This window comes from Pseudomonas sp. BLCC-B112, assembly GCF_028550695.1.
GTDB classification, from domain to species: Bacteria; Pseudomonadota; Gammaproteobacteria; order Pseudomonadales; family Pseudomonadaceae; genus Aquipseudomonas; species Aquipseudomonas danubii.
Genome location: NZ_JAQQGK010000006.1, coordinates 226584 through 335834, shown reverse-complemented (window position 1 = coordinate 335834; position 109251 = coordinate 226584). Strand labels below are relative to the sequence as shown.

Annotated in this window: 109 protein-coding genes (2 of these 109 running past the window's edge); 63 read left to right on the top strand and 46 right to left on the bottom strand. The window is 63.7% G+C overall.

Annotation, left to right across the window (positions count from 1 at the left end; translation table 11 throughout):
• Window positions 1-172, top strand: partial view of a DUF523 domain-containing protein gene (locus tag PQT43_RS18060; RefSeq protein WP_272754441.1) — the final stretch only. 311 nt of this gene lie to the left of the window's left edge; 172 of the gene's 483 nt are visible here — the last part of the coding sequence; its start codon lies beyond the left edge, outside the window; it ends in the stop codon at window positions 170-172.
• 30 nt (window positions 173-202) lie between these two features.
• Here the strand turns inward: PQT43_RS18060 and PQT43_RS18055 are convergent, their stop codons facing one another.
• Entirely contained in the window at window positions 203-988 is a 786-nt protein-coding gene (locus PQT43_RS18055; protein ID WP_253084056.1) for a transporter substrate-binding domain-containing protein, read from the bottom strand.
• Window positions 989-1120: 132 nt separating this feature from the next.
• On the opposite strand from PQT43_RS18055, the gene PQT43_RS18050 reads away from it, so the two are divergent.
• A complete protein-coding gene (locus PQT43_RS18050) occupies window positions 1121-1558 on the top strand; it encodes a DUF4399 domain-containing protein (RefSeq protein WP_102862135.1) in 438 nt (145 codons plus the stop codon).
• 123 nt (window positions 1559-1681) lie between these two features.
• On the opposite strand, the gene serA is transcribed toward PQT43_RS18050, so the two are convergent.
• Window positions 1682-2911 (bottom strand): phosphoglycerate dehydrogenase, encoded by a 1230-nt coding sequence (gene serA / locus PQT43_RS18045; RefSeq protein WP_011064084.1) that lies wholly within the window; start codon window positions 2909-2911, stop codon window positions 1682-1684.
• 204 nt (window positions 2912-3115) lie between these two features.
• On the opposite strand from serA, the gene PQT43_RS18040 reads away from it, so the two are divergent.
• From PQT43_RS18040 to PQT43_RS18025, 4 genes are all read left to right on the top strand, one after another.
• Entirely contained in the window at window positions 3116-4510 is a 1395-nt protein-coding gene (locus PQT43_RS18040) for an FAD-binding oxidoreductase (protein ID WP_272754382.1), read from the top strand.
• Between the two features lie 43 nt (window positions 4511-4553).
• Window positions 4554-5219 (top strand): fumarylacetoacetate hydrolase family protein, encoded by a 666-nt coding sequence (locus tag PQT43_RS18035; RefSeq protein WP_102862133.1) that lies wholly within the window; start codon window positions 4554-4556, stop codon window positions 5217-5219.
• A gap of 162 nt (window positions 5220-5381) precedes the next feature.
• Window positions 5382-6314: an SdiA-regulated domain-containing protein gene (locus PQT43_RS18030; RefSeq protein ID WP_375106774.1), complete on the top strand. Its 933-nt coding sequence runs from the start codon at window positions 5382-5384 to the stop codon at window positions 6312-6314.
• A gap of 97 nt (window positions 6315-6411) precedes the next feature.
• The gene (locus tag PQT43_RS18025; protein WP_272754381.1) at window positions 6412-7320 is read left to right on the top strand and encodes an SdiA-regulated domain-containing protein; all 909 of its coding nucleotides are present in this window, start codon (window positions 6412-6414) and stop codon (window positions 7318-7320) included.
• Between the two features lie 87 nt (window positions 7321-7407).
• Here the strand turns inward: PQT43_RS18025 and rpiA are convergent, their stop codons facing one another.
• A complete protein-coding gene (gene rpiA, locus PQT43_RS18020; RefSeq protein WP_110652449.1) occupies window positions 7408-8079 on the bottom strand; it encodes a ribose-5-phosphate isomerase RpiA in 672 nt (223 codons plus the stop codon).
• Between the two features lie 228 nt (window positions 8080-8307).
• On the opposite strand from rpiA, the gene ilvA reads away from it, so the two are divergent.
• Genes ilvA through PQT43_RS18000 form a run of 4 tightly spaced genes read left to right on the top strand, consistent with a single transcriptional unit; the run spans window position 8308 to window position 12027 of the window.
• On the top strand, window positions 8308-9822 hold the full coding sequence (gene ilvA / locus PQT43_RS18015; RefSeq protein ID WP_110594292.1) for a threonine ammonia-lyase, biosynthetic: 1515 nt from the start codon (window positions 8308-8310) through the stop codon (window positions 9820-9822).
• 40 nt (window positions 9823-9862) lie between these two features.
• Window positions 9863-10291 (top strand): DUF2269 family protein, encoded by a 429-nt coding sequence (locus PQT43_RS18010; RefSeq protein WP_102881203.1) that lies wholly within the window; start codon window positions 9863-9865, stop codon window positions 10289-10291.
• 15 nt (window positions 10292-10306) lie between these two features.
• Complete coding sequence (locus tag PQT43_RS18005) at window positions 10307-11563, top strand: SDR family oxidoreductase (RefSeq protein ID WP_110594296.1); 1257 nt, start codon at window positions 10307-10309, stop codon at window positions 11561-11563.
• On the top strand, window positions 11560-12027 hold the full coding sequence (locus PQT43_RS18000) for a DUF2269 family protein (RefSeq protein ID WP_102862127.1): 468 nt from the start codon (window positions 11560-11562) through the stop codon (window positions 12025-12027). Before PQT43_RS18005 ends, PQT43_RS18000 begins: the two co-directional genes overlap by 4 nt.
• 52 nt (window positions 12028-12079) lie before the next feature.
• Here PQT43_RS18000 and PQT43_RS17995 read toward each other — a convergent pair whose 3' ends face one another.
• A complete protein-coding gene (locus PQT43_RS17995) occupies window positions 12080-12736 on the bottom strand; it encodes an HAD family hydrolase (RefSeq protein WP_102862126.1) in 657 nt (218 codons plus the stop codon).
• Window positions 12737-12880: 144 nt separating this feature from the next.
• Here PQT43_RS17995 and PQT43_RS17990 point away from each other — a divergent pair, with 144 nt between their 5' ends.
• Both PQT43_RS17990 and ptsP read left to right on the top strand, forming a co-directional pair.
• On the top strand, window positions 12881-13360 hold the full coding sequence (locus PQT43_RS17990) for an RNA pyrophosphohydrolase (RefSeq protein ID WP_011064073.1): 480 nt from the start codon (window positions 12881-12883) through the stop codon (window positions 13358-13360).
• Window positions 13361-13382: 22 nt separating this feature from the next.
• Window positions 13383-15662 carry a phosphoenolpyruvate--protein phosphotransferase gene (gene ptsP, locus PQT43_RS17985; RefSeq protein ID WP_102862125.1) on the top strand — a complete coding sequence of 760 codons (2280 nt, stop codon included), beginning with the start codon at window positions 13383-13385 and terminating at the stop codon, window positions 15660-15662.
• Window positions 15663-15735: 73 nt separating this feature from the next.
• Here the strand turns inward: ptsP and PQT43_RS17980 are convergent, their stop codons facing one another.
• Complete coding sequence (locus PQT43_RS17980) at window positions 15736-16482, bottom strand: NRDE family protein (protein ID WP_272754380.1); 747 nt, start codon at window positions 16480-16482, stop codon at window positions 15736-15738.
• Between the two features lie 123 nt (window positions 16483-16605).
• Between PQT43_RS17980 and PQT43_RS17975 the strand changes: the two genes are divergently transcribed.
• The 4 genes from PQT43_RS17975 to PQT43_RS17960 all read left to right on the top strand — a co-directional run bounded on the left by PQT43_RS17975 (window position 16606) and on the right by PQT43_RS17960 (window position 20064).
• Window positions 16606-17388 carry a sulfite exporter TauE/SafE family protein gene (locus tag PQT43_RS17975; RefSeq protein WP_102862123.1) on the top strand — a complete coding sequence of 261 codons (783 nt, stop codon included), beginning with the start codon at window positions 16606-16608 and terminating at the stop codon, window positions 17386-17388.
• An 81-nt stretch (window positions 17389-17469) separates the two neighbouring features.
• Window positions 17470-18279, top strand: coding sequence for a prolipoprotein diacylglyceryl transferase (gene lgt / locus PQT43_RS17970; protein ID WP_102862122.1), 810 nt, complete (start codon window positions 17470-17472; stop codon window positions 18277-18279).
• Window positions 18280-18325: 46 nt separating this feature from the next.
• A complete protein-coding gene (locus tag PQT43_RS17965; RefSeq protein WP_015637397.1) occupies window positions 18326-19297 on the top strand; it encodes a thymidylate synthase in 972 nt (323 codons plus the stop codon).
• Window positions 19298-19476: 179 nt separating this feature from the next.
• The gene (locus PQT43_RS17960; RefSeq protein ID WP_110594299.1) at window positions 19477-20064 is read left to right on the top strand and encodes an undecaprenyl-diphosphatase; all 588 of its coding nucleotides are present in this window, start codon (window positions 19477-19479) and stop codon (window positions 20062-20064) included.
• A gap of 23 nt (window positions 20065-20087) precedes the next feature.
• On the opposite strand, the gene cadR is transcribed toward PQT43_RS17960, so the two are convergent.
• Entirely contained in the window at window positions 20088-20537 is a 450-nt protein-coding gene (cadR, locus tag PQT43_RS17955) for a Cd(II)/Pb(II)-responsive transcriptional regulator (RefSeq protein ID WP_092308673.1), read from the bottom strand.
• Between the two features lie 88 nt (window positions 20538-20625).
• Between cadR and PQT43_RS17950 the strand changes: the two genes are divergently transcribed.
• The 7 genes from PQT43_RS17950 (at window position 20626) to PQT43_RS17920 (ending at window position 29717) form a co-directional block, all read left to right on the top strand.
• Window positions 20626-22947, top strand: a complete 2322-nt coding sequence (locus PQT43_RS17950) for a heavy metal translocating P-type ATPase (protein ID WP_272754379.1) — start codon at window positions 20626-20628, stop codon at window positions 22945-22947.
• A 115-nt stretch (window positions 22948-23062) separates the two neighbouring features.
• A complete protein-coding gene (locus PQT43_RS17945) occupies window positions 23063-23926 on the top strand; it encodes a LysR family transcriptional regulator (RefSeq protein WP_102881471.1) in 864 nt (287 codons plus the stop codon).
• 142 nt (window positions 23927-24068) lie between these two features.
• Window positions 24069-25145 (top strand): putative 2-aminoethylphosphonate ABC transporter ATP-binding protein, encoded by a 1077-nt coding sequence (locus PQT43_RS17940; RefSeq protein WP_102881196.1) that lies wholly within the window; start codon window positions 24069-24071, stop codon window positions 25143-25145.
• 1 nt (window position 25146) lies between these two features.
• Window positions 25147-26871, top strand: coding sequence for a putative 2-aminoethylphosphonate ABC transporter permease subunit (locus PQT43_RS17935; RefSeq protein ID WP_102881195.1), 1725 nt, complete (start codon window positions 25147-25149; stop codon window positions 26869-26871).
• Window positions 26872-26919: 48 nt separating this feature from the next.
• On the top strand, window positions 26920-27945 hold the full coding sequence (locus PQT43_RS17930; RefSeq protein WP_102881194.1) for a putative 2-aminoethylphosphonate ABC transporter substrate-binding protein: 1026 nt from the start codon (window positions 26920-26922) through the stop codon (window positions 27943-27945).
• Between the two features lie 90 nt (window positions 27946-28035).
• Complete coding sequence (locus PQT43_RS17925; RefSeq protein WP_272754377.1) at window positions 28036-29169, top strand: TIGR03364 family FAD-dependent oxidoreductase; 1134 nt, start codon at window positions 28036-28038, stop codon at window positions 29167-29169.
• Window positions 29169-29717, top strand: coding sequence for a phosphonate degradation HD-domain oxygenase (locus PQT43_RS17920; protein ID WP_102881192.1), 549 nt, complete (start codon window positions 29169-29171; stop codon window positions 29715-29717). The genes PQT43_RS17925 and PQT43_RS17920 overlap by 1 nt, the downstream gene beginning before the upstream one ends.
• Before the next feature lie 125 nt (window positions 29718-29842).
• Here PQT43_RS17920 and PQT43_RS17915 read toward each other — a convergent pair whose 3' ends face one another.
• Window positions 29843-31222, bottom strand: coding sequence for a GTPase/DUF3482 domain-containing protein (locus tag PQT43_RS17915; RefSeq protein ID WP_272754376.1), 1380 nt, complete (start codon window positions 31220-31222; stop codon window positions 29843-29845).
• Window positions 31215-32594 (bottom strand): DUF2868 domain-containing protein, encoded by a 1380-nt coding sequence (locus PQT43_RS17910; protein ID WP_272754375.1) that lies wholly within the window; start codon window positions 32592-32594, stop codon window positions 31215-31217. Before PQT43_RS17910 ends, PQT43_RS17915 begins: the two co-directional genes overlap by 8 nt.
• Before the next feature lie 96 nt (window positions 32595-32690).
• Here PQT43_RS17910 and PQT43_RS17905 point away from each other — a divergent pair, with 96 nt between their 5' ends.
• A complete protein-coding gene (locus PQT43_RS17905) occupies window positions 32691-33203 on the top strand; it encodes a dihydrofolate reductase (RefSeq protein WP_110594308.1) in 513 nt (170 codons plus the stop codon).
• A gap of 56 nt (window positions 33204-33259) precedes the next feature.
• Here PQT43_RS17905 and PQT43_RS17900 read toward each other — a convergent pair whose 3' ends face one another.
• On the bottom strand, window positions 33260-34651 hold the full coding sequence (locus PQT43_RS17900; RefSeq protein WP_102881188.1) for an L-cystine transporter: 1392 nt from the start codon (window positions 34649-34651) through the stop codon (window positions 33260-33262).
• A gap of 240 nt (window positions 34652-34891) precedes the next feature.
• Here PQT43_RS17900 and PQT43_RS17895 point away from each other — a divergent pair, with 240 nt between their 5' ends.
• The 4 genes from PQT43_RS17895 to PQT43_RS17880 all read left to right on the top strand — a co-directional run bounded on the left by PQT43_RS17895 (window position 34892) and on the right by PQT43_RS17880 (window position 40094).
• Entirely contained in the window at window positions 34892-35947 is a 1056-nt protein-coding gene (locus PQT43_RS17895; protein ID WP_110594309.1) for a haloacid dehalogenase-like hydrolase, read from the top strand.
• 383 nt (window positions 35948-36330) lie between these two features.
• Complete coding sequence (locus tag PQT43_RS17890; protein WP_240322051.1) at window positions 36331-37731, top strand: MBOAT family O-acyltransferase; 1401 nt, start codon at window positions 36331-36333, stop codon at window positions 37729-37731.
• Complete coding sequence (locus PQT43_RS17885; protein ID WP_272754374.1) at window positions 37718-38869, top strand: SGNH/GDSL hydrolase family protein; 1152 nt, start codon at window positions 37718-37720, stop codon at window positions 38867-38869. The genes PQT43_RS17890 and PQT43_RS17885 overlap by 14 nt, the downstream gene beginning before the upstream one ends.
• A 1-nt stretch (window position 38870) precedes the next feature.
• Entirely contained in the window at window positions 38871-40094 is a 1224-nt protein-coding gene (locus PQT43_RS17880; RefSeq protein ID WP_272754373.1) for an SGNH/GDSL hydrolase family protein, read from the top strand.
• 148 nt (window positions 40095-40242) lie between these two features.
• Here PQT43_RS17880 and ilvD read toward each other — a convergent pair whose 3' ends face one another.
• Entirely contained in the window at window positions 40243-42084 is a 1842-nt protein-coding gene (gene ilvD, locus PQT43_RS17875) for a dihydroxy-acid dehydratase (protein ID WP_102881185.1), read from the bottom strand.
• A 313-nt stretch (window positions 42085-42397) separates the two neighbouring features.
• Between ilvD and PQT43_RS17870 the strand changes: the two genes are divergently transcribed.
• Window positions 42398-42964, top strand: coding sequence for a hypothetical protein (locus PQT43_RS17870; RefSeq protein ID WP_102881184.1), 567 nt, complete (start codon window positions 42398-42400; stop codon window positions 42962-42964).
• Between the two features lie 212 nt (window positions 42965-43176).
• On the opposite strand, the gene PQT43_RS17865 is transcribed toward PQT43_RS17870, so the two are convergent.
• Window positions 43177-44373, bottom strand: coding sequence for a class I SAM-dependent rRNA methyltransferase (locus PQT43_RS17865; RefSeq protein ID WP_102862104.1), 1197 nt, complete (start codon window positions 44371-44373; stop codon window positions 43177-43179).
• Between the two features lie 214 nt (window positions 44374-44587).
• Between PQT43_RS17865 and PQT43_RS17860 the strand changes: the two genes are divergently transcribed.
• A complete protein-coding gene (locus PQT43_RS17860; protein ID WP_162884160.1) occupies window positions 44588-45400 on the top strand; it encodes an HDOD domain-containing protein in 813 nt (270 codons plus the stop codon).
• 33 nt (window positions 45401-45433) lie between these two features.
• A complete protein-coding gene (gene mutM / locus PQT43_RS17855) occupies window positions 45434-46246 on the top strand; it encodes a bifunctional DNA-formamidopyrimidine glycosylase/DNA-(apurinic or apyrimidinic site) lyase (protein WP_102862102.1) in 813 nt (270 codons plus the stop codon).
• A gap of 84 nt (window positions 46247-46330) precedes the next feature.
• On the opposite strand, the gene PQT43_RS17850 is transcribed toward mutM, so the two are convergent.
• The 5 genes from PQT43_RS17850 to PQT43_RS17830 all read right to left on the bottom strand — a co-directional run bounded on the left by PQT43_RS17850 (window position 46331) and on the right by PQT43_RS17830 (window position 51086).
• Window positions 46331-46582, bottom strand: a complete 252-nt coding sequence (locus PQT43_RS17850; RefSeq protein ID WP_011064042.1) for a YfhL family 4Fe-4S dicluster ferredoxin — start codon at window positions 46580-46582, stop codon at window positions 46331-46333.
• A gap of 134 nt (window positions 46583-46716) precedes the next feature.
• Window positions 46717-47196, bottom strand: a complete 480-nt coding sequence (coaD, locus tag PQT43_RS17845) for a pantetheine-phosphate adenylyltransferase (RefSeq protein ID WP_003195136.1) — start codon at window positions 47194-47196, stop codon at window positions 46717-46719.
• Between the two features lie 115 nt (window positions 47197-47311).
• Window positions 47312-48907 (bottom strand): GMC family oxidoreductase, encoded by a 1596-nt coding sequence (locus PQT43_RS17840; protein WP_123389954.1) that lies wholly within the window; start codon window positions 48905-48907, stop codon window positions 47312-47314.
• A gap of 175 nt (window positions 48908-49082) precedes the next feature.
• A complete protein-coding gene (locus tag PQT43_RS17835) occupies window positions 49083-49628 on the bottom strand; it encodes a twin-arginine translocation pathway signal protein (RefSeq protein ID WP_272754371.1) in 546 nt (181 codons plus the stop codon).
• A 27-nt stretch (window positions 49629-49655) separates the two neighbouring features.
• Entirely contained in the window at window positions 49656-51086 is a 1431-nt protein-coding gene (locus PQT43_RS17830) for a coniferyl aldehyde dehydrogenase (RefSeq protein ID WP_102862099.1), read from the bottom strand.
• Window positions 51087-51231: 145 nt separating this feature from the next.
• Between PQT43_RS17830 and PQT43_RS17825 the strand changes: the two genes are divergently transcribed.
• A complete protein-coding gene (locus PQT43_RS17825; protein ID WP_102881181.1) occupies window positions 51232-51903 on the top strand; it encodes a TetR/AcrR family transcriptional regulator in 672 nt (223 codons plus the stop codon).
• Window positions 51904-51936: 33 nt separating this feature from the next.
• Window positions 51937-52791, top strand: a complete 855-nt coding sequence (locus tag PQT43_RS17820; RefSeq protein ID WP_102862097.1) for a sulfurtransferase — start codon at window positions 51937-51939, stop codon at window positions 52789-52791.
• Between the two features lie 152 nt (window positions 52792-52943).
• Here PQT43_RS17820 and PQT43_RS17815 read toward each other — a convergent pair whose 3' ends face one another.
• The 5 genes from PQT43_RS17815 to PQT43_RS17795 all read right to left on the bottom strand — a co-directional run bounded on the left by PQT43_RS17815 (window position 52944) and on the right by PQT43_RS17795 (window position 58301).
• Window positions 52944-53774 carry an AraC family transcriptional regulator gene (locus PQT43_RS17815; RefSeq protein WP_110652432.1) on the bottom strand — a complete coding sequence of 277 codons (831 nt, stop codon included), beginning with the start codon at window positions 53772-53774 and terminating at the stop codon, window positions 52944-52946.
• On the bottom strand, window positions 53767-54768 hold the full coding sequence (locus tag PQT43_RS17810; protein WP_272754370.1) for a hydrolase: 1002 nt from the start codon (window positions 54766-54768) through the stop codon (window positions 53767-53769). The genes PQT43_RS17815 and PQT43_RS17810 overlap by 8 nt, the downstream gene beginning before the upstream one ends.
• 74 nt (window positions 54769-54842) lie before the next feature.
• Window positions 54843-55463, bottom strand: a complete 621-nt coding sequence (gene rsmD, locus PQT43_RS17805) for a 16S rRNA (guanine(966)-N(2))-methyltransferase RsmD (protein ID WP_102862094.1) — start codon at window positions 55461-55463, stop codon at window positions 54843-54845.
• Window positions 55463-56953, bottom strand: a complete 1491-nt coding sequence (locus PQT43_RS17800; RefSeq protein WP_272754369.1) for a M16 family metallopeptidase — start codon at window positions 56951-56953, stop codon at window positions 55463-55465. Before PQT43_RS17800 ends, rsmD begins: the two co-directional genes overlap by 1 nt.
• A complete protein-coding gene (locus tag PQT43_RS17795) occupies window positions 56946-58301 on the bottom strand; it encodes a M16 family metallopeptidase (protein ID WP_102862092.1) in 1356 nt (451 codons plus the stop codon). Before PQT43_RS17795 ends, PQT43_RS17800 begins: the two co-directional genes overlap by 8 nt.
• Window positions 58302-58656: 355 nt before the next feature.
• Here PQT43_RS17795 and ftsY point away from each other — a divergent pair, with 355 nt between their 5' ends.
• From ftsY to rpoH, 4 genes are all read left to right on the top strand, one after another.
• Window positions 58657-60180: a signal recognition particle-docking protein FtsY gene (gene ftsY / locus PQT43_RS17790; RefSeq protein ID WP_272754368.1), complete on the top strand. Its 1524-nt coding sequence runs from the start codon at window positions 58657-58659 to the stop codon at window positions 60178-60180.
• On the top strand, window positions 60177-60848 hold the full coding sequence (gene ftsE / locus PQT43_RS17785; protein ID WP_016967614.1) for a cell division ATP-binding protein FtsE: 672 nt from the start codon (window positions 60177-60179) through the stop codon (window positions 60846-60848). The genes ftsY and ftsE overlap by 4 nt, the downstream gene beginning before the upstream one ends.
• Window positions 60845-61867, top strand: a complete 1023-nt coding sequence (gene ftsX / locus PQT43_RS17780; protein ID WP_102862090.1) for a permease-like cell division protein FtsX — start codon at window positions 60845-60847, stop codon at window positions 61865-61867. Before ftsE ends, ftsX begins: the two co-directional genes overlap by 4 nt.
• 113 nt (window positions 61868-61980) lie before the next feature.
• Window positions 61981-62835, top strand: a complete 855-nt coding sequence (rpoH, locus tag PQT43_RS17775) for an RNA polymerase sigma factor RpoH (RefSeq protein ID WP_016967616.1) — start codon at window positions 61981-61983, stop codon at window positions 62833-62835.
• Between the two features lie 98 nt (window positions 62836-62933).
• Here the strand turns inward: rpoH and mtgA are convergent, their stop codons facing one another.
• On the bottom strand, window positions 62934-63656 hold the full coding sequence (mtgA, locus tag PQT43_RS17770) for a monofunctional biosynthetic peptidoglycan transglycosylase (protein WP_102862089.1): 723 nt from the start codon (window positions 63654-63656) through the stop codon (window positions 62934-62936).
• Between the two features lie 74 nt (window positions 63657-63730).
• Between mtgA and PQT43_RS17765 the strand changes: the two genes are divergently transcribed.
• The 4 genes from PQT43_RS17765 (at window position 63731) to trmB (ending at window position 66075) form a co-directional block, all read left to right on the top strand.
• The gene (locus tag PQT43_RS17765) at window positions 63731-64111 is read left to right on the top strand and encodes a DUF423 domain-containing protein (protein ID WP_102862088.1); all 381 of its coding nucleotides are present in this window, start codon (window positions 63731-63733) and stop codon (window positions 64109-64111) included.
• A 71-nt stretch (window positions 64112-64182) separates the two neighbouring features.
• Window positions 64183-64383, top strand: a complete 201-nt coding sequence (gene thiS, locus PQT43_RS17760) for a sulfur carrier protein ThiS (RefSeq protein ID WP_162884096.1) — start codon at window positions 64183-64185, stop codon at window positions 64381-64383.
• A gap of 162 nt (window positions 64384-64545) precedes the next feature.
• Window positions 64546-65340 (top strand): thiazole synthase, encoded by a 795-nt coding sequence (locus tag PQT43_RS17755; RefSeq protein ID WP_007921204.1) that lies wholly within the window; start codon window positions 64546-64548, stop codon window positions 65338-65340.
• Between the two features lie 9 nt (window positions 65341-65349).
• Window positions 65350-66075: a tRNA (guanosine(46)-N7)-methyltransferase TrmB gene (gene trmB, locus PQT43_RS17750; protein WP_016967620.1), complete on the top strand. Its 726-nt coding sequence runs from the start codon at window positions 65350-65352 to the stop codon at window positions 66073-66075.
• Between the two features lie 89 nt (window positions 66076-66164).
• On the opposite strand, the gene PQT43_RS17745 is transcribed toward trmB, so the two are convergent.
• From PQT43_RS17745 to PQT43_RS17695, 11 genes are all read right to left on the bottom strand, one after another.
• Window positions 66165-66713, bottom strand: coding sequence for an RNA 2'-phosphotransferase (locus PQT43_RS17745; RefSeq protein ID WP_272754366.1), 549 nt, complete (start codon window positions 66711-66713; stop codon window positions 66165-66167).
• A 104-nt stretch (window positions 66714-66817) separates the two neighbouring features.
• Window positions 66818-67141, bottom strand: a complete 324-nt coding sequence (locus PQT43_RS17740; RefSeq protein WP_011064021.1) for a DUF3392 domain-containing protein — start codon at window positions 67139-67141, stop codon at window positions 66818-66820.
• Between the two features lie 9 nt (window positions 67142-67150).
• Entirely contained in the window at window positions 67151-68353 is a 1203-nt protein-coding gene (gene hemW / locus PQT43_RS17735; protein WP_272754365.1) for a radical SAM family heme chaperone HemW, read from the bottom strand.
• Window positions 68350-68946, bottom strand: a complete 597-nt coding sequence (rdgB, locus tag PQT43_RS17730) for an RdgB/HAM1 family non-canonical purine NTP pyrophosphatase (protein ID WP_170001860.1) — start codon at window positions 68944-68946, stop codon at window positions 68350-68352. Before rdgB ends, hemW begins: the two co-directional genes overlap by 4 nt.
• On the bottom strand, window positions 68943-69377 hold the full coding sequence (locus PQT43_RS17725) for a DUF4426 domain-containing protein (protein WP_102881169.1): 435 nt from the start codon (window positions 69375-69377) through the stop codon (window positions 68943-68945). Before PQT43_RS17725 ends, rdgB begins: the two co-directional genes overlap by 4 nt.
• 26 nt (window positions 69378-69403) lie before the next feature.
• Entirely contained in the window at window positions 69404-70024 is a 621-nt protein-coding gene (metW, locus tag PQT43_RS17720) for a methionine biosynthesis protein MetW (protein ID WP_011064017.1), read from the bottom strand.
• A 7-nt stretch (window positions 70025-70031) separates the two neighbouring features.
• Window positions 70032-71171, bottom strand: a complete 1140-nt coding sequence (gene metX, locus PQT43_RS17715) for a homoserine O-succinyltransferase MetX (protein ID WP_102862082.1) — start codon at window positions 71169-71171, stop codon at window positions 70032-70034.
• 163 nt (window positions 71172-71334) lie between these two features.
• Window positions 71335-71628, bottom strand: a complete 294-nt coding sequence (locus PQT43_RS17710) for a DUF167 domain-containing protein (RefSeq protein WP_110594334.1) — start codon at window positions 71626-71628, stop codon at window positions 71335-71337.
• The gene (locus tag PQT43_RS17705; RefSeq protein ID WP_102862080.1) at window positions 71628-72215 is read right to left on the bottom strand and encodes a YggT family protein; all 588 of its coding nucleotides are present in this window, start codon (window positions 72213-72215) and stop codon (window positions 71628-71630) included. The genes PQT43_RS17710 and PQT43_RS17705 overlap by 1 nt, the downstream gene beginning before the upstream one ends.
• Before the next feature lie 24 nt (window positions 72216-72239).
• Window positions 72240-73058 carry a pyrroline-5-carboxylate reductase gene (gene proC / locus PQT43_RS17700; protein ID WP_102862079.1) on the bottom strand — a complete coding sequence of 273 codons (819 nt, stop codon included), beginning with the start codon at window positions 73056-73058 and terminating at the stop codon, window positions 72240-72242.
• Window positions 73059-73092: 34 nt separating this feature from the next.
• Window positions 73093-73791: a YggS family pyridoxal phosphate-dependent enzyme gene (locus PQT43_RS17695; protein WP_102862078.1), complete on the bottom strand. Its 699-nt coding sequence runs from the start codon at window positions 73789-73791 to the stop codon at window positions 73093-73095.
• Window positions 73792-73974: 183 nt separating this feature from the next.
• Here PQT43_RS17695 and PQT43_RS17690 point away from each other — a divergent pair, with 183 nt between their 5' ends.
• Entirely contained in the window at window positions 73975-75009 is a 1035-nt protein-coding gene (locus tag PQT43_RS17690) for a type IV pilus twitching motility protein PilT (RefSeq protein ID WP_267269060.1), read from the top strand.
• A gap of 86 nt (window positions 75010-75095) precedes the next feature.
• Here the strand turns inward: PQT43_RS17690 and PQT43_RS17685 are convergent, their stop codons facing one another.
• Window positions 75096-75719, bottom strand: a complete 624-nt coding sequence (locus tag PQT43_RS17685; RefSeq protein ID WP_102862076.1) for a C40 family peptidase — start codon at window positions 75717-75719, stop codon at window positions 75096-75098.
• Window positions 75720-75970: 251 nt separating this feature from the next.
• Between PQT43_RS17685 and PQT43_RS17680 the strand changes: the two genes are divergently transcribed.
• Window positions 75971-76390, top strand: a complete 420-nt coding sequence (locus PQT43_RS17680) for an NINE protein (protein ID WP_102862075.1) — start codon at window positions 75971-75973, stop codon at window positions 76388-76390.
• A gap of 127 nt (window positions 76391-76517) precedes the next feature.
• Here PQT43_RS17680 and PQT43_RS17675 read toward each other — a convergent pair whose 3' ends face one another.
• From PQT43_RS17675 to gshB, 7 genes are all read right to left on the bottom strand, one after another.
• Entirely contained in the window at window positions 76518-77789 is a 1272-nt protein-coding gene (locus tag PQT43_RS17675) for a dihydroorotase (protein ID WP_102862074.1), read from the bottom strand.
• Window positions 77786-78790 (bottom strand): aspartate carbamoyltransferase catalytic subunit, encoded by a 1005-nt coding sequence (locus tag PQT43_RS17670; RefSeq protein ID WP_011064007.1) that lies wholly within the window; start codon window positions 78788-78790, stop codon window positions 77786-77788. The genes PQT43_RS17675 and PQT43_RS17670 overlap by 4 nt, the downstream gene beginning before the upstream one ends.
• A gap of 25 nt (window positions 78791-78815) precedes the next feature.
• Window positions 78816-79322: a bifunctional pyr operon transcriptional regulator/uracil phosphoribosyltransferase PyrR gene (gene pyrR / locus PQT43_RS17665; RefSeq protein WP_060841533.1), complete on the bottom strand. Its 507-nt coding sequence runs from the start codon at window positions 79320-79322 to the stop codon at window positions 78816-78818.
• A gap of 116 nt (window positions 79323-79438) precedes the next feature.
• Complete coding sequence (gene ruvX / locus PQT43_RS17660; protein WP_016964942.1) at window positions 79439-79876, bottom strand: Holliday junction resolvase RuvX; 438 nt, start codon at window positions 79874-79876, stop codon at window positions 79439-79441.
• Entirely contained in the window at window positions 79876-80445 is a 570-nt protein-coding gene (locus tag PQT43_RS17655) for a YqgE/AlgH family protein (RefSeq protein WP_102862072.1), read from the bottom strand. The genes ruvX and PQT43_RS17655 overlap by 1 nt, the downstream gene beginning before the upstream one ends.
• Window positions 80446-80574: 129 nt before the next feature.
• Window positions 80575-81474 carry an energy transducer TonB gene (locus tag PQT43_RS17650; RefSeq protein ID WP_102881163.1) on the bottom strand — a complete coding sequence of 300 codons (900 nt, stop codon included), beginning with the start codon at window positions 81472-81474 and terminating at the stop codon, window positions 80575-80577.
• A gap of 130 nt (window positions 81475-81604) precedes the next feature.
• Window positions 81605-82576 carry a glutathione synthase gene (gene gshB / locus PQT43_RS17645; protein ID WP_102881162.1) on the bottom strand — a complete coding sequence of 324 codons (972 nt, stop codon included), beginning with the start codon at window positions 82574-82576 and terminating at the stop codon, window positions 81605-81607.
• A 236-nt stretch (window positions 82577-82812) separates the two neighbouring features.
• Here gshB and pilG point away from each other — a divergent pair, with 236 nt between their 5' ends.
• The 6 genes from pilG to PQT43_RS17615 all read left to right on the top strand — a co-directional run bounded on the left by pilG (window position 82813) and on the right by PQT43_RS17615 (window position 92807).
• The gene (gene pilG, locus PQT43_RS17640; RefSeq protein WP_025131048.1) at window positions 82813-83217 is read left to right on the top strand and encodes a twitching motility response regulator PilG; all 405 of its coding nucleotides are present in this window, start codon (window positions 82813-82815) and stop codon (window positions 83215-83217) included.
• A gap of 57 nt (window positions 83218-83274) precedes the next feature.
• Entirely contained in the window at window positions 83275-83640 is a 366-nt protein-coding gene (pilH, locus tag PQT43_RS17635; RefSeq protein WP_011064000.1) for a twitching motility response regulator PilH, read from the top strand.
• Between the two features lie 10 nt (window positions 83641-83650).
• A complete protein-coding gene (locus tag PQT43_RS17630) occupies window positions 83651-84190 on the top strand; it encodes a chemotaxis protein CheW (RefSeq protein WP_253084033.1) in 540 nt (179 codons plus the stop codon).
• A gap of 140 nt (window positions 84191-84330) precedes the next feature.
• Window positions 84331-86394, top strand: coding sequence for a methyl-accepting chemotaxis protein (locus PQT43_RS17625; RefSeq protein WP_253084032.1), 2064 nt, complete (start codon window positions 84331-84333; stop codon window positions 86392-86394).
• Window positions 86395-86449: 55 nt separating this feature from the next.
• Entirely contained in the window at window positions 86450-92365 is a 5916-nt protein-coding gene (locus PQT43_RS17620) for an Hpt domain-containing protein (protein WP_272754364.1), read from the top strand.
• Window positions 92358-92807: a chemotaxis protein CheW gene (locus tag PQT43_RS17615; protein ID WP_102862066.1), complete on the top strand. Its 450-nt coding sequence runs from the start codon at window positions 92358-92360 to the stop codon at window positions 92805-92807. Before PQT43_RS17620 ends, PQT43_RS17615 begins: the two co-directional genes overlap by 8 nt.
• Before the next feature lie 73 nt (window positions 92808-92880).
• On the opposite strand, the gene PQT43_RS17610 is transcribed toward PQT43_RS17615, so the two are convergent.
• The gene (locus tag PQT43_RS17610; protein WP_110594344.1) at window positions 92881-93441 is read right to left on the bottom strand and encodes an NADAR family protein; all 561 of its coding nucleotides are present in this window, start codon (window positions 93439-93441) and stop codon (window positions 92881-92883) included.
• Window positions 93442-93634: 193 nt separating this feature from the next.
• Between PQT43_RS17610 and mdcA the strand changes: the two genes are divergently transcribed.
• The 9 genes from mdcA (at window position 93635) to madM (ending at window position 100917) form a co-directional block, all read left to right on the top strand.
• Window positions 93635-95311, top strand: a complete 1677-nt coding sequence (mdcA, locus tag PQT43_RS17605) for a malonate decarboxylase subunit alpha (RefSeq protein WP_102881157.1) — start codon at window positions 93635-93637, stop codon at window positions 95309-95311.
• Window positions 95311-96186, top strand: coding sequence for a triphosphoribosyl-dephospho-CoA synthase (locus PQT43_RS17600; RefSeq protein ID WP_272754363.1), 876 nt, complete (start codon window positions 95311-95313; stop codon window positions 96184-96186). The genes mdcA and PQT43_RS17600 overlap by 1 nt, the downstream gene beginning before the upstream one ends.
• Complete coding sequence (locus PQT43_RS17595) at window positions 96186-96485, top strand: malonate decarboxylase subunit delta (RefSeq protein WP_102862062.1); 300 nt, start codon at window positions 96186-96188, stop codon at window positions 96483-96485. Before PQT43_RS17600 ends, PQT43_RS17595 begins: the two co-directional genes overlap by 1 nt.
• Window positions 96478-97329, top strand: a complete 852-nt coding sequence (locus PQT43_RS17590; RefSeq protein ID WP_272754362.1) for a biotin-independent malonate decarboxylase subunit beta — start codon at window positions 96478-96480, stop codon at window positions 97327-97329. The genes PQT43_RS17595 and PQT43_RS17590 overlap by 8 nt, the downstream gene beginning before the upstream one ends.
• Window positions 97326-98129, top strand: coding sequence for a biotin-independent malonate decarboxylase subunit gamma (gene mdcE, locus PQT43_RS17585; RefSeq protein WP_110594349.1), 804 nt, complete (start codon window positions 97326-97328; stop codon window positions 98127-98129). Before PQT43_RS17590 ends, mdcE begins: the two co-directional genes overlap by 4 nt.
• Complete coding sequence (locus PQT43_RS17580) at window positions 98126-98752, top strand: malonate decarboxylase holo-ACP synthase (protein ID WP_272754361.1); 627 nt, start codon at window positions 98126-98128, stop codon at window positions 98750-98752. The genes mdcE and PQT43_RS17580 overlap by 4 nt, the downstream gene beginning before the upstream one ends.
• Complete coding sequence (mdcH, locus tag PQT43_RS17575) at window positions 98749-99684, top strand: malonate decarboxylase subunit epsilon (protein WP_170001825.1); 936 nt, start codon at window positions 98749-98751, stop codon at window positions 99682-99684. The genes PQT43_RS17580 and mdcH overlap by 4 nt, the downstream gene beginning before the upstream one ends.
• 67 nt (window positions 99685-99751) lie before the next feature.
• Complete coding sequence (gene madL / locus PQT43_RS17570) at window positions 99752-100144, top strand: malonate transporter subunit MadL (protein WP_102881152.1); 393 nt, start codon at window positions 99752-99754, stop codon at window positions 100142-100144.
• 5 nt (window positions 100145-100149) lie between these two features.
• Window positions 100150-100917, top strand: a complete 768-nt coding sequence (gene madM / locus PQT43_RS17565; RefSeq protein ID WP_102881151.1) for a malonate transporter subunit MadM — start codon at window positions 100150-100152, stop codon at window positions 100915-100917.
• 126 nt (window positions 100918-101043) lie between these two features.
• Here madM and PQT43_RS17560 read toward each other — a convergent pair whose 3' ends face one another.
• Window positions 101044-101961 carry a LysR family transcriptional regulator gene (locus PQT43_RS17560; protein WP_047306474.1) on the bottom strand — a complete coding sequence of 306 codons (918 nt, stop codon included), beginning with the start codon at window positions 101959-101961 and terminating at the stop codon, window positions 101044-101046.
• A 155-nt stretch (window positions 101962-102116) separates the two neighbouring features.
• Between PQT43_RS17560 and trhA the strand changes: the two genes are divergently transcribed.
• On the top strand, window positions 102117-102734 hold the full coding sequence (trhA, locus tag PQT43_RS17555) for a PAQR family membrane homeostasis protein TrhA (RefSeq protein ID WP_102862057.1): 618 nt from the start codon (window positions 102117-102119) through the stop codon (window positions 102732-102734).
• On the opposite strand, the gene PQT43_RS17550 is transcribed toward trhA, so the two are convergent.
• Window positions 102729-103634, bottom strand: a complete 906-nt coding sequence (locus tag PQT43_RS17550) for a LysR family transcriptional regulator (RefSeq protein ID WP_110594354.1) — start codon at window positions 103632-103634, stop codon at window positions 102729-102731. The two genes, trhA and PQT43_RS17550, sit on opposite strands and share 6 nt — an antisense overlap.
• Window positions 103635-103740: 106 nt before the next feature.
• On the opposite strand from PQT43_RS17550, the gene PQT43_RS17545 reads away from it, so the two are divergent.
• From PQT43_RS17545 to PQT43_RS17535, 3 genes are read left to right on the top strand one after another with little or no spacing between them, the layout of a single operon-like run.
• Window positions 103741-104982, top strand: coding sequence for a D-amino acid dehydrogenase (locus tag PQT43_RS17545; RefSeq protein WP_102881148.1), 1242 nt, complete (start codon window positions 103741-103743; stop codon window positions 104980-104982).
• A 21-nt stretch (window positions 104983-105003) separates the two neighbouring features.
• Complete coding sequence (locus PQT43_RS17540) at window positions 105004-105354, top strand: RidA family protein (RefSeq protein ID WP_110594358.1); 351 nt, start codon at window positions 105004-105006, stop codon at window positions 105352-105354.
• Between the two features lie 29 nt (window positions 105355-105383).
• Complete coding sequence (locus PQT43_RS17535; protein ID WP_267269047.1) at window positions 105384-106286, top strand: transporter substrate-binding domain-containing protein; 903 nt, start codon at window positions 105384-105386, stop codon at window positions 106284-106286.
• Window positions 106287-106334: 48 nt separating this feature from the next.
• Here the strand turns inward: PQT43_RS17535 and PQT43_RS17530 are convergent, their stop codons facing one another.
• Together PQT43_RS17530 and PQT43_RS17525 are read right to left on the bottom strand one after the other, a co-directional pair.
• A complete protein-coding gene (locus PQT43_RS17530) occupies window positions 106335-107054 on the bottom strand; it encodes a 16S rRNA (uracil(1498)-N(3))-methyltransferase (RefSeq protein WP_102881145.1) in 720 nt (239 codons plus the stop codon).
• Between the two features lie 121 nt (window positions 107055-107175).
• Window positions 107176-108582: an adenosylmethionine--8-amino-7-oxononanoate transaminase gene (locus PQT43_RS17525; protein ID WP_110652416.1), complete on the bottom strand. Its 1407-nt coding sequence runs from the start codon at window positions 108580-108582 to the stop codon at window positions 107176-107178.
• A 298-nt stretch (window positions 108583-108880) separates the two neighbouring features.
• Here PQT43_RS17525 and PQT43_RS17520 point away from each other — a divergent pair, with 298 nt between their 5' ends.
• A protein-coding gene (locus PQT43_RS17520; RefSeq protein ID WP_102881143.1) for a cytochrome b crosses the window boundary here: on the top strand, window positions 108881-109251 show its 5' portion. Its footprint extends 181 nt past the window's final position; the window shows 371 of its 552 coding nt (coding positions 1-371); the start codon lies at window positions 108881-108883; the stop codon falls past the right edge of the window.

The following is a 109251-nucleotide window of genomic DNA, read 5'->3' as shown; positions in this document are numbered from 1 at the left end:
ACTCAAGGCCAACAGTCCGTCCTGCGGCAATGTGCTCACCTATGACGGCACCTTCAGCGGCATCAAGGTTCAGGGCGAGGGCGTGACTGCGGCGCTATTGCAGCGCCATGGCGTGCAAGTCTTCAGTGAGTTGCAGCTGCCCGAGGCCGCTGCTGCCCTGGCCGCCCTGTAGCCGCAGCGTGCGGCGGCTATCGGGCAAGGATTACTGCCCGGCTTCAGCCTTGGGCGGTTTGCTCGCATCCATGCCGAACCACTTCTCCGACAGGGCCATCAGTCGCCCATCGGCCTTGATCCGCTGCAGGGCGCTGTCCAGGCTCGCCTGGAACGCCGGGTTTCCTTTCTGGAAGGGAATCGCCAGGCTCAGGGTCGGGCCCACCTTGGCGCCTTCCTTTACGGGCAGGCGACTGTCGCGAATGGCATAGGGAATCAGCAGGCGGTCGCTGATGGCCGCGTCGATCTGTTTGTCCGCCACATCCTTGATCGGTTGCTGGGCATCGGCATAGCTGCGCAGGTTGATGCCTTCCACGGTCCGTGCCTGATCAACGAACTGGCTGCCCTGAGCCACGCCCAGCGCCTGGCCACGCAGGGCCTGGAGGGAAAACAGCGGGCGTTGTTCTTCCTTGCGCACGATCAACTGGGCGCTGGAATAGCTATAGGGCTCGCTGAAATCGAAACGATCTTTGAGTTCCGGGGTCACTGCTATGTGGTTGATGGCCACGTCGAACTTGCCGCTCTCCACACCTGGCAGCAACTCGGCCGCCGCGGTCACCACGAAGTCCGCGCGCACGTCCAGCTCACTGGCCAGCAACTGCCCCAACTCCACCTCGAAGCCGGTGAGTTTGCCGTCGTCCTTGAAGTTGAAGGGTGGTGTATTGGCTTCCAGGGCGATGCGCAGTTCCCCGCGGTCATTGATGTCGTCCATCAGTTCGGCTTGAGCGCCAGTGCTCACAAGGGGTAGCAAAAGTATCAGGCCAGGCAGGAAACGCATGGTCACTCCTTGAATTTATATGAGCGATGCGCCGTTCAGGCTCGCTTTGCTAAGGTGTTGAGTGCCTTCGACAACGAATCGCCACGAAGTTGTCATAACCGTAAAAGATTTGCGGAAAAACTGGAGAAGATAATGAAAAATTTTATGTCCCGTGCGGCCTTGGCCAGTCTGTTGCTTGGAGCCTCGATGCTGGCGGGCGCGGCGGATATTCCTCGTACTCAGGCACCAGCGGGCGCCAAGGTGTTCATCGTTTCACCTGCTGATGGAGCCACCGTGGACAAGACCTTCAAGGTCAAGTTCGGCGTTGAAGGCATTGCCCTGGCACCGGCGGGCGATCAGACCGCCAATACCGGCCACCATCACCTGCTGATCGATGTCGATCAACTGCCGGCCGAGAACCTGCCGATCCCGATGGACGCCAACCACCTGCATTTCGGCAAGGCCCAGACCGAGACCGAAGTGACCTTGACCCCGGGCAAGCACACCCTGCAGCTGGAGCTGGGCGACAAGAACCACGTGCCGTTCAGCCCGGTCATTGTCTCCAAGAAAATCACAGTAATAGTGAAATAATCGTAAACGCTGCGCAAAAAAAGGGAGCCTTGATGGGCTCCCTTTTTTGCGCAGCTAGCTGCAAGGTTTCAGCTACAAGCTGCAAGCCAGTTATGGCTTGCAGCTTGAAACTTGCCGCTGCTCTTAGAACAGCACACGGCAACGGATGGTGCCGTTGATGTGCTGCAGCTTCTCTTGCGCCAGGTCCGAGTACTCGGCGTCGACGTCGATTACCACGTAGCCGACCTTTTCGTTGGTCTGCAGGAACTGACCGGAGATGTTGATGCCGTTTTCGGCGAAGACCTTGTTGATCTCGCTCATCACACCCGGGATGTTCTCGTGGATGTGCAGCAGGCGGTGCTTGCCAGGGTGGGCCGGCAGAGCCACTTCCGGGAAGTTGACCGAGGAGACCGAAGTACCGTTGTCGCTGTACTTGACCAGCTTCTCTGCCACTTCCAGGCCGATGTTGGCTTGGGCTTCAGCGGTGGAACCGCCGATGTGCGGAGTCAGGATCACGTTGTCCAGGCCGCGCAGCGGGCTTTCGAACTCTTCGTCGTTGGAGCGCGGTTCAACCGGGAACACGTCGATGGCCGCGCCGATCAGGTGCTTGTCCTTGATCGCGTCCGCCAGGGCGTCCAGCTCAACCACGGTGCCGCGAGCGGCGTTGATCAGGATGCCGCCTTTCTTGATGGCACGGATTTCCTTTTCGCCGATCATCCACTGAGTGGCCGCGGTTTCCGGCACGTGCAGGGTGACGATGTCGGACATGCCCAGCAGCTCGTGCAGGTTGCCCACCTGGGTGGCGTTGCCCAGTGGCAGCTTGGTCACGGTGTCATAGAAGAACACCTGCATCCCTAAGCCTTCGGCCAGGACCGACAGCTGAGTACCAATGGAGCCATAACCGACGATACCCAGCTTCTTGCCGCGGATTTCGAAGGAGTTGGCCGCGCTCTTGATCCAGCCGCCACGGTGGCAGGAAGCGTTTTTCTCAGGGATGCCGCGCAGCAGCAGGATGGCCTCGGCCAGTACCAGTTCGGCGACCGAACGGGTGTTGGAGTAAGGCGCGTTGAACACCGCGATGCCGCGCTCGCGAGCGGCGGACAGGTCAACCTGGTTGGTGCCGATGCAGAAGCAACCCACTGCGACCAGTTTCTTCGCGTGGTCGAAGATCTCTTCGGTCAGTTGAGTGCGGGAGCGAATACCGATGAAGTGTGCATCGGCGATCTTTTCCTTGAGCTGGGCTTCCGGCAGAGAACCGGTGAGGTACTCGATGCTGGTGTAGCCGGCGGCCTTGAGGACGTCGACAGCGGATTGGTGGACGCCTTCGAGGAGAAGGAACTTGATCTTGCTCTTATCGAGAGAAGTCTTGCTCATCTGCGTAAACCTGTGTCCCGGAGAAAAATGGCAGGGAAATGGACAGCTTGAGCTGACCTGGACGGCATGCAACCGCCACCGCAGAAAGGCCCTTGGGCACTCTCTAGCGGGGGCGGTATGCTAGCATACGCGCCCCGCTAAACACTCATTCCTGCGACGTGAAGCGTTCTCAGGATGACCATGAATTGTTCGAGAGTTCTGTCGATGACCAATCCTGCCCTGATTGATGAGCTGAAGACCCTGGTTGAGCCTGGCAAGGTGCTGACCGACGCTGACTCCCTGAATGCTTACGGCAAGGATTGGACCAAGCACTTCGCCCCGGCCCCCACGGCCATCGTGTTCCCCAAGACCACCGAGCAGGTCCAGGCCATCGTGCGCTGGGCCAATCAGCATAAGGTCGCGCTGGTGCCTTCCGGCGGGCGGACCGGGCTCTCGGCCGCTGCCGTGGCAGCCAACGGCGAAGTGGTGGTGTCCTTCGACTATATGAACCAGATACTCGACCTGAACCTGACTGACCGCACCGCGGTGTGCCAGCCGGGGGTGGTCACCGAACAACTGCAGAACCTGGCGGAAGAAAATGGCCTCTACTACCCGGTGGACTTCGCTTCTGCCGGCTCCAGTCAGATTGGCGGCAATATCGGCACCAATGCCGGTGGTATCAAGGTGATTCGCTACGGCATGACCCGCAACTGGGTGGCCGGCATGAAAGTGGTCACCGGCAAGGGCGACGTGCTGGAGTTGAACAAGGACCTGATCAAGAACGCCACCGGCTATGACCTGCGCCAGTTGTTCATCGGCGCCGAAGGCACCCTGGGCTTCGTGGTCGAGGCCACCATGCGTCTGGATCGGGCGCCAAAGAACCTCACCGCCATGGTGCTCGGCACCGCCGATTTCGACTCGATCATGCCGGTGCTGCACGCTTTCCAGAGCAAGCTCGACCTGACCGCCTTCGAATTCTTCTCCGACAAGGCCCTGGCCAAGGTCCTGGCCCGTGGTGACGTGCCGGCTCCCTTCGAGTCCGACTGCCCGTTCTACGCCTTGCTGGAGTTTGAAGCGACCACTGAAGAAGTGGCCAACCACGCCCTGGAAACCTTCGAGCATTGTGTCGAACAGGGTTGGGTGTTGGACGGGGTGATGAGCCAGAGTGAAATCCAGTTGCAGAACCTGTGGAAGTTGCGGGAATACATCTCCGAGACCATTTCCCACTGGACCCCTTACAAGAACGATATTTCGGTCACTGTTTCGAAAGTGCCGGCTTTCCTCAAGGAAATCGACGCCATCGTCGGCAAACACTATCCGGACTTCGAAATCGTCTGGTTCGGTCACATTGGCGACGGCAACCTGCACCTGAACATCCTCAAGCCGGACAACCTGAGCAAGGACGAGTTCTTCGCCAAGTGCGCCACGGTCAACAAGTGGGTATTCGAAACCGTCGAGAAGTACAACGGTTCGATTTCCGCCGAGCATGGCGTGGGCATGACCAAGCGTGATTACCTGACCTACAGCCGCTCGCCGGTTGAGATCGAGTACATGAAGGCAGTCAAGGCAGTGTTCGATCCGAACGGCATCATGAACCCGGGCAAGATCTTCGCTGTTTGAGTGCAAGCAGCGCCCTGATGAAGCACACGAGCAGGAGTCGGTAATGAGCTATCAGCACCAGTATGTCGACGGTACCCGGATTCATTTCCCTCTGGGCAAGGTGGTTTGCATCGGTCGTAACTACGCCGAGCACGCCAAGGAGCTGGACAACCCGGTTCCCACCGAGCCCCTGCTGTTTATCAAGCCCGGCAGTTGCGTGGTGCCGCTGGAAGGTGGTTTTGCCATTCCCACCGAGCGCGGCTCGGTGCACTACGAGGCGGAAATCGCCGTGCTGATCGGCAAGCCATTGTCCACCAAGCCCAGCCGCGAAGAAGTGCTGGACGCCATCTCCGGTTTCGCCCCGGCCCTGGACTTGACCCTGCGCGACAAGCAGGCCGAGCTCAAGGCCAAGGGCCTGCCTTGGGAAATCGCCAAGTCTTTCGATGGCGCGGCGGTTATCGCGCCATTCGTAGTGGGCAGCAGTTTTGCCGACCTGACGGATATCGGCATCCGCCTGACCATCAACGGTGAGGTGCGCCAGGACGGCAACAGCAGTGACATGCTCAATCCCATAGTGCCGATGATCCAGTACATGGCCGGCTGCTTTTCCCTGCAGGCCGGCGATGTGATTCTCACCGGCACCCCGGTTGGCGTCGGGCCGCTGAATGTCGGTGATGAACTGGTACTGGAGCTGCCGGGCGTCAGTCGCTTCACCAGCAGCGTCCGTTGATCGGGAACTTTCTACGAGGCCCCGGGAATCCGGCACACCTCGTAGAAAGATCACGGCCTTTTACTGTTTTTTCACATTCGTTCCGGATAATTCCTAGGTCTATGGTTCGCCGATCTGAACCCTGCGTGCTTTTAACCATGGCCGACCTCTGGAAATCTTGTGATGGACGCTCCTCCTCTGACTAAGCCTCTCGGCAGTCGTATGTCGCGTATTCGCCTGCGCATGCGCTGGTACTCCTGGCTGCTGCTGGCGGGTGTGATCTGCTATGGCGGTGCCAGTCTCCTGCATTGGGACGACCGTGGTGCGCTCTGGGTGCAGGAGCGGTTTGTCAGTCCTTCCGAGCGCAGCGCCAGCATCTGGCTACCCGGTTACCGTGTTGTCATCGATGCCAAGGCGCTGCCTGGCATGGAGAGCGATGAAGCGTCGGATCTCTCCTACAACCCGCAGACCAAAACTTTGTTTTCGGTGATGGGCAAGCATCCGTTCCTGGCGGAGCTGACCCTGCAAGGAGACGTCCTGCGCAAGATCCCTCTGGTGGGCTGGAGCAACCCGGAAGGGGTGGCAGTCTTGGAGAATGGCTTACTGGCGATAGTCGATGAGCGTCAGCATTCGCTGGTGATCGTCAAAGTTGATGCCAGTACCAAAGAGCTGAACATCGCCGATTTTCCGACCTACGACCTGGGCCCTTCGGAAGATCAGAACAAGGCTTTTGAAGCCATTGCCTGGAACCCGCGCAAGCAGCAACTGCTGTTGGGCGAGGAGCGTCCAGCGGCACTCTTCACCTGGAGCAGCGATGGCAGCCAGGCGCTCAAGGGCAGCAAGCAGAAACTCGCCAGCGAGGAGCTCGACTTGCGTAACCTCTCGGCCTTGGGCATTGACCCGCGCACCGGTCATACCCTGGTGCTGTCCGCCGACTCTCATCTGTTGCTGGAGCTGGACGAGCAGGGTGAGCAAGTCAGCTTCATGGCCTTGCTCGGCGGCTTCAACGGCCTGCAGAACACCATTCCCCGGGCCGAAGGCGTGGCCATGGATGAGGCCGGCAACCTGTACATGGTCAGCGAGCCCAATCTGTTCTATCGCTTCGAGAAGCAATGATCTCCTGGTCCGGCGCCTTTGCCGGATCGTCGATTAAGCTTGAATTCAGACGGCTGTGATATTTCATCAGCCTGTCCTGATTTCGAGTTCGCCCGCCATGTATCGTCTGACCCGCTTGCAACCTCTCTATCTGATCCTCTGCCTGATGGCGGTGCTGCTTGCCGCGTTTGCCCACAACCATCGGTTGTGGCAGCGCGCCTGGTTCGACTGGCAATCCTACTGGCAAGTGACGGCCCCGCAATCTCTGGGTCTGGGTGAATATCGAGTGGTACTGGAGGCGCAGCCTATTGAGGGGCTGGATGAGGTTTCGGCACTGACCTACGATCCGCTGCGCAACAGCCTGTTCACCGTGACCAACAAGAATTCCGAGCTGGTAGAGCTGTCCCTGGACGGGCAGGTCCTGCGGCGTATTGCTCTGCTGGGCTTTGGTGATCCGGAGGCAGTGGAGTTCATCAGCGCCAATACCTATGTGATCAGCGATGAACGGCAGCACCGGCTGATCAAGATTCAGCTGGACGACGAAACCACCGTGGTGGATGCGGCAGAGGCCGAGCAGATCACGCTCGGCGTGCACCTGTCGGGGAACAAGGGTTTTGAAGGTCTGGCTTACGATTCACAGGGCCAGCGTTTGTTCGTCGCCAAGGAACGCGACCCGATGCTGATCTATGAGGTGCAGGGCTTTCCCCATCACGATCCGGAAAAATCCTACGGGGTGCATGTGCTCAACAACCCCAAGCGGGATGCCGGGCTTTTTGTACGCGACCTCTCCAGCCTGCAATACGACGAGCGCAGCGGCCATCTGCTGGCCTTGTCGGACGAGTCGCGCCTGGTGGTTGAACTGGACGTCGACGGGCGCCCGCTGAGCACCCTGGCATTGGGCAAGGGCCGCCAGGGCCTGAGCAAGGCCGTGCCCCAGGCCGAAGGAATAGCCATGGATGACGACGGCACCCTGTATCTGGTGAGCGAGCCGAACCTGTTCTACGTCTTCAAGAAACCTGAACTGTAGAGGCGGTCGGGCGGCATTCTGCTTGCCAGCGAAGAGGCCCTTGGGACGGCCTTCGCCGGCAAGCCTGAGCCTACCCGCAGGGCAGGCTCAGGCCTTGAGGGTTTTCACCCCTTCGGCCGTACCCAGCAGCAGTACATCCGCAGGGCGCGCGGCGAACAGACCGTTGGTGACCACGCCAACGATGGCATTGATCTGGCGCTCCAGCTCCACCGGGTTGGTGATCTGCATGTTGTGCACGTCGAGGATGATATTGCCGTTGTCGGTGATCACCCCTTCGCGGTACACCGGGTCGCCGCCCAGTTTTACCAACTCGCGGGCTACGTGACTGCGGGCCATCGGGATCACTTCAACCGGCAGTGGGAAGTTGCCCAGCACCGGTACCAGCTTGCTGGCGTCGGCGATGCAGATAAAGGTCTTGGCCACGGCGGCCACGATCTTTTCCCGGGTCAGGGCTGCGCCGCCGCCCTTGATCAGGTTCAGGTGCTCGTCGCTCTCGTCGGCACCGTCGACGTAGAACTCCAGGTCGCTGACGGTGTTGAGCTCGTACACCGGAATGCCGTGGCCCTTGAGGCGTGCGGCGGTGGCTTCAGAGCTGGCTACGGCGCCATCGAAGGCGCCCTTGTGCAGGGCCAGGGCATCGATGAAGCAGTTGGCGGTGGAGCCGGTGCCGACCCCGACGATGCTCTTGTCATCGAGTTTCGGAAGGATAAGGTCGACGGCGGCCTGGGCGACTGCCTGTTTGAGTTGATCCTGGGTCATGCGGGCTCCGAAGCGGGCAATGGGGGGGCACAAAGGCCGGCATTATAGGCGCCGCGACAGATCCGGTCATTGCCCGTTTGGCTAATCGGCCAGGCCGGGCGGGAGAGTTGGCAATACGGGGTAGGGCGGCGAGGGCGCCGGCTAAAACCTCTGTATTCGTGTGGTCGCCCGGGCAAACGCTGGGTTAGACTCCTTGGCCCTGCCCAACCCGCTCAGTGATGCTTTCCGATGCTCGAACAGTACGTCAAGAAGATCCTCACCTCGCGCGTTTATGACGTTGCCGTAGAAACCCCATTGCAGACTGCCCGCCAGCTCTCCGAGCGGCTGGGCAATCAGGTCTGGCTCAAGCGCGAAGACTTGCAGCCGGTGTTCTCGTTCAAGATTCGCGGCGCCTACAACAAGCTGACCCAACTCAGCGACGCCGAACGCGCCCGTGGCGTGGTCACCGCATCGGCGGGCAACCATGCTCAAGGCCTGGCCCTGGCGGCCAAGGTGCTGGGGGTCAAGGCCACCATCGTGATGCCCAAGACCACGCCGGAGATCAAGGTTGAAGGCGTGCGCTCCCGCGGCGGCAAGGTGGTGCTGCATGGCGACTCTTTCCCCGAAGCGCTGGCCTATTCGCTGAAGCTGGTGGATGAAAAAGGCTACGTCTATATCCACCCTTACGACGATCCCCACACCATTGCCGGGCAGGGCACTGTGGCCATGGAGATTCTGCGTCAGCACCCGGGGCCACTGGACGCGATTTTCGTGCCGGTGGGCGGCGGCGGGCTGATTGCCGGTATTGCCGCTTATGTGAAGTACCTGCGTCCTGAGATCAAGGTGATCGGTGTCGAGCCGGATGACTCCAACTGCCTGCAAGCGGCCATGGCAGCGGGTGAGCGGGTCGTGCTGCCGACGGTGGGCATTTTCGCCGACGGCGTGGCGGTGGCGCAGATCGGTCAGCACACCTTCGATATCTGCAAGGACTATGTGGATGAAGTGATCACCGTCAGCACCGATGAAATCTGTGCGGCAATCAAGGACATCTACGACGATACCCGCTCGATCACCGAACCTGCCGGCGCTTTGGGCGTTGCGGGGATCAAGAAGTACGTCGAGCAGCGCGGTATCACCGGGCAGACCCTGGTGGCCATCGATTCCGGGGCCAACGTCAATTTCGACCGCCTGCGCCACGTCGCCGAGCGCGCCGAGCTGGGCGAGGGCCGCGAAGCCATCATCGCCGTAACCATTCCCGAGAAACCGGGCAGCTTCAAGGCGTTCTGCGAGGCGGTGGGCAAGCGTCAGATCACCGAATTCAACTACCGCTACAACACCGGCAGCGAAGCCCATATCTTTGTCGGCGTTCAGACCCACCCGGAAAATGATCCACGTAGCGCCCTGGTCGCCAGCCTGACCGAGCAGGGTTTTCCGGTGATCGACCTGACCGACAACGAACTGGCCAAGCTGCATATCCGTTACATGGTCGGTGGCCATGCCGAGAAGGTCAGCGACGAAGTGGTGCTGCGCTTCGAGTTCCCGGAGCGTCCGGGGGCATTGTTCAACTTCCTCAACAAACTGGGCGGGCGCTGGAACATCTCCATGTTCCATTACCGTAACCATGGTGCGGCCGATGGCCGAGTGGTCGCCGGCCTGCAAGTACCGGCCGATGAACGTCATCTGGTACCGGCGGCTCTGGAGCAGATCGGCTATCCGTACTGGGATGAAAGCGATAACCCGGCTTATCAGCTGTTCCTCGGCTGAGCGACTACGCTGAGGATCGGAGCCTTAAGGAAGCGAGAACATGGAAACACTGACCACGCTGAAGACGCTTCATGTGCTGGCTACCGTGCTGCTCTTGGGCAGTGCGCTGGGTTTGGCGATCTGGGTCTGGCGCTTGCGCCGCCAAGGTGATGCGACGGTCTACAGCCGCGTGCTGCACCGCCCGGGACTGTTCGGCTGGCTGCTGCTTGCGGTGGGTTTGCTGGCCCTGCCATTCAGCGGCTGGTGGCTGGTGCATCTGGTGGGTTGGCCGCTGGGGCAGACCTGGATTCTGGGCTCCAGTGTGCTCTACACCCTGGGCGCTCTGGCCTGGCTCTGGCTGATGGTGCGCCTCAACCGCCTGCGTCTGGCCAAGGCGGCCAGTGGCCTGACCTTCACCCTGGCGCTGGCAATCTTCAGTGCGGTGTGTTTCGTCACCATTGCTGGCCTCATGGGCGCCAAGCCGGTCTAAGTCTTAAGGATTGCCATGAAGGTTGTTCTGGTGGGGGCGACAGGGTTTGTCGGCCGTCATCTGCTGGCGGCGTTGCACGCCGCCGGCCATCAGCTCATCGCCACCAGTCGCCATCGGCAAACCCGGAGTCTGCCTGGCGTGGAATGGCGGCAACTGGACCTCGATCGCCTGGGCCTTGAGCCCCAGCCTTTTGACTTGCCCGCTGATACCGACCTGTTGATCAACGCTGCCGGGTTGTTGAGCAATGATGCCCAGGCGTTGACCCTGACTCAGGATCTGGGGACTCGTGCGCTGTTTGATCTGGCGGCGGCCCGGGGTGTGCGGGTGTTGCAGATTTCCGCCTTGGGCGCCGGCCAGCAGCCGCAAGTGCCGTTTCTGGCGAGCAAGGCGGCTGCGGATGATTACCTGCTGCGCCTGGGGATTCCGGCCGTGGTGTTGCGGCCATCCCTGGTGCTCGGTGCGGGTGGCGCCAGCAGTGGCTGGCTGGCCCGGCTGTCGCCCTGGCCGCTGATTCCGTTGTTGTCCGCCAAGGCTCGAATGCAGCCCCTGCATGTGGATGACCTGAGTGCTGCCGTGCTTGCGTTGATCGGACAATGGCCCGCGCAGTCCATGGTGCTGCCGCTGGTTGGCCCTGAACGGCTGACCATGGCGCAGTTGCTGGATCGTCTGCGTGCGGCTCAGGGCTGGGCCCCGGCGCGCTACTTCCAGTTGCCCTCAGTGGTCCTGGCGCTGGTCGCAAGGGTGGGGGAGCGCCTGGGCTGGCGGGCCCTGAACCGGCAGAGCCTGAGCATGGCCCGTTGCGACAACCTGGGGGACCCTGAAGTACTGGCGTCGGTCTGCGGTTATCACGCCGCGCCCTTGGCAGCCCGGCTGCAAGACTGGCCGCAGGCCGCGCAGAGCACCCAGTTGGCCCTGCGACCGTTGCTGCTGGCGGTCATGGTGCTGATCTGGCTGGGTACGGCGGTGGTGTGCATCGGTCCCGGCTATGACTGGGGCTTGCGGATCATGGCCGAGGCCGGGGTGCAGGGCGCCTGGGCGGTACTGGCGGTGATCGCGGGATCGCTCTGCGACGCGGTGCTGGGTGTCGGTCTGCTGCTGCGGCGTTGGCGCCGGCGGGCCCTGCAGGCGCAGCTCGCACTGATGCTCGGCTACACCCTGATCATCAGTCTGATCCTGCCGCATTTCTGGTTTGACCCTTATGCCGCCGTGGCCAAGAACCTGGTGCTGATGGTGGCGACCCTATGGCTGTTGTGGACTGAACCCCGTCGATGAGTGCTTATCTGCTGTTGAAAACCCTGCATATCCTGTCCTCGACCGTTCTTTTCGGCCTCGGCGCGGGCTCGGCCTATTACGCACTGCGGGCCTGGCGCAGCGGCAAGCTGGAAGTGATTGCCGTGACATTCAAGCATTTGGTGTTCGCCGATTGGGCCTTTACTGCAACGACGGCCGTCTTCCAGCCGTTGAGTGGGCTGGGATTGGTGCATCTGGCGGGCTGGCCGATCCAGCAAGCCTGGCTGATGTGGAGCTTGGGGCTCTATGTCCTGGCGGGGCTGTGCTGGTTGCCGGTGGTCTGGTTGCAGATCCGGGTGCACAAGATGGCTGAGCAGGCGCTGCGGGACGGCGTGCCGATGCCACTGCGGGCCAATCTTTACATGCGCTGGTGGTTCGCCTTGGGCTGGCCGGCGTTTCTGGCCTTCATGGCGATTTTCTATCTGATGGTGGCCAAGCCGGTTTAGCAGCCTTCGCCGGCAAGCCGGCTCCTACGGCTTGTAGGAGCCGGCGCAGCGCTCAATCCCGCAGGCTGATCACCTGCCAGCCGCGCTTCAGAGCCTCGGCCCGCAGGTTTGGATCAGGGTCGACGGCCACTGGGGTGGCCACTTGCTCCAGCAACGGCAGATCGTTCATCGAGTCGCTGTAGAAGTAGCTGCCTTCCAGGTCATGACCGGTTTCTTCCAGCCAGCGCTGCAGGCGGATGACCTTGCCTTCACGGAAGCACGGTACGTCGGTGCTGCGTCCGGTGTAGCGGCCGTCCTGCATTTCGCATTCGGTGGCGATCAGGTGTTCCACCCCCAGGCGCTCGGCGATCGGCGCGGTGATGAAACGATTGGTGGCGGTGATGATCACCAGCTTGTCGCCGGCCTCGCGGTGCTGGGCCAGCAGGGCCTGGGCCTTGGGCAGCAGGATGGGCTCGATGCAGTCGCGCATGTAGTCGCGATGCCATTGCTCAAGCACGGCCATCTCGGTGCGGCCGAGGATTTCCAGGCAGAAGTTCAGGTAGGCGGCGTTGTCGAGTTTGCCGGCCAGGTAGTCCTGGTAGAACTCGTCGTTGCGGGTCTTGTAGGCGACGGCGTCGAGGAAGCCCCGCTCGCACAGGTAGTCGCCCCAGGCGTGGTCGCTGTCGCCGCCCAGAAGCGTGTTGTCCAAGTCGAATAAAGCCAGGCGCATTGCAGTTACTCGCTGAAAAGTCGCGGAAAAAGGTGCCCAGAATACGGTCTTTTCACAAGAGTGCACATAAGGTAAGCAGCCTCGTTGCTGCATTCCCAAGCTTTGTGGAACAATGCGGCGACATGCGTTTGCGAGGTTGTAGCCGTGATCGACCCCGATGGTTTCCGCCCCAATGTCGGGATCATTCTGACCAATGATGCCGGACAGGTGCTATGGGCTCGCCGTATCAATCAAGATGCCTGGCAGTTTCCTCAAGGGGGCATCAACCCCGACGAGACGCCGGAAGACGCCTTGTATCGCGAGTTGAACGAAGAAGTAGGGCTGGAGCGCGAAGATGTGCAAATTCTCGCCTGCACCCGGGGCTGGTTGCGCTATCGTTTGCCGCAGCGTCTGGTCCGGACCCACAGCCAGCCGCTGTGCATCGGCCAGAAACAGAAATGGTTTCTCCTGCGCCTGATCTCCAACGAGCAGCGGGTGCGGATGGATTTGACCGGTAAACCGGAATTCGATGGCTGGCGCTGGGTCAGTTATTGGTATCCGTTGGGCCAGGTGGTGACATTCAAGCGCGAAGTGTATCGCCGCGCTCTCAAAGAGCTTGCCCCGCGCCTTTTAGTGCGCGACTGACGACGGAGTTCGACCCCGAGCCATGCTCAATACGCTGCGCAAGATCGTCCAGGAAGTTAACTCCGCCAAGGATCTCAAGGCGGCGTTAGGGATTATTGTATTGCGCGTCAAAGAGGCCATGGGCAGCCAGGTCTGCTCGGTCTATCTGCTGGACCCGGAAACCAACCGTTTTGTGCTGATGGCCACCGAAGGCTTGAACAAGCGTTCCATCGGCAAGGTCAGCATGGCCCCCAACGAAGGCCTGGTGGGCCTGGTGGGCACGCGGGAAGAGCCCCTCAACCTGGAAAACGCCGCCGATCACCCGCGTTATCGCTACTTCGCCGAAACCGGTGAGGAGCGTTACGCCTCGTTCCTCGGCGCCCCGATCATTCACCATCGCCGCGTAGTGGGTGTTCTGGTCATCCAGCAGAAAGAACGCCGCCAGTTCGATGAGGGCGAAGAAGCCTTCCTGGTGACCATGAGCGCGCAACTGGCCGGGGTGATCGCCCACGCCGAGGCCACCGGTTCGATCCGCGGCCTGGGGCGTCAGGGCAAGGGTATTCAGGAAGCCAAGTTTGTCGGCGTGCCAGGTTCCCCCGGCGCCGCGGTAGGTAGCGCGGTGGTGATGTTGCCACCGGCTGATCTGGATGTGGTCCCGGACAAATACATCACCGACATCGACGCTGAACTGGCGCTGTTCAAGACCGCCCTGGAAGGGGTGCGCGCCGATATGCGGGCGTTGTCGGAAAAACTCGCGACCCAACTGCGTCCGGAAGAGCGCGCGCTGTTCGACGTCTATCTGATGATGCTCGACGACGCCTCCCTGGGCAGCGAAGTGAAGACCGTGATCAAGACCGGGCAATGGGCCCAGGGTGCGTTGCGCCAAGTGGTCACCGATCACGTCAACCGTTTCGAACTGATGGACGACGCCTACCTGCGCGAGCGCGCCTCGGACGTCAAGGACCTGGGGCGGCGGCTCCTGGCCTATCTGCAGGAAGAGCGCCAGCAGACCCTGGTCTACCCCGACAACACCATCCTGGTCAGTGAAGAACTGACCCCGGCCATGCTCGGCGAAGTGCCGGAAGGCAAGCTGGTGGGGCTGGTCTCGGTGCTGGGTTCGGGCAACTCCCACGTGGCCATCCTGGCCCGGGCCATGGGCATTCCCACGGTGATGGGCCTTGTCGACCTGCCGTACTCCAAGGTCGATGGCATCCAGATGATCGTCGACGGCTATCACGGCGAGGTCTATACCAACCCCAGTGACGTGCTGCGCAAGCAGTTCGCCGATGTGGTGGAAGAAGAGCGGCAACTGGCCCAGGGCCTGGACGCATTGCGCGACCTGCCTTGCATCACCCCTGATGGCCACCGCATGCCGCTGTGGGTCAACACCGGCCTGCTGGCCGATGTGGCCCGGGCGCAGAAGCGCGGTGCCGAGGGCGTAGGCCTGTATCGCACCGAAGTGCCGTTCATGATCAACCAGCGCTTTCCCAGCGAGAAAGAACAGCTGGCGATCTATCGCGAGCAGTTGGCGGCCTTCCATCCGCAACCGGTGACCATGCGCAGCCTGGACATCGGTGGCGACAAGTCGCTGTCATACTTCCCGATCAAGGAAGACAACCCCTTCCTCGGCTGGCGCGGCATCCGCGTGACCCTCGACCACCCGGAAATTTTCCTGGTGCAGGCTCGGGCCATGCTCAAGGCCAGCGAGGGCCTGAACAACCTGCGCATCCTGCTGCCGATGATTTCCGGTATCCATGAGCTGGAAGAAGCCCTGCACCTGATCCACCGTGCCTGGGGTGAAGTCCGCGATGAAGGCACCGACGTGCCCATGCCGCCAGTGGGGGTGATGATCGAGATTCCGGCGGCGGTGTATCAGACCCGGGAATTGGCGCGCCAGGTGGACTTCCTCTCGGTGGGCTCCAACGACCTGACCCAGTACCTGCTGGCGGTAGACCGCAACAACCCGCGGGTCGCCGACCTCTACGACTACCTGCATCCGGCCGTGCTGCAAGCGCTGCAGAACGTGGTGCGTGACGCCCACGCCGAAGGCAAGCCGGTGAGCATCTGTGGCGAAATGGCCGGTGATCCGGCGGCGGCGGTGCTGCTGATGGCCATGGGTTTCGACAGCCTGTCGATGAACGCCACCAACTTGCCGAAAGTGAAGTGGATGCTGCGTCAGATCAACATGAGCAAAGCCAAGGAACTGCTGGACGAGATGATGACCATCGACAACCCGCAAGTTATCCACAGCTCGCTGCAATTGGCGCTGAAGAAACTCGGCCTGGCACGGATGATCAATCCGGCTTCGAGCAAGACCCTGTAATCGAAGTATTTGCTTCGCCGGCCAGCCGACTCCTACAACGGCCTGTGTAGGAGCCGGCTGGCTGGCGAACGTTTCACACTTTCAGCTCGACCTCTCCCAGATGCCCGCCATAAGGGCCAAAACTGCGCTCCAGCAGATGCCGCGAGCCGTCCGCGTTGACGATCAGCGCGGTGCTGGCGCGGGTGCCGTAGCTGGGGCTGGCGATGAATACGCTGGACAGCAGGCTTTCCGTAGCCAAACCCACTCCGGTGTCCGGCAGTTCGGCGAAGGGCGCGGTGTGCGGATCGCTGAGTAACGCCAGCAGGGCCTGGGGTTGTGGATTGGACAGCACTTCCTGCAGCGCGGCCTTGGCCTTGAGCAGCTTGGGCCACGGCGTATCGAGCCCGGCATTGGACAGGCCGTAGACGCCGGGCTTGAGCATTTGCGGTTGCACATCCTGAGCGTTGTAGTGCCACAGTTGCTCAGCTGTGCCCAGCAACAGGTTGAACCCGGCGTACTCCACCGAACGTCCCACCACATCGTGCAGATAATCTTCCAGGGCTACGTCGCCAGCGAGAAAGCGCGCCACCAGTTCGCCCCGGGAGCGTCGTGCCGGGGGCTGATGCGGGTTGCGGATGTTGGTCAGGGCGGCAAAGCGGCCATTGGCACCGACACCAAGCCAGGTGCCTCCGGCCTCCAGGTCGCGTCCGGCGTGGATCTGCGGCGACTCCGGCCATTGCCCCAGGGGCAGGCTGGGCCGGGCGTAAAACTCGTCACGGTTGGCCGCGACGATCAGTGGCTGAGCATGACCCGGCCGCCAGGCGAATACGATCAAGCACATTAAGGTGGCCCCCTGTGTGTTTTTGCCCACTTTACGCACAGATCCAATGGGTATCCATCGCCATCCAGTGGAGTCCGGGGCGGCGCATCCGTTACCATGCCGGTCTTATTTTCGGATGCTCCCATGGAATTTCTGCTCTATCTGCTGCTGGGCGCCTGTGCAGGTGTGCTGGCCGGGCTGTTCGGCGTGGGCGGCGGGATCATCATTGTCCCGGTGCTTGTGTTCAGTTTCACCCTGCAAGGCTTCGATGCCTCGGTGCTGACCCATCTGGCGGTCGGCACTTCTCTGGCCAGCATCATCTTTACCTCGGTCAACGCCGTTCGCGAACACCATCGCCGTGGCGCGGTGCGCTGGCCAATCTTTGCCTGGATGGCCCTGGGCATCCTGCTGGGAGCCGGTTTCGGCGCGCTGACCGCCGAAGCGATTTCCGGCCCGCACCTGCAAAAAATTATCGGCGTCTTCGCCCTGGTGGTGGCCTTGCAGATGACCCTGGAGCTCAAGCCCAAGGCCAGTCGCCAGGTGCCCGGCAAGCTGGGGCTGGCGGCGGCCGGCGGTGTGATCGGCTGGGCTTCGGCGATCTTCGGCATTGGCGGCGGTTCGCTGACGGTGCCGTTTCTCACCTGGCGCAGCGTACCGATGCAGCAGGCGGTGGCTACATCCTCGGCGTGCGGCTTGCCCATCGCCCTGGCCAGCGCCTTAAGTTTCATGATTCTGGGCTGGCATGATCCGCAGCTTCCGGCTCATAGTCTCGGCTTCGTTTATTTGCCGGCGCTGCTGGGCATTGCCCTGACCAGCATGGTGTTCGCCCGGATTGGCGCGCGCCTGGCCCACACACTGTCGCCACGCCTGTTGAAACGCTTGTTCGCCGCGCTACTGTTCTGCGTGGGGATCAGCTTCCTGTTCTGAGTGGTGACGCAATCCTGGCTTAATCCTGGGCTGGCAGTTTGCCCCGGGACATTTGAGTTCTAACCCTTACGAGGAGTCGCAATGCTGCCTTACCCGCAGATTGATCCGGTAGCGCTGGCCATCGGCCCGCTGAAAATCCACTGGTACGGCCTGATGTACCTGATCGGCATTGGCGGCGCCTGGTTGCTGGCGTCGCGCCGGCTGAACCGTTTCGATCCGACCTGGAGCAAGGAGAAGCTCTCGGACATGGTGTTCTGGATGTCCATGGGGGTGATCGTCGGTGGGCGACTGGGTTACGTGCTGTTCTACGACCTCAGCGCCTATCTGGCCAACCCGACCCTGATCTTCGAGGTATGGAAGGGCGGCATGTCGTTCCACGGCGGTTTCATCGGAGTAATGCTGGCGGCCTGGTGGTTCGGCAAGCGCAACAACAAGACTTTCTTCGAACTGATGGACTTCGTCGCGCCCATGGTGCCAATCGGCCTGGGTGCCGGGCGAATCGGCAATTTCATCAACGCCGAATTGTGGGGCAAACCCACCGACGTGCCATGGGCGATGATCTTCCCGCCGTTCAGCGATCCGGCGCAGTTGCCGCGTCATCCGTCGCAGTTGTATCAGTTCGCCCTGGAAGGCGTGGCGTTGTTCCTGATCCTGTGGCTGTTCTCGCGCAAACCTCGGCCGACCATGGCGGTTTCCGGTATGTTCGCCCTGTTCTACGGGATCTTCCGTTTCATCGTCGAGTTCGTCCGGGTGCCGGACGCACAGCTGGGCTACCTGGCGTGGAACTGGCTGACCATGGGTCAGGTTCTGTGCGTGCCGATGATCCTCGGCGGCCTGGGACTGATCTGGCTGGCTTATCATCGCGCTCCGGCCCAGAGCGCGGCGCAATAAATTCGAATCCCGGGGCGTGCCCCGGGTTCAAGGATGCAGGTAATTCATGAAGCAATATCTTGATCTGGTGGCCCACGTCATCAACAACGGCACCAAGCAGGCCAACCGCACCGGTGTGAACACCATCAGCTTTCCCGGGGCCATGCTGCGCTACGACCTCAAGGAAGGTTTCCCGGCCATCACCACCCGCAAGATGGCCTTCAAGTCGGCCATCGGCGAGATGGTCGGCTTCCTGCGCGGGGTGAACAACGCCGCCGAGTTCCGTGCCCTGGGCTGCAAGGTCTGGGACCAGAACGCCAACGAAAACGCTCAGTGGCTGGCCAACCCGTTCCGCCAGGGCGATGACGATCTGGGCGAGATCTACGGCGTGCAGTGGCGCAAGTGGCCGGCCTACAAGCAGATCAAGACCAGCAACCAGGCCGCCATTGACCTGGCATTGAGCCAGGGCTACCGGCAGATCGCCGCCGGCGAGGAAGACGGCCAGGGTTACGTGGTGCTGTACAAGGCCATCGATCAGGTGCGCCAGTGCGTTGACACCATCATCAACGACCCGGGCAGCCGGCGAATCCTGTTCCACGGCTGGAACTGCGCGCAGCTGGATGAAATGGCCCTGCCGCCGTGTCATCTGCTGTACCAGTTCCACCCCAATGTCGAGACCCGGGAAATCTCCCTGACCCTCTACATCCGCTCCAACGACCTGGGGCTGGGGACGCCGTTCAACCTCACCGAAGGCGCCGCGCTGCTGAGCCTGATCGGCCGCCTGACCGGCTACACGCCGCGCTGGTTCACCTATTTCATCGGTGATGCCCACGTCTACGAAAACCACCTGGACATGCTCAACGAACAGCTCAAGCGCGAGCCGTTCCCGATGCCCAAGCTGGTGATTTCCGAGCGCGTGCCGGAGTTCGCCAAGACTGGCGTCTACCAGCCTGAATGGCTGGAACTGATCGAGCCGAGCGATTTCTCCCTGGAAGGCTACGAACACCACGCGCCGATGACCGCGCCGATGGCGGTTTAAGTCTTTTAGCGGCTGCACCCAGGGGCCGCGCGGCCCCTGTCGATTTCCCCCGACATCTTTATCGACCTTTGCCCGGGAGCTATTCCGGGCATTGCCCTGCCTGCCGGGCGTCAAGGCTCTCAGGAGTGGTCCGGGAAAGCCTGGACGTCGTCCTTTTGACGTTGATCGCGAGCCCCTGAATGGAAGAACTCAATCGCAGCCTGTTCCTGGCCATCAATGCCAGCGCCGAGGCATCGCTGCCGATGCGTGAACTGGCGATTTTTCTCGCCCAGTGGGTGGTCCTTTGTGTCCCGCTGCTGCTCCTGGTGCTCTGGGTCTTTGGCGAGCGCCGGCAGAAAATGATCGTCCTGCTGGCGACCTCGAGCATCGTGGTCGCCCTGGCCTGCAACCTGGTGATCCGTGGCCTGTGGTTTCATCCGCGGCCCTTCATGCTGGAGTTGGGGCAGAATTTCCTCGCCCATGCGCCTGGAGCCTCTTTCCCCAGCGACCACGCCAGCGGCATGTTCGCCATGGCTTTTGCCCTGATCCTGGCGTCCTTGCGCAAGACCGGGCTGGTCATGCTGGCCCTGGCCGTGCTGGTGAGCTGGGCGCGGGTCTACCTGGGCGTGCATTTCCCCTTCGATATTCTTGGCGGTTGCCTGGTGGGTTTGTTCAGCGCATGGCTGGTGCGCCTGGGCCTGGCCTGGCGACAGCTGGATCAGCGTCTGCTGGATGTACTGGAGTTTGTGTATCAGCGACTGCTGGCGGCGGGACGCCGGGGTTCCTGAAACCACGGCGCCCAGCCCCAGGCTCAATGCCCGTGGCTGCGGCCGACGTGGGACGGCTCGGCCTCGCTGGGGGCCACCGAACCGCTGACTTCCAGGCGCTGGAGGATGCCGCAGTGATCCAGGTCCGGCCCTTCGCTGCAGCGCTGGCGCAGGTCCAGCAGTTGTTCCTGGAGCACCAGTAGCCCGTCGATGCGCGCCTTGACGTGGTGGATGTGCTCGTCGATCAGGGCGTTGACGCTGGCGCACTGGCCTTCGGGGCTGTCCCGCAGGTTGAGCAGGCTGCGGATTTCCTCGAGGGTCATGTCCAGGCTGCGGCAGTTGCGGATAAAGGTCAGGCGCTCGGTGTGGGCCTGGGTGTAGAGGCGATAGTTGCCTTCGCTGCGGGCCGGTTCCGGCAGCAGTCCTTCGCGCTCGTAGTAACGGATGGTCTCGACCTGACAGTCGGTGAGTTTCGCCAGTTCGCCAATCTTCATTGCCGTCGTCTCCGAATGGGTGCTTGACCCTATAGTGGCTACAGGGTGTTCACTTGGCAACAAGCACCTCTATACGGACGCGACCCCTATGAGCGACTCCATTCACAACCCGCGCAAACCCGACGCCCAGCACGCCCATGCTGATCACGATCACGATCACGATCACGATCACAGCCATGCCCCTGCCTCTGTGGGCAAGCTGCAGCCGGTCAAGGCGCATGATCACGCCACCCACGGTGCCTCCTGCTGCGGTTCTGCCGGCCCGGCGCCGTCCAAGGTCACCCTGAGCGAAACACCGACTGCCGGCGCGCGTCTGAGCAGCTTCCGCATTGAAGCCATGGATTGCCCCACCGAGCAGACCCTGATCCAGAACAAGCTGGGCAAGCTGGCGGGGGTTCAGGCGCTGGAGTTCAACCTGATGAACCGCGTGCTGGGGGTGACCCACGACCTGTCGAGCACGACGCCGATCATCGAAGCGATCAAATCCCTGGGCATGCACGCCGAGCCTCTGCAGCAGGACGGCGCCGAAGTCGCGCCTGCCGCAGCGCCGGTGAAGAAAGCCTGGTGGCCGCTGGCCCTGTCCGGTATCGGCGCGCTGGCCGCCGAAGTCATTCACTTCACCAATGCCGCCCCCGACTGGGTCGTGGCGCTGGTGGCCCTGGTGTCGATCCTCAGTGGCGGCCTGGGCACCTACAAGAAGGGCTGGATCGCCCTGAAGAACCGCAACCTGAATATCAATGCACTGATGAGCATTGCCGTGACCGGTGCCGTGCTGATCGGCCAATGGCCGGAAGCGGCGATGGTGATGTTCCTGTTCACCGTGGCCGAGCTGATCGAGGCCCGCTCCCTGGACCGGGCGCGCAACGCCATCAGCGGCCTGATGCAGATGACCCCGGAACAGGTCACGGTGCAGCAGGCGGACGGCAGCTGGAGCGAACTGGAGGCGAAAAACGTCGAACTGGGCGCCCGCGTGCGAGTTCGCCCGGGAGAGCGCATCGGTCTGGACGGCGAGGTCGTGTCCGGCAGCTCGACCATCGACCAGGCGCCAATCACCGGTGAAAGCCTGCCGGTGGAAAAGACCGTGGGCGACAAGGTGTTCGCCGGCACCATCAACCAGGCCGGTTCCCTGGAATATCGCGTGACCGCCGCCGCCAACAACTCGACCCTGGCACGGATCATCCACGCCGTGGAGCAGGCTCAGGGCGCTCGGGCGCCGACTCAGCGCTTCGTCGATACCTTCTCGAAAATCTACACCCCGGCGGTATTCGCCTTTGCCCTGGCCGTGGCGCTGATTCCGCCGCTGTTCATGGGGGGCGTCTGGTTCGACTGGATCTACCGCGCCCTGGTGTTGCTGGTGGTGGCTTGTCCCTGTGCCCTGGTGATCTCCACCCCGGTGAGCATCGTCAGCGGCCTGGCGGCTGCGGCCCGCAAGGGCATCCTGGTCAAGGGCGGGGTCTACCTGGAGGGCGGTTACAAGCTCGACTACCTGGCCCTGGACAAGACCGGCACCATCACCCACGGCAAACCGGTACAGACCGATTTCCTGTCCCTGGACCCGTTGGCGCAGGACACGGCCCCGGCCCTGGCCGCGAGCCTGGCGGGACGTTCCGATCACCCGGTGTCCCTGGCCATTGCCCAGGCGGCTGTGGATAAACAGCTGGCCATGCACCCTGTGGATAACTTCGAAGCCCTGACCGGGCGCGGAGTGCGCGGCGAAATCAACGGTCAGCTGTATCACCTGGGCAACCACCGCCTGGTGGAAGAGCTGGGCCTGTGCTCCCCGGCCCTGGAGGAAAAACTCTTCGCCCTGGAGAAGCAAGGCAAGACCGTCGTCCTGTTGCTGGACAGCAATGGTCCCCTGGCACTGTTCGCCGTGGCCGACACGGTCAAGGAGTCCAGCCGCGAAGCCATCCAGCAGTTGCATGAGCTGGGGATCAAGACCCTGATGCTCACCGGCGACAACCCTCACACCGCCCAGGCCATTGCGGCCCAGGTGGGCATCGATCAGGCCCGGGGCGACCTGTTGCCCACCGACAAGCTGCAAGCTATCGAGGCGTTGTATGCCCAGGGGCATCGGGTGGGCATGGTGGGCGACGGCATCAACGACGCCCCGGCTCTGGCCCGTGCCGAGATAGGTTTCGCCATGGCCGCGGCGGGCACCGATACGGCCATCGAGACTGCGGATGTAGCGCTGATGGACGACGATCTGCGCAAGATTCCGGCTTTTATTCGCCTGTCGCGCCAGACCTCGGTGGTGCTCAAGCAAAATATCGCCCTGGCCCTGGTCATCAAGGCGATCTTTCTTGGGGTAACCTTTGCCGGGCTCGCCACCATGTGGATGGCGGTGTTTGCCGACATGGGCGTCAGCCTGCTGGTGGTATTCAACGGCCTGCGCCTGCTGCGCAAATAGGCCACCGTAGCGGCAAGCAACAAGCAACTGAGGGGAGAACCAGAGTGATGAACTCACACGCACCGGCTTCAGCTTGCGGCTTGCCGCTCAAAGCTTGCAGCTGCGGCAAGCCGCCATGCTGAGTGCTGAGCTGAAGGCTTTTTACATGGTCGCCCGCCTGGGCAGCATCACCCTGGCGGCGAAGAAGCTTGGCCTCAGTCAGCCGACGGTGACCACGCAGATCCGCAACCTGGAAAGCCAGTATTCGGTGGAGCTGTTCTACCGCGGCGGTCGGCGCCTGAGCCTCAGCGACGAAGGCACGCGCCTGCTGCCCATGGTCAAGGACCTGTTGCAGCAGGAGGCTGACATTGAGTTCTTCCTGCGCAACAGCGGGCAGGTGCAGGGCACATTGCGCATCGCTGCCACTGCGCCGTACTACATCCTCGATCTGGTGAAGACTTTCCGCGAGCGGTTGCCTCAGGTCGAAGTGTCGGTGGAGATCGGCAACTCCCAGCAAGTCCTCGAAGCCCTGGAAGACTACCGGGTGGATGTGGCGGCCTCCTCGCAACTGCTGGAGGACGCGCGGCTGATCCGTCGGGTATTGGGCAGCGATCCGCTGGTGCTGGCGGTGCATCGCAATCACCCCCTGGCGGCGCTGGATCACGTGCCGCTCAATGCCCTGGCCGGGCACACACTGTTGATGCGTGAACCGGGCTCCACCACCCGCAGCCTTACCGAAACCTTGCTCAAGGATGCCCACGTCAGCTTTGGCCCGCTGCTGGAAATCGGCAGTCGCGAATCGATCCGCGAGGCGGTGCTGCGCAATATCGGCATCAGCATCATTGCCCGTCAGGAAGTGCCCCACGATCCGCAACTGCGGGTCCTGACCATCGAGCATGCCCCGCAGATCGTCGAGTACCTGTACTGCCTCAAGGAGCGCAAGAACGCGCGCCTGCCCGCGGCCTTCCTCGGCCTGGCCCAGGAAATGGCTCCCGCCTGAAAGACCTGCATCGGCGCAGCACCTGACTGACAGGTTGAACCAAAATCCCTGAATACCACTATCGGTCGTTTTTGCCTTACTGCCATATGGCCGACGCATTACAACTCTAGGATTTGCCTCATCTGCTAGATGAGGTCCGTCCATGAACCACTCCACTGCAACTGCCCTGAGCAACCCCGGCGCGCCGATGAAGGTGCGGGGCATCCAGAAGCGTTTTGGCGCCTTCACCGCCCTGGACAACGTGTCCCTGGACGTCGCGGCCGGCGAGCTGGTGTGCCTGCTGGGCCCGTCCGGCTGCGGCAAGACCACACTGCTGCGCTGCATCGCCGGCCTTGAGCGCCAGGACCAGGGCGAGTTGTACCTGGGGGATCGGGACGTTTCGCTGTTGGCGCCACAAGCCCGGGACTACGGCATCCTGTTCCAGTCCTACGCGCTGTTTCCCAATCTCACGGTGGAAGCCAACATCGCCTACGGCCTGGCCGGTAGCGGCCGTGAGGAAGTGCGTAAGCGTGTGGCACAGATGCTGGAACTGGTCGGGCTGACCGGCAGCGAGAAGAAATACCCCGGCCAGCTGTCTGGCGGCCAGCAGCAGCGCGTCGCCCTGGCCCGTGCCCTGGCGCCGTCACCGTCGCTGCTGCTGTTGGACGAACCGATGTCGGCCCTGGACGCCCGGGTCCGCGAGCACTTGTGCACCGAGCTGCGCCAGCTGCAACGGCGCCTGGGGATCACCACCCTGATGGTCACCCACAACCAGGACGAGGCCATGTTGATGGCCGACCGCATCGCCGTGATGAACAACGGCAAGGTCGAGCAGTACGCCACGCCCCAGGAAATCTACGATCGTCCGGCCACGCCCTTCGTCGCCGAGTTCGTCGGCCAGGGCAACTGGCTGCCTTTTAGCCGCAACAGCGACAGCCACGCCCAGGTCGGCGGGATGAATGTGCGCCTGGCCGACGATTCGGCCAAGGCCGCTTCGGGTCGCCTGTTCTGCCGTCCGGAAGCCATCAGCGTGAACCCGCCGGTGCATGAGGAAAACCTGTTCCCGGCCAAGGTCCGCGAGATTACTTTCCTCGGCAATCGCTGCCGCATGAGCTTCGAACTCAACGAGCTGCCGGGGCATGCGCTGCTGGCCGAGCTGGCCCCGGAAGCCATGCCGCGCCTGGGCGCCCAGGACATCTGGGTGGCCTTGCCGCCGCGCAGCCTCCAGGTGTTTGCCTAAGATGAGCGTGCCAATGTCCCTGCCACTACCCGCCAAGCGGGCGCGCCAGGCTTCTCGTGCCGAGATCGGCGACCGTATCTTTGTCGTCGGCGGCAAGGTTCTGCTTCTGCTCCTGCTGGGTGTAGCGGTGCTGTTGCCCCTGTTGGCGATCTTCTGGCGCGGTTTCAGCGCCGAGGCCGGGCAGGGCGGTGGCTGGTTGGCGGCCCGTGAACTGGTGGCCAGCGACAACTTCCACTGGTTGCTGGGCAACAGCCTGAAAGTCTCCCTCAGCGTAGCCGCCATCGTGGTGCCCCTGGCTTATCTGTTCGCCTACGCGCTGCAACGCACGCTGATTCCCGGCAAGGGCCTGTGGCGTGGTCTTTCACTGTTGCCGCTGATGGCGCCGTCGATGCTGCCGGGCATTGCCCTGGTCTATCTGTTCGGCAACCAGGGGATGCTGCGTGGCCTGTTCGCCGAGAACATCTACGGCTTCTGGGGCATCGTCCTCGGCGAAGTCATCTACACCTTTCCCCATGCCCTGATGATCCTGCTCTCGGCCCTGTCCCTGGCGGATGCGCGGCTGTTCGATGCCGCATCGAGCATGGGCGCCAGCCCCGCCAAGGCCTTTCGCAGCATCACCTGGCCGGCCACCCGGCAAGCGGTGTTCGCCGCGTTCTGCCTGGTGTTCACCCTGACCATCACCGACTTCGGCGTGCCGGTGGTGGTGGGCGGCGACTATCAGGTCCTGGCCCTGGAGGCCTACAAGGCGGTGGTGGGCCAGCAGCAGTTCGGCCGCGGCGCCTTGATCGGCATGGTGTTGCTGCTGCCGGCGTTGTTCAGCTTCGGCGTCGATGCCTGGTTGCGCCGTCGTCATGGCGACTCCATGAGCGGTCGTGCCCAGGTGTTCAAACCGGCGCCGTCGCGGCTGCGCGATGGTTGCTACCTGGCCATCGTGCTGCTGATCTGCGCGACCTTGCTGCTGGTGTTCGGCATGGCGGTGTATTCCTCCCTGGTGAAGTTCTGGCCCTACAACCTGTCGCTGTCGCTGAACCACTACCAGTTCAACGACACCGCCGGTGGCGGCTGGCTGGCCTACCGCAACAGCCTGACCATGGCCCTGTGCACAGCGTTGATCGGCAGTGTGGTGATCTTCACGGGGGCCTACCTGATGGAGAAAACCAGCGGCCAGCGTGGCCTGAACCTGGCGTTGCGCATGCTCAGCTTCGTGCCGATGGCGGTGCCCGGTTTGGTGCTGGGCCTGGGCTACGTGTTCTTCTTCAACCTCAACGGCAATCCGCTGCATGTGTTCTACGGCAGCATGGCCCTGCTGGTGGTGTGCACCATCGCCCACTACCTGACCACCGCGCAGATGACTGCCACCACCGCCCTGCGCCAGCTGGATGCCGAGTTCGAGGCCGCCGCGCTGTCGCTCAAGGCGCCGCTGTACCGGCACTACCTGCGGGTTACCGTACCGATCTGCCTGCCGGCGTTGCTGGACATCGTGCGCTACCTGTTCGTCTCGGCCATGACCACGGTGTCGGCAGCGATCTTTCTCTACAGCCCCGACACCATCCTCGCCGCCGTGGCCGTGCTGAACATGGACGACGCCGGCAATGTGGGCGGCGCTGCGGCGATGTCGACCCTGATCCTGTTCACCTCGGCCGGCGTCTCGCTGCTGCTGGCCGGGGCTTCCCGCGGGCTGTTGCGCCGCTCCCAGGCCTGGCGGCAAAGCGCCCCGGGCCACTGATTTCCTGCTCACTCACCCTCTGATCTGCACTCACTAAGGAACCGCACCATGTTCAAGCCCCTGGCTCTTGCCGCTGCCGTCCTCTCTGCTGTCAGCCTGAACGCCTTTGCTGCGAAAACCGAACTGACGGTCTACACGGCCCTTGAAGCCGAGCAATTGAAGTCCTACAAGCAAGCCTTCGAAAAGGCCAACCCGGACGTGGAGATCAAGTGGGTGCGTGATTCCACCGGGATCATCACCGCCAAGCTGTTGGCGGAAAAAGCCCGGCCACAAGCGGACGCGGTCTGGGGCCTGGCGGCGTCCAGCCTGGCGATCCTCGATCAGCAGGGCATGCTGCAAAGCTACGCGCCCAAGGACCTGGGCAAGATCGGCCCGAACTACCGCGACGCCGCCAACCCACCGGCCTGGGTCGGCATGGACGTGTGGGCCGCGACCATCTGTTTCAACACCGTGGAGGCCGAGAAGCAGGGCCTGACCAAGCCGGTGAGCTGGCAGGACCTGACCAAGCCCGAGTACAAGGGCAAGATCGTCATGCCCAACCCGGCGTCCTCGGGCACCGGCTTCCTTGACGTCAGCGCCTGGCTGCAGACCTTCGGCGAGAAACAGGGTTGGCAGTACATGGACGACCTGCACCAGAACATCGGCCAGTACGTCCACTCCGGTTCCAAGCCGTGCAAGCTGGCCGCCGCCGGCGAGTTCCCGATCGGCATTTCCTTCGAATACCCGGCCGTGCAGCTCAAGCGCCAGGGCGCGCCGCTGGACATCATCCTGCCCAAGGAAGGCCTGGGCTGGGAAATCGAAGCCACGGCAGTGATCAAGGGCACCCCTCATGAAGAGGCGGCGAAGAAGCTCGCCGACTTCTCCGCCAGCCCCGAAGCCATGGAGCTGTACAAGGAAAACTTCGCCGTACTGGCTCAGCCCGGCATCGCCAAGCCGCAGACCGAACTGCCAGCGGACTACGAGCAGCGCCTGATCAAGAATGACTTTGCCTGGGCCTCGAAGAACCGCGACCAGATCCTCGCCGAATGGCGCAAGCGCTATGACGGCAAGTCGGAAAAGGTTGCCAAGCAGTAACCGATCAATCGCTTTCGCCGGCCAGCCGCTTCTACCGGGATTGTAGAAGCCGGCTCGCCGGCGAAGGCGCTTCCCACCAGGACACCACTCATGACCCATCACAGCGATCTACTGATCGTCGGCGCCGGCATCCTCGGCCTGTCCCACGCCTACGCGGCTGCCAAACGCGGTCTGCGGGTGCGAGTTTTCGAGCGCAGCGCCACGCCCCTGGGGGCTTCGGTGCGCAACTTCGGCCAGGCGCTGGTCACCGGCCAGCCACCTGGCCCCATGCTGGAGCTGGCCCGTGCCAGCCGAGAGATCTGGGCGGATTGGCAGCAACTGGCCGGCTTGCCACTCAAGCGCAACGGTTCCTACCTGTTTGCCCGCAACGAAGCCGAAGAGCAGTTGCTGGAGGCCTTCTGTGCCGGCCGCGCGCGCGAGCACGGCTACCGCGTCGAGCTGCTTCAGGGCGCGGCGCTGAATGATCTGTACGGCGGTCAATTCCGCCATCACCGGGCGGCGTTGCACGGTCTGGACGACCAGCAACTGTATTCCCGGGAAGCCATCCCGCTGTTGATCGACTATCTGCGTCGCGACCTGGGGGTGCAGTTCCACTTTTCGACCCTGGTGCGTGACATCGAGCCGGGGCGACTGCACAGCACCGCTGGCAACTTCCACGCGCCACGCATCGTGCTGTGTTCGGGGCACGATTATCAGACCCTGCTGGCCGAACAGATCGCCGCCTTGCAACCGCAGATCTGCCGCTTGCAGATGCTTCGCGCCCGGCCCCAGGTCAACCTGAACCTGCAACATGCGTTGCTCACCGGGCTCAGTTGCGTGCATTACGGCGCCTTTGCCGATCTGCCGGAAGCGGCCGCCGTACAGGCGCAGATCCTGCGTGAAGCGCCACACCTGCATGAGCACGGCATTCACTTGCTGATCAGCCCAACCCCCTATGGCGAGGTGATCATCGGCGATTCCCATGATTACGGCAGCGATCCGTCGCCTTTCAATGGCGAACAGGTGGATAACTGGTTGATCGAGCTGGCCGAGCAGACCCTGGGCTGCAAGGTCCAGGTGGTGGAGCGCTGGCAGGGCGTCTATGGTGCTCGCGGGCCTGGGCCGTTCTCCTTCCTGGAGGCGGCCCCCGGGGTCCATGTGGCGCTGATGCACACCGGGGTCGGCATGAGCGTCGGTCCGGCCATGGCCGAGGGCAATATCGTCCGGGTACTGGAGGAGGCGTGATGAGTCGCCAGCAAGTGATTGACGAGGTTTTCGGCCTGTACGAGCGCTTTGGCGATGACGACTACATCGGCGAGCCGGTGTCGCAGATCGAGCATATGTCCCAGGCGGCGCAGTTGGCCCTGGCGGAAGGTTATGACGACGAAGTGGTGCTGGCGGCGTTCTTCCACGATATCGGGCACATCTGTCAGCAGGATGCCGAGAACATGGGCGGTTTTGGCGTGGTCAGCCATGAGCGCCTGGGGGCCGATTATCTGCGCCGGGCGGGCTTCAGCGAGCGCCTGGCACGACTGGTGGAATACCACGTCCAGGCCAAGCGTTACCTGACGTTCAAGGAGCCGGGGTACTACCAGCGCCTGAGCGAGGCCAGCCGACGCACCCTGGCGTATCAGGGTGGGGTGATGAGCGCGGCAGAGGCGGCGGCCTTTGAACTCGACCCGTTGTGTGCGTTGAGCTTGCGCATGCGCCACTGGGACGAGCAGGCCAAGGAAATGTGGGTGCCGGTGATGGACCTGCAGATCCTCAAGGACAAGGCCTTGGCGCTGCTTTGATCGTGGTTCAGGCTTGGTTTTTGTAGCCGCTGCCGCAGGCTGCGAACGGCTCCGCAGGAGGCGCCGCTTCTGGGAGTGTTGAAGGTCCTGCGGCCCTTGGCGCAGCCTCGCGGGCTCGGCAGCGGCTACAGCAGATGTTGAGCCAGGGCCTCGATCTGCTCCTGGCGCTCGGCCTGGCTCAGGCGCGCATGGGGATTGAGCGACGACCACTGCGGATGAGCCCGAGCCTTGCTCAAGGCTGGCGGCAACTTGCCCTCGCGCCAGCTCTTATCCTCCGGCGTGGCCAGGCGGATGCTGTCCATGGCCGCGTGCCCGCGCAGGTTCAGCGCCTGCACCAGCTGCCGCTGACGCAGGGCCAACAGCCGCAGCACGCTGTCGTCCACGGTCAATTCGCGCTGGCCCTTGAGCTTGCCCAGCAGGCGACTGCCATAACTGCGTGCGGTCTGCAGCGCGCCGCCGGCAATGGCCCCGGCCAACGCCGCGGCGCCCAGGGTCAAGCCGCCCACCAGCAGATCCACGCCGGCCCCGGCCGCCGCGCCCGCGGCAATCCCGCCACCGACACGCACCCCCAGTTGCTTGAGGGTTTCCGGGTTGAACAGGTCGTCGCCCCAGCGCCCGTCCAGCAGCGGCAGATCGCTGGCCGAGGCGTCCTGAGGGCGAAAAGCGTAGAGCTTGAGCAGGGCTTCGACGCAGCGTTGTTCACGCTGGCGAATCGCCTGACGCAACTCGCTGATGGCTTGCAGTTCCTGCTGAGTGTCGCTGGCTACGCTGCGGCGGCAGGCGGCGCAGTCCACCAGCAGTTCGGCAATCAGCCGTGCCGCACTTTGCTGGCGCACCAGGCGTTGGGCCTGCTGGTCGTCGATCAGCCGTTGCAGGGCCGGGCGCGCATGCTCCAGCAGCAGGGACAGGCTTTCATACAGGCGCCGTTCGCCGTCTTCCGGTGGCGCCACGCTGTCGAACCGCACCAGGGCGTGCAGCCCCAGGCGGGCCAGGGCTTCGCGCCAATCGCCTTCACGCTGCTCGGCGCTGCTGACGAAGTTCAGCACCGGCAGGAGTGGCTTGCCGCAGCCGCTCAGCACTTCCAGCTCATCCCGGTACTTGGCCAGCACCGGTTCCCGGGCGTCGATCACATAGAGCCCGGCGTCCGAGGCCAGCAGCTGGCGCAGGACCTTGGCTTCCTGCTCGAAGCGTTGCCGAGCCTCGCTGCCGTCGAGAAAGCGTGTCAGCCGGGCCGGGCCGTCCAGGCGCTCGCCCGGGCGTTCCAGGCGCTCCAGATAGTCCAGCAGGGCGATGGCGTCTTCCAGGCCCGGGGTGTCGTAGAGCTCCAGCAGGGGCTGGCCATCCACCGACAGGCGGGCGCCCTCCACATGCCGGGTGGTGCTGGGGCGGTGGGAGACTTCGCCAAAGTCCACGTCCCGGGTCAGTGTGCGCAGCAGTGAGGTCTTGCCGACGTTGGTGTGGCCGACCACCGCCAGTTTCAGCGGCTTTTGGCGAGCATCAGTCATGACCGGTCTCCAGCCAGTTGAGGGGCGCGCAATCGGCGAACGGCAGCTCCAGCTGCTGCAGGGCGGTGTGCCAATCGCCCAGGCGGTCGGCATCCAGGGCCTGGCCGGGCGGAGCTTGCAGCAGCCAGACCCGGGTGGCCGTGGCGCTGCGGGCCAGTTCGGCGATCAGTCCCAGGCTGCCGCGATCCGGCGAGCGTCGCGGATCGCAGGCGATCACCAGGCGCGCCGGGGGGAAGCGGCTCATCTGTTCCAGCAGGCGGTTGCGCGACTCGCGGCTGTCGAGGATGCCGGCATTCTTGACGCTGTCCGGCAGTTGCGGTGGCCAGGGGCGCTGCTCGTCCAGCTCGATGGCCACCAGCAAGGCGCCGCTGCTGTCCTGGGTGCTGACGCCGCCTTCGACGCGATGCAGTTGCTCGGGTGCCGCATCGTTGACCCCAAGGCGTTCGCTGCTGGGCATCAGGCGTTCACGCAACTGGCTGTAGCCCGGCAGCTTGAGGTCCAGTTGCAGGCGGGCCAGACCGTGTTTCCAGCGCCAGCGGCAGAACAGCATCAGCACCAGGCGTGGCAGTACGCCGTAGATCACCACCAGCACCACCAGCCAGATGGCCCAGGATTGGCGGACCAGCTCGGTGTTGTAGACGTCCCGGGTGCTGGCCTGGATGCTCGCCAAGCTCGGCGCGCCAAAGCCCAGGCCACGGGGCAGGGCGCTGATGGCGTTGGTAATGGCAACGAAGGCGTCGCTGCCCAGCAGGGTGCTTTCCCAGACAAAGCTGTAGCGGTGGGTGGTCAGCAGCAACAGCAGCATGACCACGGCGCTGAACAGGGCCAGGCACCACAGGCCGTTGACCAGGGCGCCCAGGGCCCAGCGATTGAGCTTGCGCCGCTGCAGCAACAGCAACAGGGCCGGTGGCAACTGTGCGGCTTTGGCGTCGCGGGAGAACTTTTCACTCAGCCATAGCCACAGCCGGCCCAGGCTGGCGCTGTGCTCGCCGGCGAACAGCAGACCGATCAGCCAGCTCAGCAGCAGGATCAGGTTCAGGCCCAGCAGGCTGCCCAGGGCCCAGAACACATTGACCGGTTGCTGGGTGTTGCCCAGGGCGCTGAAGGCCAGACCGGCACCGCTGAGGACCGCCAATGCTGCCAGCATCAGCAAGGCCAGGCGTGCGCCTTGCAGCCAGTGCAGCAAAGCGCTGTGCAGACCGTCGCGCTGGGCCAGCCACAGGGCACGGGTCTGGATGCGGGTGGCCAGGTCGCCGCCCTGGTTGCGGGCCAGGCGGTTGGCTTCCTGATCGTCCAGTGGCCCGGCGTGCTCCTCGCGCAGGCGCACGGTTTCGGTCAACCACAGTCGTTGCAGGGGAGTCAGTGCAGTCACGCGTCATTCCATCGCTTTAAAGTGCGCTGAGCATAACTGCTGCAGCGGCGGTCGGGTGAAGTTGCCAGGCTTGGGCCCTCTGGTATCCTCGCCGGCATGAAAAAATCTCTCCCTCTCAGCCTGATCGCGGCCCTCGGTGAAAACCGCGTGATCGGCGTCGACAACAGCATGCCCTGGCACTTGCCGGGGGATTTCAAATACTTCAAGGCCACGACCCTGGGCAAGCCGATCATCATGGGGCGCAAGACCTGGGACTCCCTGGGCCGGCCCTTGCCGGGGCGGTTGAATATCGTGGTCAGTCGTCAGACCGATCTGGTGCTCGAAGGTGCCGAGGTTTATCCGTCATTGGCGGCCGCGGTGGCCCGGGCCGAGGAGTGGGCCCTGGAGCAGGGGGCCGACGAGCTGATGCTGATAGGCGGCGCGCAGCTCTATAGCCAAGGCCTGGAGCAGGCCGATCGTCTGTATCTGACGCGGGTGGCCTTGAGCCCGGAAGGGGATGCCTGGTTTCCAGCGTTCGATCTGGACCAATGGCAGTTGGTGTCGGATGTGCCGAATCCGCCGGAAGGGGACAAGCCGGCGTACCGCTTCGAGGTGTGGGAGAAGCGTTAAGCGCTTCGCCGGCAAGTCGTCCCTTGTAGGAGGTGGCTTGCCGGCGAAGAGGTCAATCAAGCCTGAGCCAGTTCCGCGTGCTCATCGGCGTCCAGCAACGCCTTGTCGGTTTGCTGCATCACTTGGCTGGTGATGGCGCCGGCGGTCATCGAACCGCTGACGTTCAGCGCCGTGCGGCCCATGTCGATCAGCGGCTCCACGGAAATCAGCAGCGCCACCAATGACACCGGCAAGCCCATGGCCGGCAGCACGATCAGTGCGGCGAAGGTCGCGCCGCCGCCCACGCCGGCCACGCCCGCGGAACTCAAGGTCACGATAGCCACCAGGGTGGCGATCCACAGCGGGTCCAGCGGGTTGATGCCCACGGTGGGGGCAACCATCACCGCCAGCATGGCCGGGTACAGGCCGGCGCAGCCGTTCTGGCCGATGGTGGCGCCGAACGAGGCGGCAAAGCTGGCGATGGACTGGGGAATGCCCAGGCGCCGGGTCTGGGCTTCGATGCTCAGGGGAATGCTGGCGGCGCTGGAGCGGCTGGTGAAGGCGAAGGTCAGCACCGGCCAGATCTTGCGGAAGAAGCGCAGCGGGTTGATCCCGGCCAGGGCCACCAGCAGGCCGTGGACCACGAACATCAGGCCCAGGCCGAGGTAGGACACCACCACGAAACTGCCGAGCTTGATGATGTCCTGCAGGTTGGAACCGGCCACCACCTTGGTCATCAGCGCCAGCACGCCGTACGGGGTCAGTTTCATCACCAGGCGCACCAGGCGCATCACCCAGGCTTGCAGGGTGTCGATGGCGTTGAGCACTTTCTGACCCTTGTCGGCATCATCCTTGAGCAGCTGCAGCGCCGCGACACCGAGGAAGGCGGCGAAGATCACCACGCTGATGATCGAGGTCGGCTTGGCCCGGGCCAGGTCGGCGAAAGGGTTCTGCGGGATGAACGACAGCAGCAACTGCGGCACGTTGAGGTCGGCGACCTTGCCGGCGTAATCGCTCTGGATCACTTGCAGGCGGGCCATTTCCTGGGTGCCGGCCACCAGCCCTTCCGCCGTCAGGCCGAACAGGTTGGTCAGGCCGATGCCCACCAGCGCCGCGATGGCGGTGGTGAACAGCAGGGTGCCGATGGTCAGGAAGCTGATCTTGCCCAGGGACGAGGCGTTGTGCAGGCGGGCCACGGCGCTGAGGATCGAGGCGAACACCAGTGGGATCACGATCATCTGCAGCAACTGCACGTAGCCATTGCCCACCAGGTCGAACCAGCTGATGGAGGCCTTGAGCACCGGGTGGCCGGCGCCGTAGAGGCTGTGCAGGGCGATGCCGAAGACCACGCCCAGCACCAGGGCCAGCAGGACCTTCTTGGCCAGGCTCCAGGTGGTGTGGCGGGTTTGTGCCAGGCCCAGCAGCAGGGCCAGGAACACCAGCAGGTTGAGGATCAGCGGCAGATTCATTGGGGCTCCGATAAGACTTGTGTCAATCGCGGCTCAGGGCGATTGCGAACCGGCAAGCCTAACAGCTTGAAATCTATTGAATTAATAACGATATCGCATGGCAACTGTCGTTTTTGGAATAAGCGGCTGACGCTCAGGCGCATGTGGTTGGCGCTCTCGGGACGCAAGCGGTCGTGTAGAGACGGGAACTGTCACAGGGATTTGTTAGCGTCGAACCTTTCACTCAGGGAGAAACCGCAGATGAAGTTCGCGCCGAAATTTCTAGCCGTTGCACTCTGCCTGGGCCTTGCCGGCCAGGCCTTCGCTACCGAGTTGAAGCACTGGCCGCAGGAGCAGGCCAAGCAGCTGGACGCGATGATCGCGGCCAACGCCAACAAGGGTAACTTCGCGGTGTTCGACATGGACAACACCAGTTATCGCTACGACCTGGAAGAGTCCCTGCTGCCCTTCATGGAAAACAAGGGGCTGATCACCCGCGAGAGCCTCGACCCGTCGCTGAAACTGATTCCGTTCAAGGACACCGCCGAGCACAAGGAAAGCCTGTTCAGCTACTACTACCGCCTGTGTGAAATCGACGACATGGTCTGCTACCCCTGGGTGGCGCAGGTGTTCTCCGGCTTCACCCTCAAGGAACTCAAGGGCTACGTCGACGAGCTGATGGCCTCCGGCAAGCCGGTGCCGAGCACCTATTACGACGGTGACGTGGTCAAGACCATCGAGGTCAACCCGCCCAAGGTCTTCACCGGGCAGACCGAGCTGTACAACAAACTGATGGAGAACGGCATCGAGGTCTATGTGATGACCGCCGCCTCCGAAGAACTGGTGCGCATGGTCGCCTCCGATCCCAAGTACGGCTACAACGTCAAGCCGCAGAACGTGATTGGCGTGACCACCCTGCTCAAGGACCGCAAGACCGGCGCCCTGACCACCGCGCGCAAGCAGATCACCGACGGCAAGTACGACGAGAAGGCCAACCTTGGCCTGGAACTGACGCCTTACCTGTGGACCCCGGCCACCTGGATGGCGGGCAAGCACGCGGCGATCCTGACCTACATCGACGAGTGGAAGAAACCGGTGCTGGTAGGTGGCGACACCCCGACCAGCGACGGCTACATGCTGTTCCATGATGTGGACGTGGCCAAGGGCGGCATCCACCTGTGGATCAACCGCAAGGACAAGTACATGACCCAGCTCAACGGCATGATGGCCAAGCACGCCGCGGCCCAGGCCAAGGAAGGGCTGCCGGTGACGGCGGACAAGAACTGGGTAATCGTCAAGCCCGAAGACATCCAGTAATCCTGCCTCTACACCGCCCCTCTGTAGGAGCCGGCTTGCCGGCGAACAGGCCTTTGGGTCTGGCGTCGTCCTCGCGGACGCTTTCGCTGGCAAGCCAGCTCCTACGGTAAACCGATCCGCCAAGCCGCTTTCATCCGTAGGAGCCGGCTTGCCGGCGAAGAGGTCCTTGGATCTGGCATCGCCCTTGTGGACGCTTTCGCTGGCAAGCCAGCTCCTGCAAGGGGCGCCTGTCGTCCGGTGCGGAGCCGGCGTCCGCTATAGGCGGAGAATGTTTCAACTTGTGACTGCCAAACCCCCTCTGCCATAATCGCGCCCGTTTCCACTCCTCCTGCCTGCTCTCCCTGTGCCGGGTTTGTCCCCGTCTGCACGTAATGGACTACGTTGTGAGCTATCTCTCGATCGAATTCGGCCTCTGTTTCATCCTGTTCTTCATTCTTTATTGGGGGTTGGGCTTCAGCCTGCGCCTGCAGAACGGCCTGCTACTGGCCGCCAGCTACGCGATCCTCGCCAGCTTCAGCCTGAACTTCCTCTACATCCTGCTGGGCTATACGGCCCTGGTGTATCTGCTCGGCCTGTTGAGCCAGCGTTACCCCGGGCGGGGCTGGGTCAATGGCCTGATGTTGCTGCTGGTGCTCGGGGCCTTTTACCTGTTCAAGTACCAGGACTTCTTCACCAGCACGGTGCAGAACGCCTTCGCCCAGTTCGGTATGGAAGTGTCGTTGCCGCTGCTGGAGGTGCTGTTGCCGGTGGGGCTGTCGTTCTATGCCTTCCACTCGGTCAGCTACCTGGTGTCGATCAACCGTCGAGAGCTGACGCCGGGTTCGCCCTTCGACCTGGCGCTGTACCTGGCGTTTTTCCCCAGCCTGATTGCCGGTCCGGTGAACCGGGCGATCCCCATGCTGGAACAGATCAACCCGCCGCAGTTGCGTCAGGTGCTGGAGCCGCAACGGGCCCTGGGCCTGATCGCCGTGGCGGTGGTCAAACTGTTCTTCCTCAGCTCGTGGCTGGCCAATGAATGGGTCGACCCGGTGTTCGACAGCCCGGTGGCCTTCTCGGCCGAGCAGATCCTGCGGGCGGTGTACGGCTATTCGTTCCTGATCTACTTCAACTTCAGCGGCTACACCGATCTGGTGACCGGTATCGCCCTGTTGCTGGGCTTCCGTCTGCCGTTGAACTTCAACTACCCCTATGCGGCGCGCAACCTCAAGGAGTTCTGGGGGCGCTGGCACATCAGCCTGTCGACCTTCATCCGTGACTACGTGTACATCCCGCTGGGGGGCAACCGGGGGCCGGTGTGGCGCGGCAACCTGAACATGCTGCTGGCGATGCTGATCTCTGGCCTGTGGCACGGCGCCAGCGCCAACTTCATTATCTGGGGCGCGCTGCACGGCGTTGGCCTGGCGCTGTACAAACTGTGCAGTCCGTTACTGGCCCGGGGGCCGAGCTGGATCGGCTCGGACCTGATGGCTCGCCTGCTGACCTTCCACTACGTGGCCTTTGCCTGGATCTTCTTCCGCTGCGCGACCTTGTCCGACGCCATGGACATGCTCAGTGGCCTGGGCGGCCTGTCCTTCAGCGGGCTGGCCAGCAGCGCCTTGAGCCTGTTGGGCTGCCTGTTGTTCGTCGCCTTCTACCCACGGATCGTGGCGCTGCTGCAGCGCCTGTTCGCCGCCGCCACCGGCTTGCCATGGCTGTTGTATCCAGTGCCGCTGGGGCTGTTCATCTGCGTAGTCATCTTCGCCTCACCGTCGGGCGTGCCGGGGTTCATCTATGCCAGTTTCTAACCGTTCGCCCTTATCGGTCAGCCTCGGCAGCGCAGCCAAGGTGTTCTATGCCCTGGTGGTGACCAGCCTGTTACTGGTGTGGTTCAACCAGCAGTCGATCCGTCTCTACTGCCAGCAGAAGTACCACGATGACTGCGAGATCCCGGGGCTGTCGCAGAACCCGCAGTGGCGCTTTGGCGCACAGCTCAACCAGGCCCTGGAAAATGCCCGGGTGGCCTTTGTCGGCAGCTTTGCCGCAAGCGCCGACCTGAGCCTGGTGGCCCAGGCTGAAGCAGCCGCGGACGAAGAGCCTGCGCCGTTGCCGAAGGTCGCGGCTGCGCCGGCCCCCGAGCACCCGCCGCTGAGTGCTGCGCACGCGGCACCGACCCATACGGCCACCCAGGCTCCTGTCCCACCCCCGGTGCATCCGCAGCCAGTGGCCGTGGCTCCTGTGGTCAGCCATCCGCCTCAGGTCGAGCCGGGACGCACGGCGCCGCTGATGGCCAGCCTGGCCACGGGGGATGAGGTGTTCTTCGTCGGTGATTCCTTGATGCAGGGCGTGGCGCCGCACATGGCCAACACCCTGCGCAAACGCTACAACGTCAAGAGCCTGAACCTCAGCAAGCAGAGCACTGGCCTTGCCTACCCGAGCTTCTTCAACTGGCCCAAGACCGTTGAGAGCACCTTGGCCAGCAACCCCAACATCCGCCTGATGGTGATCTTCCTCGGTCCCAACGATCCCTGGGACATGCCGGTGGTCAAGGGCAAACCGTTCCTGCGCTTCAAGACCCCGGACTGGGAAGCAGCCTATCGCCAGCGCATCGATTCGATCCTCGACACCGCCCAGGCCCACAATGTGCAAGTGATCTGGGTCGGTCCGCCGAACATGGAGAAACCCAAGCTGTCTACGGCCATGGCTTACCTGAGCGACCTGTACAAGAGCCAGATCGAGCGCTATCAGCAGCATTTCGTCTCGGCCAACGAGATTCTCGGCTACCAGAACGACGAGTTTTCCTATTACCGCACCACCGGCGATGGCAAGAAGGTCAAGACCCGGGTCGACGACGGTATTCATTTCACCACCACTGGGCAGAAGCTGATCGCTGAGCGTGTGATCTCGCTGATCAACTTTCCCAGTCAACAATTGACGGAGCACTGATATGGGGCGACTGCAAGGCATTGCGCTGTTGCTGGGCATTACCTTGCTGAGCAGTTGCAGCCCGACCACCGAGGTCCAGGCCACTCCGGCCTCGGCCCTGGCCCGGTCCGGGAGCGGAACCAAGAAAGTCGTGACCACCGGCACCGACCCGAACCTGGCACTGCTGGCGCGCAAGTTCAGCACCTCCAACCGCACCCCCATCAACATCGTGCAACTGGGTGACTCCCATACCGCCGCCGACCTGTTCAGCGGCGAGATGCGCCGTCTGCTGCAAGCGCAGTACGGCGATGGCGGCATTGGTTTCGTGGCGGCCACACCGGTGCCCGGCACCCGCTATGAGCGAGTGATCCTCGGGGCTGCCAAGCGCCAGTGGTCCCTGGTATCGGCGCGCAACCAGCAGAGCAACCAGTTTCCCCTGGGCGGTTACCTGTCGCTGCCGATGACCCCGGGGGCGCGGGTGCATATCGCCGAGCGCCAGCCGAGCAACCAGCAGTACCGCATTTCCGCGCTGTACCAGGCGTCCAGCAATAACACCCTGACTGCTCGGGACAACCTCAACAAAAGCAGCCGCATGCTGGCCGCCACCGGGGGCCAGTGGCGCTTCAGCCCGCCGTTCAACAACCTGACCCTGCCGCTGGACGTTAACGTGGCCAACAACCAGGGCCTGGCCCTGGGCGGCTGGAACATCCTCGGGCAGAAGAGCGCTGGGGTGATCTACTCCTCCCTGGGCATCAATGGCGCGCGCCTGGACGTGCTGGACAAGTGGCAGCCCGGTTGGCTGGAAACCCTCAAGGCCCTGCGCCCGGACATGGTGGTGCTGGCCTATGGCACCAACGAAGCCTTCGATGACGATCTGGATCTGCAGTTGTACCGCAGCCAGTTGCAGGAAAAGGTCAGGCTGCTGCGCAAGAACCTGCCCAAGGCCGTGATCCTGCTGGTGGGGCCGCCGGACTCCATCAAGCGCCGCAATGCCGGCAGCTGCGCGGCTTCCCAACCGCAACCGCTGCGGCAGATCGTGCAGATCCAGAAGGACGTGGCGAAGACCAGTCGCACGCTGTTCTGGGACTGGCAGGCGTTCATGGGCGGGGATTGCTCCATCAGCAAATGGCAGGGCAGCGACCTGGCGCGTAACGACCTGGTGCACCTGACCGCCGACGGCTATCGCAAGAGTGCCGATGGCCTGTACCGCTTCCTGCGCGGGCAGTTGGGCGAACGCATGCCCTGAGAACCCGGAACCGGCTCCTATGCTGGCGCCACCAGCACCCCGAATGCTGCTGTAGGAGCTGGCTTGCCAGCGAAGGCGCCCGCAAGGGCGATGCAAGGCCAAAAAAATGCCCCGCACTTGGCGGGGCATTTTCATTTGCGGGCGACGATCACAGGCCGTCGAGCATGGCCTTGTTGCGTACCGCGCCCTTGTCGGCGCTGGTGGCCAGCAGGGCGTAAGCCTTAAGCGCGGTGGTCACTTTACGTGGGCGAGCTTCCACTGGCTTCCAGCCTTTCTTGTCCTGTTCGACGCGGCGCGCCGCCAGTTCCTCATCGCTGACCAACAGGTTGATCGAGCGGTTGGGAATGTCGATCAGTACCTTGTCGCCGTCCTGCACCAGGCCGATGGCGCCGCCGGCTGCCGCTTCTGGCGAGGCGTGGCCGATGGACAGGCCCGAAGTGCCGCCGGAGAAGCGGCCGTCGGTGAGCAGGGCGCAGGCTTTGCCCAGGCCCTTGGACTTCAGGTAGGAGGTCGGATAGAGCATTTCCTGCATGCCCGGGCCGCCTTTCGGACCTTCGTAACGGATGATCACGATGTCGCCTTCTTTCACTTCGTCGGCGAGGATGCCGCGCACGGCGCTGTCCTGGCTTTCGAAGATCTTGGCGTTGCCTTCGAACACGTGGATCGACTCGTCGACACCGGCGGTCTTCACCACGCAGCCGTCCAGGGCAATGTTGCCGTAGAGCACGGCCAGGCCACCTTCTTTGGAATAGGCGTGTTCGACGCTGCGGATGCAACCGTTTTCACGGTCGTCATCCAGGCTGTCCCAACGGGTCGACTGGCTGAAGGCGGTCTGGGTCGGGATGCCCGCCGGGCCGGCCTTGAAGAAGTGATGCACGGCTTCGTCGCTGGTCTGGGTGATGTCCCACTGGGCGATGCCCTCGGCCAGGGTCTTGCTGTGCACGGTGGGCAGGTCGGTGTGCAGCAGCCCGCCACGGGCCAGTTCGCCGAGGATGCTGAAGATGCCGCCGGCGCGGTGCACGTCTTCCATGTGGTACTTCTGGATGTTCGGCGCCACTTTGCACAGCTGCGGCACATGGCGCGACAGGCGATCGATGTCCCGCAGGTCGAAGTCGATCTCGGCTTCCTGGGCGGCGGCCAGCAGGTGCAGGATGGTGTTGGTGGAACCGCCCATGGCGATGTCCAGGGTCATGGCGTTCTCGAACGCCTTGAAGTTGGCGATGTTGCGCGGCAGCACCGACTCGTCGTTGTCGCCGTAGTAGCGCTGGCACAGCTCGACGATGGTGCGCCCGGCCCGCAGGAACAGCTCTTCGCGGTCGCTGTGGGTGGCCAGGGTCGAACCGTTGCCCGGCAGGGCCAGGCCCAGAGCTTCGGTCAGGCAGTTCATGGAGTTGGCGGTGAACATGCCGGAGCACGAACCGCAGGTCGGGCAGGCGCTGCGCTCGTACTCGGCGACCTTCTCGTCAGAAGCGCTGGAGTCGGCGGCGATGACCATGGCGTCCACCAGGTCCAGGCCGTGGCTGGCGAGCTTGGTCTTGCCGGCTTCCATCGGGCCGCCGGAAACGAAGATCACCGGGATGTTCAGGCGCAGGGCGGCCATCAGCATGCCGGGGGTGATCTTGTCGCAGTTGGAGATGCAGACGATGGCGTCGGCGCAGTGGGCGTTGACCATGTATTCCACGGAGTCGGCGATGATCTCGCGGCTCGGCAGGGAATACAGCATGCCGTCGTGGCCCATGGCGATGCCGTCGTCCACGGCGATGGTGTTGAATTCCTTGGCCACGCCACCGGCGCGTTCGATCTCACGGGCCACCAGCTGACCCAGGTCCTTCAGGTGCACGTGCCCCGGGACGAACTGGGTGAAGGAGTTGGCAATGGCGATGATCGGCTTCTTGAAGTCGTCATCTTTCATCCCCGTGGCGCGCCACAGGGCGCGAGCACCGGCCATATTGCGGCCGTGGGTGGATGTTTTCGAGCGGTAATCAGGCATGGAGCACTCCGGGCGGCTAATCAGGGAACAAATGGGGAGTGAGCTTCTATTGACCTCGGGAGCACTCAGAAATGGCCGTGTGTCCGAAAGCTGCCGATGACGCCGCGGGATCGCCGCGCGCCTCAGCCTGAGCTCATAAACCCGCCGGGGGATGACTGGCGATGAATTCGCCGATTCTACACCGCTGGCGTCAGGAAGGAATGCCGTGGCCGCTCTGTGGCGTGCGATTGCCAGGATCTGAGAGGGAGGCTGCCCGCCTGGCTGCTCCTGGTTTAGACTCGCCGCCCCTCGATCACCTTCCAATGGAGCTGGAATGTCCGCGAACATGCGATCCCTGAGGTTCTACCTCGGCACGGGCCTGCTGCAAGGGCTGATGCTGATGTGGCTGGTGCTCTATAGCGACTGGCCCGGCAGCACCATGGCCGTGGTGGGCGCGGCCCTGCTGACGGGTGGCGGCTTCGTGCAACTGCTGGCCGGGCAGCGGCGCCAGTGGCGCACCTGGAAGGCCGCGCTGTTGCTGGCCTTTGCGGCGGCGGTCGTGGTGCAGGCCTGCAGTGAGTTGCCCTTTACCCGCGGGGTGATCTACAGCGTGGTGGCGTTCCTGCTACTGATGACGCTATTCAGCGCCAGCTGGCTGCCGGGACGTGACGGTTTTAAACGACGGCTGTTGGGTGACGGAGCCTGGATGTTGGTGGCTCTTTGCGCTGCGTGGCTGGTGCAGGCGTTGTTCGATTTCTGGACCCGCGAGCACCATCTAGACCCCTTCAAGAGCGGTTTTTTGTCCTTGCGCTACTTCACTGGCCCGCCCTTGGCGTTTTCCTTCCTGCTGTATCTCAGGGATTTGTGCCGTCTGCGCGATCTTCAGACGCAAGCGCCCTGATAACGACGGTTGACCGGGCTGTTCAGGCCCAGGGCGGCAGCGCTCAGCAGCAGAATGACTACCGAGGTGTTGTTCGGGGTGGCGGGGGAGTGGCCCATGGTATGGCGCTCTCGGTCCTTGAGAAGCTGCCGAGAATCGAACCGTGGTCGTGCAAAGTCAATCGAGGGCGGTGGCCATTCCCGCGCTAGGCGGGAGTGGCCGTCGGCCCGGGCTCAGCTGTTGGGCAGCAGGCGGCAGGTGATGCTCTTGATGTAGCGGGTTTCCGGGATGGCCGGGTGCACCGGGTGATCCGGGCCCTGGCCGCCGCGTTCCAGCAGTTGGATATTGCGGTCCAGGTGACGGGCACTGGTCAGCAGAATGTTCTGCAGGTCGTCCTCGGGCAGGTGCATAGAGCAAGAGGCGCTGACCAGGATGCCGTCCTTGTTGAGCAGGCGCATGGCTTGCTCGTTCAGGCGGCGGTAGGCGCCTTCGCCGTTCTTCAGGTCTTTCTTGCGCTTGATGAAGGCGGGTGGGTCGGCAACGATCACGTCGAAGCGCTCTTCACTGGCTTTCAGTTCTTTCAGGGCTTCGAAGACGTCGCCTTCGATGCAGGTCATTTTCTCGGCGAAGCCGTTCAGCGCGGCGTTGCGCTCCACGCCATCGAGGGCGAAGGCCGAGGCATCGACGCAGAACACTTCACTGGCGCCGAACGCCGCGGCTTGCACACCCCAGCCGCCGATGTAGCTGTACAGGTCCAGCACGCGCTTGCCCTTGGCGTACGGCGCCAGGCGGGCGCGGTTCATGCGGTGGTCGTAGAACCAGCCGGTTTTCTGGCCCTGGATCACCGGGGCTTCGAACTTGACGCCGTTCTCTTCCAGGGCAACCCACTCCGGCACCAGGCCGAACACGGTTTCGACGTAGCGGTTCAGGCCTTCGGCGTCACGGGCGGCGGAATCGTTCTTGAACAGGATGCCGCTGGGCTTGAGCACCTGGGTCAGGGCGGCAATCACGTCGTCCTTGTGGGTTTCCATGGTCGCCGAGGCGATCTGTACCACCAGGATGTCGCCAAAACGGTCGACCACCAGGCCCGGCAGCAGGTCGGAGTCGCCGTAGACCAGGCGGTAGAACGGCTTGTCGAACAGGCGCTCGCGCAGGGACAGGGCCACGTTCAGGCGGTGCACCAGCAGCGACTTGTCCAGGGCCAGCTTGGCGTCCCGGGACAGCAGGCGGGCGCAGATCAGGTTGTTCGGGCTCATGGCGACGACGCCCAGGGGCTTGCCGCCGGCGGCTTCCAGTACCGCCTGGTCGCCTGCCTTGAAGCCGTGCAGAGGGGTGGCGGCTACATCGATTTCGTTGCTGTAGACCCACAGGTGGCCGGCGCGCAGGCGGCGATCGGCGTTGGCTTTGAGGCGCAGGCTTGGCAGGGACATGACGTCGCTCCGGAAAAAAGGGCGCGATTATACCTTGCTGCGCAACTTCAGCGACGGCCAATGGACCTGCGGCTAAAGGCGCAGGGTAAAGTTCCTGTCCGTTCGCCCAACATTGGCTCGTTAGAGGTTAGAATCGCCGCCTCAGCCAGAGTGTGTACTTATGTCCCAAGAGCTATCAGCCGAACAGATTCAGCAGGCCCTGCAAGGCATCAGCGTGCCGCCTCAACCGCAAATCATGGTGGATTTGCAGATGGAGCAGTACATGCCAGACCCCGACCTGGAAGTGATTGCCAAGCTGATATCCCAGGACCCGGGCCTGTCCGGCGCGCTGCTGAAGATCGTCAATTCGCCGTATTACGGCTTGAGCAACAAGATTGCCTCGATCCAGCGCGCGGTGAATCTCTTGGGCAGCCGCTCGATCATCAACCTGATCAACGCGCAGTCGATCAAGGGCGAGATGAGCGATGAAACCATCGTCACCCTCAACCGCTTCTGGGACACCGCCCAGGATGTGGCCATGACCTGCCTGACCCTGGCCAAGCGCACCGGCTCCCAGGCGGTGGATGAAGCCTACGCCCTGGGGCTGTTCCACGACTGCGGCGTGCCGCTGATGCTCAAGCGTTTCCCCGACTACATGAGCGTGCTGGAAGAAGCCTATGGCAGTGCCGGGCCGGAGCAGCGGGTGGTGGATACGGAAAACCGTGCCTTCAACACCAACCACGCGGTGGTGGGGTACTACACCGCCAAGTCCTGGCGCTTGCCGGAGCATGTGACCAATGCCATCGCCAATCACCACAACGCCCTGGCGATCTTCAGCGACGAGTCCTCGCGCAACAGCCAGCTGAAGAACCTGCTGGCGATCCTGAAAATGGCCGAGCACATCTGTGCGTCCTACCGGGTGCTGGGCAACCAGGTGGAAGATCACGAGTGGAACAGCATCGGCCATCTGATTCTCGACTACGTCGGTCTGTCGGATTACGACTTCGAGAACCTCAAGGAAACCGTGCGCGAGCTGGGCGCACACTGATCGTTCATTTCGCAATGAGTGCCAGGGGCGGACATGCCTGAATTACCTGAAGTCGAAACCACCCGGCGCGGGATCGCACCGCACCTGGAAGGCCAGAAGGTCAGTCGGGTCATCGTCCGTGACCGGCGTTTGCGCTGGCCGATCCCCGAGGATCTGGATGTGCGCCTGTCCGGGCAGCGCATCGTCCAGGTGGATCGTCGGGCCAAGTACCTGCTGATCAATGCCGAGGTCGGCACCCTCATCAGTCATCTGGGCATGTCGGGCAATCTGCGCCTGGTGGAAATCGGCCTGCCGGCGGCCAAGCACGAACATGTGGATATCGAACTGGAGTCGGGCCTGGCCCTGCGCTACACCGACCCGCGCCGGTTTGGCGCCATGCTCTGGAGCCTGGACCCGCTGAACCACGAGCTGCTGGCGCGCCTGGGGCCGGAGCCGCTGACCGACCTGTTCGATGGTGAGCGCCTGTTCCAGCTATCCCGGGGACGCTCCATGGCGGTCAAACCGTTCATCATGGACAACGCGGTGGTAGTGGGGGTGGGCAATATCTATGCGACCGAGGCACTGTTCGCCGCAGGCATCGATCCACGTCGTGAAGCCAAGGGCATTTCCCGGGCCCGCTATCTGCAACTGGCGATCGAGATCAAACGCATCTTGGCGGCGGCCATCGAGCGGGGCGGCACCACCTTGCGCGACTTTATCGGCGGCGACGGCCAGCCTGGGTACTTCCAGCAGGAGCTGTTCGTCTACGGACGTGGCGGGGAGCACTGCAAGGTCTGCGGCACGGGGCTGCGGGAGATCAAGCTGGGCCAGCGGGCCAGCGTCTACTGCCCACGTTGCCAGCGCTGAGAAGCTGCGCCGGCAATCCGGCTCCTACGAACGCCGTAGGAGCCGGATTGCCGGCGAAAATGCCCTGAAGGGCCGCTGAATTCCTCAAGCCTTGCCGGTGATCTTCCGGTACTTGGCCATCAACTCTTCTTCGGTTTCCGGACGCGCCTCATCCAGCGGAATGCAATCCACCGGACATACCTGTTGGCATTGCGGCTCGTCGTAGTGGCCGACGCACTGGGTGCACAGGTTCGGATCGATGACGTAGATCTCCTCGCCTTGGGAGATGGCCGCGTTGGGGCACTCGGGTTCGCAGACGTCGCAGTTGATGCAATCGTCGGTGATGATCAGGGACATGGGGGACTCCGGCCTGGGCGGCAGGCCCGGGCATGTAAAAACGAATGCGCGCAATTGTGCCGTATTGACGCCCGCAGTGCACGCGGGCGCGATGGCTGACGCCTGGCAAGGGCCCCTCTGCGGGGCCGCACGGCTTATTTCTTGAAGCGCAGGGTCAGCGCGTCGGCGACGGCCGGATGGACGAACTTGGTGATATCGCCACCCAGGGCAGCAATTTCACGAACCAGCGTCGAGGAAATGAACGAGTAGCGCTCCGACGGCGTCAGGAACAGGCTTTCCACGTCCGGCGCCAGTTGGCGGTTCATGTTGGCCAGCTGGAACTCGTATTCAAAGTCCGAAACCGCTCGCAGGCCCCGCAGAAAGACATTGGCGTTCTGCTCCTTGGCAAAGTGCGCCAGCAGGGTGGAGAAGCCGACGACTTCAACGTTGGGCAGGTGCTTGGTCACCTCTTGCGCCAGTTCCACGCGTTGTTCCAGGGGGAACAGCGGGTTTTTCTTGGGGCTGGCGGCAACGGCGATGATCACGTGGTCGAACAGCCGGGAGGCGCGCTCGACCAGATCGCCGTGGCCCTTGGTAATAGGGTCGAAGGTACCTGGGTACAACACTCGGTTCATCGCGTCGTCCTGGCGGGAATCCGTTGGGGAGTCGGATGGTATCGCAGCCTTCCCGGTCGGCCAAGTCGCCTTTTAGGGAAGAAAGCACTATAGACGACGAAAATACCCCGCTTTTTCACGCCGTTTTCAAGCGCTCCGCCAGGGCCGTGGCCAGTTGCGCGGTCAGGCCGTAGACCGACAGCTGTGGGTTGGCACCGATGCTGGTGGGAAACAGCGAACCGTCGTGGATCGACAGATTGCGCAGTTGATGGTGACGCCCGAGGCTGTCGGCCACGGCGCTTTTCGGGTCTTCGCCCATGGCGCAGCCACCCATCACGTGGGCGCTGCCCAGGCGGGTGCGGTACAGCGCTAGGTCCAGGCCGTCGATCTGGGTGCGGACTTCATTCAGGGTCTTGGCGAAGCGGGCGTCGCTGTGCAACGGCTTGACCGCCTTGGCGCCGCCGGCGAACTGGATCTCCGCCATGCTGTGGAAAGCCCGGCGCAGACCGTCCCAGGCGTAGGGCGAGACCTGATAGTCGAGCACCGGGGTGCCGTCACCGCGCAGCTCGACGTTGCCACCGGTGCTATCGGGGTGGAAGCCGTCCCGCAGCAGGGCCAGCATGGCGTGGGTGTGGGGCAGTTGCTCCATGGACAACCCGCTCTGCGGCCCGAAACCGCCTAGCAGGGTACTGGCCAGGGCCGGTTGCAGGGGCGGTACTTCGAGTTTGTAGGACATTTTGCCGGTGGTGCCGTCCTGCCACTGGAAATGGTCGGAGTAGATCGATTGCGGCGCGCCGTAGAACGGGTTGATCACCTCGTCGAACTGGCCGGCGGAGAAGTTCACCAGGTGCAGGAAGGTGCGTTTGCCCAGGCGCGAATGCGGGTCCGGGGCATCGGAGCGCAGCAGCAGGGCGGGGCTGTTGATGCCGCCACCAGCCAGCACGTAATGCTTGGCCTTGACGGTGATGGTTCGTCCCGTGGGCGCCACGCAACGGGCATCCATGGCCACACATTGCAGGCTACTGACCTGGTCACCCTTGAGCAGCAGGCGATCGGCCCGGGCCAGGTACAGCAGCTCGCCGCCTTTCTCCAGGGTTGCCGGAATGGTGGTCACCAGCATCGATTGCTTGGCATTGGTGGGGCAGCCCAGGCCGCAATAGCCCAGGTTCCAGCAACCACGGACGTTGCGCGGAATCACGTGCCAGCTGTAGCCCAGGGCTTCGCAGCCCTTGCGGATCACGTCGTTGTTGGCGTTGGGCGGCATGACCCAGGGCGCCACCCCCAGGCGCTGCTCCATTTTCTCGAACCAGGGCGCCATCTCCGCCGAGCTGTGGCCCACCACCCCGTGTTCCCTGGCCCAGTGTTCCAGGGTCGGGTCGGGAGTGCGGAAGCTCGATGTCCAGTTGATCAGGGTGGTGCCGCCCACGGCGCGGCCCTGGAGGATGGTGATGGCGCCGTCCTTGCTCATGCGCCCGATGCCTTCCTGATAGAGGCTGGTGTAGGCCTGGTCCTCCAGCATCTTGAAGTCGTCGCTGGTCTTGAGCGGGCCCTCCTCGATCAACAGCACCTTGTAGCCGGCGGCGCTGAGGATTTCGGCGGTGGTGCCGCCACCGGCGCCGCTGCCGATGATGGCGACATCGGCTTCCAGGGTCAGGTCCTGCTCCAGCTGCGAGCCGTTGTAGGTTTTCCAGCCACGGTTCAGGCCTTCGCGGAACAGATCAGGTACAGGCATATCGGACGCTCTCTTATTATTGAAGGCTCGGCGCGGATCCACTGTAGCCGCTGCTGAGCCTGCGAAGCTGCGAAAAGGCCCGCAGGGCCTTGCTTGACGATCCCCAGCCGCTGCCCCATCGCCCCACGAACCTAAGCGCTCGCGCGCAGCCTATGGCGGCGGCTACAAAAGCCGGTCAGACCTTCGGTGGCCCGGGATAACCGCAATGGGCCCAGGACTCAGGGCGGGTGTACCAGGCCATCATCACCAGTTGCAGCAACGAGGCATGGCCCATGCGCAGCAGGGCCAGGAAGCTGTTTTCCCAGCGGCTGAGGAAGTTGCGGATGGCCTCGGCGCTGGCGTTTTCCCAACTGCCCCAGATCCCCGTCAGCGGGCCGCGGGTGACCGCCATGCCCAGCACATCGAACAACTGCTGGGTGAGCTTGAACATTTCCGGCGATAGGTGATTGAGGGCGTTGTCCAGGTTGGCCAGGGTGCCGTCGATGGCGGCGGGCATCTTGTCCGCCGCCACGGCGCCTTCAAGCATCACCGGGATCAGCGCCCGCAAAAACGGCAGGTCATTGCTGCGCAGCATGGTGAAGCCGCTGGCGGGCGTGCTGGCGGAGCAACCGCTGAGGCTCGCGCCCAGTCCTGCGGTGGCCAGGAAGGCGCTGGCGCAAAGGCTGATTTTCAGCAATCCGCGCCGTGACAGCGCGGGTGTTTCAGACAGGCTAGGGGTCATTGTTGTTATTACCCGGCGATGTACTGGTTAACGAATGAACAGCTTCTGGATGAGTTTCTGGATCGATTTCCCATAAGGCGGGTAGATCAGGCGCGCCGCGTTGAAGCGCTGCTTGATGAACACTCCCTTGGCCTTGCTGAAGGTCAGGAAGCCTTCATGCCCGTGGTAGTGGCCCATGCCGGAAGGGCCGACACCACCAAACGGCAGGTCATCCTGGGCCACATGCAGCAGGGTGTCGTTGAGGCACACGCCGCCGGAGTGGGTTTCGTTGAGCACCCGCTGCTGTTCGGACTTGTCGTAGCCGAAGTAGTACAGGGCCAGGGGGCGCGGACGCTGGGTGATATAGGCGAGGGCCTGGTCCAGGGTCTTGTAGGGCACGATGGGCAGGATCGGACCGAAGATCTCGTCCTGCATCACGGTCATGTCGTCGGTGACATTCAAGAGCAGGCTATGGCCCAGGCGCCGCTCCTGGCTCTGTTCGAACAGCGGCACCAACAGCGCGCCCTTGCTGGTGGCGTCGCTCAGGTAGCCGTTGAGCCGGGTCAACTGGCGCTGGTTGATGATCGCGGTGTAGTCGGGGTTGTCCGCCAGGGTCGGGAAGAAACCACGCACCACCTGGCGATAGGCTTCGACAAAGGCACCGATACGTTCTTCCGGCACCAGCACGTAGTCCGGGGCGACGCAGGTCTGCCCGGCGTTCAGGGTCTTGCCGAAGGCGATACGTTCGGCGGCGTCCTTGAGGGGCACGGTGTGGGACACGATGGCCGGGGACTTGCCGCCCAGCTCCAGGGTCACCGGGGTCAGGTTTTCGGCCGCTGCGCGCATCACGTGCTTGCCGATGCTGGTGGCGCCGGTGAACAGCAGATGATCGAAACGCAGCTTGGAGAAGGCCATGCCCACTTCGGCTTCGCCCAGCACCACGCACACCAGATCCTCGGGGAATACCCGGGCCAGCAACTGTTTGAGCAACTGGCCGGTGGCCGGGGTGGATTCACTGAGCTTGAGCATCACCCGGTTGCCGGCGGCCAGGGCCCCCACCAACGGGCCCATGCACAGGTACAGCGGGTAGTTCCACGGCACGATGACGCCCACCACCCCCAGCGGCTGATAAACCACCTTGGCCGAGGCTGGCTGGAAGGCCAGGCCGACGGCGCGACGAGACGGTTTCATCCATTTTTTCAGGTGCTTGCTGGCGTAGTGAATGCCATGCAGGCTGGGCATCAGCTCGGCCAGCAGGGTTTCATCGGCGCTGCGGTTGCTGAAGTCCTGGCTGATGGCATCGATCAGTGCCTGGCGTTCGGTGTCGAGCAGGTTCTGCAGTGATTTGAGCCATTGTTGGCGTTGTGCGGCCGGTGGCATGGGATTGGCGGCGAAGGCCCGGCGCTGGGCTTCGAACAGCGCATGCAGCTCGTCCTGTTGCTGAAGGGAATCCTGCAGGTAAGCGATTTCGGCAGACATGGACGGGCTCCGGTTTTTATAGGGTGGCTAGTTTTTTAGAGCTTATGCTCTAAATTGTCAAATACCATCCGGTGCCGGTCGCGATTTATCCACAGGGGGATAGAACGTAAGATGCACCCCAGCCTTCTGATTAAAGCCCACGCCCATGGCCCCACGTATAAAAACCCGCGAGCGCATCGTTCAGTTCAGTCTTGAGCTGTTTAACCAACAGGGCGAGCGCAACGTCAGTACCAACCATATTGCTGCGCACATGGAGATTTCTCCGGGCAACCTGTACTACCACTTCCCCAACAAGCAGGCGATCATCGCCGTGTTGTTCGCCGAGTACGAGAGTCTGGTGGACAGCTTCCTGCGCCCGCCCCCCGGGCGTGCGGTCACCGTCGAAGACAAGCGCTATTACCTGCAGGCGCTGCTGGCGGCCATGTGGCGCTATCGCTTCCTGCACCGCGACCTGGAACACCTGCTGGACAGCGACGCCGAACTGGCGGCTCGCTACCGGCGCTTCTCCCAGCGTTGCCTGATCCAGGGCATGGCGATCTACGGACGTTTCGTCGACGCCGGGATCGTCGCCATGGACAAGGTGCAGATCGAATCCCTGACCCTCAATGCCTGGATCATCCTCACCTCCTGGGTGCGTTTTCTGTGCACCACTCGGGAGAACTCCACCCACCTGAGCGAGGAAGCCATCAAGCGCGGCGTCTATCAGGTGCTGGTGCTGGAAGCCGGTTTTGTTACCGAGCAGGCCCGGGAAGCGGTCAACGGCCTGTTCGAAGAGTTTTACGTGCCGCTGGCCCAAGCCCTGGAAGAAGTGCAGTAGGATCAATCTCCGACTTACTCACAGGAGCCCGCTATGCCCCTCGCGCAGTTGATCAGCCCGCTTGCCCTGGACCAGAAAAAACAACAGCCCGGCCTGGTGATTCTGGATTGTCGCTTTGCTCTGGAAGACCCGGATTACGGCCAGCGCAGTTACGCCGACGGACATATCGCCGGGGCGCATTTCGCCGATCTGAACCGGGATCTGAGCGCGCCGGTGATCAAGGGCGTGACCGGCCGGCATCCGTTGCCGGAGCCGGCGCAACTGGTGGCCCGCCTGCAGGCCTGGGGCATCGATAACGACAGCGAGATCGTGCTCTATGACGACGGCCCCGGTGCCTACGCTGCCCGCGCCTGGTGGTTGCTGGCCTGGCTGGGCAAGCGTGATGGCGTGTTCATTCTCGATGGCGGCCTCAAAGCCTGGCACGCCGCGGGCCTGCCCCTGAGCCTGGATGCACCGCAAACCGTGCCGGGCCGGTTCGCCGGCCAGCCCGACCACAGTCTGCTGCTGGATGCCGAGCACTTGCGCCAGCGCCTGGGTCAGGCGGACCTGACCCTGCTGGATGCCCGTGGCCTGCCGCGTTTTCGTGGCGAGGTGGAGCCCATCGATCCGGTGGCCGGGCATATTCCCGGTGCCCAATGCGCGGCATTCACTGACAACCTGGGCGAGGACGGGCGCTTCCTTGCGGCCGACCGACTCAAGCAGCGATTCGCGCAAAAGCTCGCCGGACGCTCCCCGGAGCAGTTGGTGGCTTACTGCGGCTCTGGCGTCACCGCTTGCCACAACCTGTTCGCCTTGTGCCTGGCCGGCTACCCGCTGGGGCGCCTGTATGCCGGTTCGTGGAGCGAATGGATCACCGATGCCCAGCGGCCTGTCGCCACCGGCGATTGACGGGCTGCCCCCGTCGGCCTCTTCGCTGGCAAGCCAGCTCCTACGGCCCGCAGGCCCCCGCGAACCTGTAGGAGCGAGCTTGCTCGCGAAAGCGTCGACAGGGACGCGTTGGCGGCAGCAGGCGCGAACCTGCTCGCGAAAGCCGCGTCGCCCTACTGCAGAACGGCGCTGCGATAAGCCGCCGGCGTCACCCCATACACCTGCTTGAACTGCCGGCTCAGATGGCTTTGGTCGGCAAATCCCAACTGTGTCGCCACTGCCAGCGGCAGGCAGCCATCGCGCAACAAGGCCCGGGCTTTGGCGATGCGCTGTTGCATCAACCAGGTATGGGGCGCAATCCCGGTGGTCCGGCGAAACACCCGGGCGAAATGGAACGGCGACAGGTTTACCGCCGCCGCCAACTCTTCCAATGACGGCGGTGCGGCCAGTTGCGAGCGCAGCAGTTCCTTGGCTTGGACAATAGCCCGGTGTTCCTGCCCAGGTTCACCCAGTGCCCGGACTCCGGCGTGGCGCTGCAACAGCATCAGCAGCATTTCCCGCCACTGGGTCTGTTGTTGCAGTGCGGTGGCCGGGCTTTCCAGCAGGTGGTGCAGGCGGGCAAAACCCTGCACCAGATCCGGGTCCCGATACAGGGTGGCGCCAAAGGCCGGCAGGCTGCCGCTGGGCAGTTCCAGTTCATCCAGCAAGCCGAGAATCTGCCGGTTGTCCGGGTAAAAGGCCCGATACAGCCAGCCGTCTTCAACACCCTTGGCCCCGGTGTGCAATTCGTCCGGGTTGATCAGCACCAGGGTGCCGCTGCCCGCCAGGTGTTCGGCCCCGCGATAGCGGTAGCGCTGAGCGCCAGCCATGATCATGCCGATCACATAACCCTCGTGCACATGGGGCACGAAGCGCTGTTCGATGTAGCGCGCGGCCAGCAACTCGACCCCGGCCAGGGGGGCGGTCTGCCAGAAGCGGATCGACTCCCGGGCGGGCTTATCCATGGCGGTCCAGGCCGGTCAGCCATTGCGGGATGCGTTGTTCCAGGTAGTAGCTTGGGTGTTTCAGGCTGCCTCCGACAAAGCCTACGTGGCCGCCCTTGGCCTGCAGTTCGAACTGGGTACTGGCAGACAGTTCGCCGGCCTCGGGCAGGCTGTGGGGGAACACAAAGGGATCGTCCGCGGCCTGGATGATCAGGGTCGGGGTGCGGATTTCCCCAAGGTAATAGCGGCTGGAAGCGCGGCGGTAGTAGTCCTGGGCATCGGCAAAGCCATGCAGCGGCGCGGTGACCCGGCCATCGAAGTCCCAGAAGGTGCGCATCTTGGTCAGCGGGCCCAGTTGCGCCAGGGTCGCCAGGCCTTCATGGCGGCCGTCGTGCTGGAACTGGCGTTGCTTGTCCTTGATGTAGGCCAGCATCTCGCGCATGAAGTGGGCCTGATAGACCTTGGAGAACCCCTGGCCAATGCGGTCGGCGCATTGGTCCAGGCGAAACGGCACCGACACCGCCGTAGCCCCTTGCAGCGGGCTGGCGCTGCCGCTTTCCCCCAGGTACTTGAGCAGCACATTGCCGCCCAGGGAGTAGCCCACCGCGTACAACGGTGCCTGGGGGCGCTTGGTCCGCAGATGGGCAATGGCCGAAGCCAGGTCTTCGCTGGCTCCGGAGTGGTAGCTGCGGGGCAGCAGGTTGGGTTCGCCGGAGCAGCCGCGCCAGTTCAGCGCTGCGCTGGCCCAGCCTCGGGCGGCGAGGGCCTGTTGCAGGCCGGCCACATAAGGTGAGTTGGAAGAACCGGTCAGCCCGTGCAGCACCAGCACCAGCGGGGCCTCGGCGCTATGGGGGCCGTGCCAGTCAAGATCGAGAAAGTCGCCGTCATCCAGCCACAGACGTTCGCGCTGGCGCTCAAGGTGGGTGGTCGGGCGCCACAGCGGACCCCACAGCGTCTGCAGGTGCGGGTTGCCAAGGCCGAAGGCGGGGATGAAACGATCAGGCGAGTTGGGCACGGGGGGAGTCTCGATGCGGCGCTGCGCAGCCCGGGTGGGCTGCGCAGCTTGTTCCGGCCGAGCGTAAACAGGTTCTACGCGGCGCTGTCTGCCATACGTTGCCACAAGGAGTAATACACCTGCCCGGATTTTTGCTCACGGTGCAGGCGCCAGCTGCCGGGCAGGCCCAGGGTCGATGGCGCGGTTTCGCTTTCGGTGTAGATCCAGGCGTCGTCCGCCAGCCAGCCGCGTTCCTCCAGCAGGGCGCAGGCGGCGGGCAACAGGTTCTGGTTGAACGGCGGGTCAAGGAACGCCAGGTCGAACGGCGTGGCCGGCTGGGTTTCCAGGTAGCGCAGGGCGTCAGCGGTCTGCGCCTGGCCCACGGTGCAACGCAGCGTTCCCAGGTGCTCGCGCAGGCTGGAGACCGCTACGTTGCTGCTGTCCAGGGCCAGCCCCGAGGCGGCGCCGCGGGACAGGGCTTCAAGGAACACCGCCCCGCTGCCGGCGAACAGGTCGATGACCTTGGCCCCGGCCACATAGGGGGCCAACCAGTTGAACAGGGTTTCGCGCACCCGGTCCGGGGTCGGGCGCAGCCCCGGCAGATCGGGGAAGCTCAGCTTACGGCTGCGCCATTCGCCGCCGATGATGCGCAGCTGGCCCACGCCATTGTGCTGGTTGTGGACGGGCTTCTTGCTGGGACGGGCTGGACGGGCCATCAGTGCTCCGGAACCCCGAGCGGCTGCTCGGCGGGTTTGTCAGTGGGGGGCGGCAACGGCTTCTGCGCGACGGTGGGGCCGGCGCTGACGATGACCATCTTGTCGACGCCGAGGTGTTTGTTCATGGCGGCCTTGACCTGTTCCACCGTCAGTGCCTGGGATTGACGCATGAAGTCTTCCAGGTAGCTCAACGGCAGGTTGTAGAAGCCCATGGCGCCCAGCTGGCCGACGATATCGGCGTTGCTGGCGGTGGACAGCGGGAAGCTGCCGGCCAGTTCACGCTTGGCGTCATCCAGTTCTTTCTGGGTCGGGCCGTTTTTCAGGTAATCGGCGAACACGTCCTGCACCAGTTTCAGGGTGCCTTCGCTCATTTCTGCGCGGGTCTGCAGGTTGATCATGAACGGGCCGCGGGCCTGCATCGGGGTGAAGCCCGAGTACACGCCGTAGGTCAGGCCGCGTTTCTCGCGCACTTCACTCATCAGCCGGGTGCCGAAGCCGCCACCGCCCAGGATCTGGTTGCCCAGGGACACGGCGGCGTAATCCGGATCGTCACGGTCGATCCCCAGTTGCGCCAGCAGCAGGTTGGTCTGGCTCGATGGGAATTCGATGTGGCCGATGCTGGCCTTGGGTTCAGTGGGTTGCTCGACCTTCGCCAGGGCCGGGCCTTTGGGCAGGGCGGCGGAGACTTGCGCGGCGATTGCCTCGGCGTCGCTGCGCGACAGATCGCCGACCAGCGCGATCACCACGTTGCCGGCGGTATAGGCCTTGGCGTGGAAGGCCTGCAGTTGCGCCAGGCTGATGCCCGGAACACTCTTGGCGTTGCCCTCGCTGGCATGCGCATAGGGATGGCTGCCGTACAGGCGCTGCATCAGTTCCAGGCTGGCGAGCTTGCCGGGGTTCTGCTTCTGGTACTCGAAGCCGGCGAGCAACTGGTTCTTGATCCGCGCCAGGGAGTCGGCAGGGAAGGTCGGCTGGCCCACCACTTCGGCGAACAGCTCAAGCGCCGGTTCGCGTTTATCCACAGCGCTGAGGCTGCGCAGCGAGACCACGGCCATGTCCTTGTAGGCACCGTTGCCGATATCCGCGCCCAGGCTTTCAAAGCCCTGGGCGATGGCGCCCACGTCCTTGCCGGGCACGCCTTCGTTGAGCATGGCGTTGGTCAGCAGGGCCAGGCCGGAAGTGTTGCCGTCCTGGCTGCTGCCGGCGGCGAAGATCAGGCGCATGTCGAACATCGGCAGCTCGCGGGCTTCGACGAACAGTACCTTGGCGCCCTCGGCGGTGCTCCAGGTCTGCACATTGAGGTTGCGGTGGCTGGGGGCCTTGCCATCCAGCTCGGCCAGAGATTGCAGCTTCTGGCTGCTCTTGGCGTTGTCCAGGGCCTGGCTGGCACTACTCTCGCCGGAGCGCGACAGGTACAGGCCACCGGCGGTGAGCAGGGCGACCAGGGCCAGGCCCAGCAGGACCGGTGAAGCATTCTTGCGCTTACTCATGAGCGGACTCCTCAGGCAGTACATGGGCCACGCTCATACGCTCCCGGGTGAAATAGGTGCGGGCGGCTTTCTGGATGTCTTCCGGGGTCACGCTTTGCAGTTCCGCCAGCTCGGTGTCCATCAGCTTCCACGATAGGCCGACGGTTTCCAGCTGGCCGATGGCACTGGCCTGGCTGGTGATCGAGTCACGCTCGTAGACCAGCCCGGCAATCACTTGTGCCCGGACCCGCTCCAACTCTGCGGCCGACGGCGGGGTGGTTTTCAGTTGGTCCAGCAGGCGCCACAGCCCGGCTTCGGCCTGGGCGATGGTTTTCTTCTTCTGGCTGTTGGGGGTGGCCGAGAGCATGAACAGACTGTCGCCTCGGGTGTAGGCGTCATAGCTGGTGGAACCGTTGGACAGCAACTCTTCGCCGCGCTCCAGCTGGGTCGGAATGCGCGCGCTATAGCCGCCGTCCAGCAGGGCCGCGGCCAGGCGCAGGGCGTTGACCGAACGCTTGTCTTCAGCTGTGGCGATGCTTGGCACGTTGAAGGCCAGCATCAGGCTCGGCAGTTGGGTCTTCACATGCAGGGTGATCAGGCGCTCGCCGGGTTCGGCCAGCTCCAGGGGGATCTTCGCCGGTGGCACGTCGCGCTTGGGGATGGCGCCGAAATAGCGCTGGGCCAGGGCCTTGACCTCATCCGGGGTGACATCGCCCACCACCACCAGGGTGGCGTTGTTCGGCGCGTACCAGGATTGGTACCAGTGGCGCAGCTCCTCGACCTTCATCCGGTTCAGGTCGGCCATCCAGCCGATGGTCGGCGTGTGGTAGCCGCTGGCGGGGTAGGCCATGGCCTTGAAGCGCTCATAGGCCTTGGACAGCGGCTTGTCGTCGGTGCGCAGGCGGCGTTCTTCCTTGATCACTTCGATCTCGCGGGCGAACTCGTCGGCCGGCAGGCGCAGGCTGGCCATGCGATCGGCTTCCAGCTCCAGGGCCACGCCCAGGCGGTCGCGGGCCAGGACCTGGTAATAAGCGGTGAAGTCGTCGCTGGTGAAGGCGTTCTCTTCGGCGCCAAGATCCCGCAGGATCAGGGACGCTTCACCCGGGCCGACCTTCTCGCTGCCCTTGAACATCATGTGTTCCAGGGCGTGGGACAAACCGGTCTGGCCCGGGGTTTCGTAGCTGGAGCCGACCTTGTACCAGACCTGCGACACCACTACCGGTGCGCGATGGTCTTCGCGGACCACCACTTTGAGGCCGTTGTCGAGGGTGAATTCGTGGGTGGGTTGCGGGTCGGCAGCCAGGGCTGCAAGGGGCAGACAAACTGTGCTGAGCAGCAGGCCTGCAGCGCGGCGGGCTAGAGCATTCATTCGTTTTTAAACCTGTTGGGCTGCCCGCTTGGTCTTAGCCTGTGCGGGCGAGGAGGTGCTAGGATACTGATCCGTTTTACTGGCGGCCACGCCTATCAGGCTTGCACGAATCAGAGTGTGCTTGAGCAGGTTGTATGAGTTACCGGCAAAAAGCCTTGATTTGTCAGCTAAACTTCGACTTTTCGCCGATTTTGCCGTTCCAGTCCTTAAGTAAAATCGATCCTTGAAGTGCTTTTGGGCATTTCGACAACATGTTGCGCGTGAACAAGCTGGATGAAACACAGTCTGTTCTGCATCGAATATTTATTTACCGAAGCGCCCACTGGCGCATCGCTACCTTGAGATAGCCGTCTCCATGTTTGGTTCCAACGACGACAAAAAGACCCCAGCCGCGGCTGGCGAGAAGAAAGGCCTGTTCGGATGGCTGCGCAAAAAGCCGCAGGAACCCGTCGTCGAACAGCCGCAAGTGCCTGTCGAGCCGGTGCCGACTCCGGTCATTGAAACCGCTCCCAGCGTAGCCCCGACCGAGCCGGTGGTGCTGTCGACCGGCGAGCCGGTGCTGCAACCCCGGGTCGAGGCCGAGCCGGTAGCGGCCGTTGCGCCCGAGCTGCCCCTGACTCCGAGCCCGGAGCACAAGCCCTGGCTGACTCTACCGGTAGCGGAAGAGCCGGTGGCCCTGGTGGAGGACGCTCAGGCGGAGCACGTCACTCCGCCGATTCCAGCCCTGGCCCCAGCATCTGAACCGGTGGTCGAAGCGCCGGTTGTCACCCCGGCTCCGGTGCTCGAAGTACAAACGCCGGTAGCGCCGGTATTCGTCGCGCCGGAGCCTGTTGCTCCTGTTCCTGTTCCTGTTCCTGTTCCTGTTCCTGCTCCTGTTGCCGAGCCGGTTGCCCAGGTGGCGGAGCCCGAGCCCGTGGTCGAGCCGGTCCGTCCTGTTGAAGAGAACAAGGTCGGTTTTTTCGCCCGCTTGAAGCAGGGCCTGTCCAAGACCAGCGCCAGCATCGGCGAAGGCATGGCCAGCCTGTTCCTGGGCAAGAAGGCCATCGATGACGAGTTGCTGGAAGACCTGGAAACCCGTCTGCTGACCGCCGACGTCGGGGTCGAAGCGACTTCGGTGATCATCCAGAACCTGACCCAGAAGGTGGCGCGCAAGCAGCTCACCGACTCCGATGCGCTGTACGCCTCGTTGCAGGCCGAACTCACCAGCATGCTCAAGCCGGTGGAGCAGCCGCTGAAAATCGTCGCCCAGAGCAAACCCTTCGTGATCCTGGTGGTGGGCGTCAACGGCGCCGGCAAGACCACCACCATCGGCAAGCTGGCGAAGAAACTGCAGCTGGAAGGCAAGAAAGTCATGCTGGCGGCCGGCGATACCTTCCGCGCCGCGGCGGTGGAGCAACTGCAAGTCTGGGGCGAGCGCAACAAGATCCCGGTCATCGCCCAGCACACCGGAGCCGATTCCGCTTCGGTGATCTTCGACGCCGTGCAGGCGGCCAAGGCCCGTGGTATCGATGTGCTGATCGCCGATACGGCAGGGCGCCTGCACACCAAAGACAACCTGATGGAAGAGTTGAAGAAGGTTCGCCGGGTGATCGGCAAGCTCGACGCCGATGCGCCGCACGAGGTGCTGCTGGTGCTGGACGCCGGTACCGGCCAGAACGCCATCAACCAGGCCAAACAGTTCAACCAGACCGTGGAATTGACCGGCCTGGCCCTGACCAAACTCGATGGCACTGCCAAAGGCGGGGTGATCTTCGCCCTGGCCAAGCAGTTCGGTCTGCCGATCCGTTATATCGGGGTCGGTGAAGGCATCGATGACTTGCGTACTTTTGAAGCAGAACCCTTTGTCCAGGCACTGTTTGCCGAGCGGGAGCGTTCATGATTCGTTTCGAACAGGTCGGTAAGCGCTATCCCAATGGCCACGTTGGCCTGCATGAGCTGAGCTTTCGCGTCCGTCGTGGCGAATTCCTGTTTGTCACCGGCCATTCCGGCGCCGGCAAAAGCACCTTGCTGCGCCTGCTGCTGGCCATGGAACGCCCTACCTCCGGCAAATTGCTGCTGGCGGGTCAGGACCTGGGACAGATCAGCAATGCACAGATCCCTTTCCTGCGGCGGCAGATCGGCGTGGTGTTCCAGAATCACCAGTTACTGTTCGATCGCACGGTGTTCAACAACGTCGCTCTGCCGTTGCAGATCCTCGGTCTATCCAAGGCGGAAATCGCCAAGCGCGTGGATTCGGCCCTGGAGCGCGTGGCTTTGTCGGACAAAACCGATCTTTACCCAGGTGATCTGTCCACCGGTCAGCAACAGCGCGTAGGTATTGCTCGAGCCATCGTCCACCGCCCGGCTCTACTGCTGGCGGACGAACCCACGGGTAACCTCGACCCGCGTCTTGCGGCGGAAATCATGGGCGTGTTCGAAGACATCAACCGCCTGGGCACCAGCGTACTGATCGCCAGTCACGACCTGGCGCTGATCGCGCGCATGCGTCACCGCATGCTGACCCTGCAGCGCGGCCGATTGATTGGCGACGGGGAGGCCGGCGTATGAGTGCCACACGTACCCCTAAAGTGGCGGAGCGCGTAGCGCCCAAGGCCTCCGAAGCACCGCCACCGAAGAAAAAGCGCGACGAGGACGACGGTCCGGATTTCGCCACCCTGTTGCATGCCTGGATCGAAAGCCATCGCGCCAGCTTGCTGGACAGCCTGCGGCGCCTGGGCAAGCAGCCCATCGGCAGTTTCTTTACCTGCCTGGTGATGGCTGTGGCCCTGAGCTTGCCCATGGGTCTGTCGTTGCTGCTCAGCAACGTCGAGCGCCTGGGCGGTTCCTGGCAGCGGGCAGCGCAGATTTCGCTGTACCTGGATCTGGGGGCTTCTGCCAGCGAAGGTGAGAAGCTTGGCGAAGAGATCAAGGGCCTGCCTGGTGTGGCGGATGCCGAGTTCATCAGTAAGGAAAAGGCGCTGGAAGAATTCCAGCAGCAGTCCGGCCTGGGTGAGGCTTTGCGTGAGCTGCCTCACAATCCGCTGCCGGGCGTAGTGCTGGTCACGCCGAGCGAAGTGGACAAGGCGACCCTGGAGGCCTTGCGTCAGCGGTTGTCGGAAATGCCCAAGGTGCAACTGGCGCAGTTGGACCTGGTATGGGTCGAGCGGCTGGCGGCCATCCTCAAGCTGGGGGACCGTTTTGTCTTCGGCCTGACGGTATTGCTGGTTTCTGCATTACTTTTGGTGATAGGCAATACCATTCGTCTTCATATTGAAAACCGCCGCACAGAGATAGAAGTGATTAAACTCGTCGGCGGCACAGACAGCTATGTGCGCCGTCCCTTCCTTTATATGGGCGCGTTGTATGGCTTCGGTGCGGGGATTCTGTCCTGGGGCGTACTGGCGTTTGGCCTGAACTGGCTGAACGACGCGGTGATCGGCTTGGCCGGCTTGTACGGCAGTGATTTTGCCCTGGCGGGGGTGCCGGTTGCTGATGGTCTATCGCTCTTGCTTGGTGCGGTGCTGTTGGGTTATATCGGTGCGTGGATTGCGGTGGCCCGCCACCTGAGGGAGCTGGCACCGAAGTAATGTCATTTTGCTTGTATTGACCTTTCAGAATATTTGGGAACTTGTTTCGCGGTTTCCGGTCAATTTTCGCAGTGCTGAACTGCACGAGTTATGTGAGTCGGAGGTTTTTTCGTATGACCACTTCTTTGCAACCTGCTTACGCATTGGTTCCAGGCGCAAACCTGGAGGCCTATGTGCACACGGTGAACAGCATTCCATTGCTGACGCCCGAGCAGGAGCGTGAACTGGCCGAGAGTCTCTACTATGAGCAGGATCTTGAGGCGGCTCGGCAGATGGTGCTCGCCCACCTGCGTTTTGTTGTACATATCGCCCGTAGCTATTCCGGCTACGGGTTGGCCCAGGCTGACCTGATCCAGGAAGGCAACGTTGGCCTGATGAAAGCCGTGAAGCGCTTCAACCCGGAAATGGGTGTGCGCCTGGTGTCCTTTGCGGTGCACTGGATCAAGGCGGAAATTCACGAGTTCATCCTGCGTAACTGGCGGATTGTGAAAGTCGCGACCACCAAGGCTCAGCGCAAGCTGTTCTTCAACCTGCGCAGCCAGAAGAAGCGTCTGGCCTGGCTGAACAATGAAGAAGTGCATCGCGTGGCGGAAAGCCTGGGCGTCGAGCCCCGTGAAGTGCGCGAGATGGAAAGCCGTCTGACCGGCCAGGACATGGCCTTCGATCCGGCTGCTGAAGCGGATGATGACAGCGCCTTCCAATCGCCGGCCAACTACCTGGAAGACCATCGCTACGACCCGGCGCTGCAACTGGAAGATGCTGATTGGAGCGACAACTCCACCCACAACCTGCACGAAGCCCTGGAAGTGCTGGACGAGCGCAGCCGTGACATCCTCTACCAGCGCTGGCTGGCCGAAGAGAAAGCCACGCTGCACGACCTGGCGCAGAAGTACAACGTTTCGGCCGAGCGTATCCGCCAGCTGGAAAAGAGTGCGATGAACAAGTTGAAGCTGTCCATCGCCGCTTAAGCCTGAAGCGTCATGCAAAACGCCCCGAGATGATCGGGGCGTTTTTGTTTGCGCGTCTTTTGTAGGGGCCGGCTTGTCGGCGAATAGGCCTGGTTTACCTAACCCGCCCACGGCGCTTTACGGGCTTCATTCAACCGATTCAGGTAATCGGCCCCACCCAACTGGCTCATCTGCCGCCGAACCCAGCCCGCCCGCTGCATCACATAAGTGCTGGGCCGCGCTGCGCTCCACACCCTTGGATTGGGCAGGACAGCGGCCAGCAGGCTGGCTTGCTGGCGCGACAGGTTGGCCGCGCTGACGCCGAAGTGATGGCGCGCCGCGGCTTCTGCCCCGAACACCCCTTCATCCCATTCGACACTGTTGAGGTAGACCTCAAGAATCCGCTGCTTGGGCCAGAACACCTCGATCAGCGCGGTGAACCAGGCTTCCAGCCCCTTGCGCAAGTAGCTGCGGCCGGACCAGAGGAACAGGTTTTTCGACACTTGCTGACTCAGGGTGCTGGCGCCACGGATCGAACCGCCCCGTTCGTTGTGGATCAACGCTGCCTGGATTGCATCGATATCGAAGCCCCAGTGCTCGGGGAATTTCTGATCCTCGCCGGCGATCACCGCCACCTTGAGGTTGTCGGAGATTTCATCCCAAGGCTTCCAGGTGCGTTGCAGGTCGATGGGGTCGTTGTCGATCCAGGATTCGACCTTGCGCTCCACCATCAGGGCGGTGCCCGGGGGCGGTACGAAACGGAACAGCAGCACCAGCAGCACGCTGCCGACCACGAACCACATCAAGGCTTTTACAAGGCGACGAAACAGATAACGCAGCATAGAGATGGCTTGGCCGAACCCGTTGAGCGCGCCATTATACAGACCCTTTGCGCTGAATCTGACTGGAGTTCCTCATGTTGCGTGGCTTCCTGATGCTGGCCGCTTTCTTCGGTTTCACCGGGGTCGCCCTGGGTGCCTTTGCCGCTCACGGTCTGAAAAACCGCCTGAGCACCGAGTACCTGGCTATTTTTCATACAGGGGTCACTTACCAGCTGGTGCATACCCTGGCGCTGTTCGGCGTCGCTTTGCTGGCGGCCCATATTCCAGGGCGGCTGGTGACCTGGGCCGGCATCGCGTTCACCCTGGGCATCCTGTTGTTCTCCGGCAGCCTGTACCTGTTGACCCTGAGCGGCATCAGCAAGCTGGGCATCATCACCCCCTTCGGTGGCCTGGCCTTCCTGGTTGGCTGGTTCCTGCTGGGCCTTGCCGCCTGGCGCCTGCAAGGGGCCGGCTGACGCTTGTAGCTGACCTTTAGGTCACGATCGGGCTAGAATGCTGGCCCCTAAAAATGATGGCGGCCTTGAGCATGCGCATTCAGTTGAACGGTGAATCCTTTGAACTGCCCGACGGCTCGACCGTTGCGGCCCTGCTGACCCGTCTGGACCTGACCGGACGCCGGATCGCGGTGGAACTCAATCTGGATATCGTTCCGCGCAGCCAGCACGCCGAGACCGCCCTCAACGAGGGCGACCAGGTGGAAGTGGTCCACGCCATCGGCGGCGGCTAGCCACTGGCGTCAATCGCGCTGCTACGTATTCTGCGCAGCGCCCTGGCCCGACTCCGGGCCTCTCCCATGGAAGACGCGTTCACCGGCCCCGGAATGAGGGCTCCAGGGCCCCGGGCCTGATGAAGAATTCTGCAAGAACCTCACCCCAACAGAGGATTTCCGATGAGCAACGTTCGTAGTGACAAGCCTTTCGTCCTGGCCGGTCGGACGTACCAGTCGCGTTTGCTGGTAGGCACCGGCAAGTACCGCGACATGGAAGAAACCCGCCTGGCCATCGAGGCCTCGGGTGCCGAGATCGTCACCGTCGCCGTGCGCCGGACCAATATCGGCCAGAACCCGGGCGAACCGAACCTGCTGGATATCCTGCCACCGGATCGCTACACCATCCTGCCCAACACCGCCGGCTGCTATGACGCGGTGGAAGCGGTACGCACTTGCCGCCTGGCTCGCGAACTGCTGGACGGCCACAACCTGGTCAAGCTGGAAGTCCTGGCCGACCAGAAGACCTTGTTCCCCAACGTGCTGGAAACCCTCAAGGCCGCCGAAGTGCTGGTCAAGGAAGGTTTCGACGTGATGGTCTACACCAGCGATGACCCGATCATCGCTCGCCAACTGGCGGAAATGGGCTGCATCGCGGTCATGCCCCTGGCGGGCCTGATCGGCACCGGGCTGGGGATCTGCAACCCGTACAACCTGCAGATCATCCTCGAAGAAGCCAAGGTTCCGGTGCTGGTGGATGCCGGTGTCGGCACCGCCTCCGACGCCACCATCGCCATGGAGCTGGGCTGTGAGGCGGTGCTGATGAACTCGGCCATCGCCCACGCGCAGCAACCGGTGCTGATGGCCGAAGCCATGAAACACGCAATTGTCGCGGGCCGCCTGGCGTACCTCGCCGGTCGCATGCCGAAGAAACTCTATGCCAGCGCCTCCTCGCCGCTGGATGGTCTGATCAAGTAAGAGCCATTGATGACTGAATCAAACGACACGCCAATCCAGCCGGAAGCCGGCGACGAGCGCCAACACCGCCGTATCAAGAGTTTCGTAATGCGCGCCGGGCGCATGACCGAAGGCCAGCAACGTGGCCTGGACCAGGGCGCGCCGCTGTACGTGCTGCCCCTGGCCGACGCCCCGGTGGACTACGACCAGGTGTTCGGCCGTTCAGCGCCGCGCTCTTTGGAAATCGGCTTCGGCATGGGCCACTCGCTGCTGGAAATGGCCGCGGCGGCTCCGGAGCAGGACTTCATTGGTGTGGAAGTTCACCGTCCGGGCGTCGGTGCGCTGCTCAATGGCGTGCTGACTCAGGGCCTGACCAACCTGCGGGTCTACGATTGCGACGCCATTGAAGTGCTCAATCGCTGCATCGCTGACAACAGCCTGGATCGGCTGATGCTGTTCTTCCCCGATCCGTGGCACAAGAGCCGGCACCACAAGCGCCGCATCGTCCAGGCCTCTTTCGCCGAACTGGTGCGCAGCAAGCTCAAGGTGGGCGGCATTCTGCACATGGCCACCGACTGGGAGCCCTATGCCGAATACATGCTGGAGGTGATGAACGTCGCCCCGGGTTACCGCAACCTGGCCGAAGACGGCAAGTGCGTACCGCGCCCGGCCGAACGCCCGATCACCAAGTTCGAGCGTCGTGGCGAGCGCCTGGGCCATGGCGTGTGGGATCTGAAGTTCGAAAAAATCGACTGAGCCGGACTCGCTGTTGTAGGAGCTGGCCGGGCGGCGTTCCGCTGCCAGCGAAGGTGCCCTTAAGGACGCCTTCGCCAGCAAGCTGACTCCTACAAGGCTTGGATGAAACTGACCGGCACCTGGTCGGTCAGCCACACCCCATTCTCTGCCTGATAGAAGGTGAAACCCTGGGCCTGCATGGCCTGGGCGTCGACCTGCAGGATCACCACCTTGCCGTAACGCTGGCCCACGGCCCGGGCGGTTTCGATTTCCTGGGACAGGTGCACGTGGTGCCGTGAGCCCGGGATCAGCCCCTTCTCATTGATCGACTCCATGAAGCGCGTGGCAGTGCCGTGGTAGAGCACGGCGGGTGGTTGCTTTGCCTCAAGCTGCAATTGCACGGCCTTGTTGGAGTGTCCCTGAACGGCACGAATTCGCTGGCCGTCGGCGGAGAGGGCGAAGCGCTTTTTGTCGTTGCCTTCGACCACCCGCTCGATCAGTTCCCGGTTCAGTTGCCGGCCGTTCTTGGCCGCGCCGCTGATCAGCGCGTCGATATTGCCCCAGCCTTGGCTGTCCAGCTCAAGACCGATGGCCTGTGGCTCGTGGCGCAGCACGTAGCTGAGGAACTTGCTGGTGTCCTCGATGATTTTCTTGCTCATGTTCTTCCTTGATAACGGGGGCAGCCGTTGGATTGCGTTCGCCGGCAAGCCGGCTCCTACGGGGGGCTGTAGGAGCCGGCTTGCCGGCGAAGGGGGTCGACAGGTCAGCGACGATCAGCGACCACGCCAATCAGCACCAGCACCACCAGCAGCACCGGCGCCAGGCTGTAGTTGTTGAACTGACTCAGGCCGCGGACGATCCATGGCGTGGCGTAGATCAGCGCCAGGCCGCTGCCGACCATGCACAGCAAGGCCATCAGCGGCACGCGCAAGGCGCCGGCGATGCCGCCCAGGCGTTGCTCGACCCAGCCCTTGATGTCCGCGCCGAACAGCACCAGCAGGCAGCCCACCAATGCCAGGGCGATTTCCGAGAGGTTGCTGCGACTCCAGCGGGACACGGTGGCAAGCAGGTCGAGTACCAGATCCATGTGATTTCCTTAGATCAGAAAGTATTGCAGCAGGTCATTGAGGAAGAGTTGCCCGCGGGCCGTGGCCGCCAGGCGTGACGGTTCGACCTGCAACAAGCCGCTTTGTTCGGCCTGGCGCCGACCTTCGGCAAGGCTGGCCAGATCCAGGCCGGTGCGCTGGGCGAACAGTGCGGCGTCGACGCCATCGGTGAGGCGCAAGGCGTTCATCAGGAATTCGAACGGCAGCTCGTCGTTGCCCAGGGACTTCTCGCCGGCCTTGAACGGCTTGGCCGGGTTCAGGTAGTCCTTGGGCAGGCGGGTCTTCCAGGTGCGCAGAATGCGCCCGTCCGGGTGGCTGAGCTTGCCGTGGGCACCGGCACCGATGCCGATGAAGTCGCCAAAGCTCCAGTAGTTCAGGTTGTGCCGCGCCGCGCGTCCGGGCTGGGCGTAGGCCGACACTTCGTACTGGGCGTAGCCATGCTCGGCCAGCAGGGCCTGGCCGGCTTCCTGGATATCCCACAGGGTGTCGTCTTCCGGCAGCACCGGCGGCTGGTTCCAGAACACCGTGTTGGGTTCCAGGGTCAGCTGATACCAGGACAGGTGGGTCGGCTTCATGGCGATGGCCTGACGCAGATCGCCCAGGGCATCGTCCAGGGACTGATCCGGCAAGCCGTGCATCAGGTCCAGGTTGAAGTTGTCGAATCCGGCCTGGCGCGCCATGCCGGCGGCGCGAATCGCTTCGTCACCGTTGTGGATGCGGCCCAGGGCCTTGAGCTTCTGTTCCTGGAAGCTCTGGATGCCGATGGACAGGCGGTTGATTCCCAGGGCGCGATAGGCGGTGAATTTCTCCTGCTCGAAGGTCCCGGGGTTGGCTTCCAGGGTGATTTCGATATCGCTGGCGAAGGCGATGCGTTGTTCCACGCCCTGGAGCAGTCGCCCCAGGGCCTGGGCGCTGAACAGGCTCGGGGTGCCGCCGCCGAAGAAGACCGAACTCAGCTCGCGGCCATGCACCGCGTGCAGCTCCAGGTCGAGGTCGGCCAGCAGGGCGTCGACGTACTCTTCTTCCGGCAACGTCGGGCTGGCGGCGTGTGAGTTGAAATCGCAATAAGGGCATTTGCGTACACACCACGGGATGTGGATGTACAGCGCCAGGGGCGGCAACTGGGGCAGCGCCGCCCGAGGCGTTGGCGCGCCGCCGAGAATCAGCGGCGACGCGGATCGGTCCTGGCTCATTGCAGGCCCAGGCGTTGCCGCAGAATGGCCATGGCGCGGGCGCGGTGGCTGAGCTGGTTTTTCTCCACGGGGCCCAGCTCGGCGCTGGAGCAGTCACGTTCCGGCACCCAGAACAGCGGGTCGTAGCCGAAACCGTGTTCGCCACTGGCGGCGGTGAGGATGCGCCCGTGCCACAGGCCTTCGCAGAGGATCGGCAACGGATCGTCGGCGTGCCGCACCAGGGCCAGGACGCAGACGAACTGCGCGCCGCGTTGCTCCTCGGGCACATCCTTCAGGGCTTCGAGCAGCTTGGCGTTGTTCGCCGCGTCGCCCTGGCCGTCGGCATAGCGCGCCGAGTAGATGCCCGGCGCGCCGCCGAGAAAGTCCACGGCCAGGCCGGAATCGTCCGCCAGTGCCGGCAAGCCGGAAATGCGCGCGGCATTGCGCGCCTTGAGGATGGCGTTTTCGACGAACGACAGACCGGTTTCTTCCGGCTCGACGCTGCTGAACTCGCCGATCGAGCGCAGTTGCACCGAGGCGCCGAGCATGGCCTGGAGTTCTTTGAGTTTGCCGGCGTTGTGGCTGGCCAGTACGAGTTGCGTGAGGTTCATTATTCGCCCGGGAATAGCTCTTGGTTGAAGCTGAAGCTGTTGGTGTCACCGCCCGTTTGCACGGTGATGGTGAACGTACGGTTTTCTTGCTGTTCCACCGGGAACTGGGCGATGTAGTAGATCGCGCCCTGTTCGGTGATCTGGCGGAATTTCAGCGGGATGCTCTTGCTGGTCAGGTCCTTGACCGTACCGCTGACCTGGCCGACCAGCGGCTTGCCATCCTTGATCAGGGAGACGTTGATCACGCCCTGGTTCTTGCTGCGAACCAGCTCTGCCGCCCTGGCGATGTCAGGCTGCAGGTAGGTGGAGTTGAAGGTGTTGTAGTGCACGGTGATGTCACCGAACACTTCCTTGCGTTCGCCCTTGATCGGGTCCGCGGCCAGGGCGCTCAGGCTCAGGCAGGCGGCCAATAGAAATGTAACCAGACGTCCCATGGTGGTTCTCCTCGATGCAACGTGGTTTATACCGCGACTTTGTGATCCTGCAGGCCGGGACTGCTGACGCGGTAGATGCCGATCTCTCCCAACAGATTAGGCCATAGCTTACTGGCCCACCCGTGGCGGTGTTGTTGATCGACGGCAAGGCGGTTGATCACCCGGGCTTGCCGCTCGCGGCACAGCTCTTCGAAGTCCTCAAAGGTGCAGAAGTGGATGTTCGGCGTGTTGTACCAGGTGTACGGCAGGAACTCCGAGACCGGCATCCGACCCTTGCTGGCCAGGTACCAGCGGCAGCGCCAGTGGCCGAAGTTGGGGAAAGTGATGATGCACTGGCGGCCGACCCGGAGCATTTCGTCGAGGATCTTGTCCGGGTAGTGCACGGCCTGCAGGGCCTGGGTCATGACCACGATATCGAAGCTGTTGCTGGCGAAGTTGCCCAGGCCCTTGTCCAGGTCCTGCTCGATCACGTTGATGCCCTTGGCCACGCACTCGGCAATGTTGTCCGGGTCGTTTTCCAGGCCGTAGCCGGTGACTTGCTTGTGTTCCTGCAGCCAGCTCAGCAGCTCGCCGTTACCGCAGCCCAGGTCGAGGACGCGGCTGCCGGCGGGGATCCATTCCTGGATGATTTCCAGATCGGCTCTCATCGAGTCCTCACAAGGTAATGCGGTTCATGTAGTGACTAAAGGCCTGCAAGTAGCGCGGGATCGGGATCAGGAAGGCGTCGTGCCCCTGGGGTGCGTCGATCTCCAGGTAGCAGACGTCCTTGCGCGCCGCCATCAGCGCGTCCACCAGCTCCCGGGAACGGGCCGGGGAGAAGCGCCAGTCGGTGGTGAAGGACATCACGCAGAACTTGGCGCTGGCGTTGGCGAAGGTCTTGGCCAGGTCGTCGTCGAAGTTCGCCGCCGGGTCGAAATAGTCCAGGGCCTTGGTCATCAGCAGGTAGGTGTTGGCGTCGAAACGCCCGGAAAACTCTTCGCCCTGGTAGCGCAGGTAGCTTTCCACCTGGAATTCGACGCTGTGGAAGTCGTAGTTGAGCTTTTCGCTCTTGAGGCCGCGGCCGAATTTCTCGCCCATGGAGTCATCGGACAGGTAGGTAATGTGCCCGACCATGCGCGCCAGCATCAGCCCGCGCTTGGGGATCACCCCTTGTTCCTGGAAGGAACCGCCGTGGAACTCCGGGTCGGTGAGAATCGCCTGGCGGGCCACTTCGTTGAAGGCAATGTTCTGCGCCGAGAGCTTGGGGGCCGAGGCGATGGCCAGGCAGTGCCGTACCCGGTCCGGGTAGGTAATGGTCCATTGCAGGGCCTGCATGCCGCCCAGGCTGCCGCCGATCACCGCCGCCCACTGGGCAATGCCCAGGCGGTCCGCCAGGCGCGCCTGGCTGTGCACCCAGTCTTCCACGGTGAGCACCGGGAAGTCGGCGCCGAACGGCTTGCCGGTTTCCGGATTGAGGCTGCTGGGGCCGGTGGAGCCGTTGCAACCGCCGAGATTGTTGAGGCTGACCACGAAGAACTTGTTGGTGTCGATCGGCTTGCCGGGACCGATGCAGCTATCCCACCAACCGGGTTTGCGGTCATCAACGCTGTGGTAGCCGGCGGCGTGGTGATGGCCGGACAGGGCGTGGCAGATCAGCACCGCGTTGCTGGCGCTGGCGTTGAGCTGACCATAGGTTTCGTAGATCAGGTCGTAGGCCGGTAGCGCGCGTCCGCAGGCCAGGGCCAGAGGATCGCTGAAGTGCGCTATTTCTGGCGTGACCAGACCAACAGAATCGGGGGGAAAGGCAGTTGGCATCGACCCTGCTCTCATTTAAATGAGGCGTAAGTCTAAAGACCGCTGCCCCCAGCGGCAAGCAAAGCCCGGGGCTGTATTTGGTTGGAGAAATGGCGGGGTGAGATTCGCTGGCAAGCCGGTGCCTACAGCGGACCTGGGGCGTAGGAGTCGGGTTGCCGAAGAATCAGGCAGGGCGCGCCAGCCCCGGCAGATCCGGCAGCTTCTTCGGCGCTTGCAGGCGCACGCGCTTCTGCCGGTTCAACTCGCCACTGACCAGGCTGACGTGGCTCTTGGGAATGCCGAAAGCCTTGGCCAGGAACGCCATCAAGTGAGCATTGGCCTTGCCCTCCACAGGCGGGGCGGTGAGGCGGATCTTCAGCCGCTCCCCATGCAGGCCAGCGAACTCGTCGTTACTGGCCTTGGGTTGCAGGTGACAATCGAGAATCAGATCGTCACCGTCCCAGCGGAAGTAGCTCATCAGATCAGCCCGAACAACTCAGGGGGCATGAAGGTGTAGAGCGCCAGGCGCGGAATCAGCCACTGTTGCACCAGCTGGATCACGATGAAGGCCAGGATTGGCGAGATGTCCAGGCCGCCCAGGTTGGGCACGATGCGCCGGAATGGGGCCAGCAGCGGCTCGCTGATCTGGTAGGCCAGTTCCGCGCCCGGGCTTTGGCTGCCAGGAGCGACCCAGGACAGGATCACGCTGATGATCATGGCGAAGAACCAGATCTTCAGGAACAGCGCGAAGATGCCGATCGGCGCCCACAGCAGCAGGCCCAGGGCATTGAAGGAGATTTGGCTGAGGGTCAGGACGATGGCGAACAGCGCCATTTGGACGATCAGGGCCAGGACCAGCGAGGACATGTCGAGCCCGAACATGCTGGGGATCACCCGGCGCAGGGGTTTGAGCAGTGGCTGGGTGGCGCGCACGATGAACTGGCAGATAGGGTTGTAGAAGTTCGCCCGCACCACTTGCAGCATGAAGCGCAGCAGGACCACCAGCAGGTACAGGCTGCCCAGGGTCTGAATCACAAAAATGGCAGCGTCGTTGAGTCCGAACATTATCGATTCCTTTGTAGGGGCGAGTTAACGACCGAGTTGTTCGGCCATTTCGGCCGAGCGGTGCGCGGCGGCACCCAATGCTTTTTCCACCAGGGCTTCAAAGCCGTTGGCCTGGAACGATTTGATCGCGGCTTCCGTGGTGCCGGCTGGCGACGTCACGCGGCGGCGCAGCTCGGCGGCGTCGACGTCACTGGACACTGCCATGTGAGCCGCCCCCAGGGCGGTCTGCAGGGTCAGTTGGGCGGCGGTTTCCCGAGGCAGGCCGAGCTTTTCGCCAGCGGCGGTCATGGCTTCGATCAGCAGGAAGAAATACGCCGGGCCGCTGCCGGACACCGCGGTCACTGCGTCCAGTTGCTGCTCTTGATCCAGCCACAGGGCGATGCCCACGGCGGACAGCAGTTCTTCGGCCTGATGGCGCTGTTCAGGGCTGACCTGGGCGGTGGCATACAGGCCGCTGACGCCCTGGCGCAGCAGCGCCGGGGTGTTGGGCATGCAGCGCACGATCGGTTGCTCGCCGAGCCAGTGGTTCATGCTGGCGCAGGTGATGCCGGCGGCAATGGACACCACCAGCTGCTGCGGCTGCAGGCTCGGGCGCAGGGCTTCGCACACGGCTTTCATGGCCTGGGGCTTGACCGCCAGGACGATCACATCGACGCCGGCGATGGCTTCGGCGTTGTCGGCGAACACCTGGATGCCATGTTCGGCAGCCACCTTGGCCCGGGTTTCGGCGCCGGGGTCACTGGCACGGATCTGTGCCGCCTCAAGGCCTTTGGCCCGCAGGCCACCGATGAGGCTGGCCGCCATGTTGCCGGCGCCGATAAAAGCGATACGAGTCGTGTTCATGACAGGTCCTTATGAGAGGTCAGTGTCAGTCGCATCAGGACTGACTGTAGTCGCGGGCACCAAACAGTGCGGTACCGATCCGCACCCAGGTGGCGCCCTGGGCGATGGCCGCTTCGAGGTCGTGGCTCATGCCCATGGAAAGGGTGTCCAGGGGCAGCTTGAGGTTGTCGCGCAGTTGGTTGTTCAGGGCCTGCACCGCCGCGAAGGCGGCTTCCTGGGCGGCGCGGTCCTCGGTGGGCTCGGGAATCGCCATCAGCCCGCGCAGTTGCAGGCGTGGCAAGGCGCTGATGGCCCTGGCCAGGTCTGGCAGGTCGGCCGGGGTACAGCCGGACTTGCTGGCTTCGCCACTGACATTCACCTGGATGCAGATGTTCAGCGGTGGCAGTTCGGCGGGGCGTTGCTCGGACAGGCGTTGTGCGATTTTCAAGCGATCCACGGAATGCACCCAGGCAAAATGCTCGGCAATGGCGCGAGTCTTGTTCGACTGAATGGGGCCGATGAAGTGCCAACTCAAGGGCAGGTCCGCCAGTTCCTGTTGTTTGCCCAGGGCTTCTTGCAGGTAGTTCTCGCCGAAGTCCCGCAGGCCGGCGGCATAGGCTTCGCGCAGGGCGGCGGCGGGTTTGGTCTTGCTCACGGCCAGCAGCATGACGCTGTCCGGGGCACGCTGTACGGCCTGGCAGGCGCTGCGGATACGCTCGGCTAGCTGGGCAATGTTGTCTGCTATCGTGGACATTCGATTTCTTCTCAAAAGTACCGGCGACCGGGAGCCTGTGACCTTGGCCGCCAACCGCCGCATGAATCCACCAGACCCTGATTGTCGACCGGCCCGAGCATCGCTCAAGGGCCGCGCCGGTCATTGCCCGGCATGGCGGCTGGGTCTGAAGCTCGCGGCATTCTACTGGAATTGGGGGGCACTATGGACATCACCGAACTCCTGACTTTGAGCATCTCCCGGGGCGCTTCCGACCTGCATCTGTCTGCCGGACTGGCGCCGATGCTGCGCATTGATGGCGATATTCGTCCGCTGGACAGCCCGGCCCTGGATGCACAGCAGGTGCTGTCCTTGATGCATGGCCTGATGAGCGAGCCACAGCGGCAGGTGTTCGCCAGCCAGCAGGATCTGGACTTTGCCTACGAACTGCCGGGCGTGGCGCGGTTCCGGGTCAATGCCTTCCAGCACGTCCGGGGAGCGGCTGCAGTGCTGCGCCTGATCCCGTCACGGGTACTGAGCTTGGAGGCGTTGGGACTGGGGCAAGTGTTTCAGCAGATTGCCGAAGCGCCCCGGGGGCTGGTGCTGGTCACCGGGCCCACCGGTAGCGGCAAGTCCACCACCTTGGCGGCGATGATCGATCACCTGAACCAGCATCGGCAGCAGCACATCCTCACCCTCGAAGACCCCATCGAGTTCATTCATCCGCAGAAAAGTTGCCTGATCCACCAGCGCGAAGTGCCGCGTGATACCCGCAGTTTCGCCACCGCCTTGCGTGCGGCGCTGCGGGAGGACCCGGACGTGATCCTGCTGGGAGAGTTGCGCGATCTGGAAAGCATTCGCCTGGCCCTGACCGCCGCCGAAACCGGGCACCTGGTGTTCGCCACCCTGCACACTGCATCCGCGGCCAAGAGCATCGACCGGCTGGTGGACGTGTTTCCGGGGGAGGAAAAGGCCCTGGTGCGCTCGATGCTGGCCGAGTCGTTGCAGGCGGTCATTGCCCAGGTGTTGCTGAAGAAAGTGGGCGGTGGGCGGGTGGCGGCTCACGAAATCATGCTGGGCAATGCGGCGATCCGTAACCTGATTCGCGAGGACAAGGTGGCGCAGATGTATTCGGCGATCCAGACCGGCGGGGCCCAGGGCATGCGCACCCTGGACATGAGCCTCAAGGCATTGCTGGGGCAAGGGCTGATCAGCCGAGAACAGGCGCGGGAGCAGGCCCGGATGCCGGAGAGCTTTTGACAGGGCTGGAAATGCATTCGCCGGCAAGCCGGCTCCTACAGGTGGGTGTAGGAGCCGGCTTGCCGGCGAATGGGCGAATCAGCAGATCAGCGCTGCACGACCCGCAGAGGAGCCTGTTCCTTGGGCAGGACCCGCTTGGCAACCACGTAGTGGCTCTGCCAGTAGGGTTTCTTCAGGGTGTCGATGGTCACTGCCTTGCCGCGCCGTGGGGCGTGGATAAAGCGGTCTTCGCCCAGGTAGATGGCGACGTGGTTGACCTTGCGGCTCTTGATGTTGAAGAACAGCAGATCGCCCGGCTTCAGGTCCTTGCGCTCGACCTTCTGCCCGTGGCCGCTGGCCATGGCGTTGGAGGTACGTGGCAGGTCCACGGCGGCGACGTCATTGAAGGCGTAGCGCACCAGGCCGCTGCAATCGAAGCCTTTACTTGGGCTGCTGCCGCCCCAACGATAGGGGGTGCCCAGCACATTGACCGCACGGCTGAGGACAGTGGTGCTTGGCCGGCCGGCGTTGTTGGCTACCAGCTTGCTGTCGGCCTTGCTCAGGCGGGTGGGGTGCTTGATGGTGGTCTTGTTCTTGGCGGTGACCGTCGAAACATGGGGTTTCGGGGTGTAGCCATTAACGTTGGGAAGTCGTTGCTCACGGTTGGTGGCGTGGGCGGCCAGTGGCATTAATAGGCAAATGGTTAGCCATGTCTTGAAAAATGGTCGCATTAGGCAAGGCTCTTATTTGGTTAGCGCGCAACTTTATAACAGCTTTCAGGTCACTTCCGTGGCCGTTTGTCGATTCAACCTTGGGGTCAACTTCGGCAAAGAGGTGGCAACTTGACGCAGAAAACCGTCAGAAGTCAGGCAGTACAAGGCTTTGGCGGAACAGAAGGTAACATTGTCCACACGTCGAAAGCCTGTAAAAAAGTCACAAAGATTTTAAGAATATTTATCTATCACCTAGCAAGAGGCTCTTAATGAACACCTATCGTCAGGATGCATCCGCCCATGACACCCACAGCAAGGTGATCGGTTACCTGTTGTGGATTCTCGGTTTTACCGGCGCTCACCGCTTCTATTACGGCAAGCCGGTGACCGGGACCATCTGGTTCTTCACCCTTGGTCTATTGGGCATTGGCTGGCTGATCGACTTGTTCCTGATCCCGTCCATGGATCGGGAAGCGGACTTGCGCTTTACCTCTGGTCCCGTGGAATACAGCGTGGCCTGGATTCTGCTGACCTTCCTCGGGGTATTTGGCGTACATCGCATGTACCAGGGCAAATGGTTGAGCGGTGTGCTCTACCTGTTCACCGGTGGTTTGTTCTTCCTGGGGGTGCTGTACGACTTCTGGACCCTGAACGACCAGGTCTCCCTGGAAAACGCCAAACGCCGTTGACCCAGTCAGCGGCGCAGGCAGTGATGGCGTTGCATGTAGCTGTTGCCGCAGACCGCCATCAGGAGCGGCGGCTCCTTCGGAGCCGTTCGCAGCCTGCGGCAGCGGCTACAGGGCGCCAGCCAGGCAATCAGCCTTGATAGCTGATATGCCCATCCACCAGGGTGTAGCGCACCGCGCCCGGCAGGCTATGGCCGAGGAACGGGCAGTTCTCGCCCTTGGACAGCCAGCGCTCGCCGGCCACGGTGGAACTGGCCGGGTCGAACAGCACCAGATCCGCTGCACCCCCTTCCACCAGCTTGCCCGCCGGCAGGCGCAAGGCCTCGGCAGGACCAGCGCTGAGGCGCGCCAGCAGGGTCGGCAGGTCCAGTAAACCGTCCTGAACCAGGGTCAGGGCCAGTGGCAGCAGCAACTCGACGCTGCTGATGCCGGGCTCGGTGGCCCCGAACGGCGCCAGCTTGGCATCGCGCTCGTGGGGCTGGTGATGGCTGGAGATGGCTTGCACCACCCCGGACTTCACCGCTGCACGCAGGGCATCACGGTCGGCTCGCGAGCGCAGTGGCGGCTGCACGTGATACAGGCTGGAGAAGTCGATCAGCGCCTCATCGGTGAGGATCAGCTGATACAGCGCCACATCGGCGGTCACTGGCAGGCCGCGGGCCTGGGCCTGGGCAATCAGCTCAACGCCCCGGGCGCTGGTCAGCTGGCTGAAGTGAGCGCGCACGCCGCTTTGTTCCACCAGCAGCAGGTCCCGGGCCAGGGCCACGGTTTCCGCGCTTTCCGGGATGCCCGGCAAACCGAGGAAGCTGGCGGTAGCACCTTCATGGGCCAGGCCGCCTTCGGCCAGGTCGCGGTCCTGGGAGTGGAAGATCACCGTCAGGTCGAAGGTGGCGGCGTATTCCAGGGCACGGCACAGGGTGCGGGTGCTGCGGAAACCGTCCAGACCGTTGCCGAAGGCCACGCAGCCGGCGTCACGCAGGGCAATCAACTCGGCCAACTGTTCGCCTTCCAGTCCCTTGCTCAGAGCCCCGATCGGGAAGACTTTGCTGTTGCCGGCTTCCCGGGCGCGGTCGAGGATCAGTTCGGCCACGGCCGAGGTATCCAGTACCGGTTTGGTATGCGGCGGGCAGCACAGACTGGTGACGCCACCGGCCGCGGCGGCGCGGGTTTCGCTGGCAATGCTGCCCTTGCGGCTGTAGCCCGGCTCGCGCAGGGCCACGCTCAGGTCCACCAGGCCGGGCGCGGCCACCAGGCCCTTGGCGTCGATGATAGTGACGGCATTGAAACCATTGGGTGCGGCGCCGATGGCGACGATCTTGCCGGCTTCCAGGTGCAGATCAGTGGTTTGATCCAGGCCGCTGCTTGGATCGATGACGCGGGCGCCGAGAATGCTGAGCTTCACTGGGCGTTCTCCTGCTCGAATTGTCGCTGGGCGGTCTGCCCGCTCATGGCCATGGACAGTACCGCCATGCGCACTGCAATGCCGTAGGTCACCTGATTGAGGATCACCGAGTGCGGACCGTCGGCCACCGCCGATTCGATCTCCACACCGCGGTTGATCGGGCCCGGGTGCATGACGATGGCGTCGGGCTTGGCCCCGGCCAGGCGTGCGGTGGTCAGGCCGAACAGGCGGTAGAACTCGCCTTCGCTGGGCAGCAGGCCGCCCTGCATGCGTTCACGCTGCAGGCGCAACATGATCACCACGTCCACGTCTTTCAGGCCTTCGGTCATGTCGGTGTAGACCTTGACCCCGTACTGCTCGATGCCGATCGGCAGCAGGGTTTTCGGTGCGATCACGCGGATGTCCGGGCAGCCGAGGGTCTTGAGCGCCAGCATGTTCGAGCGGGCTACCCGCGAGTGCAGGATGTCGCCGACGATGGCCACCGAGAGGTTCTCGAAGCCGCCCTTGTGCCGGCGGATGGTCAGCATGTCGAGCATGCCCTGGGTCGGGTGGGCGTGACGGCCGTCGCCGCCGTTGATGATTGCCACTTGCGGGCACACGTGTTCGGCGATGAAGTGCGCGGCGCCGGAGTCGCCGTGGCGTACCACGAACATGTCGGCGGCCATGGCTTCCAGGTTGCGCAGGGTGTCCAGCAGGGTTTCACCCTTGCTCGCCGAGGAGGTCGAGACATTCAGGGTGATCACGTCCGCCGACAGCCGCTGGGCCGCCAGTTCGAAGGTGGTGCGGGTACGGGTGGAGTTCTCGAAGAACACGTTGCACACGGTCTTGCCGCGCAGCAGCGGGACTTTCTTGACCGCCCGGGCGCCGACTTCGAGGAAGGAGTCGGCGGTGTCGAGGATTTCTGTCAGCAGCTCGCGGTTCAGGCCGTCGAGGGACAGGAAATGGCGCAGCTGGCCCTGATCGTTGAGCTGCAGCGGGCGCTTGGCGTCTAGAGGCGTCATCGCAATGGACTCTTAAAAGGGCGAGTTAGAGGGCGAGGTCTTGGAGCTCGAGTTGAAGCGGCGCAGGACCGGACAATTTTACCCGCTCGTGGGCGGCCAGCGACAGGGTCGCGCCCACCACATTCGGACGAATCGGCAGCTCGGCGGCGTTCAGGTCCAGCAGGCAGACCAGGGTCACGCTGGCTGGACGGCCATAGTCGAACAGCTCGTTGAGGGCGGCGCGGATGGTCCGGCCGCTCATCAGCACGTCATCGATCAGCACCAGATGCTGGCCTTCGATCTCGAACGGCAGTTCCGAGGGGCGAACTTGCGGGTGCAGGCCGTTCTGGCTGAAGTCGTCGCGGTAGAAGGACACATCCAGGGTGCCCAGGGGGGCGTCGCTGCCCAGGGCTTCCAACAGGGCCTGGGCCACCCACACGCCACCGGTACGGATACCGATGAAGCGCGGCTCGCTGATGGCGCGCTGGGCCAGGTGGGCGTTGAGATCAGTGGCCATCTGGCTGATCAGGGCGGCGGGATTGGGCAGGCTCATGGTGGCTCCTTCGTGGGCTCGCGCCTGCTGCCGGGCAGCAGGGCACGGGAACTTACGGCTGGTGTTGGGCCAGGAGGCGCGCAGCCTTGTGCCGCGCATCTTCAGGATTCGGGATCTCAGGTATTCAACAGCGTGGCGTTTTCGTCGAGCCAGCCCTGCAGCAGCAGGGCCGCGGCGATGGCGTCTACCGGGTTGTCGCGGTAACTGCCTTTCTGCCCGCCCCGGGCCAGGCGTTCGCCCTTGGCCTCGAAGGTGGTCAGGCGTTCATCGTGGGTATAGAAGGGCACATTGAAGCGGCCGTTCAGGCGCCGGGCGAACTTCTCGGCGCGCACGCACATGTCGCTGGGGCTGCCGTCCATGTTCAGGGGCAGGCCCACCACCACGGCGTCGGGTTTCCATTCCTTGATCAGGGCTTCCACCTGATTCCAGTCCGGCACGCCGTTCTGCGCCTTCAAGGTGCACAGCTCCCGGGCCTGGCCGGTGATGGCCTGGCCGACGGCGACGCCGATCTGCTTGGTGCCGTAGTCGAAGCCCAGGATCAGTCGCAAGGCCATCAGGCGTGCCCCGCCTGGCTGGTGAGCAGGCTGAGGTTGACCCCCAGGTGCCGGGCGGCGGCTTCCAGGCGCAATTCGCTGCTGGTGTTGAACAGGATGTCGGCGTCGAAGGGACAGGTCAGCCAGGCGTTGTCCGCCAGTTCGGCTTCCAGCTGCCCGGCTTCCCAGCCGGCATAGCCCAGGGCGATCAGGCTCTTGGCCGGGCCCACGCCGTCGGCAATGGCGAACAGCACATCCTGGGAGGTGGACAGGGACAGCCCTTCGAATTCCACCGTGGCCTGATAGATCGGGCCGTTGGGGTGCAGGACAAAGCCGCGATCAGTCTGCACCGGGCCGCCGCTGAAGATCGGCACATGCTGGCACAGCAGCGACGGTTCTTCGTCGGGGCGCAATTGTTCGAGGATATCGGCCAGGCTCAGGTCCAGGGGCCGATTGATCACCAGGCCCATGGCGCCGCTGGCATTGTGCTCGACGATATAGGTCAACGTCTGGGCAAAATTCGGGTCGGCCATATGGGGCATGGCGATCAAGAAGTGATGCTTGAGATAGCTGGGGCTGACATTTTTCATGAGCGCTAGTGTGGCGGTGGCGGGCCCGGCTGACAAGCGCGCCCTGTGCAGGAGCTGGCTTGCCAGCGAAGGCGTCATTGGGATTTGCGCCGCTCTGTCGGGCCTCTTCGAGGTCGCAGGGGCGAAAGATCAGTTGCTGGACAGTTTGTCGCCCCGGGCGAAGCGCCAGGTGCGGATGATTTCCAGGCGGTCGATGTCCGACAGGTCGCCGGTAAAGGGGGCGAACGGCGCTGCCAGGCGCACGATGCGTTGGGCGGCCTGGTCCAGCAGCGGCTGGCCGGAGGACTCCAGCACCAGCACTTCGTACAGGGAACCGTCGCGGTTGATCGAGACCATCAGCCGCAAGTTGCCGTAGATCTGCTTGCGCCGGGCTTCCTCGGGGTAGTTGAGGTTGCCGATGCGCTCGACCTTCTTGCGCCACTCGTCCTTATACCAGGCGCCCTTGTCGCGCATGGTGGAGGCGGCGCTCAGGCGGTGGATGCGTGGGCGCTTGGCGTACAGCTGCTGCTCGTTGGCCAGTTCGGCTTCCAGGCTGGAAATCTCGCTGGACAGTTGGGCGCTGTCGAAACGCGGGGTGTCGGCCTTGGGCGTCGGGTCTTTCTTGACCTCTTCACGCTGGGTCACGGTCTTTTTCGGCTTCGGCGCGGTGGTGGCCACGGCCGCTTTGGGCGCGACTTCCTTGACTTCAGGTTTGACTGACGGTGGCGGCACGACCTTTTTCACCGAGTTGTCCTGAAAGGGGGCGACTTCGGTGGTTTTCGGAATGGCCTTCTTGTCCAGGGTGCCGCTGCCTTCCTGGTTTTCCTGGGCGAGGAAGTCGGCCTTCTTCGGCTTGGTCTCGCTCTTGAAGGTGGCCAGGGTGATTTCCAGGGTCTTGCTGATCGCCTTGGGTTCGGCAAAGGAAAAGCCCAGGCCGAGGATCAGTGCCAGGTGCAGGAGCGCCGCCAGGAACAGGGTAAATCCCAGGCGATCGGCCGCGCGCACGCCGCTATGGGCCAGCTCGGGGGGCAGATCGGACGGGAGGTTCATCGACGGTTCGACATCACAGGAGGCATCACACAACCAACATCACGGTTTCACAGGCGGCGCATGATAACGCAATGTTGGTTTCAAGCCTTGAGTGCCAAGCTTCAAGCGACAAGCTGCAGCTTGATGCAGATCAAGCTTGCGGCTTGTTGCTGGCGGCTTGCAGTTTGCGTTCGATGGCATCCATCAGCCGTGCGCCGATCTGGGTGCCGAAGGCATTGTCGATTTCACGGATGCAGGTGGGGCTGGTGACGTTGATTTCCGTCAGGTGCTCGCCGATCACGTCGAGGCCGACGAACAGCAGGCCCTTGGCCCGCAGGGTCGGGCCGACCTGAGCGGCAATCCAGCGATCCTTGTCGCTCAGTGGACGGGCCTCGCCACGACCGCCGGCGGCCAGGTTGCCACGGGTTTCACCGGCGGCGGGGATGCGCGCCAGGCAGTAATCCACCGGCTCGCCATCGATCATCAGGATGCGCTTGTCGCCGTCCTTGATGGCCGGCAGGTAGGCCTGGGCCATGATCTGCTGGCTGCCGAGCACGGTCAGGGTTTCCAGGATCACCGACAGGTTCGGGTCGCCGGCGCGGTGACGGAAGATCGAGGTGCCGCCCATGCCGTCCAGGGGCTTGAGAATCACATCGCCATGCTGGGCGGCGAACTCGCGCAATACATCGGCGCGACGGCTGACCACGGTGGGCGGGGTGCACTGGGGAAACAGGGTGGCAAACAGCTTTTCATTGCAGTCGCGCAGGCTCTGGGGCTTGTTCACCACCAGCACGCCGGCGCTTTCGGCCTGTTCCAGCAGGTAGGTGGAGTAGACGAACTCCATGTCGAAGGGCGGGTCCTTGCGCATCAGGATCACGTCCAGATCGCTCAGCGGGCAGTCGATCTCGGCGTCCAGCTCGAACCATTTCTCCGGGTTGGCGAACACCTGCAGCGGCCGCATGCGCGCCCGGGCCACGCCGGCGCCCTGGTACAGATCGCGCTGCTCCATATAGAAGAGGGTCCAGCCGCGCTCCTGGGCGGCCAGCAGCATGGCCAGCGAGCTGTCCTTCTTGTAGGAAATGCTGGCGATAGGGTCCATGACAATCCCGACGCGAACGCTCATGGGTGGATTCCTTTAAGAAAATGAGTGGGAGCAAGGCAAAAAAAGTGGCGTCAGAGTGGCGCTGACAAGGGCCTGGGTCAAGGAAAAACCACTGCCTGGCGTGGTCCATAGATTGCAGGGGGGAGAGTGTGCTAAAAAGGCTCGCATGCCGGGCCGAGGCCTTGAAGTTCAAGGGTTTGGGGCGTTGGCCAGCGGTACCGGATCAAATCATTCGCTGGGGCGATGGCAGAGCAGATATGGAACAGCATTCCAACGCCTTGAAGGTGATGGTGATCGACGATTCGAAGACGATTCGCCGCACGGCCGAAATGCTGCTGAAGAACGTCGGCTGTGAAGTCATTACCGCAGTGGACGGCTTCGAAGCGCTGTCGAAGATCGTCGACCACCACCCCGGAATCATTTTCGTCGACATCATGATGCCGCGGCTCGACGGTTATCAGACTTGTGCGCTGGTGAAGAACCACAGCGCGTTCAAGTCCATTCCCGTGATCATGCTGTCCTCCAAGGACGGCCTGTTCGACAAGGCCAAGGGGCGTATCGTCGGCTCCGACCAGTTTTTGACCAAACCCTTCAGCAAGGAAGAACTGCTGAGCGCAATCAAGGCCCACGTTCCGGACTTTGTCGCGCTTGCGCCACAGTAGACACGCACAATGGTGTCCGGCCCGCGGGCCGCGCGCCTATACCGTATGGGGAAGACCATGGCTCGTATTCTGATCGTCGATGACTCGCCGACTGAAATGTACAAACTCACCGGCATGCTGGAAAAGCACGGCCATGAAGTGCTCAAGGCCGAGAACGGTGCCGACGGCGTGGCCCTGGCCCGGGAAGAAAAACCCGATGCGGTGCTGATGGACATCGTCATGCCCGGCCTCAACGGCTTCCAGGCCACTCGGCAGTTGACCAAGGACGCCGAGACCAGCCACATCCCGGTGATCATCATCACCACCAAGGATCAGGAAACCGACAAGGTCTGGGGCACCCGCCAGGGCGCCAAGGACTACCTGACCAAGCCGGTGGACGAAGAGACCCTGATCAAGACCCTGAACAACGTCCTGGCCGGCTGATCGCCCGGCCATGAGCGAATCCCAGACCGCCTTCGAGCTGCTGCTGGAGATCGACCAGCGCTGCCGCCTGCTGGCTGCCGACCTGCCGTCCCAGGAAACCCGCCAGCACAGCTGGAGCGGTATCGGTTTCCGCCTGGGAGAGCACTGGTACGTCGCGGCCATGGGCGAGATCAGCGAAGTCCTGCACGAGCCGCGCTACACCCTGCTGCCCGGGGTCAAACCCTGGGTCAAGGGCGTGGCCAACCTGCGTGGGCGCCTGCTGCCGATCATGGACCTGTGCGGTTTTTTCGGTCATGAACTGTCGCCCCTGCGCAAGCAGCGGCGAGTGCTGGTGGTGGAGTACAAAGAGCTGTTCGCCGGCCTGCTGGTGGATGAGGTGGCCGGCCTGCAGCACTTTGCCCAGGACAGCCTGGAGCCCGGCCTTGGCGGATTCTGCGACGCCGCGATCAATCCCTACCTGCAAGGGCAGTTCCGTCGTGATCAGATCTGGCAGGTGTTCAGCCCCTTCGCCCTGGCCCGTTCTCCCGGGTTCCTGGAGGTGGCGGCATGAATGACGCCCCGACGGCTGTGCAGCCCGTTTGCAGTGCCATGGCAGGCCCGTGCCTTCCTGGATCAATCCATGCTGCCCTGGCGATGCGTGCGTCCCGGGGACCCGAACGCGGGACCGCCCGCTCGCCACAGGCCTGATCGATGACCAAAGCCAAAACCGGCAAGCCCCTGGAGGGCTCCCGCAGTCGCTCGCAGATCATCGTGCTGTTCATCGCACTGATCGTGTTCATCATGCTGCTGTTCGCCAACTTCGCTTACCTCAATACCCAGGCCACCTACGACAAGCAGTACATCGGCCATGCCGGCGAGCTGCGGGTGCTGTCCCAGCGCATCGCCAAGAACGCCACCGAAGCGGCGGCGGGCAAGGTCGCGGCGTTCAAGCTGCTGGGGGATGCACGCAATGACTTTGCCCAGCGCTGGGGCTATCTGAAGAAGGGCGACCCGGCCACCGGCCTGCCCGGGGCCCCGGTGGCCCTGCGCCAGGAAATGCGCGCCGTGCAGTTGGACTGGGAAAAACTGCTGAAGAACACCGACGCGATCCTGGCCAGCGAACAGACGGTGTTGTCCCTGCACCAGGTGGCCGCGACCCTGGCGGAAACCGTGCCGCAGTTGCAGGTGGAATACGAGAAGGTGGTGGAGATCCTGCTCCAGCGCGGCGCCCCGGCAGCCCAGGTGGCCATGGCCCAGCGCCAGTCGTTGTTGGCCGAACGGATTCTCGGTGCGGTGAATACGGTGCTGGCCGGCGACGAAAACGCCGTGCAGGCCGCCGATGCATTCGGCCGCGATGCCGCGCGTTTCGGCCAGGTGCTCAACGGCATGCTGCAAGGCAACCCGGGGCTGAAGATCAGCCAGGTCGAAGACCTCGACGCCCGGTCCCGCCTGACGGAGATTTCCGAACTGTTCGAGTTCGTTTCCGGTTCCGTGGACGAGATCCTCGAAACCTCGCCCGAGCTGTTCCAGGTCCGCGAATCGGCGAGCAACATCTTCAGCCTGTCCCAGACCCTGCTGGACGAAGCCTCGCTGCTGGCCACCGGCTTCGAGAACCTGGCCGGCAGCCGCAAGCTGGACACCATCGGCGGTTACGTCCTGGGCCTGCTGGCACTGGCGTCGATCATCCTCATCGGCCTGGTGATGGTCCGCGAAACCAACCGCCAGTTGCTGGAAACCGCCGAGAAGAACGAGCGCAACCAGAACGCGATCATGCGTCTGCTGGATGAGATCGAGGACCTGGCGGACGGCGACCTGACGGTGACCGCTTCGGTGACCGAAGACTTCACCGGCACCATTGCCGATTCCATCAACTATTCCGTCGACCAACTGCGCGACCTGGTGGCCACCATCAACCTCACGGCGGGTCAGGTGGCCGGCGCGGTGCAGGAAACCCAGGCCACCGCCATGCAGCTGGCGGAAGCCTCGGAGCATCAGGCGCAGCAGATTTGCGAAGCCTCCACGGCGATCAACGACATCGCCCAGTCCATCGATCAGGTCTCGGCCACCGCGGCGGAGTCCTCGGCGGTGGCCGAGCGCTCGGTGGAGATCGCCAACAAGGGCAACGAAGTGGTGCACAACACCATCCACGGCATGGACAACATTCGTGAACAGATCCAGGACACCGCCAAGCGCATCAAGCGCCTGGGTGAGTCTTCCCAGGAAATCGGCGATATCGTCAGCCTGATCGACGACATTGCCGACCAGACCAACATCCTGGCCTTGAACGCGGCGATCCAGGCCTCCATGGCCGGGGATGCCGGGCGCGGTTTTGCCGTGGTGGCCGATGAAGTGCAGCGTCTGGCGGAGCGCTCCTCGGCGGCCACGCGACAGATCGAGACCCTGGTGCGGGCGATCCAGACCGATACCAACGAAGCGGTGATCTCCATGGAGCAGACCACCACCGAAGTGGTGCGCGGTGCGCGCCTGGCCCAGGACGCCGGGGTGGCCCTGGAAGAAATCGAGGGCGTATCCAGGACCCTGGCGGCGCTGATCCAGAGCATCTCCAATGCGGCCCAGCAACAGACCTCCTCGGCCGGTCAGATTTCCCTGACCATGAACGTGATCCAGCAGATCACCTCGCAAACCTCGTCCGGCTCCACTGCGACCGCCGAGAGCATCGGCAACCTGGCGAAGATGGCCAGCCAACTGCGCCGCTCTGTATCCGGCTTTACCCTGCCGGCGACCCGGGGACCGGCCCCGAATGACAACCGCTGACGCTGGGAACCCGTTTGCGATCTGGCGAGCACAGAAGGTTTTGACTGGAGTGGTTATGGTTGACCGGCATGACTATGTGGCCCTGGAATGGGTCAAGGGCGAAATTGCCGAGACCTTGAAGCAGGCCTATCAGGCACTGGAGCACCTGGCGGACGATCCCCAGGCCTTGGACGCCCTCGACCAGTGCCTGGAGGGGATTCATCAGGTCCATGGCAGCCTGCAGATGGTGGAGTTCTACGGCGCCGCGCTGTTGGCCGAGGAGATGGAGAAACTCGCCCTGGCCCTGCAGCAACAGCGGGTGGCCCAGCGTGACGAAGCCCTGCGCCTGCTGCGCCAGGCCATCAGCCAGTTGCCCCAGTACCTGGACCGGGTGCAGAGCGCCCGGCGCGACCTGCCGTTGGTGGTGTTGCCACTGCTCAACGACCTGCGCAGCGCTCGGGGTGAAAGCCTGCTTTCGGAAACCAGCCTGTTCAGCCCGCAATTGCCCAGCCTGCCGCCTCTTTCCGACAAGGCCCTGGCGGCCCTGGAGCCCCTGGAATTCCCGACCCAGTTGCGCAAGCTGCGACACATGCTGCAGACCGCGCTGGTGGACCTGCTGCGTGAGCAGGACGCCGACATTTGCCTGGGCCACATGGCCAAGGTCTTCGAGCGCCTGGAGGCCCTGTGCCAGGATGCGCCGCTGGCGCCTTTGTGGCATATCGCCTCGGCCCTGGTGGAAGGCATGCGCCAGAACGAGATCGCCAACAGCCCGGCGGTGCGCAGCCTGCTCAAGGACGCCGACAAGGAACTCAAGCGGCTCCTGGAACAAGGCATGCCCGGCATCAACCAGGCGGCGCCCGCCGAGTTGCTCAAGAGCCTGTTGTTCTACATCGCCAAGGCGCGCCATCCCACTCCATTGATGCTGACCATGAAAGAACGTTACGGACTGGACGATGCCTTGCCCGACAGCGCGGTGGTCGACGAGGAGCGGGCCCGCATGGCCGGCCCCGATCGCGATGCCATGCGTTCGGTGCTGGCGGCCGTGTGCGACGGCCTGGTGCGGGTCAAGGAGCGCCTCGACCTGTTCGTGCGCAGCGATCGCCAGCACGCCGGCGACCTGGACAGTCTGCTGTCGCCGCTGCGGCAGATCGCCGACACCCTGGCGGTGCTGGGGTTCGGCCAGCCGCGCAAGGTGATCATCGACCAGTTGGCGGTGGTGCAGAGTCTGGCTCAGGGCCAGCGGGCGCCGGACGACGCGGTGTTGATGGATGTGGCCGGTGCCCTGTTGTATGTCGAGGCGACCCTGGCCGGCATGGTCGGTACTGTGGAGCCGGAGAGTCGCGAAGAAAGCCGCCTGCCCACCACCGACCTGACCCAGATCCACCAACTGGTGATCAGGGAGGCACGGCTCTGCCTGCAGCAGGCCAAGGACCTGATCATCGAGTGCATCGAAGGTGACTGGGAGCGCGAGCTACTGGTTTCGCTGCCAGAGCTGCTGACCCAGGTGCGCGGTGCCCTGGCGATGATTCCGCTGCCCCGTGCCGCCAGCCTGATGGAGGCCTGCAACCAGTTCATCGCCGAGCATCTGCTGTTGGCGCAACCCAGGCCGGCCTGGCAGCAACTGGACCATCTGGCTGACGTGATCACCAGCCTGGAGTACTACCTGGAGCGCTTGAGCGAGGACCATGAAGCCCCGGGCGAAAAAATCCTCGACGTTGCCGAGCAAGGCCTGGCCGCCCTCGGTTATGTACCGGTGGAACAGGTGCCGTTGCTGGATCAGCCCCTGAGTCCCAACCAGGCCCAAGTGGCGCAGGACCTGCAGGCGCTGGATGATCCCCAGGTGGCACAGTCCCTGGCGGATGCGCTGGCGGTGCCGGTATCGGCCCTCAACCCGCCGGCCCTGATCACCCCGGGCAGCCTGCTGCCGCCCCCTCGGGACGAGGAGCCCGTGGACGACGAACTGCGGGAAGTGTTCCTCGAAGAAACCGAGGAAGTGCTGGAAATGCTTCGCGAGTACCTGCCGCGCTGGGCGGCCGACCCCCAGGGCACGTCCGCCCTGAGTGAGCTGCGGCGGGCCTTTCATACCCTCAAGGGCAGCGGCCGCATGGTGCGCGCGCTGGTGCTGGGGGAGTTGGCCTGGGCGGTGGAGAACCTCCTCAATCGGGTGCTGGAACACAGCGTGGCCCCCGGCCCCGAGGTCCTGCAGCTGGTGGAGGACACGCTGGAGCTGTTGCCTGAGCTGATCGCCGAGTTCGCCGTCCAGGGTCAGCGTCAGCGCGATGATGTCGATCGCCTGGCGGCGCGTGCCCATGCCCTGGCCAAGGGCGCCGAGGAGCCCGCCAGCGTGGCGCCGGACGACCACGCCCTCGACCCGCAGTTGCTGGAAATCTTCCGTGCCGAAGCCCAGACCCACCTGGACAGCATCCAGCGTTTTCTCGATCAGGCCGCCGAGCACGTGCCGTTGCAGGCCAGCGACGCACTGCAACGTGCCCTGCACACCCTCAAGGGCAGCGCCTCCATGGCCGGAGTGCTGCCCATCGCCGAGCTGGCCGGGCCCTTCGACCAATTGGCCCGGGAGTACCGGGCGCACCTGATTCCCCTGGACCTGGACGAAGTGGAACTGCTGCTGGAGGCCGAAGGCCTGCTGCGCCGTGGCTTGCGGCAGCTGGACAGTGATCCGCTGGCGCCCATCGATGGTGCCCGCTCATTGGTCGGCCGCGTCCTGGTGCTGCTGGGGGAGCGGCTGGAAGCCTTGCTCAACGCCCCGGACAGTGCCCCTCGGGCCAAGCGCGATCCGCAACTGATCAATAACTTCCTGGCCCAGGGCATGGACATCCTGCTGGATGCCGAAAGCCTGTTGCGGCGTTGGCAGCAGCATCCCGGCGAGCGCCAGGAGCTCAGCGCCTTGCTGGACGAGTTGACCACCCTTGGCGAAGGCGCTCACCTGGCCGACCTGCATCCGGTGGATGAGCTGTGCGAGGCCCTGCTCGATCTCTATGGCGCCGTGGAGGAAAGCAGCCTGGCGGTCAGCGAGGGCTTCTTCAATGAAGCCGAAAGCGCCCATGAAGCCCTGATCAACATGCTCGACGAGCTGGCGGCGGGCCAGGAAGTCAGCCCGCGGCCGGAGCGGGTCGAGGCCCTGCGCAAACTGTTGCACCAGGGCCTCGACCCGTCCGCCACCGGCTTGATCAGAAGCGATGGCAGTCGCGTCCTGAGTATCAGTGAACTGGGGGCGGCCACCGCTGGCCTGGAGCAGGTTGCAGATCCTCTGCAAGCCGATGACGAGATCGTCGAGATCTTCCTCGAAGAAGCGGTGGATATCCTCGAAAGCGCCGACCAGGCCTTGCAGCGCTGGCTGGCCGATCCTGAAAATGCTGCACCGCTGTCGTCCCTGCAGCGGGACATGCATACCCTCAAGGGCGGTGCGCGCATGGCCGAAGTGGCCCCGGTGGCGGAACTGGCCCATGAGCTGGAGTCGCTGTACGAGGGGCTGGTGGACCGGCGCTACAGCCACAGTCAGCACCTGGGCCTGCTATTGCGCAGCAGCCATGAGCAGCTGGCGCTGCTGCTGGAGCAATTGCAGGGGCAACGGCCGCTGGACGAGTCCCGGGCCCAGGTCGATGCCGTGCGGGCCTACCGGCAGCAGGCCGCAAGCCCTGCGGAACCGGTGCCGAGCGCGGCGCAGGAGGACAGTGCCGCCCAGGACCCGGAGCTGCTGGAGATCTTCCTCGAAGAGGGCTTCGACATCATCGACAGCTCCGCCGCGGCCCTGGGGCGCTGGCAGGCTGACCCCCAGGCCCGCCAGGAAGTGGAAACCCTGCTGCGGGACCTGCACACCCTCAAGGGCGGTGCGCGGATGGTGGAGATTGCCCCCATCGGCGATCTGGCCCACGAGCTGGAGTTTCTCTTCGAAGGCCTGTCCGCCGGCCTGCTGCAACCCAGCCCAGCGCTGTTCACCCTGTTGCAGAAAAGTCACGACCGTCTGGCGCAGATGCTCGACGCAGCCCGGGCTGGCCAGCCCATCGAGGCGGCGCAGAAACTCATCGACGCCATCCACGACCTGAGCCATCCCCGTGTGCCGTCCACGTCTGGGGTGCCAACCCCGCTACCGGCGAGCAAGCCCGAGCCTGTCGCACCCGCTCCAGAAGCGGCGGCAGCCGGGGACATGGTCAAGGTATCGGCGGAGTTGCTGGACGACCTGGTGAACCTGGCCGGGGAGACGTCGATCTTTCGTGGCCGCATCGAACAACAGGTCAACGATGCCCGGGTGGCCCTTGGCGAGATGGAAACCACCATCGAGCGGATGCGTGACCAGCTGCGCCGCCTGGACACCGAGACCCAGGGACGGATTCTCAGCCGCCAGCAGGTGGAGGCCGAGCGCCTGGGCTACGAAGAGTTCGACCCCCTGGAAATGGATCGACACTCGCAGTTGCAGCAGCTGTCCCGGGCCCTGTTCGAATCGGCCTCGGACCTGCTGGACCTCAAGGAAACCCTCGACCGACGCAACCATGACGCCGAGAACCTGTTGCAGCAGCAGGGGCGCATCAACACCGAGTTGCAAGAAGGCCTGATGCGCACCCGCATGGTGCCTTTCGAGCGCATGGTGCCAAGGCTCAAGCGCATCGTGCGCCAAGTGGCCGAAGAGCTGGGCAAGGACGTGGAATTCGTGGTGGGCAACGCCGAGGGGGAAATGGACCGCAACGTGCTCGAACGCATGGTGGCGCCCCTGGAGCACATGCTGCGCAACGCCGTGGACCACGGCCTGGAATCCGTCGAGGCGCGGCTGGCCGCCGGCAAGCCGCGACAGGGGCGGATCACCCTCGACCTGTCCCGCGAGGGCGGCGACATCATCTTCGACATGCGCGACGACGGTGCCGGAGTGCCCCTGGAGGCGGTGCGCAACAAGGCCATCAAGCGTGGCCTGCTGGACCCGCAGGCGCCCATCAGCGACCGCGAGGTGCTGCAGTTCATCATGCAGCCGGGCTTTTCCACCGCCGAGAAGATCACCCAGATCTCCGGGCGCGGCGTGGGCATGGACGTGGTCCATGAAGAAGTGCGCCAACTGGGCGGCAGCATGAGCATCGACTCCATTGCCGGCCAGGGGGTGCATTTCCGTATTCGCTTGCCATTCACCGTCTCGGTCAACCGGGCATTGATGGTGCAGTGCGCCGACGAGCAGTACGCCATCCCGCTGAACACCGTGGAAGGCATCGTCCGGGTGCTGCCGGGTGAACTGGACGCCTATTACCAACTCGACCCGCCGCGCTATGAATACGCCGGCCAGCGCTATGACCTGTGCTACCTGGGGGAGCTGCTGCACACCGTGCCGCGGCCCAAGCTCCTGGGCCAGGTGCTGCCGTTGCCGGTGCTGCTGGTGCACTGCAACGAGCAGCGTATCGCGGTGCAGGTGGACACCACGGCCGGCACCCGAGAGATCGTGGTCAAGAGCCTGGGCCCGCAGTTCGCGGCGGTGCAGGGCCTGTCCGGTGCGACCATTCTCGGCGATGGCCGGGTGGTGCTGATTCTCGACCTGCTGGCGCATATCCGCGCACAGCAGTTGCAAGCGCCCCTGCCGCGTCCGGCCGGGGAGGAAGCAGCCAGCGAGGTGGAGCCGCCACGGCCGATGCTGGTGCTGGTGGTGGATGACTCGGTCACTGTGCGCAAGGTCACCAGCCGCTTGCTGGAGCGCCACGGCATGAACGTGCTCACTGCCAAGGACGGAGTCGATGCCATGGCCGTGCTGGCCGAGCACACCCCGGACCTGATGCTGCTGGATATCGAGATGCCGCGCATGGACGGCTTCGAAGTGGCGATCCAGGTGCGCAACGATCCCCGTCTGCAGCACTTGCCGATCATCATGATCACCTCCCGTACCGGCCAGAAACACCGCGATCGGGCCATGGCCATTGGGGTCAACGACTACCTCGGCAAGCCTTATCAAGAGTCGGTGTTGCTGGAAAGCATCGCCCTGTGGAGCAAGAACCATGCTTGATCACCGCTCCAGCACCCTCACCGGGCTGTTGTTGCCCCTGGCCGACCGCACCCTGATCTTGCCGAACGTGGCAGTGGCCGAGTTGATCGACTACCAGCAGGGCGCCTTCGACCTGGACTCGCCACCCTGGTACCTGGGCCAGGTGCTCTGGCGCGAACGGCGGATTCCGTTGATCAGTTTCGAATCGGCCTGTGGCAACAAGACGGTGATCGGCGAGCGGGCTCGCATCGTGGTGCTCAATGCCCTGGGCGGGCGCCCGGAACTGAAGTTCATCGCCTTGCTGGTGCAGGGCATTCCCCGCTCCTGCAAGCTCGACAGCCAACTGAGCTATGTCGACGTGCCCCTGGCGCCCCTGGAAAAAGCCGCGGTGCAGGTGGCCGAGCTGGTGGCCAAGGTGCCGGATCTGCTGGCGCTGGAAGAGTTGCTGGTGGGGGGGCTTTAGGGCCGCTTCGCCGGCCAGCCGGCTCCTGCACCAAACCGCCTGTAGGCGCGGGCTTGCCAGCGAAAGCAGCGCCTCAGGCAGTACGCAACCTGTCCCGCACTTCCATCAGCGCATAGCCCAGCAGGTTCAGGCCGCGCCACTGCTCTGGCCGGCTGGCCTTGGCGTCCTCGGCGGCCAGGCCAATGCCCCAGATCCGGTCCACCGGGCTGGCTTCCACCAGCACCTGGTCCCGGGTGGACAGCAAGTACTCGCCCAGGGCCGAGTGCTGGCTGAACTTGGCCAGGTTGCCCTGGACCACGATGTCGAAGCGCGCCGCTTGCCATTGCGTGTCATCGAAACCACGAACCTCACGGCCCAGTTGCTTCACATCGGCGGGCGTCACGGCCTTGAGGATGCGCCCGTGGGTTTCCCGGTCGTCGAACAGCAGGGCCTTGCCGGCCATCATGAAGTGCTCGGCGCTGGGATAGTGGATGCCCTCGATCTCGAAACCGGCGGCAAACCACTGGCTGAAGCAACTCGGGGAGGGGCGCCCGTCCCGGGTCGGCTGGTGCCCCCAGAACATCAGGTAGTCGGGCTTCAGGCCGTGCTTGATCTGTTCCAGCAACGCCTGGTTCGAGCGAATCGGTGTGTCCATGCTGACTCTCATTATTGTCTGCTCAGGCCATTGGCTGGCCGGTCCGGTGGGCATTGTGTACCGAGAGCGAGAAACGGCGCCATTGGCTTGGCAATCGTTACGCTCAGCGTAACTATCCAACGCCGGGCTTGATTGATGGCCCCAGGTTTCACTCCTATGGTGACTGCCACGACAGCGAACCCGTGGAGTGAGCATGACAACAATAATTTCCCCCGACGCGCGCTGGTCGCGGCGGCGCAGCGAAAAGCAGCGGCGCCTCGAACAGGTGCGGGCCATCGCCGATGGCGTGGTGTTGCCGAGCGACAAGATCGTCGCCGCCCTGGAAGCCCTGATCCTGCCCGGCGACCGGGTGGTGCTGGAGGGCAATAACCAGAAGCAGGCGGACTTTCTCTCCCGCTCCCTGGCCAAGGTCGACCCGGCCAAGCTGCATGACCTGCACATGATCATGCCCAGCGTCGGTCGTTCCGAGCACCTGGACCTGTTCGAGCGCGGCATCGCCCGCAAGCTGGACTTCTCCTTCGCCGGCACCCAGAGCCTGCGCATCAGCCAGTTGCTGGAAGACGGGCTGCTGGAAATCGGCGCCATTCATACCTACATCGAACTCTATGCACGGCTGGTGGTGGACCTGATCCCCAATGTGGTGCTGTCCGCCGGGTTCATGGCCGACCGTGCCGGCAACATCTACACCGGCCCCAGCACCGAGGACACCCCGGCACTGATCGAGCCGGCGGCCTTCAGCGACGGCATTGTCATCGTCCAGGTCAACCAGTTGGTGGACGATGTCAGCGAGCTGCCCCGGGTCGACATCCCCGCATCCTGGGTCGACTTCGTGGTGGTGGCCGACAAGCCTTTCTATATCGAGCCGCTGTTCACCCGCGACCCACGGCATATCAAGCCGGTGCATGTGCTGATGGCGATGATGGCGATCCGCGGCATCTACGAAAAACACAAGGTCCAGTCGCTGAACCACGGCATCGGTTTCAACACCGCGGCCATCGAGCTGATCCTGCCGACCTACGGCGAGTCCCTGGGGCTCAAGGGCAAGATCTGCCGCAACTGGACCCTCAATCCTCACCCAACCCTGATCCCGGCCATTGAAAGCGGCTGGGTGGACAGCGTGCATTGCTTCGGCACCGAACTGGGCATGGAGAACTACATCGCCGCGCGTCCGGACGTGTTCTTCACCGGCCGCGACGGCTCGCTGCGGTCCAACCGGATGTTCTGCCAGCTGGCCGGGCAATACGCGGTGGACCTGTTTATCGGCGCCACCTTGCAGGTGGACGGCGACGGCCACTCTTCCACCGTGACCCGCGGCCGTCTGGCCGGTTTCGGCGGGGCACCGAACATGGGCCACGACCCGCGCGGGCGGCGCCACGGCACTCCGGCCTGGCTCGATATGCGCCAGGATCAAAGCGATGCACCCCAGGCCATGCTCGAACGCGGCAAGAAGCTGGTGGTGCAGATGGTGGAAACCTTCCAGGAAGGCGGCAAACCGACTTTTGTCGAGACCCTGGATGCCGTGGAAGTGGCGCGCAAGAGCGGCATGCCCCTGGCGCCGATCATGATCTACGGCGACGACGTTACTCACCTGCTCACCGAGGAAGGCATCGCCTACCTGTACAAGGCCCGCTCCCTGGAAGAACGCCAGGCGATGATTGCCGCCGTGGCTGGGGTGACCGCCATCGGCTTGCGCCACAACCCCAAGGACACCGCGCGCATGCGCCGTGAAGGGCTGATCGCCTTGCCCGAAGACCTGGGCATTCGCCGGACCGACGCCAGCCGCGAGCTGCTGGCGGCGAAAAGCGTCGCCGATCTGGTGCAGTGGTCCGGTGGCTTGTACAACCCGCCCGCCAAGTTCAGGAGCTGGTAATGCACGCACTCAACCTGCAATCAAACAGCCTGAGTCTGGCCGAACGCCTGGCGGACCTGGCGGTGGACGCGCTGATCGACGAGGCCGACCTGTCGCCCAAGCCGGCCCTGGTGGACCGTCGTGGCAATGGCGCCCATACCGATCTGCACCTGGGCTTGATGCACGCTTCGGCCCTGGCCCTGTGGCCGGCCTTCAAGGAAATGGCCGAAGCGGCGCTGGCGTTCGGTGAAGTCGGCCTGCCTCTGCGCGAAGCCCTGGGCCGCATCGGCCGCGAAGGCGAACAGGCCATGCTCGCCACCACGGCGGGGGTGAATACCCATCGTGGGGCGATCTGGGCCCTGGGCCTGCTGGTGGCCGCGACCGCGCTGGAACCTCGATCCACAGGTGCCGGCAGCGTTGCGCTGCGGGCTGCGCGTCTGGCCCTGTTGGAGGATCGTTACGCGCCACGGCCCTTGAGTCATGGCGCCCAGGTGGCGCTGCGCTACGGCGTGCGCGGTGCTCGGGAAGAAGCCCAGCAAGGCTTCCCCGCGGTGCTGCAACGGGGGCTGCCACAGCTCAAGCGCAGCCGCGCCCAGGGCCATGGCGAACAGAACGCCCGGCTTGATGCCTTGCTGGCGATCATGAGCCGTCTGGCGGACACCTGCGTGCTGTACCGCGCCGGTGAGCAAGGCTTGCAGGCCATGCAGCAGGGCGCCCAGGCGGTGCTCGATGCCGGTGGCAGCGCCAGCCTCGCCGGTCGTCGTCGCTTGCATGAGCTGGACCTGCAACTGTTGACCTTGAATGCCTCGCCCGGCGGCGCCGCTGATTTGCTGGCGGCCAGCCTGCTGTTGGACCGGATCGAATCCGCCGACGCCTTTATCCAGGGAGCGCTGTAATGGAAACCTTGTCTTTTCAATTCCCCGCCGGCCAGCCCGGCCGTGGCCGCGCCCTGGTGGGCTGTGTTGGCTCCGGCGACCTGGAAGTGCTGCTGGAGCCGGGTCAGCCCGGCACATTGACCATCCAGGTGCAGACTTCGGTAAACGGCAGCGCCGCCCGCTGGCAGCACCTGTTCGAGCGCATGTTCGACGGCCAGTTGCCGCCGGCGCTGCTGATCGACATCCATGATTTCGGCGCCACCCCGGGGGTGGTGCGCCTGCGCCTGGAACAGGGCTTCGAGGAGATCGGCCATGACTGACAGCGCACGTTTATTGAACAAGCACAGCTTCGTCGAGCTGGGCGCCCGGCAGCGGGCCCGGGCCTTGCTGGATGCCGGCAGTTTTCGCGAGCTGCTGGACCCTTTCCAGCGGGTCATGTCGCCCTGGCTGGCGCGTCAGGGCGTGGTGCCCCAGGCCGACGACGGCGTGGTGATCGCCAAGGGCCGCATCGCCGGTTTGCCGGTGGTGATTGCCGCCATCGAAGGCGCGTTCCAGGGCGGCAGCCTGGGTGAAGTGGGCGGGGCGAAGATCGCCGGAGCCCTGGAACTGGCTGCCGAGGACAACCGCAACGGCATCCCGACCTGTGCCGTGCTGCTGCTGGAAACCGGTGGCGTGCGCCTGCAGGAAGCCAACCTCGGACTGGCGGCGATTGCCGACATCCATGCGGCGATTGTCGACCTGCGCCAGTACCAGCCGGTGGTCGGCGTGGTGGCCGGCAGTGTCGGCTGTTTTGGCGGCATGTCGATTGCCGCCGGGCTGTGCAGTTATCTCGTGGTCACCCAGGAAGCGCGCCTGGGGCTCAACGGCCCGCAGGTGATCGAGCAGGAAGCCGGGCTTGAGGAATACGACTCCCGTGACCGGCCGTTCATCTGGAGCCTGACCGGCGGCGAGCAGCGTTTCGCCAGCGGTTTGGTGGACCGTTATGTGGCCGACGATGTGGCGCAGATCCAGGCCCAGGTCCGCGAGTTGCTGGCCCTGGGCTTGCCCGAGCGGCAACGCAGCCGCGAGGCCGATCTGTACCTGCAACGCCTGGCCCGTTTGGACACCACGCCGCAAATCGATGCGGCGACGGTTCGCGATCTGTATCAAGGAGACCGCTCATGAGTGCTTGTTCTTTGCGGGGTTTGAACTGGTTCAACGCCTTGAGTGGCGGCGCCGCGCTGGTGGCCGGCCTGCCGCCGTCGCTGCGGGTGGCCGATGGTCAATTGGCGGGGCAGCCGGTGCGTTTTATCGCCGTGGTGGCCGACCCGGAAAATCGCTTTCCCCGTGCCCGTCAGGGCGAGGTCGGCCTGCTGGAAGGCTGGGGCCTGGCCAAGGCCGTGGATGAGTTGATCGATGCCGACTGCGACCAGCCTCACAAGCGGGCGCTGCTCGCCATTGTCGATGTACCGAGCCAGGCCTATGGCCGTCGCGAAGAAGCCCTGGGCATCCATCAGGCCTTGGCGGCGGCGGCCGACAGCTACGCCCGGGCGCGGCTGGCCGGGCACCCGGTGATTGCCTTGTTGGTGGGCAAGGCCATGTCCGGAGCCTTTCTGGCCCACGGTTATCAGGCCAACCGCTTGATCGCCCTGCGCGATCCCGGGGTGATGGTGCATGCCATGGGCAAGGCGTCGGCGGCGCGGGTCACCCTGCGCAGTGTCGAGGAACTGGAAGCCCTGGCCGCCAGCGTGCCGCCCATGGCCTATGACATCGACAGCTACGCCAGTCTCGGGCTGCTCTGGGAAAGCGTATCGGTGCGGCAGATTGAACAGCCGGCAGTGGAGGATCTGGCGGTCGTCGAGGAATGCCTGTTGGCGGCGATTGCCGATGTGCGGGCCAAAGGCGTCGACCTGAGCTGCCGTCTGGGGGCGTCGAACCGGGCGGCGTCGAGCCGGGTTCGCCAATTGCTGCGGGAACAATGGTGAACGGGCTCGGCCCCTGGCTGCCCCACGACTTGCTGTGGGGCATGACCCCGGCGCAGTTGGCCGCCGATGCGCCGGATTGGGCCTTTGCCGTGCTGGAGGCCGGGCAGCCGGTGGTGGTGCGGCGGGCACTGACGGCGCCGGGGCAGATTGCTGTCGGCCTGCGCGGTCGCACCCGCGAGCAGCGCTACCCGGCTGTGCTGGCGTTGGAATCGGTGCAGCGTGGGGTGCATCCCGAGGCGCTGTGCCGGATGTCCGGCTCGCGCTCATTGCCGGCGCTTCAGGCGTTGCAGCAGTTACGTGGCGAGCTGGATGCCCTGGGCCTGGTCTGGGGCGTCAGCGGCAGCGCCGGTTTTGAGTTGGCCTGTGGGATTGCCGCGCTGCATCAGCACAGCGACCTGGACCTGATCCTGCGCACGCCGGAACCTTTTTCCCGGACTCAGGCCCGCGAGTTGCTGGCCCTGCTGGAGTGCGCCGAGTGCCCGGTGGATCTGCAACTGCAGGTGCCGGCCGGCGCTCTGGCCCTGCGGGAATGGGCGGGAACGGCGCCTCGGGTGCTGCTTAAAAGTGCCGAGGGCGCGCGCTTGGTCAGCGACCCCTGGTGCGCGCTGGAGCAGGCGGCATGAGCAGCTTGCTGGTGTTTCCGGGCCAGGGCGCGCAGCAGCCGGGGATGCTCCAGCGTTTGCCGCCAAGCCCTGAAATCCGCGCCTGCCTGGACGAGGCCAGCGAAGTGCTGGGCGAGGATGTGCTGACCCTGGATTCGCCCCAGGCCCTGGCCAGCACACGGGCCGTGCAGTTGTGCCTGTTGATCGCTGGCGTGGCCTGTGCCCGGACCCTGCTGCAAGCGCCGGTCAAGGCGGACTATGTGGCGGGCTTGTCCATCGGTGCCTACCCGGCGGCGGTGGTGGCCGGGGCCCTGGGGTTTGCCGATGCGTTGCGACTGGTGAGCCTGCGTGGCCAGTTGATGCAGCAAGCCTATCCGCAGGGCTATGGCATGACCGCATTGATCGGCCTGGATCTGGCGCTGGTGGAGGGGTTGCTGGCCCAGGTCCACAGCCCGCAAACGCCGGTGTACCTGGCCAACATCAACGCCGACAGCCAAGTGGTGATCGCCGGCAGCGATGCGGCGATGCATGCCGTGGCCGAGCTGGCCCGGGGTTGTGGAGTCGGCGTGGCCAAGCGTCTGGCGGTCAGCGTGCCGTCCCATTGCCCGTTGCTGGAACAACCGGCCCAGATCCTGGCCGCCGCTTTTGCCGAAGTGCCCTTGCAGGTGCCCGCCCTGGGTTATCTGAGCGGCAGCCGGGCCCGACCGTTGCGCACGGTGGAACAGGTGCGCGATGACCTGGCGTTCAACATGTGCCGGGTGGTGGACTGGCGCGGCACCGTGCAAAGCGCCTACGAGCGCGGGGTGCGCCTGCAGATCGAACTGCCGCCCGGCGCGGTACTCACCGGGTTGGCCCGCCGCGTGTTTGCCCAGGGGACGGTGATCGCCTTCGACGGCGCGCGCCTGGACACCTTGCAGGCGCTGATGCGTGAGGAGGGAAGCCGCGACCGATAGAGCACCGACTCAGGCTGACGAAGCACAAGAACAACAACTTCGACGATGCACTTTGAGGACAACAACAATGATTATCTACGGTGTGGCCTTCCTGGCCTTTTGTACCCTGGTGGGTATTTTCATCGGTGAGCTGCTGGGCAAATTGATCGGCGTACCGGCCAATGTCGGCGGCGTCGGTATTGCCATGCTGCTGTTGATCGGCCTGGGCAGCTACCTGCACAAGCGCGGGTTGTTCGCCGGCAAGTCCGAGCAGGGCGTGGAGTTCTGGGGCGCGGTGTACATCCCCATCGTGGTGGCCATGGCCGCCCAGCAAAACGTGTATGGCGCCCTCAAGGGCGGGCCGATGGCGATCCTGGCGGGCACCCTGGCGGTGGTGATCGCCTTTGCCCTGGTGCCGGTGCTGGTGCGCATCGGCAACAAGGCGCCGGATGTGGCCGCTCCTCAGAAAACGGTGGGGTAAGGGCCATGTACGAATCGATGATGAAGGTTATTAGCGGCTACGGGCTGATCAGCGGTTTTGCAGTGATCGGGATCACCATGTGGGTCTCCTACTGGATCTCCAACACCTTTACCAAGGGCCGCCTGCATGGCTCGGCCATCGCCATTCTGCTGGGGCTGGTGCTGTCCTACGTGGGCGGCGCCTTCACCGGCGGGCAGAAGGGCGTGGTGGATATCCCGTTGCTTTCGGGCATCGGCTTGTTGGGCGGGGCCATGCTGCGGGACTTCGCGATTGTCGCCACCGCCTTCGGTGTCAGTGTCGAGGAGCTCAAGCGCGCCGGATTCGTGGGGGTGCTGGCGCTGTTCGTCGGGGTTGGCTCGTCCTTTGTGGCGGGAGTGGGGGTGGCCATGGCCTTTGGTTACACCGATGCGGTGAGCCTGACCACCATTGGCGCCGGGGCGGTGACTTACATCGTCGGGCCGGTGACTGGCGCCGCCATCGGCGCCAGCTCCGAGGTCATGGCACTGTCGATTGCCGCGGGGTTGATCAAGGCGATTCTGGTGATGGTGATGACACCCTTCGTGGCACCGCTGATCGGCCTCAACAACCCGCGCAGCGCGGTGATCTTCGGCGGCTTGATGGGCACTTCCAGCGGCGTCGCCGGGGGCTTGGCGGCCACCGATCCGAAGCTGGTGCCCTATGGTTGCCTGACGGCGGCGTTCTACACGGCCCTGGGCTGCCTGCTGGGGCCGTCGCTGCTGTTCCTGCTGATGCGTGGCCTGCTGGGCGCGTAGGCGCCGGCTTGCCGGCGAAGGGGCCTTTGAGACGTGCACAAGTCTTATGGACGCCTTCGCTGACAAGCCAGCTCCTACGGCGGGTTGCGGTGTTGCGAATGACGCGTTTTGGCAGGAACCGGCTTCCTACGTGATTTGCCGATTGGCGTACATCCGGCATTCGGCCAACAGTGCCAACAGGTTCGGGTCGCGTTCCTTGGCCTTGAGAAACACCACACCGATATGTTGCTGCAGGCGGTAGCGCGCCTGTAGCGGTATCAGTTTCACGCGGTTCTCGTAGACGGCCGCGATCCTCCCCGGCAGCAACGCATAACCCACCCCTGAGCTGACCATGCTCAGCAAGGTGAAGATGTCGTTGACCTGCATCGCTACCTTGGGTTCGAACCCCGCCTGCTTGAACACCCGCACTCCGTCCTGATGAGTGGCAAAGCCTTGGGTCAGGGTAATGAAGGTGGCATCGCGCACGTCGGCCAGGTCCACTTCACGCTGCTGGGCGAAGGGCGAATCGGCGGGAGTGGCAAGGAAAATGTCGTCGGAAAACAGCGGCAGTTGTTCACAGTCCGGGTCGTTGACGCTGTCGTCCAGGGAAATCAGGATGGCGTCCACTTCCATGTTCTTGAGCTTGTACAGCAGGTCGATGTTGGAGCCCAGGATCAGGTCGATGTTCAGTTCACTGCGGCGCAGCTTCAGGCCCATGATCAGCTGCGGCACGGTTTTCACCGTCAGCGAGTAAAGCGCGCCGAGCTTGAAACGTTCTGCGGAAAAGCCCGCTGCTTCACGGGTCAGGCGCACGCTCTCGACCACGTCCTGGACCAGTTTCTGGGCGCGCTCTTCGAGGACGAAGGCGCTTTCCAGCGGCGTCAGGTTGCGCCCTTCGTGCTTGAACAGCGGGCAGCGCAGGGCGTTTTCCAGGGAGTGGATGGCCCGGTGCACGCTGACATTGCTGGTCTGCAACTCGGCGGCAGCGCGGGCCAGATTGCCGGTGCGCATGAAGGCCAGAAACACTTCGAGCTTTTTCAGGGTCAACTCTTCGTCGATGAGCATGGACTGGCCTCGGCTGATGAGGGGCTGATGATGCCCGATGAGTCAGGGCGTGGGCGCTGGTTTTTTATTGGCCGTGCCCCAATAGACATGTTGCGCTTTCAAGCTGCAGGCCTGAGCCTTGCGTGTTTTTTCAATGTTTCAAGGGTGAGCGACAGATGTATCACGGAGAAAGATTCAACGCCTGGACCCACTTGCTGGGAGCGATCGCCGCGTTTGTCGGCGGGATCTGGCTGGTGGTGCTGGCCAGCCTCGATGGCGACCCGTGGAAGATCGTCGGTGTGGCGATCTATTCCTTCACCTTGCTGGTGCTCTACAGCGTGTCCACGGTCTACCACAGCGTGCGTGGGCGGGCCAAAGGCATCATGCAGAAGGTCGATCACTTTTCCATCTATCTGCTGATTGCCGGCAGTTATACGCCCTTCTGCCTGGTGACCCTGCGCGGGCCCTGGGGCTGGACCCTGTTCGGGATTGTCTGGGGGTTGGCGCTGATTGGCATCCTGCAGGAGATCAAGCCGCGTTCCGAGGCGCGAATTCTGTCCATCGTGATCTACGCGGTCATGGGCTGGATCGTGCTGGTGGCGGTCAAGCCGCTGCTGGCGGCCTTGGGCCCCGCCGGTTTTGCCTGGCTGGCCTCGGGTGGCGTGCTGTACACCGTGGGCATCATCTTCTTTGCCCTGGATAGCCGCCTGCGTCATGCCCATGGCATATGGCACCTGTTCGTGATCGCCGGCAGCCTGCTGCACTTCATCGCCATCCTGTTCTACGTCCTATAAGGGGTGGTCCAGCTGGGCCTGGGCCTGACGAGAGAAAATCTGCAGCAGGCTGGCCAGGGTGTGGGGCGGCGGTTCGGCGGTGCGGGTCACGGCGTACAGGGTGATGGGCAGGGGCGGACTCAGGGGGCGGATGGCGGTGCTGGCCGGTGAGGCGCCCAGGGCGGTGAAGGGATCGATCAAGGCTAGCCCGGCACCGGACTCCACCATGGCCCGGGCCAGGGAGTAGGTCTGTACGGCAATGCTCACCCGAGGCGGCGGTTCCACGGTCTTGAGGTAGCTGTCGAGCCGGGCTGACAGCGGATCGGTGCTGCTCAGGCCAATCAGCGGTGCATCCGCCAGTTCCATCAGGGCCAGTGGCTGGCCCCGGGTTGGCTCCGGCCAGTAGTCCAGCGGTGCCAGGGCCACCAGCACGCCCTCGGCCAGGGGCTGTGCACAGAGCCCGGGGTGATCCGGGCGCTGCAGGGTCAGGGCCACATCGATTTCCCGCATCAGCAGGTTCTGCACCAGTTCGCGGCTATGGGCGCTGGACAGTTCGCACAGGCTGTCCGGGTAGCGGCGGGTCCATTCGCTGATGGCCGGTGGCAGCAGGGCCAGGGCCAGGGCCGGGGTGGCGCCGATGCGCAGGCTCTGGCCCGGCGCCCGGCGCAGGTTCTGCGCCAGCCGCCTGACCCCTTGCAGGCTTTCGCTGACCTTGTCCACTTCCCGCTCCAGCTCCAGGGCTTCGGGCGTGGGCTGCAACTTGCCCCGTACCCGCAGGAACAACGGAAAACCCAGTTGCAGTTCGGCGTGCTGCAGGACCTTGCTCACTGCTGGCTGGGAGACGTGCAGCAGCTGCGCGGCGCCGCTGATGGAGCCGGTCTGGCGAATGGCCTGGAAGATTTCGATGTGACGCAGTCGCATGGGCAGTCCATAACCTTTGTTTATGGGTGGTCCATCTTTATTCATTGTTCGGCGCCTGTCACCTGCCCCTAACCTTGCGCCATTCAACAAGCGGTCGGGGACAGTCATGAGTCAGCGGGTTTGCATCATCGGCGGTGGCGTCATTGGCCTGGCCAGCGCCTATGCCCTGGTTCGCCAGGGCCTGGAAGTGACGCTGGTGGAAGCCCAGGATGCCCTCGGCAGCCAGACCAGCTTCGCCAATGGCGGACAGTTGTCCTATCGCTATGTAGCGCCCCTGGCCGATGCCGGTGTGCCTTGGCAGGCCCTGGGCTGGATGCTCAAGGGCGACTCGCCGCTCAAGCTGCGCCCGCGCCTGGACCCGGCGCAATGGCGTTGGTTGGCGGGGTTTCTCGGTGCCTGTCGGCATTCGGTGAACCAGCGCAATGGCGCCCACCTGCTGCGTTTGGCATTGCTCAGCCAGAGCACCCTGCAACGCTGGCGCGAAGAGGATGGCCTGCAGGGCTTCGACTGGCGGCGCAATGGCAAGCTGGTGACCTTTCGTGAGCGTGGCAGCTTCGACCACGCCCGGCACAACCTCGCGGACCGCCGCCAGCAGCAGGTGTTGTCGGCCGCCGAGTGCGCGGCGCTGGAACCGACCCTGGGCGACGCGCCCTTTGTCGGCGGCATCCACACCCCCGACGAGGAAGTGGCCGACTGTCATGGCTTTTGCCAGCAGTTGGCGGCGCGGCTGCAGGCTTCCGGGCGTTGCGAGATTCTCCTGGGCCAGCGGGTTCGGGGCATTCATCACCAGGGCGACCGGGTGCAGGCCATCGATCTGGGCGACCGGCTCTTAGCGGTGGAGCACCTGGTGCTGGCGGCCGGTCACCGCAGCGCCGAGCTGCGCCTGCCCGGGCTCAAGCTGCCCCTGTATCCGCTCAAGGGCTATAGCCTCAGCGTGCCCATCGGTCCTGAGCACCGCGCGCCGGATATCAGCATCACCGACTACAACCGCAAGATCGTCTACGCCCGGATCGGCCAGCAGTTGCGGGTGGCGGCCATGGTCGACATCGTCGGCTTCGATCCGTCCCCGGACCCGGCTCGGCTGGCCTTGATGCGGCGTCAGGCCGAGCAGACCTTCGCCGCCGCCGGTGATTATGCGGCGGCCAGCGAATGGGCCGGGATGCGTCCCGCCACTCCCAGCGGCGTGCCGCTGATCGGCGCCACCGCCTATCGCAATCTGTGGCTCAACCTTGGTCACGGCGCGCTGGGATTCACCCTGGCCTGCGGCAGTGGCCAACTGCTGGGCGAACTGATTGGCCAGCGTTCCACCAGCATCGACATGCAGGGCCTGGCGCCCCGCGTCGCCTGAACGTTCAACAGGAGTCTTCAGATGAGTATCCAGCGTATCCACAGCAACCATCGCCTCAGCGGCGCCGTTACCTTTGCCGGACTGGTGTTCCTTTCCGGCCAGGTGCCGGGCTCTAGCAGCGACATCGGCGGCCAGACCCGGGAGGTCCTGGAGAAGATCGACGCCTTGCTGGCCGAGGCGGGCAGCGACAAGGATCATCTCTTGAGCGCGACGATCTACCTCAAGGACATCCAGGCCGATTTCGCGGTGATGAACGAAGTCTGGTCGGCCTGGCTGTCCCCCGGGCAGGCGCCGGCGCGCACGACCTTGCAGGCGGCCCTGGCGCGCCCGCAGATCCTCGTCGAAATCAGCGTCATCGCTGCTCGCCGCTGAATCACCTCTACCCACAACGGAGAATAACAATGCATAAGATCACGTTGCTCGGCTGCACCCTGGGGCTGTTGTTCAGCGCCGTTTCCCAGGCCAACGAGGCGCCTCTGGACGGCACCCTGGCCAAGATCGCCAATAGCTCCAGTATTACCTTGGGTTATCGCGATGCCTCGGTGCCCTTTTCCTACGTCGGCGACAACAGCGGCCAGCCCATGGGCTATTCGGTGGAGCTGGCGGGCAAGGTGGTGGAGCGCATCCAGCAGCAGTTGCACCTGCCCAAGCTGAAGGTGAAGTACAACCTGGTGACCTCGCAGACGCGCATTCCCCTGGTGCAGAACGGCACCGTGGACCTGGAGTGCGGTTCCACCGGCGTGACGGCCGAGCGGCAGAAGCAGGTGGCGTTTTCCTACGGTTTTATCTACGTCAAAGGGCAACTCTTGACCGCCAAGGACAGCGGGATCAAAAGCTTCGCCGACCTGCGGGGCAAGAACGTGGTGACCACGGCGGGGACCACCAACGAGCGGTTTCTCAAGAGTTACAACGTCGAGCACAAGATCGACATGTTCGTGATCAGCGCCAAGGACCACGGCGAGGCGTTCCAGATGCTGCAGTCGGGGCGTGCGGCGGCGTTCTACATGGATGATGCGCTGCTCTACGGCGAACGGGCCAAGGCGCGGGACCCGCACAATTGGATGGTGGTGGGGGAGGAGCAGTCGCGTGAGATCTATAGCTGCATGGTGCGCAAGGATGACCAGCAGTTCCTGGCCCTGGTGAATGGGGTCCTGGCGGATCTGTATCGCAGTGGCGAGATCAACGCCATCTACCAGCGCTGGTTTCAGCAGCCGATTCCGCCCAAGGGCCTGAACCTGGAGTTCCCCATGACTGCCGAGCTGAAGGCGATCATCGCCCAGCCCACCAGCGACCCGGTGCAATAACCGGCTGTTGCGCCGCCACCTACGGTGGGTGTTTGAACGGGGACTGTTTTAGAAGTCGCCCCACAGTTGCTGGGCCACGGCCAGGGCGACCACGGGGGCGGTTTCGGTGCGCAGCACGCGAGGGCCAAGACGGGCAGGCAGAAAGCCTGCACCGTGGGCCTGCTCCACTTCGGCATCGGACAGGCCGCCTTCCGGGCCAATCAGGAAGGCCAGGGTCTGGGGTTTGGCGTGGCTTTCCAGGGGCTGGGCCACGGGATGCAGGACCAGTTTCAGGTCCGCCTGGGTCTGTTTGATCCAGTCCGCCAGCAATACCGGTGGATGAATCAGCGGAACGCGGGAACGACCGCATTGCTCGCAGGCGCTGATGGCCACCTGGCGCCAGTGCAGCAGGCGTTTGTCGGCACGTTCGTCCTTGAGCCGCACTTCGCAGCGCTCGCTGAAGATCGGGGTGATTTCGCTCACCCCAAGTTCGGTGGCTTTCTGGATCGCCCAGTCCATGCGTTCGCCCCGGGACAGGCCCTGGCCCAGGTGAATCTGCAGCGGTGATTCGTCCTGGCCGGCAAAGCTTTCATCCAGCTGGACCCGTACCCGCTTCTTGCCCACTTCCACCAGCGTGCCGCGAAACTCCATGCCTGAGCCGTCGAACACCTGTAAGGCATCACCTTCGGCCATGCGCAGCACACGTCCGATGTAATGGGCCTGGGCTTCCGGCAGTTCGTGTTCGCCAAGGCTCAAGGGGGCGTCGATAAAGAAGCGGGACAATCTCATCTGGTTTCTCTGTGCTGTAGGAGCCGGCTTGCCGGCGATGAACGATGGTGCGGTGCGTGTCGAAGCGCTTCGCTGACAAGCCCGCTCCTGCGCCAGAGGGTGCAGGAGCGGGGCGAGGGACTCAGCCCGGATCGCGGAAGCCCGGGTGGAAGTCCTTGGGCACGGCCACGCTGACGCTGTCGCGGGTGGCGATGTCGATGCCTTCGCTGGCGACTTCGGCGAGGAAGTCGATCTGCTCCGGGGTGATCACGTAGGGCGGCAGGAAATACACCACGTTGCCCAGGGGACGCAACAGGGCGCCGCGTTCCAGGGCGTGCTGGAAAACCTTCAGGCCGCGCCGTTCCTGCCACGGGTAGGCGCTCTTGCTGGCCTTGTCCTGGACCATCTCGATGGCCAGAACCATGCCGGTCTGGCGCACTTCGGCCACGTGGGGGTGATCCACCAGATGCGCAGTGGCGCTGGCCATGCGCTGGGACAGGGCGCGGTTGTTCTCGATGACGTTGTCCTGCTCGAAGATGTCCAGGGTCGCCAGCGCCGCCGCACAGGCCAGCGGGTTGCCGGTGTAGCTGTGGGAGTGGAGGAAGGCGCGCAGGGTGGGGTAGTCATCGTAGAAGGCGCTGTAGACCTCATCGGTGGTCATGCATGCGGCCAGAGGCAGGTAGCCGCCGGTCAGGGCCTTGGACAGGCACAGAAAGTCCGGACGGATGCCGGCCTGCTCGCAGGCGAACATGCTGCCGGTGCGGCCGAAGCCCACGGCGATCTCATCATGGATCAGGTGCACGCCGTAGCGGTCGCAGGCTTCGCGCAGCAGCTTGAGGTACACCGGGTGGTACATGCGCATGCCGCCGGCGCCCTGGATCAATGGCTCGACGATGACTGCGGCTAGCGTGTCGTGGTGTTCGGCCAGGGTCTGTTCCATGGCGGCGAACATGTTTCGCGAATGCTCTTCCCAGCTCATGCCGTCGGGACGCAGGTAGCAGTCCGGGCTAGGCACCTTGAGGGTGTCCAGCAGCAGGGCCTTGTAGGTCTCGGTGAACAGCGGTACGTCGCCCACCGACATGGCGGCGATGGTTTCGCCGTGGTAGCTGTTGCTCAGGGTGACGAAGCGCTTCTTGGCCGGCTGGCCGCGGTTGAGCCAGTAGTGGAAGCTCATCTTCATCGCCACTTCGATGCACGACGAACCGTTGTCGGCGTAGAAGCAGCGGGTCAGGCCTTCGGGGGTGATCTGCACCAGGCGCTCGGACAGCTCGATCACCGGCTGGTGGCTGAAACCGGCGAGGATCACGTGCTCCAGCTGGTCCACTTGATCCTTGATGCGTTGGTTGATGCGCGGATTGGCGTGGCCGAATACATTGACCCACCAGGAACTGACCGCGTCCAGGTAGCGTTTGCCTTCGAAGTCTTCCAGCCAGACGCCTTCACCGCGCTTGATGGGGATCAAAGGCAGTTGTTCGTGGTCTTTCATCTGGGTGCAGGGATGCCACAGTACCGCGAGATCGCGTTGCATCCACTGGTTATTCAGGCCCATGTAGAGTCTCCTGGAGGCGGAATCGGGCAAGCCTATGCAATGCATGGCCGCGGGACAACCTATTGTGTGGGGCGGCGGTCAGACAAATGCGCCCTGTACGCAAAGACGTGCCTGAGAGCTGCCAGGGCACCCGCCCTTGGTTATCCCTGAGTCTTCTGAAACGGTCCTTAATCTTTTCTTAACGAGCCCGGCCCAGACTATCGATCGTATTTCTCGATATTTCAAAGCAAAATTTTTCGCTTTAATTCGATAGGTAAATCGCTAGTCTTGGTCAGCGTTTCTTACAGGATGCAACTCGATGCAGTTACGTAATTCTTCTTCGCGCTACGGCTGGGTAAGCATTGTTCTGCACTGGGGCGTGGCCCTGGCCGTCTTCGGATTGTTCGCTCTGGGCTTGTGGATGGTCGGTCTCGACTACTACAGCACCTGGCGCAAAGACGCCCCGGACCTGCACAAGAGTATTGGCCTGACGCTGTTTGCGATCATGCTGCTGCGGGTGCTGTGGCGGTTTGTCAGCCCACCACCACCGGCACCGGCCAATCATGGACGTCTGACCCGCCTGGGGGCCAAGTTGGGACATGGGTTCCTGTACCTGGGTCTGTTCGCGGTCATGATTGCCGGTTACCTGATCTCCACCGCAGACGGCGTCGGTATCCCGGTGTTTGGCTT

What these genes read in the sequence shown, in the direction of transcription:
- PQT43_RS18055 (WP_253084056.1), bottom strand. Translation starts at nt 988, where the DNA reads ATGCGTTTCCTGCCTGGCCTGATACTTTTGCTACCCCTTGTGAGCACT.
- PQT43_RS18050 (WP_102862135.1), top strand. Translation starts at nt 1,121, where the DNA reads ATGAAAAATTTTATGTCCCGTGCGGCCTTGGCCAGTCTGTTGCTTGGA.
- serA (WP_011064084.1), bottom strand. Translation starts at nt 2,911, where the DNA reads ATGAGCAAGACTTCTCTCGATAAGAGCAAGATCAAGTTCCTTCTCCTC.
- PQT43_RS18040 (WP_272754382.1), top strand. Translation starts at nt 3,116, where the DNA reads ATGACCAATCCTGCCCTGATTGATGAGCTGAAGACCCTGGTTGAGCCT.
- PQT43_RS18035 (WP_102862133.1), top strand. Translation starts at nt 4,554, where the DNA reads ATGAGCTATCAGCACCAGTATGTCGACGGTACCCGGATTCATTTCCCT.
- PQT43_RS18030 (WP_375106774.1), top strand. Translation starts at nt 5,382, where the DNA reads ATGGACGCTCCTCCTCTGACTAAGCCTCTCGGCAGTCGTATGTCGCGT.
- PQT43_RS18025 (WP_272754381.1), top strand. Translation starts at nt 6,412, where the DNA reads ATGTATCGTCTGACCCGCTTGCAACCTCTCTATCTGATCCTCTGCCTG.
- rpiA (WP_110652449.1), bottom strand. Translation starts at nt 8,079, where the DNA reads ATGACCCAGGATCAACTCAAACAGGCAGTCGCCCAGGCCGCCGTCGAC.
- ilvA (WP_110594292.1), top strand. Translation starts at nt 8,308, where the DNA reads ATGCTCGAACAGTACGTCAAGAAGATCCTCACCTCGCGCGTTTATGAC.
- PQT43_RS18010 (WP_102881203.1), top strand. Translation starts at nt 9,863, where the DNA reads ATGGAAACACTGACCACGCTGAAGACGCTTCATGTGCTGGCTACCGTG.
- PQT43_RS18005 (WP_110594296.1), top strand. Translation starts at nt 10,307, where the DNA reads ATGAAGGTTGTTCTGGTGGGGGCGACAGGGTTTGTCGGCCGTCATCTG.
- PQT43_RS18000 (WP_102862127.1), top strand. Translation starts at nt 11,560, where the DNA reads ATGAGTGCTTATCTGCTGTTGAAAACCCTGCATATCCTGTCCTCGACC.
- PQT43_RS17995 (WP_102862126.1), bottom strand. Translation starts at nt 12,736, where the DNA reads ATGCGCCTGGCTTTATTCGACTTGGACAACACGCTTCTGGGCGGCGAC.
- ptsP (WP_102862125.1), top strand. Translation starts at nt 13,383, where the DNA reads ATGCTCAATACGCTGCGCAAGATCGTCCAGGAAGTTAACTCCGCCAAG.
- PQT43_RS17980 (WP_272754380.1), bottom strand. Translation starts at nt 16,482, where the DNA reads ATGTGCTTGATCGTATTCGCCTGGCGGCCGGGTCATGCTCAGCCACTG.
- PQT43_RS17975 (WP_102862123.1), top strand. Translation starts at nt 16,606, where the DNA reads ATGGAATTTCTGCTCTATCTGCTGCTGGGCGCCTGTGCAGGTGTGCTG.
- lgt (WP_102862122.1), top strand. Translation starts at nt 17,470, where the DNA reads ATGCTGCCTTACCCGCAGATTGATCCGGTAGCGCTGGCCATCGGCCCG.
- PQT43_RS17965 (WP_015637397.1), top strand. Translation starts at nt 18,326, where the DNA reads ATGAAGCAATATCTTGATCTGGTGGCCCACGTCATCAACAACGGCACC.
- PQT43_RS17960 (WP_110594299.1), top strand. Translation starts at nt 19,477, where the DNA reads ATGGAAGAACTCAATCGCAGCCTGTTCCTGGCCATCAATGCCAGCGCC.
- cadR (WP_092308673.1), bottom strand. Translation starts at nt 20,537, where the DNA reads ATGAAGATTGGCGAACTGGCGAAACTCACCGACTGTCAGGTCGAGACC.
- PQT43_RS17950 (WP_272754379.1), top strand. Translation starts at nt 20,626, where the DNA reads ATGAGCGACTCCATTCACAACCCGCGCAAACCCGACGCCCAGCACGCC.
- PQT43_RS17945 (WP_102881471.1), top strand. Translation starts at nt 23,063, where the DNA reads ATGCTGAGTGCTGAGCTGAAGGCTTTTTACATGGTCGCCCGCCTGGGC.
- PQT43_RS17940 (WP_102881196.1), top strand. Translation starts at nt 24,069, where the DNA reads ATGAACCACTCCACTGCAACTGCCCTGAGCAACCCCGGCGCGCCGATG.
- PQT43_RS17935 (WP_102881195.1), top strand. Translation starts at nt 25,147, where the DNA reads ATGAGCGTGCCAATGTCCCTGCCACTACCCGCCAAGCGGGCGCGCCAG.
- PQT43_RS17930 (WP_102881194.1), top strand. Translation starts at nt 26,920, where the DNA reads ATGTTCAAGCCCCTGGCTCTTGCCGCTGCCGTCCTCTCTGCTGTCAGC.
- PQT43_RS17925 (WP_272754377.1), top strand. Translation starts at nt 28,036, where the DNA reads ATGACCCATCACAGCGATCTACTGATCGTCGGCGCCGGCATCCTCGGC.
- PQT43_RS17920 (WP_102881192.1), top strand. Translation starts at nt 29,169, where the DNA reads ATGAGTCGCCAGCAAGTGATTGACGAGGTTTTCGGCCTGTACGAGCGC.
- PQT43_RS17915 (WP_272754376.1), bottom strand. Translation starts at nt 31,222, where the DNA reads ATGACTGATGCTCGCCAAAAGCCGCTGAAACTGGCGGTGGTCGGCCAC.
- PQT43_RS17905 (WP_110594308.1), top strand. Translation starts at nt 32,691, where the DNA reads ATGAAAAAATCTCTCCCTCTCAGCCTGATCGCGGCCCTCGGTGAAAAC.
- PQT43_RS17900 (WP_102881188.1), bottom strand. Translation starts at nt 34,651, where the DNA reads ATGAATCTGCCGCTGATCCTCAACCTGCTGGTGTTCCTGGCCCTGCTG.
- PQT43_RS17895 (WP_110594309.1), top strand. Translation starts at nt 34,892, where the DNA reads ATGAAGTTCGCGCCGAAATTTCTAGCCGTTGCACTCTGCCTGGGCCTT.
- PQT43_RS17885 (WP_272754374.1), top strand. Translation starts at nt 37,718, where the DNA reads ATGCCAGTTTCTAACCGTTCGCCCTTATCGGTCAGCCTCGGCAGCGCA.
- PQT43_RS17880 (WP_272754373.1), top strand. Translation starts at nt 38,871, where the DNA reads ATGGGGCGACTGCAAGGCATTGCGCTGTTGCTGGGCATTACCTTGCTG.
- ilvD (WP_102881185.1), bottom strand. Translation starts at nt 42,084, where the DNA reads ATGCCTGATTACCGCTCGAAAACATCCACCCACGGCCGCAATATGGCC.
- PQT43_RS17870 (WP_102881184.1), top strand. Translation starts at nt 42,398, where the DNA reads ATGTCCGCGAACATGCGATCCCTGAGGTTCTACCTCGGCACGGGCCTG.
- PQT43_RS17865 (WP_102862104.1), bottom strand. Translation starts at nt 44,373, where the DNA reads ATGTCCCTGCCAAGCCTGCGCCTCAAAGCCAACGCCGATCGCCGCCTG.
- mutM (WP_102862102.1), top strand. Translation starts at nt 45,434, where the DNA reads ATGCCTGAATTACCTGAAGTCGAAACCACCCGGCGCGGGATCGCACCG.
- PQT43_RS17850 (WP_011064042.1), bottom strand. Translation starts at nt 46,582, where the DNA reads ATGTCCCTGATCATCACCGACGATTGCATCAACTGCGACGTCTGCGAA.
- coaD (WP_003195136.1), bottom strand. Translation starts at nt 47,196, where the DNA reads ATGAACCGAGTGTTGTACCCAGGTACCTTCGACCCTATTACCAAGGGC.
- PQT43_RS17840 (WP_123389954.1), bottom strand. Translation starts at nt 48,907, where the DNA reads ATGCCTGTACCTGATCTGTTCCGCGAAGGCCTGAACCGTGGCTGGAAA.
- PQT43_RS17835 (WP_272754371.1), bottom strand. Translation starts at nt 49,628, where the DNA reads ATGACCCCTAGCCTGTCTGAAACACCCGCGCTGTCACGGCGCGGATTG.
- PQT43_RS17830 (WP_102862099.1), bottom strand. Translation starts at nt 51,086, where the DNA reads ATGTCTGCCGAAATCGCTTACCTGCAGGATTCCCTTCAGCAACAGGAC.
- PQT43_RS17825 (WP_102881181.1), top strand. Translation starts at nt 51,232, where the DNA reads ATGGCCCCACGTATAAAAACCCGCGAGCGCATCGTTCAGTTCAGTCTT.
- PQT43_RS17820 (WP_102862097.1), top strand. Translation starts at nt 51,937, where the DNA reads ATGCCCCTCGCGCAGTTGATCAGCCCGCTTGCCCTGGACCAGAAAAAA.
- PQT43_RS17815 (WP_110652432.1), bottom strand. Translation starts at nt 53,774, where the DNA reads ATGGATAAGCCCGCCCGGGAGTCGATCCGCTTCTGGCAGACCGCCCCC.
- rsmD (WP_102862094.1), bottom strand. Translation starts at nt 55,463, where the DNA reads ATGGCCCGTCCAGCCCGTCCCAGCAAGAAGCCCGTCCACAACCAGCAC.
- PQT43_RS17800 (WP_272754369.1), bottom strand. Translation starts at nt 56,953, where the DNA reads ATGAGTAAGCGCAAGAATGCTTCACCGGTCCTGCTGGGCCTGGCCCTG.
- PQT43_RS17795 (WP_102862092.1), bottom strand. Translation starts at nt 58,301, where the DNA reads ATGAATGCTCTAGCCCGCCGCGCTGCAGGCCTGCTGCTCAGCACAGTT.
- ftsY (WP_272754368.1), top strand. Translation starts at nt 58,657, where the DNA reads ATGTTTGGTTCCAACGACGACAAAAAGACCCCAGCCGCGGCTGGCGAG.
- ftsE (WP_016967614.1), top strand. Translation starts at nt 60,177, where the DNA reads ATGATTCGTTTCGAACAGGTCGGTAAGCGCTATCCCAATGGCCACGTT.
- ftsX (WP_102862090.1), top strand. Translation starts at nt 60,845, where the DNA reads ATGAGTGCCACACGTACCCCTAAAGTGGCGGAGCGCGTAGCGCCCAAG.
- rpoH (WP_016967616.1), top strand. Translation starts at nt 61,981, where the DNA reads ATGACCACTTCTTTGCAACCTGCTTACGCATTGGTTCCAGGCGCAAAC.
- mtgA (WP_102862089.1), bottom strand. Translation starts at nt 63,656, where the DNA reads ATGCTGCGTTATCTGTTTCGTCGCCTTGTAAAAGCCTTGATGTGGTTC.
- PQT43_RS17765 (WP_102862088.1), top strand. Translation starts at nt 63,731, where the DNA reads ATGTTGCGTGGCTTCCTGATGCTGGCCGCTTTCTTCGGTTTCACCGGG.
- thiS (WP_162884096.1), top strand. Translation starts at nt 64,183, where the DNA reads ATGCGCATTCAGTTGAACGGTGAATCCTTTGAACTGCCCGACGGCTCG.
- PQT43_RS17755 (WP_007921204.1), top strand. Translation starts at nt 64,546, where the DNA reads ATGAGCAACGTTCGTAGTGACAAGCCTTTCGTCCTGGCCGGTCGGACG.
- trmB (WP_016967620.1), top strand. Translation starts at nt 65,350, where the DNA reads ATGACTGAATCAAACGACACGCCAATCCAGCCGGAAGCCGGCGACGAG.
- PQT43_RS17745 (WP_272754366.1), bottom strand. Translation starts at nt 66,713, where the DNA reads ATGAGCAAGAAAATCATCGAGGACACCAGCAAGTTCCTCAGCTACGTG.
- PQT43_RS17740 (WP_011064021.1), bottom strand. Translation starts at nt 67,141, where the DNA reads ATGGATCTGGTACTCGACCTGCTTGCCACCGTGTCCCGCTGGAGTCGC.
- hemW (WP_272754365.1), bottom strand. Translation starts at nt 68,353, where the DNA reads ATGAGCCAGGACCGATCCGCGTCGCCGCTGATTCTCGGCGGCGCGCCA.
- PQT43_RS17725 (WP_102881169.1), bottom strand. Translation starts at nt 69,377, where the DNA reads ATGGGACGTCTGGTTACATTTCTATTGGCCGCCTGCCTGAGCCTGAGC.
- metW (WP_011064017.1), bottom strand. Translation starts at nt 70,024, where the DNA reads ATGAGAGCCGATCTGGAAATCATCCAGGAATGGATCCCCGCCGGCAGC.
- metX (WP_102862082.1), bottom strand. Translation starts at nt 71,171, where the DNA reads ATGCCAACTGCCTTTCCCCCCGATTCTGTTGGTCTGGTCACGCCAGAA.
- PQT43_RS17710 (WP_110594334.1), bottom strand. Translation starts at nt 71,628, where the DNA reads ATGAGCTACTTCCGCTGGGACGGTGACGATCTGATTCTCGATTGTCAC.
- PQT43_RS17705 (WP_102862080.1), bottom strand. Translation starts at nt 72,215, where the DNA reads ATGTTCGGACTCAACGACGCTGCCATTTTTGTGATTCAGACCCTGGGC.
- proC (WP_102862079.1), bottom strand. Translation starts at nt 73,058, where the DNA reads ATGAACACGACTCGTATCGCTTTTATCGGCGCCGGCAACATGGCGGCC.
- PQT43_RS17695 (WP_102862078.1), bottom strand. Translation starts at nt 73,791, where the DNA reads ATGTCCACGATAGCAGACAACATTGCCCAGCTAGCCGAGCGTATCCGC.
- PQT43_RS17690 (WP_267269060.1), top strand. Translation starts at nt 73,975, where the DNA reads ATGGACATCACCGAACTCCTGACTTTGAGCATCTCCCGGGGCGCTTCC.
- PQT43_RS17685 (WP_102862076.1), bottom strand. Translation starts at nt 75,719, where the DNA reads ATGCGACCATTTTTCAAGACATGGCTAACCATTTGCCTATTAATGCCA.
- PQT43_RS17680 (WP_102862075.1), top strand. Translation starts at nt 75,971, where the DNA reads ATGAACACCTATCGTCAGGATGCATCCGCCCATGACACCCACAGCAAG.
- PQT43_RS17670 (WP_011064007.1), bottom strand. Translation starts at nt 78,790, where the DNA reads ATGACGCCTCTAGACGCCAAGCGCCCGCTGCAGCTCAACGATCAGGGC.
- pyrR (WP_060841533.1), bottom strand. Translation starts at nt 79,322, where the DNA reads ATGAGCCTGCCCAATCCCGCCGCCCTGATCAGCCAGATGGCCACTGAT.
- ruvX (WP_016964942.1), bottom strand. Translation starts at nt 79,876, where the DNA reads ATGGCCTTGCGACTGATCCTGGGCTTCGACTACGGCACCAAGCAGATC.
- PQT43_RS17655 (WP_102862072.1), bottom strand. Translation starts at nt 80,445, where the DNA reads ATGAAAAATGTCAGCCCCAGCTATCTCAAGCATCACTTCTTGATCGCC.
- PQT43_RS17650 (WP_102881163.1), bottom strand. Translation starts at nt 81,474, where the DNA reads ATGAACCTCCCGTCCGATCTGCCCCCCGAGCTGGCCCATAGCGGCGTG.
- gshB (WP_102881162.1), bottom strand. Translation starts at nt 82,576, where the DNA reads ATGAGCGTTCGCGTCGGGATTGTCATGGACCCTATCGCCAGCATTTCC.
- pilG (WP_025131048.1), top strand. Translation starts at nt 82,813, where the DNA reads ATGGAACAGCATTCCAACGCCTTGAAGGTGATGGTGATCGACGATTCG.
- pilH (WP_011064000.1), top strand. Translation starts at nt 83,275, where the DNA reads ATGGCTCGTATTCTGATCGTCGATGACTCGCCGACTGAAATGTACAAA.
- PQT43_RS17630 (WP_253084033.1), top strand. Translation starts at nt 83,651, where the DNA reads ATGAGCGAATCCCAGACCGCCTTCGAGCTGCTGCTGGAGATCGACCAG.
- PQT43_RS17625 (WP_253084032.1), top strand. Translation starts at nt 84,331, where the DNA reads ATGACCAAAGCCAAAACCGGCAAGCCCCTGGAGGGCTCCCGCAGTCGC.
- PQT43_RS17620 (WP_272754364.1), top strand. Translation starts at nt 86,450, where the DNA reads ATGGTTGACCGGCATGACTATGTGGCCCTGGAATGGGTCAAGGGCGAA.
- PQT43_RS17615 (WP_102862066.1), top strand. Translation starts at nt 92,358, where the DNA reads ATGCTTGATCACCGCTCCAGCACCCTCACCGGGCTGTTGTTGCCCCTG.
- PQT43_RS17610 (WP_110594344.1), bottom strand. Translation starts at nt 93,441, where the DNA reads ATGGACACACCGATTCGCTCGAACCAGGCGTTGCTGGAACAGATCAAG.
- mdcA (WP_102881157.1), top strand. Translation starts at nt 93,635, where the DNA reads ATGACAACAATAATTTCCCCCGACGCGCGCTGGTCGCGGCGGCGCAGC.
- PQT43_RS17600 (WP_272754363.1), top strand. Translation starts at nt 95,311, where the DNA reads ATGCACGCACTCAACCTGCAATCAAACAGCCTGAGTCTGGCCGAACGC.
- PQT43_RS17595 (WP_102862062.1), top strand. Translation starts at nt 96,186, where the DNA reads ATGGAAACCTTGTCTTTTCAATTCCCCGCCGGCCAGCCCGGCCGTGGC.
- PQT43_RS17590 (WP_272754362.1), top strand. Translation starts at nt 96,478, where the DNA reads ATGACTGACAGCGCACGTTTATTGAACAAGCACAGCTTCGTCGAGCTG.
- mdcE (WP_110594349.1), top strand. Translation starts at nt 97,326, where the DNA reads ATGAGTGCTTGTTCTTTGCGGGGTTTGAACTGGTTCAACGCCTTGAGT.
- mdcH (WP_170001825.1), top strand. Translation starts at nt 98,749, where the DNA reads ATGAGCAGCTTGCTGGTGTTTCCGGGCCAGGGCGCGCAGCAGCCGGGG.
- madL (WP_102881152.1), top strand. Translation starts at nt 99,752, where the DNA reads ATGATTATCTACGGTGTGGCCTTCCTGGCCTTTTGTACCCTGGTGGGT.
- madM (WP_102881151.1), top strand. Translation starts at nt 100,150, where the DNA reads ATGTACGAATCGATGATGAAGGTTATTAGCGGCTACGGGCTGATCAGC.
- PQT43_RS17560 (WP_047306474.1), bottom strand. Translation starts at nt 101,961, where the DNA reads ATGCTCATCGACGAAGAGTTGACCCTGAAAAAGCTCGAAGTGTTTCTG.
- trhA (WP_102862057.1), top strand. Translation starts at nt 102,117, where the DNA reads ATGTATCACGGAGAAAGATTCAACGCCTGGACCCACTTGCTGGGAGCG.
- PQT43_RS17550 (WP_110594354.1), bottom strand. Translation starts at nt 103,634, where the DNA reads ATGCGACTGCGTCACATCGAAATCTTCCAGGCCATTCGCCAGACCGGC.
- PQT43_RS17545 (WP_102881148.1), top strand. Translation starts at nt 103,741, where the DNA reads ATGAGTCAGCGGGTTTGCATCATCGGCGGTGGCGTCATTGGCCTGGCC.
- PQT43_RS17540 (WP_110594358.1), top strand. Translation starts at nt 105,004, where the DNA reads ATGAGTATCCAGCGTATCCACAGCAACCATCGCCTCAGCGGCGCCGTT.
- PQT43_RS17535 (WP_267269047.1), top strand. Translation starts at nt 105,384, where the DNA reads ATGCATAAGATCACGTTGCTCGGCTGCACCCTGGGGCTGTTGTTCAGC.
- PQT43_RS17530 (WP_102881145.1), bottom strand. Translation starts at nt 107,054, where the DNA reads ATGAGATTGTCCCGCTTCTTTATCGACGCCCCCTTGAGCCTTGGCGAA.
- PQT43_RS17525 (WP_110652416.1), bottom strand. Translation starts at nt 108,582, where the DNA reads ATGGGCCTGAATAACCAGTGGATGCAACGCGATCTCGCGGTACTGTGG.